General features: G+C 59.3%; 64 protein-coding genes (1 of these 64 only partly in view). 36 read left to right on the plus strand and 28 right to left on the minus strand.

The genetic code is table 11. The features are described 5' to 3' along the window. The 13 genes from PYK22_RS01360 to PYK22_RS01420 all read left to right on the plus strand — a co-directional run. Nucleotides 1-523, plus strand: the 3' portion of a protein-coding gene (locus PYK22_RS01360; protein ID WP_157770602.1) for a ligand-binding sensor domain-containing protein. 1,679 nt of this gene lie to the left of the window's left edge; 523 of the gene's 2,202 nt are visible here — the last part of the coding sequence; its start codon lies beyond the left edge, outside the window; it ends in the stop codon at nucleotides 521-523. A gap of 261 nt (nucleotides 524-784) precedes the next feature. After that, nucleotides 785-988, plus strand: a complete 204-nt coding sequence (locus tag PYK22_RS17440) for a hypothetical protein (RefSeq protein WP_157770603.1) — start codon at nucleotides 785-787, stop codon at nucleotides 986-988. A gap of 292 nt (nucleotides 989-1,280) precedes the next feature. Beyond that, nucleotides 1,281-1,880: a hypothetical protein gene (locus PYK22_RS01370; RefSeq protein ID WP_162199767.1), complete on the plus strand. Its 600-nt coding sequence runs from the start codon at nucleotides 1,281-1,283 to the stop codon at nucleotides 1,878-1,880. Next, complete coding sequence (locus PYK22_RS01375; protein ID WP_041973381.1) at nucleotides 1,880-3,475, plus strand: TolC family protein; 1,596 nt, start codon at nucleotides 1,880-1,882, stop codon at nucleotides 3,473-3,475. The genes PYK22_RS01370 and PYK22_RS01375 overlap by 1 nt, the downstream gene beginning before the upstream one ends. 53 nt (nucleotides 3,476-3,528) lie before the next feature. After that, nucleotides 3,529-4,122: a hypothetical protein gene (locus PYK22_RS01380; RefSeq protein WP_041973384.1), complete on the plus strand. Its 594-nt coding sequence runs from the start codon at nucleotides 3,529-3,531 to the stop codon at nucleotides 4,120-4,122. A gap of 68 nt (nucleotides 4,123-4,190) precedes the next feature. Then, complete coding sequence (locus PYK22_RS01385) at nucleotides 4,191-6,260, plus strand: efflux RND transporter periplasmic adaptor subunit (RefSeq protein ID WP_041973387.1); 2,070 nt, start codon at nucleotides 4,191-4,193, stop codon at nucleotides 6,258-6,260. Between the two features lie 111 nt (nucleotides 6,261-6,371). Then, a complete protein-coding gene (locus PYK22_RS01390) occupies nucleotides 6,372-7,133 on the plus strand; it encodes a DUF305 domain-containing protein (RefSeq protein ID WP_162199768.1) in 762 nt (253 codons plus the stop codon). A 61-nt stretch (nucleotides 7,134-7,194) separates the two neighbouring features. Then, a complete protein-coding gene (locus PYK22_RS01395) occupies nucleotides 7,195-10,368 on the plus strand; it encodes an efflux RND transporter permease subunit (protein ID WP_083437498.1) in 3,174 nt (1,057 codons plus the stop codon). Nucleotides 10,369-10,465: 97 nt separating this feature from the next. After that, entirely contained in the window at nucleotides 10,466-12,955 is a 2,490-nt protein-coding gene (locus PYK22_RS01400) for a heavy metal translocating P-type ATPase (RefSeq protein ID WP_211197577.1), read from the plus strand. Nucleotides 12,956-13,021: 66 nt separating this feature from the next. Beyond that, nucleotides 13,022-13,429, plus strand: a complete 408-nt coding sequence (locus tag PYK22_RS01405) for a cupredoxin domain-containing protein (protein WP_041973701.1) — start codon at nucleotides 13,022-13,024, stop codon at nucleotides 13,427-13,429. A 70-nt stretch (nucleotides 13,430-13,499) separates the two neighbouring features. Continuing rightward, nucleotides 13,500-14,033 carry a hypothetical protein gene (locus PYK22_RS01410; RefSeq protein WP_041973388.1) on the plus strand — a complete coding sequence of 178 codons (534 nt, stop codon included), beginning with the start codon at nucleotides 13,500-13,502 and terminating at the stop codon, nucleotides 14,031-14,033. Nucleotides 14,034-14,056: 23 nt separating this feature from the next. Then, nucleotides 14,057-15,466, plus strand: coding sequence for a sigma-54-dependent transcriptional regulator (locus PYK22_RS01415; protein WP_099606145.1), 1,410 nt, complete (start codon nucleotides 14,057-14,059; stop codon nucleotides 15,464-15,466). Nucleotides 15,467-15,793: 327 nt separating this feature from the next. Beyond that, nucleotides 15,794-16,876, plus strand: a complete 1,083-nt coding sequence (locus PYK22_RS01420; protein ID WP_041973392.1) for a PAS domain-containing sensor histidine kinase — start codon at nucleotides 15,794-15,796, stop codon at nucleotides 16,874-16,876. A 124-nt stretch (nucleotides 16,877-17,000) separates the two neighbouring features. Here the strand turns inward: PYK22_RS01420 and PYK22_RS01425 are convergent, their stop codons facing one another. The 13 genes from PYK22_RS01425 to folK form a co-directional block, all read right to left on the minus strand. Then, the gene (locus PYK22_RS01425; protein ID WP_041973394.1) at nucleotides 17,001-18,041 is read right to left on the minus strand and encodes a hemin-degrading factor; all 1,041 of its coding nucleotides are present in this window, start codon (nucleotides 18,039-18,041) and stop codon (nucleotides 17,001-17,003) included. Nucleotides 18,042-18,146: 105 nt separating this feature from the next. Beyond that, nucleotides 18,147-18,974, minus strand: a complete 828-nt coding sequence (locus PYK22_RS01430) for a heme ABC transporter ATP-binding protein (protein ID WP_211197578.1) — start codon at nucleotides 18,972-18,974, stop codon at nucleotides 18,147-18,149. 14 nt (nucleotides 18,975-18,988) lie between these two features. Beyond that, the gene (locus PYK22_RS01435; protein WP_041973397.1) at nucleotides 18,989-20,059 is read right to left on the minus strand and encodes a FecCD family ABC transporter permease; all 1,071 of its coding nucleotides are present in this window, start codon (nucleotides 20,057-20,059) and stop codon (nucleotides 18,989-18,991) included. Nucleotides 20,060-20,070: 11 nt separating this feature from the next. Then, on the minus strand, nucleotides 20,071-20,943 hold the full coding sequence (locus tag PYK22_RS01440; RefSeq protein ID WP_060635207.1) for a heme/hemin ABC transporter substrate-binding protein: 873 nt from the start codon (nucleotides 20,941-20,943) through the stop codon (nucleotides 20,071-20,073). 4 nt (nucleotides 20,944-20,947) lie between these two features. Then, a complete protein-coding gene (locus PYK22_RS01445; RefSeq protein WP_041973399.1) occupies nucleotides 20,948-21,166 on the minus strand; it encodes a hypothetical protein in 219 nt (72 codons plus the stop codon). Nucleotides 21,167-21,260: 94 nt separating this feature from the next. Continuing rightward, entirely contained in the window at nucleotides 21,261-23,567 is a 2,307-nt protein-coding gene (locus PYK22_RS01450) for a TonB-dependent receptor (protein ID WP_041973401.1), read from the minus strand. Nucleotides 23,568-23,661: 94 nt separating this feature from the next. Further along, nucleotides 23,662-24,003, minus strand: a complete 342-nt coding sequence (locus PYK22_RS01455; protein WP_041973404.1) for a cupin domain-containing protein — start codon at nucleotides 24,001-24,003, stop codon at nucleotides 23,662-23,664. A gap of 55 nt (nucleotides 24,004-24,058) precedes the next feature. Next, nucleotides 24,059-25,924, minus strand: a complete 1,866-nt coding sequence (locus PYK22_RS01460) for a hypothetical protein (RefSeq protein WP_041973407.1) — start codon at nucleotides 25,922-25,924, stop codon at nucleotides 24,059-24,061. A 48-nt stretch (nucleotides 25,925-25,972) separates the two neighbouring features. Then, nucleotides 25,973-29,362 (minus strand): TonB-dependent receptor, encoded by a 3,390-nt coding sequence (locus tag PYK22_RS01465; RefSeq protein WP_041973409.1) that lies wholly within the window; start codon nucleotides 29,360-29,362, stop codon nucleotides 25,973-25,975. A gap of 241 nt (nucleotides 29,363-29,603) precedes the next feature. Continuing rightward, entirely contained in the window at nucleotides 29,604-30,086 is a 483-nt protein-coding gene (locus tag PYK22_RS01470; protein WP_041973412.1) for a (2Fe-2S)-binding protein, read from the minus strand. Between the two features lie 77 nt (nucleotides 30,087-30,163). Beyond that, nucleotides 30,164-31,069, minus strand: a complete 906-nt coding sequence (gene panC, locus PYK22_RS01475) for a pantoate--beta-alanine ligase (RefSeq protein WP_083437499.1) — start codon at nucleotides 31,067-31,069, stop codon at nucleotides 30,164-30,166. A gap of 9 nt (nucleotides 31,070-31,078) precedes the next feature. Further along, nucleotides 31,079-31,987 (minus strand): 3-methyl-2-oxobutanoate hydroxymethyltransferase, encoded by a 909-nt coding sequence (gene panB, locus PYK22_RS01480; RefSeq protein WP_041973415.1) that lies wholly within the window; start codon nucleotides 31,985-31,987, stop codon nucleotides 31,079-31,081. 92 nt (nucleotides 31,988-32,079) lie between these two features. Next, nucleotides 32,080-32,610 carry a 2-amino-4-hydroxy-6-hydroxymethyldihydropteridine diphosphokinase gene (folK, locus tag PYK22_RS01485; protein WP_211197579.1) on the minus strand — a complete coding sequence of 177 codons (531 nt, stop codon included), beginning with the start codon at nucleotides 32,608-32,610 and terminating at the stop codon, nucleotides 32,080-32,082. Nucleotides 32,611-32,844: 234 nt separating this feature from the next. Between folK and PYK22_RS01490 the strand changes: the two genes are divergently transcribed. Next, on the plus strand, nucleotides 32,845-34,146 hold the full coding sequence (locus tag PYK22_RS01490; protein ID WP_041973418.1) for an RNA-binding domain-containing protein: 1,302 nt from the start codon (nucleotides 32,845-32,847) through the stop codon (nucleotides 34,144-34,146). 52 nt (nucleotides 34,147-34,198) lie between these two features. Here PYK22_RS01490 and PYK22_RS01495 read toward each other — a convergent pair whose 3' ends face one another. Further along, nucleotides 34,199-34,711: an acyl-CoA thioesterase gene (locus tag PYK22_RS01495; RefSeq protein WP_041973421.1), complete on the minus strand. Its 513-nt coding sequence runs from the start codon at nucleotides 34,709-34,711 to the stop codon at nucleotides 34,199-34,201. A gap of 158 nt (nucleotides 34,712-34,869) precedes the next feature. On the opposite strand from PYK22_RS01495, the gene PYK22_RS01500 reads away from it, so the two are divergent. Both PYK22_RS01500 and PYK22_RS01505 read left to right on the plus strand, forming a co-directional pair. Then, nucleotides 34,870-36,168, plus strand: a complete 1,299-nt coding sequence (locus PYK22_RS01500) for a hypothetical protein (RefSeq protein WP_041973423.1) — start codon at nucleotides 34,870-34,872, stop codon at nucleotides 36,166-36,168. A 100-nt stretch (nucleotides 36,169-36,268) separates the two neighbouring features. After that, nucleotides 36,269-37,456 carry an ROK family transcriptional regulator gene (locus PYK22_RS01505; RefSeq protein WP_041973426.1) on the plus strand — a complete coding sequence of 396 codons (1,188 nt, stop codon included), beginning with the start codon at nucleotides 36,269-36,271 and terminating at the stop codon, nucleotides 37,454-37,456. 171 nt (nucleotides 37,457-37,627) lie between these two features. On the opposite strand, the gene PYK22_RS01510 is transcribed toward PYK22_RS01505, so the two are convergent. Together PYK22_RS01510 and PYK22_RS01515 are read right to left on the minus strand one after the other, a co-directional pair. Next, nucleotides 37,628-39,517 carry a CRTAC1 family protein gene (locus tag PYK22_RS01510; protein WP_083437500.1) on the minus strand — a complete coding sequence of 630 codons (1,890 nt, stop codon included), beginning with the start codon at nucleotides 39,515-39,517 and terminating at the stop codon, nucleotides 37,628-37,630. 9 nt (nucleotides 39,518-39,526) lie between these two features. Further along, nucleotides 39,527-41,296 (minus strand): CRTAC1 family protein, encoded by a 1,770-nt coding sequence (locus tag PYK22_RS01515; RefSeq protein ID WP_211197580.1) that lies wholly within the window; start codon nucleotides 41,294-41,296, stop codon nucleotides 39,527-39,529. Nucleotides 41,297-41,437: 141 nt separating this feature from the next. Here PYK22_RS01515 and PYK22_RS01520 point away from each other — a divergent pair, with 141 nt between their 5' ends. From PYK22_RS01520 to malQ, 6 genes are all read left to right on the plus strand, one after another. Continuing rightward, nucleotides 41,438-41,941 (plus strand): hypothetical protein, encoded by a 504-nt coding sequence (locus PYK22_RS01520; RefSeq protein WP_041973427.1) that lies wholly within the window; start codon nucleotides 41,438-41,440, stop codon nucleotides 41,939-41,941. 170 nt (nucleotides 41,942-42,111) lie between these two features. Further along, nucleotides 42,112-45,594 (plus strand): FG-GAP-like repeat-containing protein, encoded by a 3,483-nt coding sequence (locus PYK22_RS01525; RefSeq protein ID WP_041973430.1) that lies wholly within the window; start codon nucleotides 42,112-42,114, stop codon nucleotides 45,592-45,594. A 131-nt stretch (nucleotides 45,595-45,725) separates the two neighbouring features. Further along, nucleotides 45,726-46,721, plus strand: a complete 996-nt coding sequence (locus tag PYK22_RS01530; RefSeq protein WP_083437501.1) for a nitrilase-related carbon-nitrogen hydrolase — start codon at nucleotides 45,726-45,728, stop codon at nucleotides 46,719-46,721. 184 nt (nucleotides 46,722-46,905) lie between these two features. After that, nucleotides 46,906-49,107, plus strand: coding sequence for a tetratricopeptide repeat protein (locus PYK22_RS01535; protein ID WP_162199769.1), 2,202 nt, complete (start codon nucleotides 46,906-46,908; stop codon nucleotides 49,105-49,107). A 106-nt stretch (nucleotides 49,108-49,213) separates the two neighbouring features. Beyond that, nucleotides 49,214-49,651, plus strand: coding sequence for a c-type cytochrome (locus PYK22_RS01540; RefSeq protein WP_083437502.1), 438 nt, complete (start codon nucleotides 49,214-49,216; stop codon nucleotides 49,649-49,651). 27 nt (nucleotides 49,652-49,678) lie between these two features. Beyond that, the gene (malQ, locus tag PYK22_RS01545) at nucleotides 49,679-51,202 is read left to right on the plus strand and encodes a 4-alpha-glucanotransferase (protein ID WP_041973438.1); all 1,524 of its coding nucleotides are present in this window, start codon (nucleotides 49,679-49,681) and stop codon (nucleotides 51,200-51,202) included. Between the two features lie 74 nt (nucleotides 51,203-51,276). Here malQ and PYK22_RS17895 read toward each other — a convergent pair whose 3' ends face one another. Next, nucleotides 51,277-54,060, minus strand: coding sequence for an FAD-binding oxidoreductase (locus PYK22_RS17895; RefSeq protein WP_083437503.1), 2,784 nt, complete (start codon nucleotides 54,058-54,060; stop codon nucleotides 51,277-51,279). 153 nt (nucleotides 54,061-54,213) lie between these two features. On the opposite strand from PYK22_RS17895, the gene PYK22_RS01555 reads away from it, so the two are divergent. Further along, complete coding sequence (locus PYK22_RS01555) at nucleotides 54,214-55,815, plus strand: amidohydrolase (protein WP_041973723.1); 1,602 nt, start codon at nucleotides 54,214-54,216, stop codon at nucleotides 55,813-55,815. 29 nt (nucleotides 55,816-55,844) lie between these two features. On the opposite strand, the gene PYK22_RS01560 is transcribed toward PYK22_RS01555, so the two are convergent. Further along, a complete protein-coding gene (locus PYK22_RS01560) occupies nucleotides 55,845-57,143 on the minus strand; it encodes an APC family permease (RefSeq protein ID WP_041973441.1) in 1,299 nt (432 codons plus the stop codon). 27 nt (nucleotides 57,144-57,170) lie between these two features. Next, nucleotides 57,171-57,821, minus strand: coding sequence for a class I SAM-dependent methyltransferase (locus tag PYK22_RS16195; protein WP_060635208.1), 651 nt, complete (start codon nucleotides 57,819-57,821; stop codon nucleotides 57,171-57,173). Between the two features lie 201 nt (nucleotides 57,822-58,022). On the opposite strand from PYK22_RS16195, the gene PYK22_RS01570 reads away from it, so the two are divergent. The 13 genes from PYK22_RS01570 to PYK22_RS01640 all read left to right on the plus strand — a co-directional run bounded on the left by PYK22_RS01570 (nucleotide 58,023) and on the right by PYK22_RS01640 (nucleotide 80,615). Then, nucleotides 58,023-58,739, plus strand: a complete 717-nt coding sequence (locus PYK22_RS01570) for a DsbA family protein (protein ID WP_041973444.1) — start codon at nucleotides 58,023-58,025, stop codon at nucleotides 58,737-58,739. A 4-nt stretch (nucleotides 58,740-58,743) separates the two neighbouring features. Beyond that, on the plus strand, nucleotides 58,744-59,214 hold the full coding sequence (locus tag PYK22_RS01575) for a vitamin K epoxide reductase family protein (protein ID WP_157770606.1): 471 nt from the start codon (nucleotides 58,744-58,746) through the stop codon (nucleotides 59,212-59,214). 87 nt (nucleotides 59,215-59,301) lie between these two features. Next, complete coding sequence (locus PYK22_RS01580) at nucleotides 59,302-60,354, plus strand: LacI family DNA-binding transcriptional regulator (RefSeq protein ID WP_041973447.1); 1,053 nt, start codon at nucleotides 59,302-59,304, stop codon at nucleotides 60,352-60,354. 44 nt (nucleotides 60,355-60,398) lie between these two features. Next, nucleotides 60,399-62,801 (plus strand): DUF4962 domain-containing protein, encoded by a 2,403-nt coding sequence (locus PYK22_RS01585; RefSeq protein WP_060635211.1) that lies wholly within the window; start codon nucleotides 60,399-60,401, stop codon nucleotides 62,799-62,801. Nucleotides 62,802-62,884: 83 nt separating this feature from the next. Beyond that, nucleotides 62,885-64,264 carry an MFS transporter gene (locus PYK22_RS01590; protein ID WP_041973734.1) on the plus strand — a complete coding sequence of 460 codons (1,380 nt, stop codon included), beginning with the start codon at nucleotides 62,885-62,887 and terminating at the stop codon, nucleotides 64,262-64,264. Beyond that, complete coding sequence (locus tag PYK22_RS01595) at nucleotides 64,261-65,028, plus strand: SDR family NAD(P)-dependent oxidoreductase (RefSeq protein WP_041973450.1); 768 nt, start codon at nucleotides 64,261-64,263, stop codon at nucleotides 65,026-65,028. The genes PYK22_RS01590 and PYK22_RS01595 overlap by 4 nt, the downstream gene beginning before the upstream one ends. Before the next feature lie 39 nt (nucleotides 65,029-65,067). Further along, nucleotides 65,068-68,403, plus strand: coding sequence for a TonB-dependent receptor (locus PYK22_RS01600; protein WP_041973453.1), 3,336 nt, complete (start codon nucleotides 65,068-65,070; stop codon nucleotides 68,401-68,403). Between the two features lie 66 nt (nucleotides 68,404-68,469). Next, nucleotides 68,470-70,461, plus strand: a complete 1,992-nt coding sequence (locus PYK22_RS01605) for a DUF4962 domain-containing protein (RefSeq protein WP_041973455.1) — start codon at nucleotides 68,470-68,472, stop codon at nucleotides 70,459-70,461. Nucleotides 70,462-70,759: 298 nt separating this feature from the next. After that, on the plus strand, nucleotides 70,760-73,585 hold the full coding sequence (locus PYK22_RS01610; protein ID WP_041973457.1) for a M16 family metallopeptidase: 2,826 nt from the start codon (nucleotides 70,760-70,762) through the stop codon (nucleotides 73,583-73,585). 805 nt (nucleotides 73,586-74,390) lie between these two features. Continuing rightward, on the plus strand, nucleotides 74,391-74,810 hold the full coding sequence (locus tag PYK22_RS01625; protein ID WP_157770607.1) for a FixH family protein: 420 nt from the start codon (nucleotides 74,391-74,393) through the stop codon (nucleotides 74,808-74,810). Nucleotides 74,811-74,829: 19 nt separating this feature from the next. Then, nucleotides 74,830-77,973 (plus strand): efflux RND transporter permease subunit, encoded by a 3,144-nt coding sequence (locus tag PYK22_RS01630; RefSeq protein ID WP_041973464.1) that lies wholly within the window; start codon nucleotides 74,830-74,832, stop codon nucleotides 77,971-77,973. A gap of 18 nt (nucleotides 77,974-77,991) precedes the next feature. After that, nucleotides 77,992-79,338 carry a TolC family protein gene (locus PYK22_RS01635; protein ID WP_083437508.1) on the plus strand — a complete coding sequence of 449 codons (1,347 nt, stop codon included), beginning with the start codon at nucleotides 77,992-77,994 and terminating at the stop codon, nucleotides 79,336-79,338. Then, nucleotides 79,335-80,615, plus strand: a complete 1,281-nt coding sequence (locus tag PYK22_RS01640) for an efflux RND transporter periplasmic adaptor subunit (protein ID WP_041973469.1) — start codon at nucleotides 79,335-79,337, stop codon at nucleotides 80,613-80,615. The genes PYK22_RS01635 and PYK22_RS01640 overlap by 4 nt, the downstream gene beginning before the upstream one ends. Before the next feature lie 141 nt (nucleotides 80,616-80,756). Here the strand turns inward: PYK22_RS01640 and PYK22_RS18290 are convergent, their stop codons facing one another. The 9 genes from PYK22_RS18290 to PYK22_RS01680 all read right to left on the minus strand — a co-directional run bounded on the left by PYK22_RS18290 (nucleotide 80,757) and on the right by PYK22_RS01680 (nucleotide 93,481). Next, the gene (locus PYK22_RS18290; protein WP_041973471.1) at nucleotides 80,757-80,963 is read right to left on the minus strand and encodes a CstA-like transporter-associated (seleno)protein; all 207 of its coding nucleotides are present in this window, start codon (nucleotides 80,961-80,963) and stop codon (nucleotides 80,757-80,759) included. Nucleotides 80,964-80,987: 24 nt separating this feature from the next. Then, complete coding sequence (locus PYK22_RS01650; protein WP_041973472.1) at nucleotides 80,988-83,048, minus strand: carbon starvation CstA family protein; 2,061 nt, start codon at nucleotides 83,046-83,048, stop codon at nucleotides 80,988-80,990. Nucleotides 83,049-83,136: 88 nt separating this feature from the next. Beyond that, the gene (locus PYK22_RS01655; protein ID WP_083437509.1) at nucleotides 83,137-84,672 is read right to left on the minus strand and encodes a PepSY domain-containing protein; all 1,536 of its coding nucleotides are present in this window, start codon (nucleotides 84,670-84,672) and stop codon (nucleotides 83,137-83,139) included. 56 nt (nucleotides 84,673-84,728) lie between these two features. Beyond that, nucleotides 84,729-87,665 carry a TonB-dependent receptor gene (locus PYK22_RS01660; protein ID WP_041973476.1) on the minus strand — a complete coding sequence of 979 codons (2,937 nt, stop codon included), beginning with the start codon at nucleotides 87,663-87,665 and terminating at the stop codon, nucleotides 84,729-84,731. A gap of 952 nt (nucleotides 87,666-88,617) precedes the next feature. Next, nucleotides 88,618-89,799 carry an IS200/IS605 family element transposase accessory protein TnpB gene (locus tag PYK22_RS01665; protein WP_060635212.1) on the minus strand — a complete coding sequence of 394 codons (1,182 nt, stop codon included), beginning with the start codon at nucleotides 89,797-89,799 and terminating at the stop codon, nucleotides 88,618-88,620. An 87-nt stretch (nucleotides 89,800-89,886) separates the two neighbouring features. Continuing rightward, complete coding sequence (locus tag PYK22_RS16200; protein WP_060635213.1) at nucleotides 89,887-90,222, minus strand: hypothetical protein; 336 nt, start codon at nucleotides 90,220-90,222, stop codon at nucleotides 89,887-89,889. Nucleotides 90,223-90,444: 222 nt separating this feature from the next. Continuing rightward, nucleotides 90,445-91,893 (minus strand): hypothetical protein, encoded by a 1,449-nt coding sequence (locus tag PYK22_RS01670; protein ID WP_157770610.1) that lies wholly within the window; start codon nucleotides 91,891-91,893, stop codon nucleotides 90,445-90,447. 473 nt (nucleotides 91,894-92,366) lie between these two features. Next, nucleotides 92,367-92,906: a peroxiredoxin family protein gene (locus tag PYK22_RS01675; RefSeq protein WP_157770611.1), complete on the minus strand. Its 540-nt coding sequence runs from the start codon at nucleotides 92,904-92,906 to the stop codon at nucleotides 92,367-92,369. Beyond that, nucleotides 92,903-93,481 carry a hypothetical protein gene (locus PYK22_RS01680; RefSeq protein WP_157770612.1) on the minus strand — a complete coding sequence of 193 codons (579 nt, stop codon included), beginning with the start codon at nucleotides 93,479-93,481 and terminating at the stop codon, nucleotides 92,903-92,905. The genes PYK22_RS01675 and PYK22_RS01680 overlap by 4 nt, the downstream gene beginning before the upstream one ends. Nucleotides 93,482-93,842 lie beyond the last annotated feature (361 nt).

Below are 93,842 nucleotides of genomic sequence, written 5' to 3' on the forward strand. Positions count from 1 at the left end.
GCAGGCGGAGGATCGTAACGGAGATACGCTCGAGTACGCGATCTATTACCGCGCGCTTAATGAATCGACTTTTCACTTGCTCAAGGATAGAGTGCGCGATAACTTCTATACAGTCGATGGGACGAAACTGGCTGATGGGCGCTATATCTTCAAGATCGTGGCGACGGATGAGCCGGACAACCCGCCAGGGCTCGCCCTGACTGGCGAAAAGGTGACTGAACCCGTGACGATCGATAACACTCCGCCGAATATTCGCGCCGCAGCTCCAGAGGTGCTGGGAGACCGTGCGCGCGTTCGCTTCACCGTCGAGGATCAGACCGGGATCATCCGCCGCGCCGATGTGAGCGTCGACGGCGGGGATTGGAAGATGGTCTTTCCAGATGATGGGATCGCCGATAGCCCGCGCGAGGTTTACACGATCGAGATAGATTTGAATGCTGGACGGGTTGAGAGAACCATCGCCATTCGCGTCTATGATGATAGTGGCAACGCAGGAAGCGGTCGCGTCGTCATAAGACGTTAGCTTTGCACGATTAGGGGTGTCCCGTGCCGCAAACAGTGTGTTCGCCGAAAGAGAGGGGTACGATTATCGGGCATTTATCGGAGCGCGGCGAGCGTTTGGCGCTGTGGCATTCAATTTGCCCGCGTTTAAAGCGAATGTCGCAAGGGTCTCCCTCCCCATGCGCACCGACGAAGCCTGAGGAGGACGGAACCTTGAGAGGATTGGTGAAAAGAGCTTTCATCTTGGTCTTCGTCTTCTGTTTGATCCCTTTCGCCGGACGAGGTGACGACTTACAAGATAAGAAATCTCCGCCGAAAGATAAGCGGGTGGTCATCAAAGCTCCCAAGGATAAGGACAAAGGTGAAAAGGGAGGGAAACAGGGAGAAGAGGACAGAGGAAAACAGGAAGAGAGGCGCCGGGAAAGGCCGTGAACTCACGCCTCGGCGTCTCCTCAGCCAGATCGCCCGTCTTCATGGACTCCTCTAATCTTCAACAGGACGCGGACCGATTTCGTCCCTGACGGGTTCGCGCGTGGCTTCAAGGCGGTTTGATCTTCAGCTAGCCTTCTACTGACTACCGAACGACTCTCGCCCTTCATTGTCTGAAAACAGACAATCATCGTCTGTTAATAGACAATGTTCTCCCGCCCGCATCTACTCGGAAGAGCGTTTCCCCTGCCTAATCTCTCGCTTTGAGGACTGACAAGGCGCCGGCACAGGGCTTGCCCGAGCATTCGATCAGCGGAAAAGAGTCGGGAGCTTCCATTAGAGGGGCGATGATGGAGCTTGTGCGAAAGGTCATCTTGATTTTTGCCATTGTGCTACCGCTCTTTGTTGAAGTTCAGGGGCATGGTGGTGAGGATCATGTCGAGAGCGTGGCACAAACTTCATCGGCGGGAGAGACCATCACGCATCTTGCGCGAACGGGCGATTTCGAACTGTTCTTCAAGCATGCGCCCGTCACTCCGGATCGGGCGACCGCGGCGGACATTTTCCTCTCGCGCTACGAGACGAATGAACCGGTCGGCGGCGCGCGCATCGAGATCACATTCGCCGGCCCGAGCGAGGCGAAGGTTGAAGCGAAACCTAACGATTTGGCTGGGCGATATGGAGTAGAGCTCCCGCCGTTAGCGCGAGGCGAATATCGCATCTCGGCGCGCGTCGAAATGGATGGGAGAAGCTCTGTTGTTGATTTGGGAACGCTCGATGTCGCCCCCGTGACGATGCCTGAGCAGATGGCGAATGAACGCGCCGCGCTTCGGGCAACTATTATCTTGTTGATCTCCCTTATGGCGATCTTGCTCGTAGCGATCTTAGCGCTCTTCTGGCGTGCGTTGAGCCATCGCTTCAAGGCGGAGAAGGAGGCGACGGCGGTTTGATGCATCACATCTTCGATCGCAAATCGAAGCGCTATCCTTCGCTGGAAGTCAAACGGTGTGATGTCGGATCGGGCATAAGGCTCTGCGTGATGTTCTCGCTGATGGTGATCTTCGGATCGTGCGTCAACGCGGGCCAGCGAATATTCGGAGCGCAGGGCCTCGGTGCGGAATCGAAGAGGACTGCGGTCGAGATCCAGGCGCCGATCAGTCGAGAGCAGACCGCTATCGGATTGGACCAGAAAGGAAAGCGGGCGTCGGCGCAGTATTTGGATGAATCGGGTCTGACGGTCGAGAAGTTGATTGACCTCGCTCATCAGAAGCGGGCCGATCTACTTGCGGCGCAGGCGCGCGTCGGCGCGGCACGTGCTCGATCTCTCCAAGCCGGTTTGCGTCCCAATCCGACGCTCGATATCGAGTACGGCACGCCGCGCTTTCTCGGCGGCGAGGCGGAGCTGGATTTCGCCGTCGGCGTTTCGCAACTTTTCGAACTCGGCGGCAAGCGCCGATTGCGTCGGGAAGCGGCGCGTCTCGAAGCGGAACGGGCGGAAGCCGAGTTTCGCGCGCTCGAACGGCAGATCGCTGCCGACGTGCGCGTTTCTTACGCGCGCGCCGTCGCTGCCGGAAGGTTTCTGGATACGGTGGATCAATTGGTCGCGCTCAACGAGGAGTTAGAGCGGGCGACGGCGGAGCGGGTCAAAAGAGGCGATGCCGCGCAAGTGGACCTGAGTTTGGTGCGCGTTGAACTCGACCGCTTGCGGGTGGAAAGGGCGCGCGCGTTAGCCGATCTCGAATCGGAGATGATCGCCTTGCGCGCCGCCGTCGGTCTAGATCCGACGGACTCTTTGCGGATCGTTCCACTCGTCGAACGTCCGCCGCGACTCGAGCTTTCATTGCCGGAACTTACCGCCATCGCGCTACGTGAGCGAGCGGACCTTCAAGCGGCGCGCCTTGCCGAAAGAGCAAGCGTTGCGCGCTTGAAGCTGGTCGAAGCGCGCCGGACGCCGGACCTTGCCGGCACGGCCCGTTTCTCGCGCAGTCGGCAGATCGTGGATTTGCCGGAGAGGATAGGCGGCATCGCCTTGGACAAAGACAACGAGTTGACTTTCGGCATACAGATCGAACTTCCGATCTTCAACCGCAACCAAGGCGAGATCGCCGCCGCAGCCAATGAACAGATACAAGCGACGCGAGAGCGCGAAGCGCTCGAAGCGAAGATCAAGCGCGATGTCGCGCTCGCTTACAGGCAGTATCAGGCTGCGGCGGAAAGCCTCGCGCTCTTTTCGACGCGCGTCATACCGCAGACGGAAACGGTACTCGCGAGCGTGCGCGCCGCTTACGGACTCGGTGAGTTCTCGGTCTTCGACCTCTTGCAAGAACAGCGGCGATTGATCGAGAGCGAAACGGCTTACAGTCAAACCTTGCGCGATTACTACTCGGCGCTCGCCGAACTCGAACGCGCCACGGGCGCGCCGCTTCCGCGCGAGGCTTTCGCGCCGCGCGCAACTTCCAGCGCGCCGCGACTTGATCTGAAGAGCATCGAACGGCTCACGGCGAGTGATCCGCGTTGGGACGATCGCGATCCCGGTCAGCGATAGACGAGTTTTGGGAAGAACGCTTTTCGAAATCTTGTTCCGGAGCTTGGAGGTTGATGAGAGCAACGATCATTTCGGTGCTGAGTTTGGGCGTCGCCTTCTGGAGCGCATGCGCGACCGAAAAGCGCAAAACCTCTTCCAACGCTAACTTGAGAAATGTAGCCGCAGTCAACGCAAACCTCTCCACGACGAACGATGTGCCAGCGGAAGTGCGGGCGGCGCTCGCTGGCGCGCAAACTGTGGTTGCGGAACGGAAGGAGCTCTCCGCCGCGCAAGCGGCTGAGGTCGAGCGCGAATCTGGAGCGAAGCTTGAGAGCGCGGCGCACACGACCTATCTGGGTTATGCGCTGAGCGGTGGGGTGCGAAAACAAGTCGGAGCGGCGACCGTGCTCGAGGTCGAAGGCCAGCGTCTCGTCGTCGTTTACGAAAGTCGCAACGGATTGCCGTATATCAAAGAGGTGCGGGCCGCTGACTTGCCGCTCGCGTTTCTCACACAATTTCAAGGCAAAGGTCACGATGACCCGTTGCAGCTGGGGCGCGATGTGCAAGCGCACGGCATGGATGAAAGGTTGGCAAGAGCCATCACCGACGCCATTCGTCGGGATACGCGCATCATGCAGGCGCTTTATGGGGCGCCGCATACGCACTGAAGATGAACTGGATGTCGAACCGGTCCGGGAGACTGAAACATGCAGAGAGGGAAGTGGCGATCTCTAAGATGTTAGGTTCCTTCTTCGCGCTAACTGAAACGATCGGGTGGCGTGATGCGCGCGCTCGCGATCAAGAGCGCGTTCGAGATGCGCGTGTGTGCGCGGCTGAACCGGTCGCATCGCGTGATGCGCGCTCTCGCCGCAAAGAAGATCTCAACTTCTTCTCCATCTCGTCGCGATCGTTTGTGCGAGTGTGGCGCGTGACTTTGAGCGCGCTTCTTCTCTTTGCTTTCGTCACGGCGCGCGCGCACGAAGGCGAAGATCACGGCGCCTCGCCGAAACGCGCGACCGGAACCGCGGCTGGTCCAGCAGTGCGCATGGCTGAGCGGAACGTGCAGACGCCCGTCGGTCAGTTCCGCGTCCGCTTGCGTCAGATGCCTTTCGATCCGCGCACAGGCGAAGAGGCGCAGTTCGAGGTCGAAGCTCTGGAGCGCGTCGAAGGCGCTTTCGGGTCGAGCGAAGGTCTGCAGTCAGTGAACATCGCACGCGCCGTGGCGCGTTTGAGTCGAGCTGATGGGACCGCGTTGGAACCGGCGCTCGACACACACGCGGAGAGCAGTCCGGGCGTTCGCGGCGTTCACTACGTCTTTCGTGAAGCTGGCGAGTACAAGATCGCTTTTGACTTCGCGCTCGCCGACGGGCGTTCTTTCTCCGTCGATTTCCCGGTCTCGGTCACAAAAGCGCCAGTCAATTGGAGCTTCTGGATCGGGCTTCTCCTTCTGGCATTGCTTTCGGTCGGCGTGGTCGTCATTCGTTCCGCTCCATTATGGCGCGCGCGAAGTGAGCGCAAAGGGGTTGCACGCCACATCGCTCCCGCGACCGTCGTCGCCGCCATCATATTCGCCATTGGTCTGCTCCTTCTACTGCGCTTCGAACCGCCGCGTCGAATTCGAACGGCGACCGAAGTGACCGTAAGCGCGGCGGCGGCCACTGGCGCGGCGACCAGTTCGGAGATCGTCATCCCGAAAGAATCTCAGTTGCTCTTCGGCATTCGCACGGCGTTGGTCGAAGAACGCCCCGTGATTGCCGGTCTGAAGGTGACCGGCGTCGTGCGCGCGCGTCCCACTTCGCGCGCGACCATCGCGCCGCCCGTCTCGGGGCGCGTCTTTTTCAAGAACGGATTGACGCTCGGCTCCTTCGTCGCGCGCGGCGAGCAGATCGGCACGGTCGAACAGATCCTCGGCGCATCGGAACAAGCTGGACTTGAAGCGCAACGCACGGAGCTACAGCGCGCCGTGCTGGAGCAGCAGGCGAAAAGAGCTGAACAAGAGGCGCTGGCGCAACAAGCGCGCGCGCGTCTCGCTCAAGCTGAGCGCGAACTGCGCCGAGCGACGGAACTGCTCGAAGTCGGCGCTGTGCCGCGCAAGCGCGTCGAAGAGGCGCAAACCGCCGTGCAGATCGCGCGACAAGAGGTTCTCGCCGCCGAACAACAAGCGCGCATCGCCGCCGAACAGGCGCGCGTGGTGAAGGCGGGGGCAGAGCGCATCGGTCCAGTTCGACGCTTCCCATTGATCGCGCCGGTGGCGGGCGTCGTCAGCGACATCAGAGCGACGACAGGGCAACAGGTCGAAGCGGGAAGCGAACTGTTGAACATCGTCGATCTGTCGGTTGTCTATCTCGAAGCGCGAGTCTTCGAAGGCGATTTGGCGAAGGTGCGCGATGCGCGACGGGCGAGTTACACGACGGCGGCATTTCCCGGAGAGGTCTTTCATCTCGGCGAAGGCGGACGCGGACGCATCGTCGCCATCGGAACCGCGGTCGATCCGCAGACGCGGACCGTGCCGGTGATCTTCGAGGTCATGAATCCGGCGAACCGTTTGCGCGATGGCATGTTCGTCGAAATCGTTTTCGACATCGGCGAGACGGCGCCCGTGCTCGCCGTGCCTAAACGGGCTGTCGTCACCGAAGAAGGGCGCACGTATGTTTTCGTCTTCAACGGCGGCGAAAGGTTCGAAAAGCGCGCCGTTCTACTCGGCGCCGAGGGACAAGACTTCTACGAAGTCAAATCGGGCCTGAGTCGGGGCGAGCGCGTCGTCGTCGATGGCGTTTATCAGTTACGTTCTGCGCGACCGGGATGATTGCGCGGACTTGGCGACGAGAACGGACCTACCGATGACGAGGAGGTGCGAATAGTTTGACGAGTGATGGAGGAGAAGATGGTGAACAGAATCTCTTTAGGAAGAAGGCTTGTGAATTCAACGGAGGTGAAGTTCGGTCGCGGAGTCGAGCGAGCGCGTCGGCAGCGGTTGCCGGTCGTTGCGATTGTGAGTTTGGTCGCGGCGCTCACGGTCGCGTGCGGAGCTGGACAGCAAAAGGTTAACGAGAACGCAGTGCAGAGCGCGACGGCGAACCAGAACGCGCGCCACGGCGAAATGCACGATGGGCACGCAATGCACGGCGAAATGCACGATGGGCACGCAATGCACGGCGAAATGCACGATGGGCACGCAATGATGGATCACTCGCAGATGCAGAGTTCGCCGGGCGCGGAAAAAGCTCCTTACGACTTGCAGTTCATCGACACGATGATCGCGCATCATCAGGGTGCGATAGAGATGGCTCGGCTGGCCGACGGACGCGCCGAGCACGCAGAGCTGAAGGAGCTTGCGCGCAAGATCGTCGCCGATCAGGAGCGCGAAATCGCTCAGATGCGCAAGTGGCGCACCGAGTGGTACGGAGAGCGTGCTCCGGCAATCAACATGGAATTGCCCGGCATGCGCGAATCAATGCAGATGGATATGCGCCAGCTTGCGGAAGCGCGCGGGCGCGATTTCGATCTGCTCTTCATCGACATGATGATCCCGCATCACGAAGGCGCAGTCGTGATGTCGCGGCAAGCGCTCGAGCGGGCCGAGCACGCCGAGTTGAAGAAACTGGCCGAGCAGATCATCGCCGCACAGCAGGCCGAAATCGCGCAGATGCGCAAGTGGCGCACCGAGTGGGGGAAGTGACGCTTGACCGGGAGAGAGGTTCGGACGGATCTCTCTCCGCTCGTTGCGCGAGGTGAGCTCGATGCTCGATGTTGTCATCAAGTGGTCGTTGCAGAACCGCTTATTGGTCGTCGCCATTGCGGCTTTGACGCTGGCGTGGGGGACTTACATCGCGCTTCAGTTGCCGGTCGATGTCTTCCCCGATTTGAACAAGCCGACGGTGACGATCCTGACCGAAGCGCCAGGGCTGGCACCCGAAGAGGTCGAGACGCTCGTCACCGTGCCGATCGAGACGGTGCTCAACGGCGCGCCCGGCGTGACGCGCGTCCGTTCGCAAAGCGGCATCGGGCTGTCGGTGATCACCGTCGAGTTCGATTGGGGGACAGACCTCTACCGCAACCGCCAGTTGGTGAGCGAGAAACTTCAACTCGCGCGCGAGCAATTGCCTGCGGGCGTGACGCCCATGATGGGGCCGATCGGCTCGATCATGGGCGAGATCATGCTGATCTCTGTGCGTTCGCGTGACGGCTCGACCGGTCCGATGGAGTTGCGCTCGCTCGCCGACTGGACCATACGACCGCGATTGATGGCGATTCCCGGCATCGCACAAGTGATCAACATCGGCGGCGAAGTCAAGCAGTATCAGGTGCTCGTCTCGCCCGCAAAGCTCACGCAGTTCGGGTTGACGATCGAAGACATCGCGCGCGCGATGGAACGCGCCAACTTGAACACGACGGGCGGGTTCATCAACGCGCAATCACAAGAGTTTCTCGTCCGCAATCTGGCGCGCGCGTACACGGTCGAAGATTTAAAGAAGACGGCGGTTGCATATCGCAACGGCGCGCCCGTCTTGCTCGGCGAAGTCGCTCAAGTCAAAGAAGGTCCGCGCGTCAAGCGAGGCGACGCTGGAACCAACGGCGAGCCCGCCGTCATCATGTCGGTGCAGAAGCAACCGGGCGCCTCCACAATCGAGTTGACTGAAAAGGTTGACAGCGCGATCCGTGAGATTCAGGCGACGCTGCCACCGGACATCGAGGTCAATCCGCGCCTGTTTCGTCAAGAGAACTTCATCCAAGCTTCGATCACCAACCTCATCGAGGCGCTGCGCGATGGCGCGATATTGGTGACGATCGTCCTCTTTCTTTTTCTGCTCAACTTGCGGACGACGGCGATCACGCTGACGGCAATCCCACTCTCGTTCATCGTCACCTTTCTCGTCTTCCGCGCCTTCGGCGTCTCGATCAACACGATGACGCTTGGCGGATTGGCCGTCGCCATCGGCGAGTTGGTGGATGATTCCATCGTCGATGTAGAGAATATCTTTCGCCGCCTGCGCGAAAACAGAGCGTCGCCCAATCCGAAACCGGCGCTGCGCGTCATCTACGAAGCATCGCTTGAAATCCGTTCGAGCATCGTTTATGCGACGTTCATCGTCGCGTTGGTCTTCGTTCCGCTTTTCGCTTTGACCGGCGTCGAAGGGCGGTTGCTTGCGCCGCTCGGTCTTGCCTACATCACGTCGCTCATCGCCTCGCTCGTGGTGAGTTTGACGGTAACGCCGGCGCTCGCCTCTTACTTATTGCCGCAGATGAAGGTGATGCGGCATGGGCGCGAAAGCTTTCTGGTCCGGTTCCTGAAGCGTTGGGACGAACGGCTGCTTCGCCACACGTTGCGTCATCCGAACGTCGTCATGGCTGGCGCTGGCGCGTTGCTTGCGCTCGCGCTCGCGACGTTGCCTTTCGTCGGCACCTCGTTTCTGCCGGAGTTCAACGAAGGCACAGTGACGGTCAGCTTCTTGGCCGAACCGGGAATCAGCCTCGAAGAGAGCGATCGCATCGGTCGCATCGCCGAGAGGTTGATCATGGAGGTGCCTGAGGTGGTTGCCGTCGGACGGCGCACCGGTCGCGCCGAGATGGACGAGCACGCCGAAGGCGTGCACTCCGCGGAGATAGATGTTGACCTTCGGCGCAGCGAGCGCCCGCGCGATGAGATACTGCGAGATATTCGGCAGAGGCTTGCGACCATTCCGGGCGTAACGGTCAACGTCGGGCAGCCGATCTCGCACCGATTGGATCACCTGCAATCGGGTGTGCGCGCGCAGATCGCCATCAAGCTCTTCGGCGATGATCTGGCGACTTTGCGCGACAAAGCCGAAGAGATCGCCAACGTCGTCGGCACGGTCGAAGGGGCGACCGACGTGCAGATCGAAAAGCAGGTGCTCATCCCGCAGGTGCGTTTCGCGATCGACCGCGAGGCAGCGGCCCGCTACGGACTGCCACCGGGTGAGATCGCCGAAACTTTGGAGATGGCGCTCAACGGAAAAAAGGTCTCGGAGATCGTCGATGCGCAACGGCGTTACGATCTCGTCATACGTTTCGACGACGAAGCGCGCGCTTCGCTCGATGCGCTTCGCAGCGTGACTGTGGATACGCCGCAAGGGACGCAGATCCCGGTTTCGGCTGTTGCGCGCATCGAAAACCTTCCGGGGCCGAATCAGATCCTGCGCGAGAACGCGCAGCGCCGGATCGTCGTCTCAGCGAACGTCGCCGGACGCGATCTCGGTTCGGTCGTGCGCGACATTCAAGAGCGCGTGCAGCGACAGGTGCAGCTTCCGCCCGGTTATTTCATCGAGTACGGCGGACAGTTCGAGGCGCAGCGAGAAGCGACTCGCAAGCTCACGCTGCTCAGCCTCTTTTCGGTCGTCGCTATCTTCTTCCTTTTGATCAAAGCGCTCGGCGACTGGCGTTCGGCTTTGCAGGTGATGATCAACATCCCGCTCGCCTTGATCGGCGCGATCTTCGCCATGTTGCTCACTGGCGGCGTCTTCTCCGTGGCGACGCTGGTCGGATTTATCTCGCTTATCGGGATCACATCGCGCAACGGCATCATGATGATCTCGCACTACATTCACCTGATGCGTGAAGAGGGCGAAGACTTCACCGAACGAATGATCATTCGCGGCTCGCTCGAACGGCTCGTGCCGGTGATGATGACGGCGTTGACCGCTGGGCTTTCGTTGATCCCGTTCATCTTGGCGGCGGACGCGCCCGGCAAAGAGATCTTGCATCCGCTGGCGGTGGTCGTTCTCGGCGGCATTCTGACGTCGACGTTGCTGGACCAGTTGGTGACGCCTGCGGTCTTCTACAAGTTCGGGCGGCCTATTGCCGAGCGCGTCATCAGGGAGCGCCAGCTCAGGGAACCGGAACTTCGGGAAGAGAAGACGGCGCCGGTCGAGACGCCGCAACCCGTTGGAGATTGATCGCGCATCGGATGAAAATGAGGAGACGGCAAAAGCACGGGACGCGACCGCAAGCCTTTGGTCGCGCCGCGTTGACTGGCGAGAACAGGAGCGAGTCGTGAAAGCTTCCGTGGATCAGACCGAGATCGAAGATGGCCGTGAGGCCGGAACCGAGCGCGTTGATCTTCCGATCACCGGCATGACGTGCGCGGCGTGCGCGCGGCGCATCGAACGACAGTTGCGCAAAGTTGCGGGCGTTAAACAGGCCAACGTCAACTTCGCCACTTCGCGCGCCACGGTCGAATATGATCCGCGCGCGTGCGATGCGCGACGGTTGATCGCCGCGGTCAAAGATGTCGGCTACGACGTCGGTGGTAGGTCTCATGTCAGTTTCATCGTGGATGATTCGGCGCGTCCGTCGGGTTCGAGCCAGCCGCTCGAAAGCCATCTGAAGCGCTTGCGCGGCGTTGTCGAGGCGAGCTTCAACTTGGTGAATATGGAGGTTCGCGTCGAGTACCTGCCGGGCGTCACAGACGCGCAGGCGATCCGCCGTGCCATCGAGGAGTTCGGCTACCAAGTGCGCGAAACGAGCGGCGAGGGGCCGCACGGTCTCGTCGAAGAAGACGACGCGCACGCGGCGGAGTATCGAAGCTTGCGGCGAAAATTCATCGTCGCGGCGGTCCTTTCTCTTCCGGTCCTTTTCATCGCCATGTCGCACGGGCGATTCGATTTTCCCGGCAGCGACTGGTTGCAACTCGTCTTGACGACGCCGGTCGTCTTCTACTGCGGCGCGCAGTTCTACAGGGGAGCGTGGGCCGCGTTTCGCCATCGCGCCGCCGACATGAACACGCTGATCGCAGTAGGCACCGGCACGGCTTACGTCTATTCAGTGGCGGCGACCATCTTCCCGCGCTTCTTCGCTCCAGCGGCCACGGGGCACGGTGTGCCGGTCTATTTCGAGGCCACGAGCGTCATCATCGCGCTCATTCTGCTCGGGCGGATGTTGGAAGCGCGCGCGAAGGGACGAACGAGCGACGCGATCCGTCGTCTCATCGGGTTGCAACCGCGCACGGCGCGCGTCATCCGCGATGGCCGCGAGTTGGAGGTACAGGTCGAAGAGGTCGTGCCGGGCGATTTAGTCGTGGTGAGACCTGGCGAGAAGATTCCGGTCGATGGCGTCATCATCGAAGGATCGAGCGCCGTCGATGAATCGATGTTGACGGGCGAGAGCTTGCCGGTCGAAAAGGGTCCGGGCGATGAGGTCTTCGGAGCGACCATCAATCGGACCGGAAGTTTCAAGTTTCGGGCGACGAAGGTCGGCAAGGATACCGTCCTGCAGCAGATCGTCAAACTGGTCCAAGAAGCGCAGGGCGCGAAAGCTCCCGTCGCGCGGCTTGCCGATGTGGTGAGCGGTATTTTCACGCCCATCGTCATCTGCGTGGCGATTGCGACCTTTGTGGTTTGGTACGTGGCTGCGCCGACGGATGTGCGTTTGAATATGGCGCTCGTCAATTTCGTCTCGGTGCTGATCATTGCGTGCCCGTGCGCGCTGGGACTAGCGACGCCGACGGCGATCATGGTCGGCACGGGACGCGGAGCCGAACTCGGCATTCTAATCAAGGGCGGCGAAGCGTTGGAGACGGCCCATCGGCTGCAAGTCGTCGTGCTCGACAAGACCGGCACCATCACCAAAGGACGCCCGACCGTCGTTGACATCGTCGCGGCGAATGATCTGGCTACTGATGAGCTGTTGCGTTTGATCGCTTCCGCCGAACGCGCCAGCGAGCATCCGCTCGGCGAAGCGATCGTGCGAGCGGCGCAGGCGCGCGGCCTCGAACTCAGCGAGCCGAACGACTTCAAGGCGCTCGCCGGCTACGGCATCGAAGCGCAAGTCGGAGGGCGCAAACTGTTGCTCGGGAACTTAAAGCTCATGCGCGAGCGTCAGGTCGCGCTCGATGGGTTCGAGGCGCAGGCGGCGAAGCTCGCCGCTGATGGAAAGACGCCGGTCTATGCGGCAGTGGATGGGCGTTTCGCCGGTCTGATCGCCATCGCCGACGAAATCAAGCCGGAAGCGCGCGAAGCGGTGGCGATGTTGGAGCTGATGGGGCTCGAAGTCGTCATGATCACGGGAGATGATCGGCGAACGGCGGCAGCAGTAGCGCGCACTGTCGGCATCGAACGGGTGCTCGCCGAAGTCTTGCCGCAAGACAAAGCGCGCGAAGTCAAGCGCCTGCAGCAAGAAGAGAAGAAGACCGTCGGCATGGTCGGCGATGGGATCAACGACGCACCGGCGCTCGCGCAAGCCGATGTCGGCATCGCCATCGGGACGGGGACGGATGTGGCGATCGAGGCTTCCGACATCACGCTCATACGCGACGATCTGCGCAGCGTCGCAACATCCATAAGGCTCGCGCGCGCGACCATGCGCGTCATCCGACAGAATCTCTTCTGGGCCTTCATCTACAACACGCTCGGCATTCCGGTCGCGGCGGGCGTGCTCTACCCGTTCACTGGATGGCTGCTTTCGCCGATCATCGCGAGCGCGGCGATGAGCTTGTCGAGCGTGTCGGTGGTCGCGAACAGTCTGCGGTTGCGCAGATTCCGTTGACGGAACGTCGCGGTTCAACGGCGAAAGGTGGCCGTTGCAATGCGACGCGCGAAAGAAGAGCGAAGTATGACAGTTTGGATCTTAGCGACGTTGGACGCGAGCGAATGGATGGTGATCGCGGTCGGCATAGCGGCGATCATCTTCGTGCTCTGGTACTTCTTCGGCGAACGTCGAGGCGTCGCGGCTGAGACGACCGAAACCGGAGTGCAGGAGATCTCGATCACGGTCAAAGGCGGTTACTCGCCCGATACCATCGTCGTCAAGCAGGGGCGACCCGTCCGACTCAAGTTCCGGCGCGAGGAGACGGCTTCCTGTAGCGAGCAGGTGATCTTCAGCGATTTCGGCATCGTGCGCGATCTTCCGCCCTTTCAGACGACCATCGTTGAGTTTACGCCCGACGCGCCGGGCGAGTACACTTTCACGTGCGGCATGCGGATGCTGCGCGGGAAGTTGATCGTCGAACCGAGCAGGTGAACTTCGACGCGCGTAGTAGTGCTAGGGGGTCGGTGAAGCAATCGCCGCTCGTGGCGGCGGTATGGCAGCTATGAAGTCAGCGTGGCGTTACAAGGAGATCATCTTCGGCGTCAGTCTCGGGCTGGTGATGTGGATCGTGGACGCGGCGATGCACGTGCAAATGAGCGCCGAAACGGACGTGCTCGCAGGCTTCGCCGCTGAGCTTTTCGCTCCCGGGGCGACGCAGTTGTTCTTCCGTGCGCTTTTTCTGTTGATCGCAAGCGCGTTCGGGTTCGTTTTGTGGCGCGCCAACTGGCGCGAAAGGGAACTGCGCGCGCTCGAAGAGGCCATCATCGCCTTCCATCGTCAACTCGACAGCCCCGCCATGCGCATTGTCAACCACGTGCGCATGTTACAAAGTCAATCTCATCCGGCGCGCGACGAACTGACGCAGACGGTGCTTGCTCTGATCGGCGAGGACGCGCGGATCATAGATGAGCTGGCCCAGCAGTACATACGCTTCAGCGAGCAAGTCGTGGCCGGGCGCACGCGCGAAGCGGTGGAGACTCTGCGCGCCATCGCCGCATGGCAGACCGCGCCGCGTCGCACTCCGCCCGTCGCTTGAACGCCATGTCGGAACACCATCGTATGCCGCAACCTGCGCTGCTCATCGTGGACGATGATGAGAGCTTGAGGCGCGTCCTCGAGTTTCAGCTGACCGAGAGCGGCTATCGCGTGCTGGCGGTTGCAGATGCGTCGGCGGCTTTGGATATTCTCGTCAACGAAGAGATCTCTTGCTTGGTCACGGACGTGCGTTTGCCGGGGCTATCGGGACTCGAGCTTCTGCGACGCGCCCGCGCCATCAACGACGGCGTTCCGGTCATCGTGATCACAGCCTATGGCGATGTCGAAACGGCGGTCGAAGCGATGCGCGCCGGAGCGTTCGACTTCATCACCAAGCCTTTCAACCGCGATCAGATACGTTTGACGGTGGAGAAGGCGCTCGCCTTTGGCCAGAAGATGGCGGAGTTGGCGCGCTTGCGGCGGCTCGTGCATGAGCGCTTCAGTCTGGCGAACGTCGTCGGCGATTCGCCCGCCATGCGGCGCGTCTTCGAAGTGGTCGAGCGCGTCGCGCCTTCGGACGTGACTGTTCTCATCACAGGCGAATCGGGCACGGGCAAGGAGTTGATCGCCCGCGGGATACATCTTGCCAGCGCGCGGTCGGCTGGTCCGTTCGTCGCCGTCAATTGCGCTGCCATTCCGGAGACGCTCGTCGAATCAGAATTGTTCGGCCATCGGCGCGGCGCTTTCACCGGCGCAACGCGCGACGTCAAAGGCAAATTCGAAGAGGCTTCGGGCGGCACGCTCTTTCTCGACGAAATAAGCGCCATGCCGCTCGGCGTGCAGAGCAAACTGTTGCGCGCCTTGCAGGAGCGCGAGATCGTTCGTTTGGGAGAGAGCGCGCCGCGCAAAGTGGATGTGCGCATCATCGCCGCGACCAACAGGGATCTTCAGACGATGGTCGCCGATGGCGCGTTTCGCGAGGACCTTTACTATCGGCTCGCCGTCGTGCCCGTCGAACTCCCGCCGCTGCGCGAGCGACGCGAAGACATCCCCGTGCTTGTCGAGCACTTCTTGCAACAGGCGTGCGAGCGGCACGGTCGTCCACCCGTGCGCATTGCGCGCGAGGTCTTTGCCGCTTTCAACGCTTACGCTTGGCCGGGCAACGTGCGCGAACTGAAGAACACGATCGAGCGCATGGTCGTGCTCGCACGCGGCGACGTGTTGACGCTGGATGATCTGCCCGATCAGATCAAGAACACTCTTCGCGGCGCATCCAACGTGCTCGTGCATTTGCCGCCGGACGGTATTTCGCTCGAAGCGGTCGAGCGCGAGATCATTCGACAAGCTCTCCTGATGCACGGCGGGAACCAGACGCGCACTGCGCGCTATCTGAACATCACGCGCAGCGCGCTCATCTACCGCATGCAGAAGTACGGACTTACGGAAGAGACGGGAGGAGACAAAACGACGCAAACGGGCGAAGAGCCACGATAACGTTCCGTTGTTGCTATCTGTCGGCTGACGATAGAATTTTCTCGCAGGAAGGCGCTCTGAGTGGCGCAGATTCGCCGGGCAGAGAGTCATTTCAGACGGGATCGATTGGGATCTGTTGCGAAGTTCGATTGAAGAGCACAATAACCAAAGTGCGCCGCGCTTTACGCACGACAATGGGACGCTTGAAGTCACGAAACCGTCATCCGAACACGAAGAGAGCAAAGATCATCTTATTTTGCAAATGCCGTGCGCGAGCGGGCGCAAAGAGAGTTAAGAGGGCCTTAAGGGGCTTTGAAGTGACCATCTTTCGCTAGGTCGCCACTGGCGATGAAAGTTCAGCGCTCAACTCTGCTTTACGCCGCTGGTGTGGCAGCGGCGACGCTTTCGATCACGGCGTTGCATCTGGTGACGCCGCTTGACCGGATCGTCCTCCATCAAATCTACCAGCGTCTTTATTACATCCCGATCATCGTCGCGGCGGTGCGTTTCGGACTGCGTGGCGGGCTATCTGCCGCGTTGTTTGCCAGCATCGCTTACGTCCCTCATGTGCTCATGCACTGGCAGCACAGCAATCCGGATTATGCGCTCAACCAGTACGCCGAAATAATCCTCTTCAACGTGGTCGGCATCGTTACAGGTGCGCTCGGCGACCGGAGTCGGACGGCGCGCGCGCGCGCCGAGCAGACGGCGGCGGAACTGCAACGCGCTTATGCCGAATTGAGGCAGACCTTCGAGCAGCTTTTGCGCGCCGATAGGCTGATCTCGCTTGGCGAACTTTCTGCCGCCATCGTCCATGAAGTGCGCAACCCGCTCGGCGCGATCAAAGGCGCCGTCGAGATCATGGAAGATGGCATTTCGCCCGATAACCCGCGCCGCGAATTCGCCGCGATCGCCAAACGCGAGATAGATCGTCTTGATCGATTGGTCGAAGAGTTCTTGCGCTTCGCGCGTTCGCCGAAACCCGTAGTCGAGCGGGTCGATCTCAATGAAATCGTCGCTTCAGTCGCCGCGCTCGTCGAACGCCAAGCGGGGATGCAAGGCGTGCGCGTCGAACGGCGGCTTGCCGCGCGAAAGCTCGAAACGATGGCCGATGGCGCGCAAATACGGCAAGCGCTCATGAACCTCTGCCTGAACGCGCTGCAAGCGATGGCGCGCGGCGGCACGCTGACGCTCAGGACGAATACGAGCGATCGAAACGGCGTGAGCGTCGAGGTGGAGGATGAGGGCGGCGGAATCGACCCGAAGATCGCGGCGCGCATCTTCGATCCGTTCTTTACGACCAAAGAGCGCGGGCTCGGACTCGGGCTCTCGATCGCCTATAAGGTCGCCATCGAACACGGCGGCACGTTGACCTTCAGGAACGGGGAGAAGGGCGCGATCTTTCGTCTGGCGTTGCCCGGCGCAAACTGAATCGCCACGCGCATCTTGCCTAAAAGATCATTCGCGCGAAACTTCGCTTCTCCGAGGCGACACACGAAGGAGTCAGCGCCTGAGCGCTGATTATCTTGAGCGGACCGTTTCGTCGAGCGGGCCGCTAGAGCGTCGCCAGAAGCTCACGCCACTCGGCGGACTCTTCACACCCAGGTTTGCGTTTGCTGAACATGAGCAGGATCTGTTCGCCGCTTTCGTTGTACAGCTCAAGACTCGTCACCATGCCATCGGTCGTCGGTTTGCGCACGATCCAGCAGGAGGCGATGCGGTCTTCGCGGACGTGCAGGTTGAAGTCCGCATCGAGCACGTTGACCCAGTGATTGACGATGCGGATGTTCTCGACCGGTCCAGTGTGAATCTGTATAACGCCCGGATTGCCGACGAAGATCATGATCGGCAGCTTGCGCCGTGATGCTTCATGTAGCAGATGGCGGAAGCTCATCGGCGAAGTCTCGCGCGCCAGTTCCGGGCCAGCGAGCCGCAACGCTTGTCGGCGCGTCACTCCGAAATCGCGCGTCAACCTGAAGAATTCATGCGTATCGCGCATGCTCATCCAAGCCCGACGCAACTCTTCGACATCTACCTCATCGTCTGGTCTTTCGGGTGGCGACGGCTGTCGCGGTTCGACTCTTTGCGCGGGAGATTGGTCGTCGCTCCTCCACCGCGCGACAAGTTCGGCGAAGGCGTCGTGGTCGCTTTCGTCCGTCAGAAAGATTTTGTGGATCGCCGTGCCATCCGGTGCGAAGAACTGCAAGCTGCGCCGCTTCCCGTCGTCGAAGGCGAAACAGCTCTTCCAGTGCGCGAGAAAGAGCCGGAGATCTATGCCTCGGTCGAGGACCTGTCCCATCAGTGGGCGCCCTTGTTCGCGAAAGATCTCGACCGGATGATAGCGGCCTTTGCGTTCGCTAATGGCCTCTTCGTTGCGCGTCATGGCCATGACGCGGCCCAGCGCGCCGAGCTCCGCGAGCATTTCGCCCCAATCGCCTGCGAGCCGCGTGACCGTGTCGCCGCATCCCAATGCGGCTAGTTCGGCCTCGGTGACGCCGAGCTTAGAGGCCGCTTCGCGCGCCTTCAAATTCGGCTCTTCCTCGCGTAACCTTTGCCATCGACGTTTGAGTTCGCGCGCATCGTTCAACTCGGACATCTCACTCACCTCCAGAATTAAAATTCTTCTCGCTTTGCTCGGATGACGAGCGCGACCTCTGCGCTTGAGCGCCTTTCGCCGCACAGGAGGCGATCACCATCTCGCCTATTGCGAATCGGTTCGTTCCTTCTTGCACGCGCCGTCCTTCGGCACGAGCAGATGGGTCGTTAGCTCAGGATGACGAAGAGCCACAGTCTCGAGGCCGAAGACGCGATGGACCAGTTCCGGTGCGAGCGCGTCGCTGACAGGTCCGATGGCGACGATCTCGCCTCGATGGAGGACCGCAACGCGATCAGCGTACTGCGCCGCAAGGTTCAAGTCGTGGAGCACGGCGATGACGCCAGTATTCCGTTCGGCAAAAGCGCGCGCGATCTTGAGCGTCGCATGTTGGTGGACCAGATCGAGATTGGTCGTCGGTTCATCGAGCAACAGGCAGCGCGGCTCATCGCTTTCCCAAATCTGCGCCAACACGCGCGCCAGTTGCACACGCTGGCGTTCGCCTCCCGAAAGCGTCGGATAGAGGCGCGCAGATAGTTCCGCAGTGCTGGTCAGTTCGAGCGCAGCCCATGCGATCTGTCGATCGCGCCGCGTCGGATGCATGCCGCGCGCGTGCGGCAGCCGCCCGAGCAGCGCGACTTCGAAGACGGTGAAGGGGAAGTCGAGCGCAGAGTTTTGCGGCAGCACGGCACGCACGCGCGCAAGCTCATCTTTGCGCCAACGCCCTAACTCGCGTCCACGCAACGCGACCGTGCCCGCAGACGGCGCAAGTTCGCCGCTCAGCACGCGCAGCAATGTCGATTTCCCCGCGCCGTTCGGGCCGACGATGATAACCAATTCGCCGGTCCGCAAAGCCAGCGATGCTTCGCGCAATAGCGCTCTTGTCTCGCGCCTCACGGCGATCCCTTCCGCTTCGAGAATGACCTCTCCGCACATCGGAAAAGCCCCATTCAAACGCTCAGCCCGCGTCGGCGGCGCGCAAGCAGCCAGAGGAAGAACGGCGCGCCGAGCGAAGCCGTCACGATGCCGATTGGAAGCTCGGCGGGGGCCGCCGCCGAACGCGCGATCGCGTCCGCCGCTAGCATCAAACAAGCGCCGAGCAAAGCCGCGCTGGGCAAAAGGTGACGATGGTCCGGCCCAATGAGCAGGCGGAGCAAGTGCGGCGTGACGAGTCCGATGAAGCCTATCGTTCCGGCGAACGCCACGCCCGCGCCGACGGCAAGCGCGACGAAGATGACGGCGCGCCGCTTTACCTTTTCCGTGGCGACGCCGAGATGGCCGGCTTCGGCTTCGCCCAGAAGCATGGCATTTAAAGCTCCGGCGAGCTGAAGCGACGAGAGAACGGCTAGCAGGATGAAAGGCGCGGTGACGAGTAGGGTGGCCCACGTCGCGCCGCTCAAACTGCCCAGACTCCAAAAGGCGATGTCGCGCAGCTGAACGTCCGTCGCGATATAGGTCAAATAACCAATGAAAGCTCCAACCAGCGCGTTGATCGCAATGCCAGCTAAAAGCATGGTCGCCGTATCGGTCTTCCCGGCGGAGCGCGCAAAGCGTAGCACGAACAGTGTGACAACGAGTCCGCCAGCGAAGGCTGCGCCGGGGACGAGGGGTAGCAGGATAGAATGGCCAAGGAGATAACGCGGCCCGCCGAGCACGATCATGGTGACGGCGCCGAGCGCTGCGCCACTCGAGACGCCGACTAAACCGGGATCGGCCAACGGATTGCGAAACAGCCCTTGCATAACGGCTCCAGAGGTCGCCAATCCCGCCCCGATCATCACGCCGAAAAGGACGCGCGGCAGCCTGATCGCGAAAAGCACCTTCTCGCGCTGTTCCTCAACGGCAAGGGAGTTGAAGCCGAGTCGTCGCAAGAAGACGGCCAATACCTCCGCTGGCGTGAATGGCGTCGCCCCGATGCTGAGAGCAAGGAGCATGAGCGCGCAGAGCGCCGCCACGAGAGCGCACAGAAGCGCGCGGCGCTTGTGAATCTGCCTCTCCAGACTGGCCGTGACTTCAACCATACTTCGGTCCTTCAACGCCCGATATCGTGCAGCTTTAAGCAGAGTTCGCGCACGGCTTGGCCTGTGCGCGGCCCGAAGCCGAGGAGGAGCAGGTCGTCCAGTGCGACGACGCGCCGGTGTTGACCCGCCGGGGTGAGTGCGAGGCCCGGTGTGCGAAGCAACGCCTCGACTCCGCCGATGCTCTCAAGCCCGCGCGATGTGACAAGGATCACATCGGGTGCCGCCGCGACGGCGGCTTCCGGCGTCAAAGATCTGTATCCTTCAAGACCGGAAACGGCGTTGATGCCCCCGGCCAGTTTGATCATCTCATCAATGGCAGTGTGCGTGCCGGCAACGTTGATCGCGTTCGGTCCGCGCGCAACGATGGCAATGACGCGCGGGCGAGTTCGGGCCTGCGCGACGAGCGCGCGCGCTTCGCCCATGTCGCGCGCGAACTGCTGGACCAGTTCTTCGCCACGCGCTTCAAGCCCAAGCGCCTGCGCGACGGCACGTATCTTCGCTTTGACCCCTTCGACTGAATGCTCCGATGGGATGATCTTCAAAGGGACGCCGGCAGAGCGAATCTGCGCAAGCGCCGTTGGCGGTCCAGCATCGTTGGTCGCGAGCACGAGCGTCGGTCTCAATGACAACACTCCTTCGGCAGATAGCTGGCGCAAGTAACCGACCTGCGGCAAACGGCGCGCCTCTTCCGGGTAGAGGCTCGAAGTATCGACGCCGACGAGTCGATCTTGTGCGCCGAGCGCGTAGACGATTTCGGTCACCGATCCGCCGATGGAGACGATGCGCGTCGCCCGCTCCGGTATTTCGCGCGACACGCACGCGGCGAGCGCACAGAGGAGCAGGAGGGCGCAACAGAACCAGTTCGATGGCGTGCGGAAAGACATCGTTTCAGTTGGTCGTCAAACTCACCAGCGGTTCTTCCGCTTCGTCGAAGGAAGCAGCATTTTGGCAGTAGCACGCGACGACGGCGCGCGTAAATGCCGCGTACTCCTCGTGCGAAAAAGTCAAGATAACTTGATTGGCGCGTACGTGGAAAGCGTGACAGGATTGGCAATACCAGACCCAAAGCGCATGAGATCCTCTTTCGAAATTCTGATGGTTTTGCATCTCAACCCTCCATTGGGAAAGGCGACGGTGAATTTACGCGCAATCGCGCCTTAGCTTCGAGATCGGGAGAAGAAGCTCGAAAGGTTTCGACGTTTCATTTGCGTCCGCTGGCGAAACTGTAGCGCAAGCCTACGCGGAACGTGCGTCCCTGCTCTGGACGATAGATAGGCAGTGGATTGCCTTGCGCATCTAACCGACCTGTATTCGGATCGCGGCTGTCGTTGAGATTATCGATGGCACCGAATACCTCAAGCGTGCCGCGTTCTGTGTTGAACAATCGCTTCGCTCCATAAACGTCCCAAAGCGCAAATCCCGGAGCGATCGTGTCGCGAACGATGCTCCCTGCAGTCGAGCGCGCCGCAATCCATGAGCTGTAGAACGTGCCGCGTAAATTCAGACGTAGACCTCGACGCGGCGCTTCCCATGCGATCCTGACGAACCCTTGGTGGCGATGGCGACCGGTGAGAGGTAAATGAGCCGTCTCATCGCGCGCGTCTAAGTAAGTGTAGGCCCCACCGACGGCAAATCCGCGCGGCAAGATGATCTCCGTATCTAGCTCCACACCTTGCGTCCTCGCATCGCGCACGTTCTTGTAGAAGAAGAGAAGGCGATTGAGCACGGGATCGAAAGATGGATCGATGCCTTCGCGGGCCATTATGGCTGCAAGCTGAGCGCGGGTTGCGATGAACCCGAGATTGACGGCTTCGATCAGGTTGGCGACATCGTTGCGAAAGAGATTCAAGCCGAAGCGAAAGCTCCCGCGCCGCGTCGCGTATTCGCTGCCCAGTTGATATGAGTTGGCGTGTTCGGGTTCAAGGTGCGGGTTGCCGATCACCTGATAAAAGCTCGTCGGATTGAGAAAGCGATAGTAGAGCTGACCGAGATCCGGAGCGCGAAAGCCGCGTCCGTAAGAAGCGCGCAAACGCAGATTCTCATTGATGCGCAGATTGGCGCCAGCTTTCGGACTGAAAGCTGCGCCGAAGATCGAGTGATCGTCGTATCGCGCGCCCAAGATCAGTGTTAAACGGTTCAAGCTGATGCGGTCCTGCGCCCACAAAGTACGCATGTCGGCGCGCTCTCCGCTCGCGTCGCGAAGACGATTGATGCCGCGATAGCGATCGGTCAGCCATTCGCCGCCCGCTTGCAGCAGTTGTCTTTCGCCGATGATGCGCGTGATAGTTGCATCAGCTTTGCCGAACCGCTCGAAAAGGTTGCCGTCGGGCAAGGCGGTGTTGAGCGGTGGCGCCAGCCTTCCGCGCGAGATCTCATCGAAACGCGCGAAATAGCCGCGTGCCTGCACGGTCGTGCGCGCGTTCATCTGCCACTCTGCATTGAGACCGTAATTCTGCGATTCTTCGTCGGTCCAATTGATCTGATCTCCCTGCTCACCGAGAGCGCGCCCTTGCGATCGGTTCCAATAGCCGTTGGCAAATGTGGTCAAAAAGAGCGTTCGTGTCGCTTGAAAGCGCAATCTACCGTAAGCGTCGTAGCGATGAAATCCCGCTCCGGTCGTGTCGAAGGTCGTCGGCGTAAGATCGAAGCCATTATTCTTGTGACGCTCGAAATCGAAGTAGCCGCTTATCCGATCGCGCGCGAAGCCGAGCTCGCCGCGCCCATCGAAGACGCCGAAACTGCCGCCCGAAGAGGTGAACGAGAACTCGATGGGGGAAGAAGGCTCGCGCGTGATGAGATTGATGACGCCGCCGATCGCATCCGAGCCATAGAGCGAAGAGGCAGCTCCTTTGACGACTTCGATGCGCTCGAGCTTGCCTGTGGATTGGCGATCTAGGTTGATGATGCCGCTCTTGATGCCGCGCGCGCCGATAAGCGGCTGGCCGTCGAGCAGAACGAGCACTTGGCGCGAATCTATGCCTTGAATCTGTTCGCCCGCGGCGCCCGCCGTCTCCGATCCGCGGCGCGTCACAACGCCCGGCAGTTCGCGCAAGACTTCGGCGACCGTCTCATATCCTGTGTCGCGGATGCGCGCTCTCGTCAACACTTCAACGCGCGCGTTCAACGATTCGCGCAACTCCTCTTGGCGCGATCCGGAGACAACGATGGTCTGTTCGTGCAAGGGGGCCGGTTCTAGGGTCAACGCGATCTCCTGCGCGATCGTGTCGATCTCTTTTGAGAGCGGCGCGAAACCGGATGCCGTAACCGTCAGAAGATAGCGCCCCTCGCGCACGCCAGCGAAGACGAACGTTCCGTCGGCTCCGGTCGTCGTCGTGCGCTCTAATCCTGTAGTCAGATTTCGCAGCATGATGGGCGCATTCGGTACGACCGCGCCCAGCGTGTCCGTGACACGCCCGCGAAGGAAGCCGGTTTGAGCCTGCGCTGAGGCGGAGCAGACGGCGAGAAAGAGGATGATGATGACTTTTGGGCGTTCGAGCGGATAGGACATGAAGCTTCCTCACAGCGATCTTTGATTGAAAATGAAAACGACTTTCAATTTCAATTATAAATCTCTCCCCCTCGACTGTCAACCCCGCAATCCCCTATCTATCCGGCAAAAGGTCTCGGCGCGGAGGGGCGAAGATATCGATCAGGATCACCTCCTCATCCAGCATCGTCGCCCCGTGTCGGCTGTTCGGCGGAAAATAGAGCGCCTCGCCCGCGCTGGCCACAACCTCTTCTCCGTCGAGAAGAAAGAGCACGCGCCCGCGTTCGACCAAAGTGATCTGCTCATGCGGATGACTATGTTCCGGCGTGATGATTCGCGGCGCGAAGCGCAGGCGACAGAGCATCAGCTTCTCGCCGACGATCACTTGACGTTCGATCCCTTCCGCCACCTTTTCGATGGGGATCTCTCCCCAGTTTATACGCTTCGGAAGCTTCATGCTCGGCAACAGGATGGTTAGCCCTCGCGCTTTCGCGCACGGGCTCGAGAGAAGATCAGCGGGTCAACCTGAGCGTAAGACGCCAACGCATCGGTTTATGCCGCAGCAAGACTAGATCGCGCGCTTCGTAAATCAAGTGCAAGGGGATCGCCCCGCGCGCGCCGCGTCCGAGCGGCGTGTCGCCGGTGGCCCAGGCATAGATGCGCAATGGCCAATCGGCTAGCGCATTGAGCTCGAGAACCGCTTCGGTCGATGAGAAGCGGTCCCAGCGCTCATTGTTTTCTCCGAAGCGCAACTCATAACGTGGTGCCGTCAGCGGTACGGCGCATCTCCACTGACGGATGACGATCTCTTCGTCGGCCATGAGCGTCTCTTCGCGCACGATGGTATCGCCGTCCAGATGCCACGTGACTTCGCTCGTGATGCGCGGCTCGCTCAGCTGTCCGGCGCGATTCCCAATCACGGCCCAACGCCGCCACACGACGCGCAAACTGCGTCCATCCGCCGAAGGTTCTATCGTATCGGCCCCGTCGGCGGCGACGATCGTTCGGCCGTCAGCTAATTCGAGAAATGGGACGAGCGCCGGATAGATCTGTTCGACGGGAGCGGCGACGCCCGGCAATCCATGCGGGGCCGGCAGGTAATCGGCGATTCCGGGTTTGGTGCCGGTCGTGATGGGGAGCGCGAAATGGAGCGCCCCCTGGCGGACAACCCAAACGCCTGCTGCTCTCGGAGCCCGGCGGAAGAATTCGAAGCGCGCGACTGGGGAGCGCGCTATTTCAGACGGGAACTGTGAGATCCCTTCGCGGTCGAGCGCTTCGAGCAGAAGGCGTTGAGCGAGGGCCGTTTTCCCAAAAAAGCTCGCCGTCTGCTGCCACTCGCGATCGCGCGTGATGTACGAATAGTTGCCGCGCCCGAAGGCGAAGATCGAAAGCATGTGCTTCTGATCATCGTAATCGCGCCGCAGCCACCGCCAAGCCCTGTAATAGGCGCTGGCCAATTGTTCGAGCGGCGCCGGGCGGAATTCCGGATGCTGGGCCAGGAACGCGACGATCTCTAGCGTGTCGAGGTAGCTGACGACCCCTAGGCTGCGCCCCCAATTGTAACCGTAGCCATCCGGCGCGATCAGATCCCACCACAGCCTCATCTGCGCGCGAAGCGATGGCCGTAAGGCTTCGAGGATGTCTTTGCGGTCGGCCATCTCTGCCGCTTCCCAGACGTATCGAGCGTACTCGTTCGAGTATCGATCGTAGCGACCGGTCGGCGGCGCATCGTCGGCATATAGCGCGCCGTTTAAGAAAGGGCGCGCTGCGCGCGTAAGCACGTTGTCGAGTAAGGCGCGGTCTTTGAGCAATCCGAGTTGGTAGCTGGTGCTCGCGATGCGGGCCGCGACTCCCAGATAGTTCTCCGGCAGATTGATGACGCGTTGTGACTTCGGATCATAGAACGACGATACGTCGAGGAGCTTGCGCCACGCGGCGCGTTCTTTATCGCTCAGGTTGAGCCAGACCGGATTGCTGTTCAAGTCGCGTCCGAAATGGCGCAGTGCCAAGACGGCATAGAGCTGGGAGAAGCGCGTGCCGCCGAGCCGGTGCTCTAAAAGGCCGATCTGCCCGACCTCTTTCGCTAGATCGCGCCCCGCGAGCGTGCGCTGACCCGTCAGTTCGGCGTAAGCGGCGAGCGCGCGCATGAACGTCCCCCATGTATATTCGCCCGTCGCTCCTGCGCCGAGGACGGCGCGCGGCGGCGGATCGAGCGATTGGATGGCGCTTAAGTGGATGGTCAGTTCGGCGCCGAGGAAGTCGGCGATCTCGCTGCGCAGTTCGTCCCGCGTGATGATCGCGGCGCGTCTCCCGGCGATGACCGGAGTTAGCGCCGATGAGAGGCAGATGATGAATCCCAACTTGGCTAGCGGTTTCATGTGACAGATGCTCCCCATCGATTCTCTGCGCGGATCAGAGCGCTCGGCTCAAAAAGTCAGCTTCATGCCAAACTGGATGTTGCGCGCCGGACCGGCTGCGGTCAGTTGTCCGAACGCCGAGCTGTTCAAGTTGGTTTCGACATCGCGAAAGTTCGCTCGATTGAACGCATTGAAGATATCGGCTTGCAGTTGCAATCTGAACCTTTCGTTCAGCGCGACGCGTTTACGAATCGAGAAATCCCATGTCTGCCAGCCGGGACCTAATACGGTGCCAACGCCGCAGGTCCCGCGACGCGTATCCGGCGCGGGAGCGAAGGCGGCTCGATTGATCCAGTTCGCCGGGCCGCGTTCGCCGTCTGGAACCAATGCTGGGCCACCGAGACAGTCGGCGCGGCGATTGCCGATGGACGTGTTGCCGGTCACCGTGAAGTATTGGCCCGATTGCAGGCGCGTGATTCCGCTTATCTCGTATCCGTTGAAGAGCGCTTTAAGCAATGTCGGGGCCTGAGCGAAGCCCTTGATCTTGTAAGTGTAGGTCGCAACGAAGATGTGACGGCGATCGAAAGTGGCTGGACCATAGTTGAACCGGCGATTGAATGGGTCTTCTGGATTATCGTTAAAACCGCTCGCGTCAGTCAACACTTTGGACCAGGTATAGCTGAGAGTTATCAGCAAGCCACCCTTACGCTTAGCGGCATAGAGTTGCATCGCGTGATAATTAGAAGTGGCGTCGCTTAAGCGCATGCGTATCGCCGAGTATCCCTTATACGGGCGCAGAGCGTTGATCGACGCGCGTTGGTTCGACGGGAGGGCGGCATTAGAAGCCAACGTTTCGAAGCTCGGCTGGTTGATATCCGGTTGCCTAATCAAGTGGCGCCCGAGATTTCCGACATAGGCGGCTTCGGCGAAGAAGCCATACGGCAGCTCGCGTTGTACGCTCAGGCTGTAGTTCATCGTATACGGGGTGGCGAGGTTAGGATCTACGGCGAAAATATCTGCGAAGGGGGCAGCGGCGGTCGTGCCTCCCGTTATGTTACTGAGATTGCCGTTCTCGTATTGCGCGCTCTTAACGAACGGCGGATTGTTGAGCGATGGGAAGATGAGGTTCCCTTCAATCCGGTCATAATAGATGCCGAAACCGCCGCGGATGGCCGTTCTGTTATCGGCAAAGGGGGCGTAGGAGAAGCTCGCGCGCGGCATGAAGTAGTGATGCCCTTTGTAGAGTCCGCGCGGCGCTCCCGCCGGCACAGCTTGAACCTCGGGACTGGTTGCGTTGGGGACGCGCCCCAGTTCGCTTGATGGCACGCCATCGCCTGCGCGGACCAGTCCGTTATATCGATTGCCGCCGCGCGAAAGGTCGATCGTGCCATTGGCCAACACCGTCACCGCTTGACTTGGATCGTAGCGCGTGGGATCGAAGTTGGTCAGATTGTTGGCTTGAGTGTAAATCGGTGTGCCGAATTGATAACGCAGGCCGAACTCGGTGCTGAAGCGTCGGTGGACGCGCCAATTGTCAGTGACAAAGGATTCGATCTGGGTAAAACGGAAGAAACCGACCGGGTCGGCGCTCGCTTCGCTATACGTGCGGAAATTCCCCAGCAGCGCATCGGCAAGCGCATTGCCTGTGGTTCTGGGGTTGCCGCTTGTGCTAAAGCTCACCTGCCCGGCGTATGTCGTGCGCCCGTTCTGATCGATCCGATTGCGAATGATGACGAGTCCGGTCTTCACGGTATGGTTGCCGTGCACCCAAGTCAGCGTATCGCTGAAGGTGATATCGGTTGTCGGCGAAACCAGAGAGCGGGCCGCACCATTGAAACTCGCAAATCCGGTGATGCTCGTGTCGGGGATGGAGTTCTCGTATGGCCCTCCGCCGGTGAAGAGTTGTTGAAAAGTGAAGCCGTAGGTTTCGCGCTTCCAGTATTCGCTGGCTGGTGGGATGCGCTGCGAAACCCAGGCGCCGGTCGCTTTCCCTTCGTTGATGAGCGTCGGTCTTATGATCCAAGTGTGTGAGACCTGTAACGAGGTGCCAGGGCGTAAACGATGGCTCGGGATCGTCGGCAGTTGTGAGTTGATGAACGTGCCGAAAGGATCGATCAGATCGTTGTTGTCGTGTATGTAGCGTCCATAGATGCTGTGTCGTTCGTTGAATCGATAGTCGAGCCGGAGAATGTCTTCGCGAAAATCAAGCGGATTGGGTTGCTGAAAGGTGATATTGTTCCCAACCGGTGCGTCTATATAGCTTGTGGCTAAGCCGATCATGGTACGGTAAACGCTAGCTATGGCGCGCCCGTCAGCGGTAATGCGGCTAGCTGGAATGATGTTGCCGGGAAAGCACGCGGTACGGACTGGCTGCCCGTTGACAAGCCCGCAACTGCCGCTTTTGCTCGGATCCCTCAGGAAACCATCATCGGCTGTTCCGACGATACCATCCGGTCCGCGTAGACGGTATGAGAAGTCGCCATTCAGCTCGGCTAACGTCGGAACTGTGCGCACTACCGGATTGGAGAGGCGTCTGATCTTCTTCCACTCTTGCCCGCCGAAGAAGAAGAACCTGTTCTTGACAATTGGCCCTCCTAAACTGTAGCCGAAATCGTTGTAACGGAGCGGCGGGCGAATCGGGGCAAAGAAGTTGCGTGCGTCAAGCTTGTCGTTGCGCAAGAACTCAAAGGCGCTGCCGTGGAACTCGTTGGTCCCGGATTTAGTTACGACGTTGATCTGAGCGCCAGCGTTGCGCCCATATTCGGCCGAAAAATTGGCCGTTTGGATCTTTACCTCCTGGATGAAATCGATCCCCACGTTATTGATCTGACTGGCGTTGCTGCCAGATTGCAGGTTGAAGCCTCCGTCTACGGTCAGGTTGTTCATCTGACCGCGATTGCCATTGATCGATTGTTGATTGGTGGCGAGGCTGGTGCTCAGCTCTAGCTGGTCGTCGGTGATCAAGGCGACGCCGGGGATCAGGGAGAGCAGCTGAATGTAATTGCGTCCATTGAGCGCTAGGTTCTGGACTTGTTGACTGTCGATGACGCGCGCCACTTCGCCCGAAGCCATATTGACGGTCTCGCCGGTGGCGGCGCTGACTTCGACTGTTTCGGAAAGATCTCCGGGTTCGAGCGTTAAATCGACGGTCAAACGCGCATCGGCGGTCAGAACGTTATCCGACTGGGCTGCCCTTTTGAACCCTCGCTGTTCGGCTGTTACGAGGTAGGTCCCTATGGGCAGGTTAGTTACGGTGTAAAAACCATCCTCGTCGGTCGTCGTCGTGCGCTTGAGATTGGTTGCCACGTTGATCACGGTGATGGTGGCTCCGGGGATCACCGCTCCCGAAGAGTCTCGCACTGTGCCGGAGATGCGTCCCACGCTGGTCATCTGAGCGTTTGGAGCAGGGCTGAGCGCGAGGAGGAGAAGGCCGATGGTCAGAAGGCGTGCGGTTCGCATATGGTCTCTCCATTTTGAGTTGTAATTGAACAAAATATCCGAAATATTGCGAAAAATCTCCCCCGAAACGGCCTTTGCGACCCGATTGTAAAGATAATTTGGGTCATAGCTGAACAAATGTGGCGTGAAGTTTACTACCTCGCCGACCTCTTGTCAATGGGTTCGTGCGGAGAGGATAGAAAATCCGAGACGGGTCGTAGGACATTTGTCCATGAGTCGCAGAGCGGTGGCTTGAGAACTTTCACCGTTGCGTAAATTCGGCGAAGGTCGCGGCGCGTTTGACGGCGGCGACGATCTTCGTATAGCCCGTGCAGCGGCAGAGGTTGTTCGAGATCGCTTGTCTTATTTCGGCTTCGGTCGGGTGAGGATTGCGTTGCAATAGGGCGTAGCTGCTCATGATCATCCCGGGCGTGCAGAAGCCGCATTGCATCCCGCCTTCGTGCCAGAACGCCTCTTGCACGCGATCGAGGCGCCCTTCGCGCGCGAGCCCTTCGATGGTCGTCACCTCGCATCCGTCGCATTGTGCGGCGAGTTTGATGCAGGCTAGAACCGGTCGCCCATCGACCAGCACGGTGCACGCGCCGCAATCTCCGTCATCGCACCCTTGTTTGGTCCCAGTGAGATTGAGGTCTTCGCGCAGAAGATTGAGCAAGGTTCTATTAGGCGCGACGGCGAGAGTGCGCTCCTCGCCGTTGACCTTGATCGTGATCAATTCGCATCTCATGGCCTCTCTCTCCTTCTCATCCTTGGGGACGAAATGTCAGGTCTGCGTCCGTAAGGGGCGAGGAGGCCGTGTCGCGATCACAGCCCCCTTGCGCTCCCTCGTATCTCTAGGCCAGCGCGCTCGCGTTGGCGCGCTGGATGAAGCACGACGTTATCGATCAGGCGAGTGTTGCCGACGTAGGCGGCTAAGGAGAGGAGCGCTGTGCGATCATCGAGCTTTTCGAGCTTTTCTAGCGTTTCAGCGTCGTTCAGGCTGACGTAATCGAGTCGCACGAGCGGTTCCGTGGCTATCTCCTCGCGTACCAATTCGAGCAGCTTGCGAGCGGAGCGCTCGCCGTTCAAGTAAGCTGCTTCGGCCCGCGCGAGGGCACGGTAGAGCACGCTGGCGGCGCGCCGCTCTTCCTCATTGAGATAAGCGTTGCGCGATGACATGGCGAGTCCCGAAGCTTCTCGCACCGTCGGCAGGACGACGATCTCCGTGTCGAAGGCTAGATCGCGCACCAAGCGTTTGACGACGACCGTCTGCTGCGCATCCTTCTGCCCAAAGAAGGCGAAATCGGGGCGCACGATATTAAATAGGATCGTCAGCACGGTCGCGACGCCGCGAAAGTGACCGGGCCGCGAGGCGCCCTCGAGTTGATCGGAGAGGCCTTCGACCGTGACATAGGTCGCGAAGCCTTTAGGATAGATCTCTTCGACCGAGGGGGCGAAGATATAGTCTACGTTGTAGCCAGCGAGCAGCGAAGTATCTTGAGTGAGATTGCGCGGGTAGCGTTCGTAATCCTCATTTGGCCCGAATTGCGTTGGGTTGACGAAGATCGAGACGACCACTACATCGCACATGCGGCGCGCTTCTCGCACGAGGCTCAGATGTCCTTCGTGAAGCGCGCCCATCGTCGGAACCAGGCCGATCGTTTTGGCATCTTCGCGGCGCAGCTTGCGCGCCACCATGCTCATGCGTTGACGACGGGTGATGATCTCCATAGTGGAACTTCAGATCGTCCGCTGCTCACGATCTTCAATCCTTTCTTCATTGAGCAGCAGTTCGAGTTCGGCGGCGGTCTCCGGCGAGACGGCATAAGATTCGTCCTCCGCCGGGTAGGAGCCTGAGCGCACATCTTCGGCGAAGCGGGAGATGGCTTCGGTCATGATCTGACGCATGTTGGCGTACTGTCGCACGAAGCGCGGTTTCCGGTTCTCGGTGAAAGAGAGCCCGATGAGGTCATGGATGACGAGCACTTGGATGTCGCAGTGTGGACCGGCGCCGATCCCGATCGTTGGGATCTTGACCGCCTCCGTGATGATGCGCGCGACCTCGCGCGGCACAAGCTCAAGCACGATTGAGAAGACGCCTGCCGCTTCGAGCGCCCGCGCGTCTTCGATGAGCGCCCGCGCGGCTTCTAAGGTTTTGCCTTGGAGACGAAAACCGCCGAGCTGGTTGACCGATTGTGGCGTCAATCCGATGTGCCCCATGACGGGGATCTCTTCGGCGATCAAACGCTCGATGAGCTGAAGACGTTTCCTCCCGCCCTCAAGTTTGACGGCCTCCGCTCCGCCTTCCTTGATCAACCGCAGCGCGGCGCGCACGGCATCATCCGCGCCCGTGTGATATGAGCCGTATGGCATGTCGGCGACGAGCAGGGCGCGCGTGACGCCGCGTCGCACGGCGCGCGTCGCGCTCACCATCTCATCGAGCGTCACGGGGATCGTGTTCTCGTATCCGAGCACGACGTTGCCGAGCGAATCTCCGACTAGGACGATCTCGACACCGGCCTCATCGATGATGCGTGCGGTCGGATAATCGTAAGCCGTCAGGCAAACCAGTTTCTCACCGCGTTCTTTGCTTGCGCGCAAGGATGGGACGGTGACCTTCTCCGGACGCTGCTGTTTGAAATAGGCCATAATTCGCTCGTTTCAAATCGAGATTATAGGCGAGCGCGCACGCTATAAGCAACTGTGACCGAAAGTTCGGGGGGCTTGAAGTGGTGCTCGCGTCATGGCTGGCGATCTCTCGCTGGCCGCCACAGTCTTACAGCCGATTCGTCGTTGACTTCGGCGAGGAGTTGGCGAACGGTTTTACCAAACGATGGATGGATTGTCAGCGGCGCTATTTCGGCCAGCGGCGTGAGGACGAAGCGGCGCAGGTGAAGGCGTGGATGCGGAAGGATTAAAAGCTCGGTCCGCAGTTGCAGATCGGCGTAGAGCAACAGGTCGAGATCGATCGTGCGCGGGCCGCGTGCCACTTGGCGGTGGCGCCCGAGTTCCCGCTCGATATGTAAGAGCGCGCGGAGCATCGCTTCGGGGGGGGGAAGCGCGCCTTCAAGCTCCGCCACCATGTTGAGGAATCTCGGTTGTTCGCGAAGATCGACCGGTTCGGTTTCGTAGACGGACGAGAGGCGTTTGATCGGAAGCCCGGCCCGCATCATGCCGTGGATGGCGAGCAACAGATAGCCTGCGCGGTCGCCGACGTTCGATCCGAGACCGACATAAGCCCGCGTGATCGAGTTTTGATCGCCTCCCTCCACCGTCTCGCGCCCTTCGTCATCTGACAGAGTAACATAAGTGTGGGCGGAAGTTCGATTCGCTTTGGGCGGTTGCGGCGGCGCATTCTGTGGTATACTTTTTCGAGCGCAGAGCGGAAACTATCCGTGGCGCGGGTTGAAATCCAACGCCGAGCTCTGAGGCGTTTACTCCAGCGATGGCGCGTCGCGTGCCATCCGGGCGGGTTTGACGACTCGAAGAGCCCCGTCCAGACACAAATGGCTCGACGAAAGTTTCGCAACAATCAGCGTCGCGAACCGACGACTGAAAGGTCTTTGCACGAGTATCTGATCTCCGCTCCCGTGCCGCAGACATCTCGCTCCGAGTTGATGCGTTTGGTGCGTGGGGGCGAGGACACTTTTCTTGAACTCAAGGTCAAACTCTCCAATCCCGAAAAGGTCGCCCAAGAGATCGTGGCGCTCGCCAATGCGGGCGGTGGGACGATCGTCTTCGGCATCTCCGACCAGATGCGCATCGAGGGCGTAGACGATGCTGAGGAGGTCCAGCGCGAGCTTGTGCACATCTGTCGCGAGCAGATCATCCCCCCGCTCTTCCCGTACATCGATTGCATCTCTTTCGATAGCGGGCGGCGCATCGTCGCGCTCGAGGTGCGAGGCAAAAGGAGGCCCTATCGAACGCGCGATGGTCGTTTCTTCGTCCGTTTCGGCGCCGAAAAGCGCGAAGCCTCGCCCGAAGATATCACCGCGCTACTTGATGAGGGGCGTCCGTTCAGCTACGAAACGATGCCTGTCATCGGCGCGCGCATCGAAGACATCGACGAGGCGCATCTGTGGAGCTTCATGCGCGAGTTTGCCGAGGACGCTTCTAACGGTGCGCACTTCGGCGATTACCCGACTGCCGAAGTGCTGGAGCATGATCTCCTGCTGGCGACGGATAGCGAGGGCGCGCTCGCGCCGACGGTAGCCGGGATGTTGCTCTTCGGTAAGAGCGAGCGAGTGGCGGAACTGCTGCCGCGCGCTTGCGTGGTAGCGGTACGTTTTGCGGGCGATACGGCGCAGTCGCCGATCGTCGAACGCGCGCAGTTGGTGGGCAATCTCTACACGCTCTATGAGTCGGCGCTGCGTTTCGTCAGGCGATATTGCGATCTGCTCGACGAGCGTCCGCGCGATCTCGTTTCGAGCGAATCGCCGGTGATCGGGCGCGCCGCGTATCATCGCGGGGCGGTGAGCGAAGCGATCGCCAATGCGCTCGTTCACAGAGATCTCTCCGTGCGTGACGCGGCGACGCGCATCCACATCTTCGATCGCTCGATCGAGGTGAGCAATCCGCGCCGGACGGCTGGATTCATGCCTTTCGCCCAACGTGCGATCCGCTACGGAGTGCCGCAGCGCTTGAATCCGCAGATCGCCGCGATCTTCTCCAATCCAGCCTATGGGCTCGATCTGCCGCGCGGCGGATTGCCGATGCTGCTTCGACAAGCGCGTTTGTTCTCCGGTCAGCGAGCGGAGATCCGTGCCCTCAACGATGAATTCCGCGTGCGACTGTGCGGCGTCGTGTGAAGATGGATCGCCTCTAAACCTTACGCCTTGAAATCATCTGGTCTTGAAGGGATCATTCGGGGGCGCTGCCTTCGGGCACTCTCCCCGCCGCGCGCGCGCTGCGCCCTTGCGTGGCGGTCAGCGCGCCCTGTGGTGGAGAGGAGAGCAAGGCGCGGTAGCTCTCCGGAAGGGTGCGAACGCGCCCTTCGCGATCCGTGACGACGTGACCCGTTTCGCCTTCGGCGATGATCTGCCCGTCGGATGCGCGCACGATCTCGTAGCCGAAGCGAAGGCTGCGCCGTCTGAGTTCGGTGATGTGCGTGCGAACGATTAGCTCATCGTCATAGTAAGCGGGTGCCTTATAGCGACAGTAGCTCTCTGCGACGACGAGGAAGGCATCATCATTCTCTTCCATCTCGCGATAGGAGAAACCTCGCGCTCGGCAATACTCTGTGCGCCCGATTTCAAACCAGACGAAGTAATTGGCATAATAGACGACGCCCATGCGATCCGTCTCGGCGTAACGAACGCGGATGGTCGTCTCATGCCATTGATTGAAAAGCGCATCGTCGATCGGTTCAGTCATCTCGAAGCAGCACCTCCAGCCGAAACGTGGTGGTGGTTTCATCCGATTGTGTGCGGACTATAAAGGCGAAAGGCTGAAGATGTCAATCATCCCTTGGGTAGAAAGTTGTCGCTCCAGCTTGCGGTAGCTTCCCAGAAGGAGAGGGGGCGCTTGACCCGATGAGCCTATCTTCGCGCAACATCCTGTTGCCCATCTTGTTTTTGATCTCTTCGCTCGGCGTCGCTTCGAACGTGCAGGTGGGCGATCGGTCGAGCCTCGCCGATGCCCTCCCATCGCTCAGCGAGCAGCTATTGCGCGAGACGAGCGAGATAAGGCAGTTGAAGATCTTGCGTCCGGTGCCGAGCAGCGTGCAGTCGCGGGCGGAGATAGAGCGGATGCTCGCTCATCATCTCGACGAGCAGGATCCGCCGCAGGTGAACCGCGCGACCAATCTCTTCCTGAAGAGGCTTGGCCTCGCGCCGCTGAACTTCGACCATCGCTCTTTTATGCTCAAACTTTTGACCGACCAGGTTGTCGGTTATTACGATCCGGAACAGCGACGCTTCTTCATCGCCGATTGGGTGGATATCGCTGGGCGAAAACCGGTGATCGTGCACGAACTGACACATTCGTTGCAGGATCAGCATTTCGATCTCAGGCGTTTCGAAAGATGGCCAAAAGATGAATCGGATGCGAAGTTGGCTGCACAGGCTCTGATCGAAGGCGACGCGACGTTGGTGATGACGTTCTATCTGTGGCGCAATCCGGGCCAGATCTTCGCTCTGCTGAAAACCTTCGGCAATGGCTTAGGAATGGAGGCGATCGGATCGGCGCCGCGGGCCATCGCTGAATCGCTCAAGTTCCCTTACATCGAAGGGAGCGCGTGGGTTCGCGAGCTTCATCGTCGCGGCGGATGGGAGTTGGTCTCGCGCGCCTATTCAGATCTACCTCGTTCGACGGAGCAGATCTTGCACCCGGAAAAATATTTCGCTCGCGAGCTGCCGGTTGAAGTGAAGATCGCCGATGTTTCGCCGCTTCTGGGCGGAGAGTGGAAGCGGATCGCTTCCGACGTGTGCGGCGAGTGGGGATTGGCTCTGATCCTCGGAGAGTTCTTACCCGAAGATTTGACGGCGCGTGCGGCCGCAGGTTGGGGAGGCGATCGTTACGCTCTTTACGAAGGGCCGAACGGTCAAACGGCGATCTTGATTATTACGGTCTGGGATGCTGAACCTGACGCGCGCGAGTTCTTCGATGCCTATTCGCAAAGGGTGATTAAACGTTATGCCGATAACGAAGAGGTCATCGAGCGTTTGACGGCGGACGGGGCGTATCGCCTGTGGCGGACCGGTGAAGGTTTGGTCTGGCTCGAGCGGCGCGCAACGAGCGTCATCATCTTCGAAGGCGCGCCGCGTGATCTTGATTGGCGTAGGTTGCCGGGGAGGCGATGGGCGAGTTTTCAGCCTCCTCGCGCGAATTGAAGCCTTGCTGAAGATCGCGCGATTGTGTTATAGCCTCTGGGCAAAAATCTCGTTGGCTCGTGGCGCTCTAAGAATCCATGCGACTCTCTGAAAAAGGATCATGCGGCGAATAGATCTGAGAAAAGCGCAAGCGGCCCGCGCGGCGACGATCCGCGGCATCAATCGGCAGATCGTGCTCAACTACATTCGCGATCGCGAGCCGATTTCGCGGGCCGAGATCGCTCGCGAAACCGCATTGCAGCGTTCGACCGTTTCGACCATCGTCGAGGAGCTCAAAGCCGAAGGGTTGATCGAGGAGATCGGGACCGGAAAATCGACCGGTGGCCGACGCCCGATGTTGCTGCGCTTGCGGGCCGCCGGAGCGATGGCGATCGGCGTCGATGTGACGCCTTCGCATACGACGATCGCGACTTGCGATTTGGCGGGGCGCATCATCGAGCGCGAGCAGTTCGCTTCGGTCAAAGACCCTAAAGAGTTCGTCAAAAAGATCAGCGCCATCGTGCGCCAGATGCACGCGCGTAATAGTTCGACGATCAGCGGGATCGGCATCAGCCTCCCCGGCCTGGTCGATCCGGATGCAGGGCGGGCCATCTACATCCCGCATTTCAATTGGCGCGATTGGCCCGTAGTGGTCGAGGTCTCGGCGGTCACCAGCCTTCCGGTGATCATCGACAATGATGCTAACGCGGCGGCGCTCGCCGAATTGTGGTTCGGTCGGCCAGAAGTGAGCAACGCGCGCGACTTCATCCTGGTCTTCGTCGGAGAGGGCGTTGGAACCGGAATCGTCTTCGATGGGCAGATCTATCGAGGCGAGCGCGGCGCGGCTGGAGAGTTCGGCCATATGATCATCGGGCAGCGCGGTTTGATCGCTTGCTCCTGTGGGAATTTCGATTGCTGGGAGGCTTTCGCTTCCGGACGGGCGGCGGTCGAAAGGTATCGGAGGGCTTCCGGCAAAGATGCGCCGTTCAGCTTCGATGAGGTGATCGAATTCGCGCTGCGTGGAGATCAAGCGGCGATCGCGGCGCTGACCGAAACGGCCCATTATTTGGGGATCGGCATCTCGAACCTGATCGTCGGTCTCAGCCCGGCGGTAGTCATCGTCGGCGGATCGATCGTGCGGGCTTGGCCGCTCATCGCCGAAGCCTTGGAAGAGCCGGTCAAAAGGAGCATTCGCCGCGGTCTCCCGTCGTCGCACATCATGCCCTCGACGCTCGGCGACCAACCGACTTTGATGGGCGCGCTCAGCCTCGTGCTCGCGCGCAAATTCGCCTTGACGACGGCCGCTTGAAATCGCTGGGGCGCGCTTTGCGAAAAAGGCGCGTAATTGAAGCGACCTGTGGCGGTCTCGGTGAGAGTTGACGCCAGCCGTCGCTTTAGCGACCTTCCGCTTGCCTAATAAAGGCTCTCGATTATCGGCTGCGGCGCGAGATCCACACTTCGAATGCGCGCGGCTCCTCGTTTAGCCTTTCTCCTTGATCCCCTTGCCTTGAACGATGGTGAGGATGCGATCGGCTTCGACGTTCTCGAAAGTCTCCACGCCACCGCCGGGCCAGTGAACTTCGATCTTATCCACTTTCGTCGCCGGACCCAGACCGAAATGCAGCCGCAGATCGTTCTGCGAAGCGTAATTCCCCCCGCTCACCACATCGCGGCGTTGCCGCATCTTGCCGACAGTCACGTAGACGACCGCGCCGATGGCATCGCGCGGCGATCTCTTCGCCGGATCGCCGACGAGTTTGAGCAGGAGCCAATGGTTCTTCGATTCATAGACGTTGCGCAAGATGACGGGCGGCCCATCGATCGTATTGATCACGGCATCTAAGCGCCCATCGTTATCGAGATCGCCGATCGCCATGCCGCGCGCCGACCAGGCCATCGCTAAGGCGCTTCCCGGGGCCGCGCCGACGCGCTCGAAACGGCCATTGCTTAGATTGCGGAAGAGCAACATCTGCTGCGCGTAGCTCGTGCCCCATTGGTACTGGTCCACCACGGGATAGACGTGGCCGTTGGCGATGAGGATGTCTTGCCAACAATCGTTGTCGTAGTCGATGAAGGCGGTGCCCCATCCGAGGAATGGGATGGTCGGTTCGCCATGACCGGCTTGGACCGTCACATCGGTGAAATTCCCCTCGCCATCGTTGTGATAAAGCGTGTTGGAATCGTCCGAAAAGTTCGTGATGTAGAAATCGACGCGCCCGTCGTTATCGTAATCGCCGATGGCCAATCCCATCCCCGCTTGTTCGCGCCCGTTCTCGTTCAAGGCGACGCCCGAAGGATAGCCGACCTCTTCGAACGTGCCGTCGCCTTTGTTGATATAGAGCTGTTTCGGCGTCGAATCGTTGACGACGATCAGATCGAGCAGGTCATCCTCGTTGACGTGGACGAAAGCTGAAGAGAAGCCGTAATACTTCTGCGGATCGTTCACTCCGGCTTTGAGGCTGACATCTTCGAACGTTCCATCTGGCTTCTGGTGGTAAAGCGTATCGCTTTCGCCCGGCAGCCCGCGCGGCCCGCACATGACCGGCACGCCGCGGAATTGGCAGAAGTTTTGCGAGATGCCGCCCGATTTGCCGGCTTCTGCTGGACTCGGGGGAAGGTTGTTGATATCGAATTCGACGTATCCGGGGACGAAAAGATCCAAGCGCCCATCGCCATCATAATCGCCCCAGGTCGCGCCCGTACTCCATCCTTTGCGCGCGACGCCGACCTGTTCGGCGACATCCGTGAAGGTGCCGTCGCCATTGTTGCGATAAAGCCGCGACACGCCGAAGTTACTCACATAGATGTCCAGATAACCATCGTTGTTGTAATCGCCGACGGCCACGCCCGTACCCCAACGTTCATTCGCCACGCCAGCCTTGTCCGTGACATCCTCGAAGCGCCAGTTGCCGAGGTTATGATAAAGAGCGGCGCGCGGCGGTTTCGCTTTGCCGCGCAGGGCATCGAAGGTCGAACCGTTAAGCAGATAGATATCCGGCAACCCATCGTTATCGTAGTCGAAGATGGCGACGCTGCCGCACGTGGTTTCGAGGATGTAGTCTTTAGCCGGAGTGCCGCAGACATTGCGAAATCGCGCGAGCGGCGTGCGCGCTGTCACATCTTCGAAGACGATCGGCGCTTTGGGATCGACGATGCCGATCGTGCGGCGCGACGTATAGGTGCGAGCAACGCCAGTCGCCACGCCGCCCATCTGCGGCGCAGCTTGACTTGAGGTCGACTGGGCACGCGCGATGGGCGGGATGGCGCTCAGGATGAGCGCCAGCGCACAGCAGGAGCTGAGGATCGCGCGAAGTCTCGATCGCCGATCTTTGCGCTTGCGCTGAAGCTTGGCGGAATTTTTGCCTCTCATCTTCAAACCTCAACGTTCCGTGATGGTGTAGTAGCGATTAGCGGTCAACCCCTCGATCTTCTCGGTGCGCCCGCTGGGCCAACGGATTTCGACGCTGCGAAGATCGTTGTCGCCGAGTCCGACGATGATGCGCGCATCGTTGGCCGATAGATAGCTCCCCGCCGTCGTCACTTCGTATGTCTGCTTGTTGCCCGCTGAATCGGTGACGATAAGGCGTGATCCGAGTGCATCGCGGTTCGACTTCGTGCCGATCAGGCGGAATCCTATCCAACGATTCTTCGTCCCTTCGTTTCGCAGAATAACCGGCGCCGCATCGAGATTCGCGATGACTATATCGATGTCGCCGTCGTTGTCAATATCGCCGAAAGCTGCGCCGCGGGCGGCCAGTCGGCGATTAAACGCTATCCCTGCGGTGGCCGAAACGTTAAAGAATTTGCCGCGCACGTTGCGCATCAGAAGCGGCGTCTGTTTGTAGGTCAGATAGCTCGAGGTCTTTTCGATCGTATCGAGCACGTGGCTTTGAGCGACGAAGAGATCGCGCCATCCGTCGTTGTCGAAATCGGCAAAGCGCGTTCCCCAGCCAGAATAGAGTATCGTGATCGGTCCGATGTTGGTCGTGTTCGTCACATACGTGAACGATAGATCTCCGATGTTGCGAAAGAGCGCGTATGTTTCGTTCGAAAGGGCGGTGACGAAGATGTCAATCAACCCGTCGTTATCGTAATCGGCTGCGTCCACGCCCATCCCGGCAAACGTCTTCCCATTCTCATCGTAGCTCGCGCCGGAGATCAACCCGATATCTTCGAAAGTGCCATCGCCGCGGTTATGAAAGAGAGATTGCGGGACGCTGTCGTTGGCGACGAAGATGTCAGGCCACCCATCGCCGTCGAAGTCGGCGATGGCGACGCCCAGACCTTTGCCAGCGGAAGCGGCGATCTGGCTCTTCGCGCTCACATCTTCAAACGTCCCATCCGGCCTCTGGTGAAAGAGAAGGTTGGAGATGGGTTTGAAATTGTCCGGGTGGCAGTACGCGCGGTAGCCGGGGCGCAGCTCGCCGCAATAGAGCGCGCCACGTTCGAAATCCCACTCCATGTAACGAGCGATGAACAGATCTAAACGTCCATCGCGGTCGTAATCGAGCCACGCCGCGCTCGTCGCCCACCCAGCGACGTTCAGGCCGACCTGTTTGGTCACGTCTGTGAAAGTTCCGTCCCCGTTGTTGTGGTAAAGGAAGGAGCGTTCGTAGCCGCTGACGAAAAGATCAGGGTGGCCATCGTTATCATAGTCTCCGACGGCGACGCCCATGCTATATCCATCGCCGCGGACTCCCGCCCGCTCGGTTACATCTTCGAACGTCCCATCCGGCTTTTGATGATACAACCGATTCCAATAACGCGGGTCGCGTTTGTCCGGCATGGCCCCTTTGGGCATCGGATCTTGAAGCGCCGCTCCGTTGGTGAAGAAGATGTCCAAACGTCCATCGTCGTCATAATCGAAGAGGGCCACGCCGCCGCCCATGGCTTCGAGCAGATATTTTTGCGAAGTCATCGAAGCCTGGTGTTTGAAATCGATCTTCGTTTGTGCCGTGATGTCTGTGAATGTGATCGGTGAAGGCGCTTGCGGCATCGCTCCCGGCGGTCGCTTGATGGGCTCGTTGGCCGCATAAGACCTTCCCGTGCGCGGCTGTTCGGTTTGCTGTGCGAGCGCAAAGGGGAAGAGCGCGCTGAGCGCTAGGAGGATCGAGCAGGCCGATGACTTTTTGGCAGATGAGAACCTCATCGCTCACAAAAAACAGTTGCGGGCGCGTGCGCAAAATAGTACAGTAAGCAAACAAAGAAGGCCAAGTCGCGCGAGACGGTTCGCTGATCAGATCCTTACAAGGGCGGACAGCGTCTCAGTTCGAAAAATTTTGGAGGCGACATGAAGACGAGAATGCTCAGTCAACTTTTGGCCCTCGGGCTGTTTCTCTCTTTGGTCTACGGAGCGCAAAATGGGCCCGTCATCTTAACGGGCGCTGATTTGGCGCGAGTCGTTCCGGCGGGTTTCTACTTCGAAGGGTTGAGCGCGCCGACGCAGATGCGCAACGCTGCCGCCGCGCGCTTCGGCCAAAAGCAGCATGTCATCGCAGGATTAGTTGATACCTCTGGATATTCGTCCGATGTGCGAGCTAAGTACGAAGGTTTTCTGATCACCGATCTGAACATTTCGATCAACGATCAGGAGCTTGGCGTCGGGGCTTACGGTTTCGGTTTCACCAACGATGGACGGTTCAACGTCATGGACATCAGCGGAAAGCAGATCCTCTCGACCGCCGCAGCGCAGGATAGCAACCTACGCCGTCCGCGCCCGCTGATGATGGTTCAAACGCCAGATGGAGTGCGGCTTTATAGCGGACGCAGCTACGTCACCATAAAGGCGCGCTAAGGCAAAACGAAGGCGGCACATCATCGCGTCCGTTCGTTTGAGGGCGTGAAAGAAGAGGCGTTCTGCCCTAAAGCGTTGCGGCATGTCATCGGTCGGTCGCACATTGCTCAGCGTTCTGTAAGCGCGGAAAGCTGACTTGAAGCATCGCAGTACATTTCGGGCTGAATCGGATGATGCGCAAAGGGATTTCGTGCTCTTTACTGATCTCCATTCTTCTCTGGTCAACTTCGCATCTTACATCGCAACAGAGATCCGTTTCAGGGGGGGCGCGCGAAGAGGCCTATCGCATCAACAACCTTGGCGTGGCTTTGCTTGAACAGTACGACTACAAGAGAGCCGCGGAGACGTTCCGTCGCGCGTTGCAGGTCGATCCGAAATTGAGCCTTGCGCGCATCAATCTCGCGATCGCGCTCTATAACGCCTCGGATCTCGAGGGGGCGCGGGCGGCTGCGGAAGAGGCGATCAAGCTCGCACCCGATGCCCCACAGCCTTATTACATCCTAGGGCTCATCGCCCGTTCACAGAATCGAACCGAAGATGCGATGGCGGCGTTCAAGCGCGTGTTAGCGATCGATCCGCGCGATGTCGGCGCGAACGTCAATCTGGGCCAGATGCTGGTCCAGCAAAGGCGTTATCAGGAGGCCATCGCGGCCTTCCGTGCGGCGTATGATGTCGAACCTTACAATACGACGGCGCTCTACAATCTGGCGACAACCCTATTGCGTGCGGGAGAACGCGAAGAGGGGCAGCAGTTGCTGCAACGCTTCCAGAAGCTCAGACAGAGCGGGGCTGGGACGAGCTTGGGCCAGTCTTACCCCGAACAGGGGCGTTATGCTGAAGCGGTCACTTCGACCGGACTCGAAGAGGGGCTCATCAACCTTTCGATCCCAAGCGTCGCGTTCACCGAAGCGACGCGAACGTTCCTTCGAGGGAACGGCGAGCGTGAATCTCTCGTCGATCTTGCCGCGCTCTTCGGACGGCGCTTCGATCGTTTCGATCGAACGACTTTGCGAAACATAGCCTCATCTTTGGGGGGCGGCGTCACGCTCTTCGATTTCGATGGCGATGGCGATCTGGATCTCCTCGAACTCGCTCCCACCTCGCAAAGGCTTTATCGCAATGACGGCGGGCGTTTGACGGATATCACGGAGGCGTCAGGGCTGGCCCAGATGCCATCTGATTCCGTGTGCATCGGTGCGGTCGCCGGAGATTACGATAACGACGGCAAACCCGATCTTTTCATCTTGCGTTACGGGCAGAGTTCGCTTTACCACAACGAAGGGAACGGCAAATTCACGGATGTGACGGCGAAAGCGCGCATACCCACGTATCAGGCGCTCGCGTTGACCGCCGCCTTCGTCGATGTCGATCACGACGGCGATTTGGATCTTGTGATCGGCGGATTCGCGGCACCGCCGACAAAGCAAGGGGCGCTCGTCTTCCCTGACGATCTGCCGCTTGCTCCCAACATGCTATTGCGCAACGATGGCGATGGCACATTCAGCGATGTTTCGGAAGAGGCGAAAGTGAAAGGCCCGACTGGACGTGTGATGGCCATCGTGCCGACCGATTTCGACAACAGGCGGGATGTGGATCTACTGATGGTCCAGTATGACGGGCCGCCTGTGCTCTTCAAGAATCAACGCGACGGCTCTTTCCGCGACGTCAGCGCAGAAACGGGGTTGAGCAAACGGCGATCCTTCGTCTGCGCGGCGGCGGGGGATTTCAACAAGGATGGGTTCACCGATTTCTTCTTCGGCAAGGTGGATGGGAGCGGCGTTTTCGCCATCAGCGATGGGCGCGAGCATTTCAATCTGGTCAACGCGCCGGATGCTTCGGCTGGCGCTTCGGTCGCGCAATTCATCGACTATGATGATGATGGGTTGCTCGATCTGCTCGTCTGGACGGCCAAGGGGCCGCGTCTTTTCCGTAATCTCGGGAACCGTTGGGAAGATCTCTCGATGCGGGTCTTCGAACATCTCAACGCTAGCTTCCCTACGCGAGCGTTAGCCTCTGGAGATCTAGACGGCGACGGCGATGATGATCTGGTTGTGCGCGGTCCTGATGGGTTGCATGTCTTGCGCAACGACGGCGGCGAACGTCAAGGGGCGATCCGCGTGCGCTTGGCCGGGAAGGTGAGCAATCGCAGCGGCGTTGGGGCCAAAGTCGAGATGCGTGCCGGAAGCCTCTGGCAGAAACTCGAATTCTACGCGGCGACGCCTGCGCCCGCGCCGTCGGATATCTCCTTCGGGCTAGGGGCGCGCGCGCGGGCCGACGTCGTGCGCGTGCTCTGGCCCGCTGGCATCGTGCAGGCGGAAACCGAGATGCCGACTTCGAACGACGGTGCGATGGCGTTACGCGCGCTCACCGTCACCGAGGTCGATCGTAAGCCCTCATCATGCCCGTATCTTTTCACTTGGAACGGCGAGAGGTTCGAATTCGTCACCGATTTTCTGGGCGGCGGCGAGATGGGATATTGGATGGGGCCGGGCCAATGGAGCGTGCCTGATCCCGTAGAATACGTGCGCATCCGCGATGATCAGTTGCGCGCGCGCGATGGAAGGTTCGAGATCCGCATCACCAACGAACTCGAAGAGGTTCTGTATCTGGACCGCGTGCAGTTGATCGCCATCGCGCATCCGGCGGATCTCGAAGTCTTCCCGAACGAGGGGATGACGGAACCGCCGCGCCCCTACAAGCTTCACAAACTCCGCCATCTGCGCCCAGTGCGAAAGGCCGTCGATGATCACGGATGTGATGTCTCGGATCGGATTGCGCGTATAGATCGGCGTTATCCGGATGATTTCGGTCTGCTCGAGATTCGCGGATACGCCGAACCCCATACGCTTACGCTCGATCTAGGCAAGGTCGATAAGCGCACGGCTCTCGTCTTGACCGGTTGGACCGATTACGCCTTTTCGAGCGATAACGTCGCGGCATCGCAACGCGGGCTGAGTCTGAGGCCGCCGCGGCTCGAGGCGAAGGACGCGCACGGGAGATGGCGAACCGTGATCGAAGACATGGGCATTCCGGTTGGGCGCCCACAAGCGATCGTCATTGAACTCGGCGATAAGCTTCGTCCAGGCGAGCGCGAGGTTCGGATTACGACCAACATGCGCATCTATTGGGATCAAATACTCGTCGCCGAAGAATCTCCGGCGACGCGCGTCAGCTCAGTGCGCCTCGATCCTGTGAGCGCGGAACTCCGTTGGCGCGGTTTTTCGGCGGCCATTTCGCCCGATGGGCGTGAACCTTTCGGTTATGACTATGATCGAGTCTCTTTCGCTTCGCCATGGAAACTGATGCCCGGTCGGTACACGCGCGAAGGCGATGTGCGTGCGCTTTTGTTGAAGACCGATGACATGTTCGTCATCTCGCGTTCGGGTGACGAAATCGCCTTGTCCTTTTCGGCGGAGAGATTGCCGCCTTTGCCTCGTGGATGGAAGCGAACATTCTTGCTCTTTGCCGATGGCTTCAGCAAAGAGATGGATATAAATTCGGCGAGCCCGGATCAGGTTGCGCCGCTTCCCTTTCATGGCATGAAGAGTTATCCATACGCTTGGCCCGAGCATTACCCAAACACCGAAGCGCATCGGCGTTATCTCGAACGCTACAACACGCGCGTCGTGGCGAGAGCTGTGGCGAGATTGTAGGTTCCCTCGGCGCAGAGGGTGTGCCGTAAAAATGGCGCCGATTGACAGCCAAGCGCAGTCTGATGTTGAGTGGAGCAAGTTGGGGAAGCGGGGAGTAAAACGAAATCGTCGGAGAGGGCTAAGAGGGAATCATGAAGCAGATCAGATATTCTGTCGCCGTTTGTCAAACGGACTTGCCTAACCCGATCGATCGGCGCGAGATGAAGCGCAACACCGATCGTCTGCTCGCGATGATCGATAGCGCCGTCGCCGGAGCCGCGCCCTTCCTCCCAGTTCGTTTGGTCGTCTTCCCGGAGTTTGCGCACGCGGCGCCGATCTACGCGACGCTCGGCGAATTGCGCGAAAAATTAGCCATTCCCATCCCGAACGAGCACACCGAACGGCTCACCGAGAAAGCGCGCGAACATGGGATCTACATACAATCCGGTTCGATGTTGGAAGTGGATGAGAGATGGCCGGACGCGGTCTTCAATACGACGTGCTTGATCGGTCCAGAAGGGATCCTCTACAAGTACCGTAAAGTGAACACATGGATCCCTTATGAGGTTCATACCAGCCCGCACGATCTGAAAGGGTACGATGAGCCGCTCTTCCCGGTCGCGGACACTCCGATCGGCAAGATCGGCTGCGCGATCTGCTACGACTGGCTTTTCCCCGAAGCGATCAGACAACTGGCCGCAAACGGCGCGGAGATTTTGATTCGCGTCTCGGCCTATATGGATCCTTGGGGGGCGACCGAACCGATGGCCTGGTGGACCATCATCAACCGCGCGCGCGCCATCGAGAACATCGCTTATGTGGTTGCCGCCAATCAAGGGGCGAGCCTTCGCCACTATCCGCCATATTCTTGGCCGGGCGGGAGTCAGGTCATAGACTTCGATGGGCGCATCTTGGCCGAAGCTTCGCCCGGACCGGGTGAACGCATCGTCGTCGCGCCGGTAGATGTTTCAGCGCTGCGGCACGAGCGCGCGGCGCGCGTGGGGCATCACATGCTCGCTCATTTGCGCACGGAAGCGTATCCGGTCTATCGCGCACACATCTATCCCCCGCAAGAGAATGTCCCACGCGAACTCTCTTACGAGCGGAACTGTCAACAGATCGCCGAGGCTAAGCGAAGATGGTCGTAGAAGATGCGGGGATCGCTCGGCATAGCGCGGGACTATAACTAAAGTTATATCCCGGCTTTTTACTATGGTTCGATGACAAGGGAGAGGGAAGAGGCTATCAGTGAGCCTCGGCGCTAAAATTTCGGGGACCGGAAGATCGCTGGGCACCGTCACGGTTATGTGGGAACAGAGCGGAAAAGTACGATTGGCTCGAAGATCGTTGGTCTGTTTGATCGCGCTCGGCGCCTTCTTTGCGGCGTGGACGGTGGTGCGTAGCGCGGCGGGGAATGGTAGCGACGCCGAATCTTATCACGACAAAGTGGCGGCGAGTTACGATTGGCGCTTTGGCCCTAATCCGTTCGCGCCGAGCAATGCGACGACCGAGACGGGCAAGTTCATTCCGCCCGAAAAGTTCATCTCTTCGACCCGTTGCATGCATTGTCACACGGACGTGCATGCGCAGTGGTTGCAGTCGGCCCATCGCAACGCCTTCCGCGAACCCTTCTATCAGAAGAACGTCAAAGATCTGATCGCGCAGCGTGGCATCGCCTACACGCGCCATTGCGAGTCTTGTCACAATCCAGCGGCGCTTTTCACAGGTGCCCTGACCCCCAATCCGGTCTTCAAAGATCGCCCTTTCGACGAAGATGGGGTCTCCTGTATCGCCTGTCACTCGATTCAAGCCGTCAACGGTAAAGGGATCGGTGGCTATGTGATGGGCGAACCGGCCCTGCTTGTGCGGGAGGATGGGACGAAGCTATTGAACGTCACCGATCAGGAGATTTTGAACGACGTGCCGTCGCACCGGCGAGCGATGATGCGCCCGCTTCTGAAATCGCCGTGGTTCTGTGCCGCTTGTCACAAGTCTCAAGTGCCGCGCGAGTTGAACGATTACAAATTCATCCGCACGTTCCCGCTCGGGGATGAGTGGCAGATGTCCTCTTTTTCGAAGGAGTCGCCGCACCCATTCTATGTGCGTGATAGAGCGACATGCGCTTCGTGTCACATGCAGCGCGAACCCGTGAAGCTCTTCGATGTTTCGGCGAAGAATGGGATGATCGCTTCGCACCGTTGGGCGGCGGCCAATACGGCGATCCCGTACTTTTACGGTTGGCAGGAACAGCTCGCTGCGGTCCAAAAATTCCTCGAGAACGATGTCGTCGGCGTCGATATCTTCGCCATTCGGCGACAGCCGCGCGGCGCTTCGCAAGAGGAGTTCATCGCGCCCGTCAATCGAAGCCACTTCGTGATCGAGCCGGGCGATACGATCACCGCCGACGTGGTCATCACCAACAAGAACATCGGGCATTCGTTCCCGCCCGAGTTGCGCGATTTCTATGAGGCATATGTTGAATTCACCGTCTCAGACGCGGCGGGACGAACGCTTTACCAATCGGGATTCATCAAGCCGGATGGTTATTTGGATGAGTCGGCGCACAATTACAAGACCTATCTCGTGATGGCCGATGGCACGTTCAACGATAAGCACATGATTTGGAAGACGCGCGTCGTCGCGCAGAACAATCAGATCCATTCGGGGCGTTCCGACGTCGCGCGCTATCGGTTCACGATCCCGAAGGAGACGGGCGGATTGGTGAGGCTGACGGCGCGCGTTCGCTACCGACGTTTCACGCGCGTATATCAAGACTACGCGCTTGGCAAAGCGGTCGATTATCCGATCGTGACGATGGCGACGGCGGAGTGTGTGCTGCGCATCGGCGAGAACTATCCGCAGCCGGTCGATCCAACGGCGAAAGGTTTCATGCCGGATTGGCGCCGGTGGAACAATTACGGCATCGCCGTTTTAGAGCAAAAACAGTACGCTTTGGCCGCAGAAGTCTTCGCGCGGGTCATCGAGATGGACGAGAAATATCGTCCGATGGCGAAGGTCAACCGCGCCTTGGCCTTGATCGAATTGGATCGGTGGGATGAGGCGGCTGAGTTGGTCGATTCCGCATTGCGCGATGATCCTACCAACATGCGCGCTCTGTTCCAACGCGCGCGCATCCGCATCAAACGCGGTGAGCTCCAAGCGGCGGAAGAGGATTTGCGGCGTGTGCTCGAAGCCTATCCGCGCGATCGAATCACGCTCCAGCAGATGGGCGAGCTGATGAAGATCAAACACGATTATCAAGCGGCACGGGAGTACTATGAGCGCATCCTAGCGATCGATCCCGAAGATACGGGCGCGCACTATAACATGATGCTCATCTACCGCAAGCTCGGCATGAACAAGGAGGCGCAGTATCATGCGCGTATCTTCGCCGATTTGAAGGATGATCCGAGCGCGCTTCACATCGCGGCGGATTTCCTGCGCCGCCATGCGGAGATGAAAGCGGAGAGCGTCCCCTTCCACGTTCATGACCTAGATGCGAGCCCTCCGCCGCTTGTGGCCAAGAGCCATTGAGGTGTTCGAATCAACGGAAGCTTTCTGCGTGAGGCTCTTCGTCCTTCGCGGTAAGAGCCTTTTGTCTTATACTCGTGCGCATTAAAAAAGGAGCGATTTCCCTGTGATGTCACGGACGATGAGGAAAGAGTTTTTGGCCATCTTAGTGGGAATTATCTTGTTGGGCGGCGTCGTCACGGCGGCCATCAGCGAGCAGGCGAAAGGGAATGGTTCGGTAAAGGGTAACTCGAACGTCGCCGGATGCGAGCCGACGGCCGAAGCTCTGCGCGCCAAGGAGTTGTACTTGAAAAATTGCGCACGGTGTCACGGCGATGACGGACGCGCGCAGACGCCGCTTGGGCAACGGCTCAAAGCCGGCAATCTCGCCGATGCGCGGTGGCAATGGGAGACGAGCGATAAACGGATCGCCGAGATAATCACTAATGGTGAAGAGCGAATGCCAGCTTTCGGTAAGAAGCTTTCGCCCGAAGAGGTTGAGCTCGTCGTCACGCATGTGCGGACGTTGAGAGAGAGGAGCCATCCTTCTTCTCCATCCCATCAGTAGGCTGAGCGGTCAACAGCAGGAGAGCGTGTGATCTTTCCGAGGGCGAGCGGCATCCTTCTTCATCTGACGAGCCTTCCGGGGCAGTTCGGGATCGGCGATTTAGGCGCTGAGGCGAGAAAGTTCGTCGATTTTCTCGTTGCGAGCGGACAATCGCTCTGGCAGATCTTGCCGCTCGGTCCTACCGGTTACGGCGATTCGCCGTATCAATCGCTCTCCGCTTTTGCCGGCAACACGCTTCTGATCAGCCCAGCACAGCTTCTCGCGGATGGCCTGTTGGCCGCTGAAGATATACCGCCGATAGGTTTCCCACAAGCGCGAGTGGACTTCGGACGAGTCATCGCGTTCAAACGGATGATTCTCGAGCGCGCCTTCGCGCGTTTTCGGGAGAAGCCCTTCGGTTTCAGGGAAGAGTTCGAACGTTTCTGCGAGTGGGCGGCAAGCTGGCTCGACGATTATGCGCTCTTTCGCGCGCTGAAAGAGGCTCATGGCGAGGCGCCGTGGAACCTCTGGGATAAAGCTTTCGCGCGGCGGCAGGAGCTTGCGCAAGCGCGCGCGCAGCTTCGGGAACGGATCGAGGCGCATAAATTCCATCAGTTCCTCTTCTTCAAACAGTGGCTCGAGCTCAAATCCTACTGTAGCGAGCGCGGCGTGAAGATCATCGGCGACGTCCCTCTTTTTGTCGCTTACGATTCCGCCGATGTATGGGCCAATCCGCACTTGTTCAAGCTTAATGAAAACGGCGCGCCGAAAGTGGTGGCTGGCGTTCCCCCAGACTATTTCAGCGCGACGGGGCAATTGTGGGGCAATCCGATTTATGACTGGGACCGTCTGAAGAGCGAAGGGTTCCATTGGTGGATCGAGCGCGTGCGGTGGACGTTACAGTTGGTTGACATAGTGCGGCTCGATCACTTCCGCGGTTTCGTTGCGTGTTGGGAGGTGCCGGGCGAGGATAAGACGGCTGAGCGCGGGCGATGGGTCGAAGCGCCGGGAAATGAACTCCTCTCCGCATTGACTGAAGAGTTGGGCCAACTTCCGTTCATCGCCGAAGATTTGGGTTTCATCACTACGGATGTCATCGCGTTACGTGACCATTTCGGGTTTCCGGGAATGCGCATCCTGCAATACGCCTTCGGTGGGGATAGTCGCGATCAAAACCTCCCGCACAACTATCCACGCAACGCCGTCGTCTACACAGGCACACACGATAACGACACGGTCATCGGTTGGTTTAATGGCCGGGTCGGAGTGGATTCGACGCGCGACGCCGAACAGATCGAGCGTGAGCGGCGATTCTGCATGAAGTATTTGAACACGGACGGTCGCGAGATAAATTGGGATTTCATCCGCGCGGCGTTCGCTTCGGTCGCCGACTTGGCCATCGTGCCGCTACAAGACGTTCTGGGCTTAGGGAGCGAAGCGCGCATGAACCTTCCGGCAAGCGCGGAAGGAAATTGGAGTTGGCGTTATACGCCAGATTCTTTGACCGAAGAACATAGCCGGCGATTGCGCGAGCTGTCGGAGCTTTACGGGCGATCGGTTGGAACGGTTTGAGGGCAACTTGCGGCGCTGGATCGGTTGAGATGGATCAGTCCTTGCCGAAGGATGAGCCGACTTGGCTTCGATCTTCAACCGAAGATCACGCTCTCCATTCGAGGGAAAGTTCGGTATGGATCGAGCGCCTCTTTTATCTCCGCATTGAGTCGAACGAGGCGCTGGTTGAAAGCCCCCTTTACGCGATCCTTGAACTGCTCGGGGGCGCGTTCGATCTTCACGCGGCAACCGGCGGCGCGGGCGCGCTCGTAGAGCTTCTCGAAGGAGCTTAGGTCGCGTTCGAACTCCACCGTCTCTTTGAAAAGGGTGAGACGCCCGTTCCCTAGACTCGCTCGCCACTCGTACCCGGTTGGCAACTGTCCATCGATTGATCCGATGGACGAGATGAGAGCGCTCGGGCGCGATTCTATCCGGCAGACGAGCTTCGGCGCGATGCTCCGATGATTCAGGGCGCGCCATAGGCCAGTATCGTCATCGAGCGTCTCGCTCGTCAGATGGTCGGTTCGAAGGATGGCTCGAGTCTGGTCCAGTTGGTAAGAGACGGTTCTTGCCGTCCCAGCGTATCGGATGGCGAGGCCGTAATTAGAATCCCCGGTCGAAAGCCCGGTAATCTCGTCGGCTAATCGGGGCGAGAGCAGTTCGACGGCTACGGGGAAGAGTCGGGCATGGAGTAGAACGCGCGCTATCTCCGAGAGCTTTTCGATGCGCTCGCTTCGCGCGATGATGGTCGCCTCGCGTTCGGGCCTCGGTCTCAATTTGAAGGTAAGTTCGAGGATGACGCCAAGCGTGCCGCGACTCCCCGTGAACAGCTTGCAGAGGTCGTAACCGGCGACATTCTTGACGACGCGCCCGCCAGCCTTGATGATTCGTCCATCGGCCAACGCTACGCGCATGCCGATGACATAGCTTCTCATCTCTCCGTAACCCAAGCTTTGTGGCCCGTCGATCCCCGTGGCGACGGCGCCACCCAGAGTCGTTCGTTCGTCGTGGGGCGGATCGATCGGCAGCCATTGATTATGCGCTGCGAGCATTCGATTGAGCTCTTGGAACGTTAAGCCCGCTTCCGCCGTGACGACGAGATCGGCCGGTTCATGCGCGATCAGGCGCGCAAGCGCTCGCGTGCTGAGGACTAACTGGGAAGGGAGCGACGATGGGTTCAGCCATGTCATCGAACCTGCCGGCACGATGGACCAACCTCTCATCTGCGCCAGATTCAAAACCGCGCTCACTTGATCGAAAGAAGTTGGCGAAATGATGAGCGTTTCGTCTTCTGCGAGGACGTTGTCGGTTCCGACGATGGCCGCCATCGCTTTCCAAGCGTCGTCGAGATCGATCGGGCGATGAGCGGGCAGGATGCGCTCTCGTGTGCGTGCTCGGGCCGCAGCGATCTCTTGTCGCAGTAGAACGTCCGTGGCGACATCTGAGGAGAGCGCGCGGCGCGTCGTCTCCTTTTGAACGGCGCGCGCTTCGCCGCATGTGCGCGGCAGAGGGAGTATCTTCCCCGGATTGCACAGGCGCTCTGGATCGAACGCGGCGCGTATGCGAAGCATCGTTTCCAGATCATCCTCAGAGAAGATGAGTCGCATGTATTCGCTTTTATCCAACCCGACGCCGTGTTCGCCGGTGATCGTGCCGCCAGCGCGGACGCAAGCCTCCATGATCTCGCGGCTCGCCTCTTTGACGCGCCGCACTTGGTCTCGATCGCGCGAATCGAAACAGATGTACGGGTGGAGATTGCCATCACCGGCGTGGAAAACGTTGGCGACGATCAGACCGTATTTGGCGCCGATGCGATAGGTTTCTGCGAGCAGTTCGGGGAGACGTGAGCGCGGGACCACGGCGTCTTGCAGCAAAAGATCCGGCGCGATGCGTCCCATAGCACCGAAAGCCCCTTTTCGCGCGGCCCATAGTTGCGCTCTTTCACGCTCGTTCGCCGCGCGGCGGATCGTGCGCGCCCCGTGTTCGCGACAGATGGCTTCGACGTGCTCCACCTCATCATCGAGGCCAACTTCAAGGCCATCTAGCTCGACGAGCAAAGCGGCTTCGGCATCCAAAGGGAGCCCTGCGGCGAAGACGCTCGCTTCGACGGCGCGGATCGTCGCCCCATCGACCATCTCCAACGCAGCCGGGATGATACCTGCGGCGATGATGGCTGAGACGGCCCGGCTCGCGCTTTCCACGTCGAGGAAATCGGCAAGCAGCGTTCTGACGGCGGGCGGGAGCGGCATGAGTCTCACGGTCGCTTCCGTCGCGATACCGAAAGTCCCTTCGGAACCGATGAAAAGGCCGCGCAAATCATAGCCTGAAGACTCTTCCTGCGAGTCCCCGAGTTGAACGATCTCGCCATCCGGGAGGACGACGCGGAGCGCGAGCACGTGATCGACCGTCACGCCGTATTTCAAACAGTGTATGCCGCCAGCGTTTTCGGCGATATTGCCGCCGATGGTGCATGTCGCTTGGCTGGATGGATCGGGCGCGTAATAGAGGCCGAAAGGCGCCGCAGCGCGCGATAGGTGCGCGTTGATGACTCCCGTTTCAACGACGGCCAGACGATCTTCAGGCGCGATCTCAAGTATTCGACGCATGCGCGAAAGCTCGATGATGACGCTTTGATCGAGCGCCGTCGCACCGCCCGAAAGACCCGTGCCAGCGCCGCGCGGGGTGAAAGGCGTCTTATGACGGGCGAGCGTGCGCACCACTTCTGCCGCCTCTTCCGTCGAACGCGGAAAGACGACGGCGCGCGGTAAGCTTTTGTGATGCGGCAAGCCGTCGCATTCGTAGACCAATAGTTCATCGGGCTCGGCGATCACTTGATCGCGCCCGACGATCGCGCCCAGTTCTGCGATTAGAGCCTTCACGATCTCCTTGTCGCCCTTTACGAGAGTGGCAACGACAATGATACACTACGCGCCAGCTACATGATCAAACTCGCGTTCGGTCCGAATATGATGCAAAGGCTTCTCTTGTTCTTCGTCTTGTTCGCTGCGTTCGTCGGAAAGGTTGAGGCGCAAATGGTAACAGCCGATCTGGTCATCATCAACGCACATGTGCGAACCATGGATGAAGGGCGACCTGAGGCCGAAGCGGTGGCCGTCATCGGCAATCGCATCGTCGCCGTCGGCTCGACCGCTGAGATCAAACGGCTCGTTGGCCCTAATACGCGCGTGATCGATGCCGGTGGAAGGCTCGTTCTCCCCGGTTTCAATGACGCTCACGTCCACTTCATCAGCGGAGGATTTCAGCTTGCGAATATCGATTTGCGCGACGCTGCCACGCCGCAAGAATTCGCCGAGCGCATCCGCCGCTTCTCGGAGAAGTTGCCCAAAGGGCGTTGGATTACGGGCGGCGACTGGGATCATGAGCGTTGGCCCGGCGCGCCGCTCCCGACGAAAGAATTGATCGATCCGTTCACTCCGGATCGCCCAGTCTTCGTCAACAGGCTCGACGGTCACATGGCGCTCGCCAACAGCTACGTTCTGAAGTTGGCCGGCATCACGCGCGCGACCCCCGATCCGCCGGGCGGTCAGATCGTGCGTGATCCGCGGACCGGTGAGCCGACCGGAATCTTGAAGGACGCCGCGATGGGTTTGGTCTATCGCGTCATGCCGGAGCCGAGCTTCGAAGAGAAACTCGAAGCGGCGCGACGCGCGACCGATTATGCGGCAAGTTTAGGCGTGACGAGCGTGCAAGATATGTCGGCTGGAGCGGATGTCGGAGTGTATCAAACGCTGCTCGAACGCGGCGAGTTGAAGACGCGCATCTATGCCGTCTCGCCTCTGCCGCAGTGGGAGAGGTTGAAAGCGGTCGGAGTGCGCGCCGCTTTCGGATCCCCGATGTTGCGGATCGGCGGATTGAAAGGGTTCGCCGACGGCAGCCTCGGTTCGACGACGGCGCTCTTCTTCGAGCCGTACAATGATGCGCCGAATACGCGCGGGCTGGCGACCGATGAGATGCCGCACATGTTGGAGCGCGTGCGAGGCGCGGACCGGGCCGGGCTGCAAGTGATGATCCATGCCATCGGCGATCGAGCTAATCACGAGATACTTTCGATCTACGAGCAGGTTGCACGCGAGAACGGCGAGCGCGATCGCCGCTTCCGCATCGAGCATGCGCAGCACTTGCGCGCGCAGGATATTCCGCGCTTCGGGCGCGATCACGTTGTCGCCTCGATGCAACCCTATCATGCGATCGATGACGGGCGATGGGCCGAAAAAAGGATCGGGCCGGAACGGATCAAGACCAGTTACGCCTTCCGTTCGTTGATCGATTCGGGGGCCGTGCTCGCTTTTGGATCGGATTGGACCGTCGCTCCGCTCAATCCGTTGCTCGGGATCTACGCCGCCGTGACGCGCCGCACGCTCGATGGCAAGAACCCGAATGGTTGGGTCCCCGAACAGAAAATTTCGGTCGAAGAGGCCGTGCGCGCCTATACGGTCGGCTCAGCCTATGCGGAGTTCGCGGAGAAGGAGAAGGGAAGGATAGCGCCAGGAATGCTCGCCGATATGGTCCTGTTGTCTGAAGACATCTTTCGCATAGATCCGGTCGAGATAGAAAAAACGCGCGTGCTTTTGACCATCGTCGATGGTCGCATCGTCTACAGCATTGATCGCTAAGCTCAAACGAACTCGCGCGCAGTTTCCCGCTAATTTCGTTCGCGTTGTCGGAAAGCCCTGTAAGCGAAAAAGATGATGAAACCGAAGGATGCGGCCAAGCTGGCATCGCGCGCCTCGCGCCACGTGCTGTTCGAAAGCAGCCAAACGATCAGCATGAGCGCAAAGATCGCGATGCCGGTTCCCGCCGGAGCGTGAAACTGCGCTTCGTTGATATCTGATCGGCGGCGAAAGGCCAAAAGCGCGGCGCATGTTGCCGCATAAAGGACCAGTCGCGCGATCGCGCTGATCGTCAGCGCGTAGATGAACGTCCCTGAGAGCGTGAGCGCGAACATCGCTGTTGCAGTCAGAAGGATCGAGACGTGGGGCGTGCGAAAACGCGCATGCGTCAACGCCAAGATGCGCGGGAGTTGACCTTGCTCGGCCATGGCGAAAGGCATGCGCGAACCGGCGAGCAGCACGACATTCAGATTGCCGATGATCGAGATGGCGGCTCCGGCTGAGATGAGCGCCCCACCGGCGGCGCCGAGAAAACGGCTCGCCGATTCGGCCAATGGCCTTTCGGCCGTACTGAGTTCCGGTAGAGTCCCGATGCAGACGAATTGGATCGCGATAAAGAGCAGCGCCACCAAAAAGATGGCCGCGAGCACGGCGAAAGGGATGTTACGTTGCGGGTCGCGCGCTTCGCCCGCCGGGATGACCGCCATCTCGAAACCCGTGAAGGCGTAGATGAGCAGCAGAACTGAGTTCGAGAAAGCGCCATAGCTCGGTCGGGTCTCAAAGGAGTAGTTCTGCGGCGCGATGAAGAAGAGCCCGATGGCGATGAAGAGGATGAGCGGCGCGAGTTTGCCGATGGTGAATAGATTGCTGACCAGAGCCGTTTCGCGTATGCCCAAGATGTTGACGATGGTCAACGCGAGGACGACTGAGCTGATGAGCGAAGCGCGCCAGATGCCGGAATCAACTGCGGGCCAAAAGTAAGCGACGTACTGGACCAGTAAGTTGCAGTTGGCGGCGAAGGCGGTCAATCTGACGAGCCACAGCAACCAGCCGACCCCGAACCCGAGAGTCGGCCCAAAGGCTTCGCGCGCGTAAAGATACGGCCCGCCCGTCGCGTCAAAGCGGCTGCTCACCTCGGCGAAGCACAGGACGATCAGCGCGACGACCGACGCGCAGACGGCGAAGGCGATGAGACTGTAGGAGCCGGTTTGCGCGTAGACCTTCGCCGGAAGGCCGAAAATGCCAGCGCCGATGATCGAGTTCATCGCCATCGCGACGAGATCCCAACGGCGCATGCCGCGTATCAACCCTTCACGAGAGAGAGCTTCCATATATCCGAGCGAACGCGCGGGAATTCTTCAGCCGCCTTCTTTCCGCGCGAGGATGGCGATCTTGGTCCAGCCGATCGGTTCGAAAGAGGCGAAACGATGATCGAGCAGAATGCGAAAGTAACGATTGGTCGTCTCGACGATCTCTTCGACCGGATGGGCGCGGAAACGGAAGATGATCTCGAGGAGTTTGCTGACAGGCGAGGGGCGGACCGGAAGATGCAGAAAATACCCGCCGGGTGCCGTAACGCGCGCTAGCTCCCGTAATCCGTCGTCCAGCGAAACGTACTCGAGCGCGCCGCTGGTGATGATGAAATCGAACGATTCGTCGGCGAACGGAAGCGAGAGGAGATTGGCTTGAAAGAAGGATGTCGTATGGCGCCCGGCGCCACGCTGTTCGGTGGCCCGCCGCGCCGTCAGTAAAGACGACGCTGAAAGATCTATCGCGACGATCTGAGCAGGTCGTTGAAGCGTGCGCAGGAGCGAGAGCGTAAGCAGGCCCGTCCCACATCCAGCATCAAGGATGCGCGCCCCGCTCGGCAGCGGAAGCGGATGGGCGAGCAGGAAGCGTTCGATCGAACGCCGATAGCCGTTAACTTTAAACGTCCAATCGTAAAGGCGCGCGATCCGGTCGTAAAACGTCCCCGCGCTCGTGTCGCTGATGTGCGTTATCTCGTTCATCTCTCCTTGCGGCGCATAGACGCCCTTGAAAGTCGCCAGCGCTTCCGCGTTTTTATACCGAAACGCCGCAGAAGCTTCAACATGGGAAGCGCCAGTTTGTTGGGCAAAGCGGATTGCGCTTCGGGCCGAGAGCCGTTAAGCTTATGGGCGAGGTCGAGTGGCGATTCAACCCGATCCATCTTTGAAAGCGAATTTCGGAAGATGAAGAAACAGCATGGAATAGAAGGGAGGGCGCTCCTTCCGTTCATCATCATCTTCGTCGTCCTTTGTGCCGTCATCGTCGGCGGCGCGTTGCTCTATCGTTCGCGGAAGAGCCTGGAAGCGAGTGGGAGCAGTTCTGTCGCGACAGCGCCGAAGGAGACGGCGACGCCGCGCGCGATCGCGCCGGGCGCCGAGCCAGCCCATTTCCGCGGCGGCGCAGAAGCCCCCGTCATCCTCGAAGAGTTTGCCGATTTCCAATGCCCATCGTGCGCAGCTTTGACGAAAGAGGTGAAGAGGGTGGCGCCTGAGTTCGGCGCGCGTTTGAAGATCGTCTTTCGCAACTTCCCGCTCACGTCCATTCACAAACACGCGCTCGAAGCGGCCAAGGCCGCCGAAGCGGCGGGGCTTCAGGGGCGCTTCTGGGAGATGCACGATCTACTTTACGACACGCAATCGCGCTGGGCCGATGCAGAAGATGCGCGCCCGATCTTCGCCGAATATGCCCGCACCTTGAAGCTCGACCTTGAAAGATTCTGGCGCGATATGGATAGCCCACAAGTCAACGAGCGGATCTTAGCCGATATGCAACGCGGTCGCTCGCTCGGCGTCTACGGTACTCCAACCGTCTTCATCAATGAGCGCGAAATCCCCTATCAATCGACCACCGCTGATGGATTGCGGGCGGCGATCAAGGATGCGCTCGGCGAGCGAAAGTAGAAGGATGGGCGGAACGGAAAGCCAAGGGGCGACAGCGAACGAGAGGGGCTCGGGACGGCTAAAAGGCCGAACGATCCTCATCCTCATGGCGGCGGTCGCGCTGATCGGTCTAGGCGATGCGGTCTATCTAACGGTCGAACATCTCGCCGGACGCACGGCTCGCTGTACGATCTTAACCGGATGCTCAACCGTGCTGAGCAGCGAATATGCCAAATTCGGTTCGATCCCCCTTGCTGGGATCGGCGCGCTCGCCTATTTTGCCGTCTTCGGCCTCGCGACCTTAGCCGCGTTCGGTTACACGGCGGCACGGAGGCTGCTGCTGCCGCTTACGCTCACAATGTTCGGCGTAACGCTGTGGCTGCTCTATCTACAAGCCTTCGTCATACGCGCTTTTTGCGAATACTGTTTGCTCTCGGCGGGAAGCACGCTGATCCTCACGCTCCTTGCTCTTCTCCTCGGACGACGGCGAACCTAAAGCGCAGGGTAGCCTTGTATCAAAAAAAATGGTTGCGGAAGGCCGGGCGTTTGTGGTAGAACATATTCCTGTTAAGGTTATCAGAAGATGTCCAAGCCGCCGAAACGACACGTAACGCTCACCGATATCGCCGCTGCCGCTGGCGTGGCACCCATGACCGTCTCGCGCGTGCTCAACGGAAGCGGCTATGTGAGCGCAGAGACGCGCGAAAAGGTGCTCGCCGCGCTGCGCAAGATGAACTATCGGCCAAATGGGCTGGCCCGCGCCCTCAAGCGGCAGCGAACGGAGACGGTCGGTTTGGTGCTTGGTGATATCGCTAACCCATTCGCCGCCGAACTGAGCCGCGGCGTCCGCGAAGTGCTCGCCGCGCGCGGTTACAACCTCTTCATCTGCGTCAGCGAACAGAGCGCTAAGGAGGATTTGGCCGCCTTCGATTCGTTGCTCGATCATCGTGTGGATGGTTTGATCGTCGCCACACGCGCTTCCAAACTCGGCAACGACCGGCTCGCCGAGATCGTCGAAGCGGGCACGCCGGTGGTCGCCATCGGGCGCGACTTCCGCCACCCGCAAGCCGATCTCGTCACGGCGGATCATCTGCGCGGCGGATATGAAGCCGCGCAACATCTGATCTCGCTGGGCCACCGAAGGATCGGCTTCATCGGCGTTTCGCTCACCAGCGGGCTGTGGCTGCGCCGTTTCCAAGGCTACCTCGAAGCTTTGCGCGAGCACGGTTTACCGGTCGAAGAGGAGTTGGTCGCCGGCGGCGGCGCGAGCGCCGAACAGCCCGGTTACGCCACGGAGGAGATGGGGTACGAGGGGATGCGGCAGCTTCTCGCGTTGCGCGAGCCGCCAACGGCTGTCTTCGCGCGCAACGATTTCGCCGCTTTCGGCGCGATGAACGCGATCAAACGCGCCGGGTTACGCATCCCGCAGGATATAGCGATCGTCGGCTACGACGATGTGCCGCTGGCAAGTCACACGTCGCCGCCGTTGACGACCGTGCGGCAACCGACGCGCGAGCAAGGGCGTCTGGCGGCGGAGTTGCTCTTGCGGCGCATAGAGAGCCGCGAGCCGGTCGCGCGCGAGGAGCGCATCTTCGCCTGCGAGCTGGTGGTGAGGGAGTCGACCGTCGGCAAGTGAGCTTTTCGATGCGATCTACTGTTAACGTTAACTGGGTCGGGAGGATGATCATCGCGCTCCTCATCGTCGGGAGCCAGAGCGCGATCGCGCCCGGCTCGCAGCGCGACCGCCCTTCGCCCCCGTTCGAGGAGCTTCTGCGCCGCCCTGTCGGTCTCCGCCCTGAACTGCGCGGCAGGCATCCGCGCCTGTTCTTCACGGCAGACGAACTCGAGCTTTGGCGCGAGCGTGCGCATACGACGCACCGCGAACTGTGGCAAGAGGCTTCGCAGCATGTGCGCGCCCTCGAACTTGAACCGCCGCCGCCAGGTTCGCCCACGCTCGACCGCAGCGGCGTCGAACAGCAGCCCGGCGACCTTTCGCAGTACGAGATCGCTTACATCCTCGCTGAAGTCTCTTTCGCTTACGCCATCGAGCGTGACCCGCGCTATCTCGATGCCGCTAAGCGCTGGCTCATGACCGTCATTCGCTATGATCCGTGGGGATACACTTTTCGCACACCGAACGTCGATCTGCCGCCAGCCCATCTGCTCTACGCGGTCGCCCTCGCTTACGATCTTCTCTACAACGACCTGACCGGTCCAGAAAGGGAAGCCGTGCGCGCCAAGCTCGCCCGACAGGCGCGCTTGATGTATGACTACTTCCGTTACAGGCCGCGCAAGCGTTACTCCTATAGCCAGAACCACACCTTCATCCCGATGGCTGGGCTGGCGATTGCCGCGCTCGCGCTGATGGGCGAAGAGCCGGAGGCGGAAGGATGGGCGCGTCTTGCGCGCGCCGTCTATGACCGCGTGCGCACGACCTTCGGCGTGGACGGCTACTACTACGAAGGATTCCACTATTTCGTCTTCAGCCTTCACTGGATCATTCGCTACTTGGACGCATGGGAGCACGCGACGGGCGAAGACCTCTATCCGCAGTGGCGCGCGAAGCTTCTCCCTTTGAAGTACTACGTCGCGCACTCCATTTTGCCCGATGGGCGCGGCATCTTCGATTTCGGCGATGCTGGGCGCGGCGCAGCCGAACGCAACGCGACGCAACGCGAGAGGCTGAACAGCGGTTACGAAGTCTTCTATCGCATTGCGGCAAAGTACAAAGATGCGGAGTCGCAAGCGGTCGCTGAGTGGTTAAGGCGTGATCTTCGGACGCGGACGTGGGAGCCGTACTGGGCCTTCTACTCGTACGATCCGAGCGTGCGTCCGGCGGTCATCGAGTCGCTTCCGCTCGCGTACTACTTTCGCGATAGCGGCGTCGTCTTCTGGCGCAGTAGCTGGAGGGCGGATGCCGTAGCGTTTGCTTTCAAGTGTGGTCCACCGGAAGGTCATCATGTGGCCGAGCTTCTTCCGCGGTTGCCCGATTGGCGCTTGAACACGGGCCACGCACACCCGGATGCCGGAAGCTTCATCATCTACGCGCACGGGCGATACTTGACCGGCGACACTGGTTACACGGGCGTCAAGCTGACGAGCGATCACAATACGGTGCTCGTCGATGGGCGCGGGCAAGCGAACGACGGGCGACACGAGGTCTTCAAAGATGTGCCGTATGATCGGCTGGACCAGATCAGGATCGTCGAGGTGTGGGCGACGCCGGAATATTTCTACGCGCGCGGGAGCGTCGCTGCCGCTTATTCGCCGGAGCTCGGGCTTGCGCGCTTCGATCGTCATCTCCTTTACGTCGCGCCCGATTACTTCATCGTTTGGGACGAACTCGAAGCGCACGATCCGCATGTCTTCACGTGGCTTTTGAACGCGGAGCAAAGGATCGTCGAGGAGTCGCCGGCGGTCCACCTGCTGATCAACAAAGATGCCGCTTTGCTGGTCCAGCGACTTCTTCCGGCAAAGGCCGAGGTGCAGATCGCGCCGCAGATGGTGACGACGCAGGGGCGACCGGGTTCAGTCGAGCGGGGGGCGCAGGAGCAGCGCGGCGTGCAGCTCATCGTGCGGAGCGAAGCCGCGCGATCGCTGGAATTCCTCCATCTGCTCTGGCCAGTCAAACTCGATGCACTGCGGACGCGCCCGAAAGCGTCATCGCTCGACGGCGCGCGCGGCGCGCTCATCGTCTGGCCCGATGGTTCGCGCGAGGTGATCGCGTTGCAGCCAACGCGCGAATCGGTCGAAGGCGTTGTGACGGACGGCGCGCGCGCGGTCGTTAGCTTCCGGCAAGATCTTTGGCGACGGCTCATCGTGCATGCGGGAACGCGACTTGCGCTTGACGACAAACTCTTGCTTTCGACGTCGCGTCCGGCGACCGTCTCTCTGATCGCGGACGGGCAGGGTGGGCATGGCGTAGCGAGCGCGGCGGCGCCGTTCGAGTTAACCCTTCGCCTTGCGCAGCGCCCGCGCGAAGTACGTGTCGGCGGCGTCGCGGTACCGTTTGAATACGATTCGAAAGCGCGCACGTTGCATTTGCGATTGGAACGCGCCGGACGATTCGAATGGATCGAATGAGGGCGAACAGTCGGTTGGCGATTCGCGCGATGCGTGGTCGTATCGAAGCTCGACGGGCGAGCGAAAGCGGTGGAGCTGAAGGGATGATCGAACCGAGGCTGAAAACGAGAAACGTCGAGGTCGTCGCATCGGCGGGCGGGTTCAAGATCGCCGGATTGCGTTGGTGGATCATCGGTCTGATCTTCTTCGCGACGCTCATCAACTACGTAGATCGGCTGACGATCTCCGTGCTCGCTCCTGTGATCACGCGCGAACTTGGGTTGTCGAACCTCGAATTTGCCAGCGTCGCCACGTGGTTCCTCGTCGCTTACACCATCAGCCAAACTCTTTCGGGCAAGCTTTATGATCGCGTCGGAACGCGCAAGGGGTTCACGATCTCGGTCATCGTTTGGTCCAGCGCGGCGATGGCGCACACTTTCGCGCGAGGTCTTGCGTCGCTCAGTCTCTTCCGGTTCGCGCTCGGTTTGGGCGAAGCGGGCAACTGGCCCGGGGCGGCGAAGGCGATCGCCGAGTGGTTCCCTGTGAAGCAAAGGGCGTTCGCCATGGCGATCTTCAACAGCGGCGCAGCGCTCGGTTCAGTCATCGCGCCGCCGCTGATCGTCTGGTTGCAACTGCGTTACGGCTGGCAGGCGACCTTCATCGTCACCGGCGCGCTCGGCTTCATCTGGCTCGGGGCGTGGCTCGTCCTCTACCGGGCGCCGGAGAGCCATCCGTGGATCGGCGATGAGGAGCTTCGCCTCATTCGCGAGGATGCGGCTGGTCCAGAAAGCGCAACGGCTCGATCCGTCGCGGCGCAAGAAGAGCTTTTGACGCCGCGTTGGCGCGACCTGTTGCGTTGCCGGCAAGTATGGGCCATCGTTCTTGCGCGTTTCTTCGTCGATCCCATCTGGTGGCTTTACATCACATGGCTGCCGAAATATTTGGCCGATGTGCGCGGGTTCAGTCTCGCGCAAATAGGCTACTTCGCCTGGGTGCCGTACGTGGCGGCAGATGTCGGCAGCCTCTTTGGCGGATGGATGGCGGGCCACCTGATCGGTCGCGGCTGGAGCGTGGGGAGCGCGCGTCGCACAGTGATCGTCGGAGCGGCGCTGTTGATGCCCGCTGGAATGCTCGCCGCGTTTGCTTCCAGACCGCTGGAGGCGCTCGTTCTGATCGCTGCGGTCCTCTTCGGATTTCAAGCGTGGATCAACAACGTGCAGACGTTGCCGAGCGATCTCTTCCCGTCACGAGCAGTGGCTTCGGTGGCGGGGTTAGGCGGGACCGGTGCCGGAATCGGAGCGATCCTCTTCACGCTCTCGACCGGCTGGATCGTGGACCATTTCTCATACACGCCCGTCCTCGTCATCGCCGGATTGCTCGCGCCGCTTGGCACGTTTGCGCTCTTCGCCTTGGCTGGCCCGATCGGGCCGGTCGCCTTGGACCGAGTTCTACCCAGATCTTCACGTCGAGAGGAGATGATATGAAAGAGAAGTTCGATCTTAGCGGAAAAGTGGCCCTCGTCACCGGCGCCTCTTCCGGCATCGGTCGCGCGACCGCCATCGCTCTTGCGGGGTGCGGCGCTGCCGTTTGCATCAACTACCACCGCAACGAACGAGGGGCAGAGGAGACGCGCGCTGCCATCATCGCAGCGGGCGGGCGCGCGATGGTTGCGCGCGCCGATGTGACGCGCCGCGCAGATGTCCGTTCGCTCATCGAACGCGCGGTGGCGGAGCTGGGGCCAATCGATATCTTGGTGAACAATGCCGGTTCGCTCATCGAACGCTTGAGGATTCTGGAGTTGACCGAAGAGCGCTGGGATGAGGTGATCGCGCTCAATCTGAAGAGCGCATTTCTCTGTTCGCAAGCGGTCGCCGCTTCGATGATGGAACGGCGCACGGGCGCCATCATCAACGTCGCGTCAATTGCCGGAAGAAACGGCGGCGCGCTCGGCTCCATACACTACTCGACAGCCAAAGGCGGACTCATCGCGTTCACCAAAGGATTGGCCAAAGAGCTTGCGCCGTATGGTGTCAGGGTCAATGCCGTCAATCCAGGAGTCATAGATACGCCATATCACGAACAGTTTTCGACGCCTGAGATGATGCGCGCTTACACGAACAACATACCGCTTGGCCGGATCGGTCATCCCGCTGAGGTCGCCAGCGTGATCGTCTTTCTCGCTTCGGATGCGGCGAGCTATCTAGTTGGGGAGACCGTCGAGATCAACGGCGGGATGCTGATGTTGTAAGCGCGCGCCATCAAGAGCGAGAAGCGAAAGGAGGTCGCCATGACAGTTAACGTTATCAGAAAAACGCTCGCCCTCTCAACGCTCGTCCTCTGCGTCGCCGCGCTGGTCAGTCCGACTGGCGCTCAAAGCTTTACGGCGACCGTCGTCGGGCAAGTCACGGACCAAAACGGCGCGGCCATCCCGGGCGCGACCGTCACCATCACGGAGCGCGCTACGGGACGGACGCGCGCGACCGTAACTAACAGCGACGGTAACTACACCATCCCACAGCTTCCGCCCGGACGTTACGATCTGCGCATCGAAGCGGCGAACTTCCGGCCTGTAATCCAGCCGGATCTCGTCCTCGAGACGAACAAGACGCAGCGCGTGGACATCGTCTTGCAGGCGGGCGATGTGCAGGAGACGGTCACCGTGACGGGCGAGGCCCCTTTGATCAATACCGACACGTCAAGTAAAGGTGAGGTGATCTCGCCGCGGCAGGTTGAGGATCTACCGCTCAACGGGCGAAATTTTACGGACCTCGCATTGCTCGTGCCGGGCATTTATCGCCGTCCTTCCGATGACGATCAAGGTGAGGGTTTTGCCACTTCCGGCACGCGTACCGACGCGACCAATTTCATCCTCGATGGCGTCGTCAATCGGTCCGATCGTAATGGCTCGGTCGGCGTGAATACGAGCGTCGATTCGATCCGCGAGTTCAAGGTCGAAACCTCTACTTATTCGGCGGAATATGGACGCAACGCTGGCGCGCAGATTATCGTCGTTTCGAAATCGGGCACCAACGAGTTCCACGGTTCGCTCTTCGACTACTTGCGCAACGATATCTTCGACGCGAACAACTTCTTCACCGCACCTGGCGAGAGCAAACACCTGCGACGCAACCAATTCGGCGCGACCCTCGGTGGACCCCTCCCGTTCTTCAACTTCGGTGAAGGAGGTCCGGTTTTCAGGTCAGGGCGCGATCGCACTTTCTTCTTCGTCTCGTACGAAGGGACGCGCGAGCGCCGTTCGGAATCGGCTTTCGTGACGGCGCCGAACGCGGCTTGGTTGCGTGGCGATTTTCGTAACGTGCGCGGGCCGGGTAAAGATGGCATTTGGGGCAACGCCGACGATACGAACCGCGTGCTCTGCTTGACGAAGACGGGGCAGAAGGTCGAGTGCCCGACGCCCAACGTCATTCCGCTCGCGCCCGATCCGCGTTTCCCGAACATCGTCGCTGCCAATCCGGTTTCGCTGCAAATTCTCCGATTTGTTCCGGCGGCTAACATTCCGGGCACGCTCGATGGCTATGCGGCGCAGGGTTTGAATCGAACGGACCGTGACCAATGGCTCGCGCGCGTGGACCATCGCTTTTCGGCAAACAACAGCTTCTATGTACGCTATGCGAACAACTGGCGGACTGGTTACGATCCGTTCCCATCGAGCCGGAATTTCTATCCCGGCTTCGGTCGCGATGTGGACTACAAGTACAACAATTTTGCGTTGAGCGACACTCATGTCTTCTCGCCGCGCGTCGTCAACGAGGCGCGTTTCGGCTTTTACTTCCAGAAGAATCAAAATCTCGGCCAGAATCGCGCCACCGATTACGATGCTCTTTTCGGCATCCCGGGGCTCACTCCCGGTCCAGCCTATCAAGGCTTTCCGTCGATTCGCATCGATGGTTTTTCGGAGTTCGGCGATCGTCCGAACGATCCGTTCATCTACAACATTCGCACCGGGCAATTCTTCGATGTCGTGAACGTCACGAACGGCAACCACAATCTCAAACTCGGCGTTGACATCGTGCGCGCGAACTACGTTGAAGCGGACGTGCGCAACATCCGCGGCGATTTTCGTTTTCGCGGACGGAATACGAATCCTTCGGGAAGCGCGGCGAGCGGCTTCTACGCCTTTGCGGATTTTCTGTTGGGATTGCCCGATTCGACGCAGCGCCAGATCGGTGCCGAACCGGCGGACCTGACCGGTTGGCAGTACGCCTTCTTCGTTCAAGATGATTGGCGGATCAGGCCGTGGCTGACGCTCAATCTCGGTTTGCGCTACGAACTGCAGATGCCGCTCGAAGAGGCTGGCGGGCGGCTCGCCAACTTCATCCCCGAGCTGGGCCAAGTCGTGCTCTCGGGCGATCCAAGATTCCCGAAATCGCTCATCGACGCGGACAAGAACAACTGGGGGCCGCGCCTCGGTTTCGCGCTGCGTCCGTTCGGCAACGATCGCACGGTGATTCGGGGCGGAGGCGGCATCTATTACAGCCTTGAAACCTTCAACGTCATACGGCAACAATTGGCCGTCGCCTATCCGTTCGTCATACGCGAGCAGTATTCGCGCCTGTCGAGCAATCCGCTACTGCTCAGTTTCAATAATCCGTTCCCGCAAGGGCGCGGTGGGTTGGTTGGGTTGAACACGCCGATGGGGATCCCGGTCGATTACAAGACACCGGAGATCTATCAGTACAACTTGACGCTCGAGCGCGAGCTTGCGCGCGATCTCGCTTTCGAGATCGGTTATGTCGGAAGTCAAGGCCGTCATCTCGGCATCCGCTACAATCTGAATCAACCGTTGCCTATCGGGCTGAATCCAAATGGAACGTTGGTCACGCAGCGCACCTATCCGCAATTTGGCGACATCCAGTATCAAGATCAGGTCGCTTCTTCGAATTATAACGCGCTGCAAACTTCGCTCCGGCGACGCGCGCGCAATGGGTTGACCTTGCTCATCTCTTACACTTTTTCGCGTTCGATTGACACTTGGTCGTCGACCAATAATTCGACGACCGGTGAACAGGAATATCCGCAGGACATCAGGAACTTGCGGGCCGAGCGCGGGCTATCGGACTTTCATCGCAAGCATCAATTCTCGGCAAGCTTCAATTACGAGCTGCCTTTTGGGCGCGGTCGCGCCCTCCTTTCGGATGCCTCGGGCCTGGTCCAGGCGTTCCTCGGCGGATGGCAGATCAATGGGATCTTGACGCTGCTTTCCGGAAGACCGTTCACGCCGCAGTACAGCGCGCCTGACGTTGCGAATCAGCGGCCAGATCTGGTCGGCGATCCATACGCGAACATCCCGCCCGGCCTCTTCTTCAATCCGGCCGCTTTCCGTCGGCCCGTCGCGACGCCTGCGGATCCGGACCTGTTCGGCAACGCTGGGCGGAATATCTTGATCGGACCGCCGTTCAAGAATCTGGACCTATCGTTACATAAGGTCTTCCCTTTAGGGGAGAGGTTCAAGTTGCAATTCCGCGCCGAAGCCTTCAATGTCACCAACCACCCGAACTTTCAGATACCGGTCTTTCGTCTGGATCTGTCGAATGTCGGGCAGGTGACGCAAACGGCCAACGAAGGGCGCGAGCTTCAATTCGCGCTTAAGTTGCTGTTCTGAGCTCGACAATCTTAGCCACGAGGCTCGTCCGACGATGCGCGATAGAGGAGGTCAAACGCTCATCCGATGGTGAGGGATTTGATAGCTTTGCTGGTGATCTCTTTTTTGCTCTTTTCGAGTCGTTCGTTTCCGCAGGATCGCTACGAAACTCTTGGACCGAAAGATAATCCGGCCAGGGCGAGTCGTCGACCGCACCCGCTTGAAGAGCTGATGCGGACGCGCCATGCAACGTTGCGCCCGGAGTTGCGCGGCGTTCATCCACGAGTTTTTGTCACGGAAGAGGAGCTTGAGCTCCTTCGCCAACGCGCGCGCACGACGCATCGCGAGTTGTGGCAACGCGCGCTGTCGCAGGTGCGCGCTTTGCGGCGCGACCCACCGCCCGCTCCGGCTCAAGAACGGCGCGCGCAGAACGAGGTGGGGATAGGGATCGCCGAGGCCGCTTTCGCTTACAGGATCGAAGGCGATCCGCGCCTGCTCGCCGCCGCGCGCAAGTATATGGAAGCTGCCGTAAGCTACGACGTGTGGGGTTATTACTACAACAAACCGAACGTGGATCTCGCCGCCGGGCATCTCCTTTATGGGCTCGGTTGGGGATACGATCTGCTCTATCACGATCTGACGGAGAAAGAGCGCGCGCGTTACCGCGATAAACTTATCAAGCAGGCCCGTCTGCTCTTCGATTACTACAAGCCGAAACCGGGCCGCACCTACTCGTACAGTCAGAATCATGTTTTCATTCCGATCGCTGGTCTAGCTGTCGCCGCCTATGCGCTTTACGACGAGGTCGAAGATGCGCCCGAGTGGGCGCGTCTGGCGCGTGCCATTTACGATCGCGTGCTTGCTACGTACACGCCAGATGGCTACTACTATGAGGGGTTCGAGTACTGGGTATTTGCGACGCCGTGGATCATCCACTATTTGGATGCGCATCGGCATGCGACCGGCGAAGATCTTTACGATCAACCGGGCTTGCGCGCGATGCACAAGTACGTAGCCCACACGATGTTGCCATCCGGACGCGACATCTTCGATTTCGGCGATGCATTCGAAGGGCCGCTTACGCGCTTGCGACGCGGCGAAGATCATCAGCGCACGCATCCGGGTGGCCATCTCCTTTCGAACTACAACCTTCTCTATGCGACGGCGGCGCGCTTTCGTGATGGTGAAGCGCAGGGCGTCGCAGAGTGGCTGCGCAAGCTCGGACAGCTCAACGCGGAGGATTTCTGGTCACTCATCTGGTATGATCCGACGGTGCAGCCTGTTCCGATCGAAAAACAGGCGCGTTGGCACTATTTCACGGATCATGAAGTAATCTACTGGCGAAGCGGTTGGAGCAAAGAGGCTGTGGCCTTCGCCTTCAAGTGCGGTCCGCCCGAGGGGCATCACGCGGCGGAATTGTTGAAGAGATTTTCCGACTGGCACCTGTCGTCAGGTCATGCGCACCCGGATGCTGGAAGTTTCATCATCTATGCTAAAGGACGATACCTTACTGGAGATTCTGGTTACGCCGGCGTTCCGCTAACGGCGCATCATAACACGGCGCTCGTCGATGGCCGCGGGCAGGCGCGCGAGGGTCGAGGGCATGATGCGTTCAGTGGAGTGCCCTACGATTTGCTAAACCGCATCAGAATTCTCGAGGCGAAGTTGGGCGATAAAGAAGTCGTGATTCGCGCCGATGTCACATCAGCCTATATGCCTGAGTTGGATCTTCTTCGCTTCGAGCGCGAATTCCGTTTCTCGGCGGAAGGCGGCTTTCGGATTATCGATACGTTGCAGCTAGCCAAAGCGCACGTGATCACCGAACTCATCCATGCCGATGAAACGATCATGCCCCTTGGGGATGATCGTTTCGCGATCGGGGGCAGCGATGCGAAACTCATCGTCAGCGTCGAGGAACCTAAGACCGTGCGTTTCCGCATCGAGCCCAACATCGTGATTGCGGCCGGGCTGCCGGGTTCCGTCGATAAGGGGGAAAGGCAGGAGCGGGGGCAGCGATTGGCCATCTCCAGCGCTGGCCCGGTGAGGGACATTCGCTTCGCGCTTTCTCTTAAGCTGTGACATGGACGATCGCATCATCAACAATTCTCGCGTTCGTGTGTGACGACCGGAATCCCATCTGCCTGCAGTCCTAGACGGTCGATTGCGAACGGTTGGCGAGAGAGCTAAAATCCTCATCCGGCTCTACTCACCTTATCGTTTTTAACGCTGACCGGCGTGACGTCATCCGACAGCGCGAGTTTTGCGCGAATCGCCACGCTCGACAGGAAGGAGGGGTACCATGAGGGGCAGGCGTTTAGCATCCATCCTATTGGTTTGGGTTTTGATTCTCTCCAGCGTTTCAGCGCAAAGAGGGAGCATGAGACGGAACACAGGTGCGACTTCAGGGAAAGCGGAGGGCGCGCGCGTCCTACCGCCGATCCGTTACACGGAGTTCAAGCTGCCGAATGGGTTGCGGGTCATTCTGCACGAGGATCATTCGACTCCGATCGTCGCCGTCAACGTGTGGTACCACGTCGGTTCGAAGAACGAGGTTCCGGGCAAGACCGGGTTCGCGCATCTTTTCGAGCACATGATGTTTCAAGGATCGAAGAATTACGACGATGATTATTTCAAGCCGATTCAAGAGGCGGGCGGCACGTTGAACGGTTCGACCAATGCCGATCGAACGAACTATTGGGAGGTTGTCCCTTCGAACTTCCTCGAATTGGCGCTCTTCATGGAGGCCGATCGCATGGGCGGTTTGCTCGATGCGCTCACGGAGGAGAAGTTGAACAACCAACGCGAGGTCGTCAAAAACGAGAAGCGCCAGAATTACGATAACCGTCCCTATGGCTTGGTTTCGGCGCGAATCGCCGAATTGATCTATCCGCCGACGCATCCGTATCACTGGTTGACGATCGGCTCTTTGGACGATCTGAACGCCGCTTCGATGGAGGATGTCAAGGCTTTCTTCCGTCGTTTCTACACGCCAAATAATGCCAGTTTGGCGATCGCGGGCGATTTCGATCCAGCGGAAGCGCGCCGTCTGGTCGAAAAATACTTTGGCCCGATTGCGCGCGGTCCAGAGGTGAAGCCGGTCTCCGCTCCGCAACCCCATCTCGATCACGAGATACGCGAGACGATGCAGGATCGCGTCTCGCTCGCGCGCATCTATATGGTTTGGCATTCGGTTCCGCAGTGGACGCCAGATGATGCGGCGTTAGACATGCTCGCGCGCATTTTGGGCGGGGGGCGCAGTTCGCGGCTCTATAAATCGCTCGTCTATGAGCGGCAGATCGCACAGGATGTGTTCGTCGCTAATCTCTCGCGCGAGATCGCCGGTCAATTCCAGATAGTCGCAACCGCCAAGCCGGGCAAATCGCTCGCCGAGTTGGAGCGCGCGATCGCAGAAGAATTAGCGAAGATCAAAAGCTCTGGCCCAACGCGCGAAGAGATGGAGCGCGCCTATAACGTCATCGAAGCCAATTTCATCTATGGGCTGCAGACGGTGGGCGGTTTCGGCGGCAAGAGCGACCAGCTCAACCAGTACGCGATCTTTCTCAACAACCCTGGATACTTCGAAGAGGATTTGGCCCGATACCGGCGCGTCACAGCGCAAGACGTGCGGCGGGTCGCCAATCAGTATTTGACCGACAAAAGGTTGGTTTTGAGCGTTGTTCCACAGGCACAGCGTCAAGGGGCGAGGAGGGAAGCAAAGGAAGGCGCGCCCGCGGCGGACGGGACTGTGAAGAAGGAGGGCGGCGTGGGCCAGAGCGCACAGGCCGCGATGGCGAAGCTGCCACGCCCCAAACCTGATCCGAAATTCAGTCTGCCGCCGATTCAGCGGCGTCGCCTTTCCAACGGGCTTGAGGTCTTAGTGGTCGAGCATCATGAGTTGCCGCTGGTCCAGATGAATCTGGTCGTCAAGACCGGCGGGGCGGCTGATCCGCAGGATAAGGCGGGGCTGGCCAGCCTGACAGCCGATATGCTCGATGAAGGGACGCGGACGCGCTCGGCTCTAGAGATCTCCGATCAGTTTGCGGCGATCGGAGCGCAATTCAACATCGGCACGGGCTGGGATGCGACGAGCGCGAATCTTTTGACTCTCACGCGCCATCTGGATCGCGCTTTGGATCTGTTTGCCGACATCATCACGAATCCGGCGTTCCCGCAAAGCGAGCTCGAGCGGTTGCGCGCTCAACGTCTCGCGTCTTTCCGCCAGCGCCGCGACAATGCCGAGGCGATCGCCCAGATCGTTTACGCTGCGCTTCTCTATGGGCGCCATCATCCATACGGCCATCCGTTGACGGGCGATGAAGATTCGGTCAAAGCGATCGGTGTTGACGACGTGCGCCGGTTCTATGAGACATACATGCGTCCGAACAATGCGGCTTTGATCGTCGTCGGCGATGTCACTCCGGCGACCATCATCCCCAAGCTCGAGCGGGCGTTTGCCAACTGGAAGCCGGGCGAAGTGCCCAAAGTCAACATCCCGCCCGTCGCGCCACGCGATCATGCGGCGATCTATCTGGTCGATCGCCCCGGTGCAGCGCAGTCAGTCATCCAGATCGGGCAAGTCGGCGTCGAACGTTCAACGCCGGATTATTTCCCTCTGCTGGTTCTCAACACGATCCTCGGCGGGCAGTTCGTCTCGCGCGTCAATCTGAACTTGCGGGAAAGCAAAGGTTACACGTATGGGGCGCGGACCGCGTTTGATTTCCGTCGCGGCGCTGGTCCATTCGTCGCTTCCGCTGGGGTCTTCACCGGCGTGACGAAGGAGTCCGTCGAAGAGTTCTTGAAAGAGTTGCGCGGCATACGTGGCGAGATCCCCATCACGCCGAATGAGCTGGAGTATGCTAAGCAGGCGCTGATTCGCGGTTTCCCGCGCGGTTTCGAGACCCCAGGGCAGATCGCCGGACGTTTGGAAGATATCGTGCTCTACGATCTGCCGGACGATTACTTCAATAACTACATCGCGCGCATTCGCGCCGTGACGCTCGATGACGTGAATCGCGTGGCCAAACGTTATCTTGATCCGTCGAGGATGGCGATCCTCATCGTTGGGGATAGACAAGCGATCGAGCCGGGTCTTCGTTCGCTCAAAGAGATCGGGACGACGATCACCTTCGTCAATCCTGAAGGGCGTGTCGTCGCGGGCGAAGAGAGCGGTGCGAGTCGTAGCGGCGAAAAGTCAGCGCCCTGATCGAGTTAGGGGGGCGCAGACCGACGCGCCCCTTACAAACTGAATGAGGGATTGCGCGCCTCTTCTTCAGCTAAGGATTCTTGCGAAGTTGCGGCGCGTTTGCACAGTTGAACGTTAAGCGACCTCATGTGGTATGATTTGGGCTGCTCCACATTGTCGAGGGCGGTAAGCTCAATGAAAGGGCGCAGGGCGCGGAAGCGGCACATGGAAATCCTGCTCATCGCGGCCTTGATAAACGGCGCGTTGTTGGGCAGTTCGTTGACTTTCGCTGATCGGGCTTGCAGCTGCTGTGAGGTCGCTTATTCATGTCAGAACGGGCCGCTTGCCTTCGGAGCGCGTTTGTGCTGTCTGTTCTATTGTTCGCAGAGCGGCGAGCACGCTCAATCGAGCGGTTGCCAACTTTCACGGTTGGCTGTTTCCACTATCCATCAACAAAGCGAGCGCTCCTTCCACCTTATCTCGGATGGCGATGCACGGCGAATCGAACGCGCCATCGCGTTGAACTCCCGCCCTCAATACATCCTCCATCTCGCGCTTCTCATTTAAGGTCATCTGGGCCGTAGTGTGTCCACATGTTGGGCGGTTCTCAAAGCGCTCGTTGAGCTGGACGGTTGGGAAGGGCGCGAGAGTCCGTAGCGTGTGGGCCGCTGATCCGATCGATTGGCGATTTGAGAGCTTTCAGTCTGATTCTGATTTGCAATACACAGCGACCGCTGATCCGATCGATTGGCGATTTGAGAGGGCCGGTTTCCGGCTCGGAGGATCGCCGTTCAGATATAAGACTCTTCTTGCGAGGTGAATGAAGATGCGGAGGTCTATTTTGGCGACTTTGATCTGTTCGATTGGCGCTGCGCTTCTCATCGCGTGTGGTTCGGATGCGGACACGGGCAAGGTGATCAAAAGCGCAGCGGCGGGTAACGGTCTAACGGTCGAGCTGTCGAGCGCGAGCGGCGCGCTTAAGCACGGCGAGCAGCAGTTCTACCTCATCTTCAAGGATAGCACTGGAAAGACGGTGGATGTCGGCGCGGTCGCGCTCAATTTCTACATGCCTGCGATGGGCACCATGCCGGCGATGAACGATCGGGCGACGCTGACGACGACCAAGCGGCCCGGCGTCTATCGCGGCGAAGTCAAACTCGAGATGGCCGGCGAGTGGCAGGCGCAGATCACTTATGAAGGACCAGCCGGGAAGGGAAGTTTATCCTTCCCCGTGATGGCCCAGTGATCTGTTGAATGGGTCTGTCATGATCGATCGTTTAATCGAGATCTCGTTGCGCAATCGAGCGCTGGTGCTCATCCTCTATGCGGGGATAGCGCTCTGGGGATTTTGGGCGTTGCTGCGCACGCCGATCGACGCGATCCCGGATCTTTCGGATAATCAAGTCATCGTCTTCACAGATTGGCCCGGACGTTCGCCTCAGGAGGTCGAAGATCAGATCACTTATCCGCTTGTCACCAACCTTCAGGGGTTGCCCGGCGTCCGTGCCGTACGCGCCAGTTCCGCTTTCGGTTTTTCGATGATCAACGTCATCTTCGAAGATGATGTTGATCTCTACTGGGCCAGGACGCGCGTTCTCGAGCGCTTGAATCTTCTCACCAAGCGTTTGCCGGCGGGCGCAACGCCGACGCTGGGACCCGATGCGACCGGCGTTGGGCAGATCTTCTGGTACACGCTCGAAAGCGATGAGATGAACTTACGCGATCTGCGCACGTTGCAGGACTGGTTCGTGCGTTACCAATTGAATTCCGTGCCCGGCGTCGCTGAGGTCGCCAGCGTTGGCGGTTACGTGAAGCAGTATCAGATCGATGTCGATCCGAATAGGCTGCGCGCTTACGATATTCCTTTCTCTCGGATCATCGAAGCGGTCCAGCGGGCGAACAGCAATGTCGGCGGTAACGTCATCGAACAAGCGGGTGAGTGGACGGTTGTGCGCGGTCTCGGTTTGATCGAGTCGCCTGCGGATATAGAGCGGATCGTCATCGGTTCAGCGCATGGCACGCCGATCTACGTGCGAGATGTCGCCGAAGTCAGAATCGGCGACGCTTTTCGCGCGGGCGCGCTTGACAAGAACGGCCATGAAGCGGTCGGCGGCGTCGTCATCGCGCGCTATGGCGCGAACGCGCATGAGGTGATCGAGGGGGTCAAGCGAAAGATCGCAAGTTTGGAGCAAGGGTTGCCGAAGGGCGTAAGGATTGTACCCTTTTATGATCGCACGGAGTTGATCGATCGCGCGACCGACACGCTCAAACGCGCGCTCATCGAAGAGATGCTCTTGGTCACCGCAGCCCACATCATTTTCCTTGCGCACTTCCGCTCGATTCTGATCGTGACGATCCCGTTGCCGTTAGCTGTGCTCATCGCGTTCCTCGGCATGTACTACTGGGGCATAGGATCGAACTTGATGTCGCTCGCGGGGATCGCGATCGCCATCGGCGTGCTCGTCGATGCCGGGATCGTCGTGACGGAGAACGCCTTTCGATCCATAGAGCGACAGCGGGTCGATACGCGCGATCGCCGGCGCGTATGGCAAACGGTTTTGGATTCGACTCGTTTGGTCGGACGTCCGATCTTCTTCTCGATGGCGATCATCATCTTCGCTTTCCTTCCGGTCTTCGCTTTGACGGGGCGCGAGGGGAAGCTGTTTCATCCGCTCGCTTACACGAAGACTTTCGCGATGGTCGGTTCGACGGTCATCGCCGTCACCCTTGTTCCGGTCCTTTGCACCATCCTTTTGGGCGGGAGAGTTCATGCCGAAAAGGATAACCCCGTGATGCGCGCGTTGCAGGCGATTTATCGCCCATTGCTTCGTCGGGCGTTAGACCATCGCGTCTTGACCATCTCATTGGCCGTCGCGCTGTTTGTCGGCGCGATCTGGCTTGCGCGAGGGATCGGCACGGAGTTCATGCCGACGCTCGATGAAGGTGATTTGATGTATATGCCTGTGACCGATCCGGCCATTTCGCTCGACGAAGCGTTGCGCATCTTGCGCCGTCAGGACCAGATCTTGAAGAGCTTCCCGGAGGTCGAGTGGGCCGTGGGAAAGGTCGGGCGGGCTGAGACATCGACCGATCCGGCGCCGGTCAACATGAACGAGACGATCGTTCATTTGAAACCGAAAGATGCGTGGAGACCGGGCATGACGCGCGAAAAGCTGATCGCCGAGATGGACGAAGCGCTGCGGATGCCCGGCGTGGTGAATATCTGGACACAGCCGATCATCAATCGCATCGAGATGCTTTCGACCGGCATCCGTTCAGAAGTGGGCATCAAGATCTTCGGCGAAGATCTAAGGACGATCGAGGATCTCTCGCGCCGCATCGCCGATCTGATAAGGACGATTCCCGGCGCTGCGGACGTTTATGCTGAGCAATTGAGCGGTGCGCCTTATCTTGACATCGAAATCGATCGCCAAGCGGCGGCCCGTTATGGGATCGATCCGCAAACGGTTCAAGATGTGATTGAGAACGGGATCGGCGAAACGGTCATCTCAACGACCATCGAAGGGCGACGCCGTTTCCCGATACGCGTTCGCTACGCCCCGGAATTCCGCTCGACTCCTGAGTCGATAGGGCGGATCCCGATCGCTTCGCCATCGGGTGCGCCCATTCCTTTAGCGGCTCTTGCGTCGATCCGGCGCGTCGAAGGACCAGCGATGATTCAAAGTGAGAACGGACTTCTTCGCGGCACAGTGTTGTTGAACGTGCGCGGGCGCGATGTCGGAAGCTTCGTGGAGGAGGCGAAGCGCATTATCGCGGAGCAGATCAAGCTGCCGCCCGGTTACTATCTGGAGTGGAGCGGACAGTATGAGTATCAGCAACATGCGCGTCGGCGCTTGCTGATCGTCGTCCCTCTTACCATCGCCATCATCTTCTGTTTGCTCTACTTCACTTATGGCTCGGCGCTCGAAGCGGCGCACGTTCTGCTTGCCGTTCCGTTCGCGTTGACGGGGGGCATCTATCTGCTCTGGTTACTTGGCTATAACTTCTCCGTCGCCGTTTGGGTTGGGTTCATCGCGTTGTTCGGCACAGCGGTGCAAACCGGGGTCGTCATGGTCATCTATCTGCAAGAAGCCGTCGAACGCAAACGCCGTGAAGCCGGTCATCTGACGCGCGCATTGTTGGTCGAAGCGGTGATGGAAGGTGCGCTGCTCCGTTTGCGTCCGAAGGTGATGACGGTTTCGACCGTCATCGCGAGCTTGCTCCCCATTATGTGGAGCGCGCGCGCAGGGGCGGAAGTGATGAAACCGTTGGCGACGCCTGTGCTCGGAGGGATGGCGTCAAGCTTGCTCCATGTGCTCATCGTAACGCCCGTCATCTTCTTTTGGTTGCGCGAGCGCGAATTGAAGAGGAGGCCCGTTCTCGCAGAGAGAGCTGAGGCTTTACGATAAAGCGAGGGGATCGGGGAGATGGGAAGGTTTATCGCATCGCCGTCGTTCTGGTTGATCGTTCTGCTCCTATTGACTGGGTCGGCGATGGGACAGGATGTGACCCAAGTCAAAACGTCGCTAGCGCGATACCTCGATCCGGTCAACGGAGTTACGGTAGACGAAGCGGTCGCGAAGGCATTGGCTCATGATGGCGAGATCCAAGCGATGCGCGCTGAGATCGAGGCGGCGCGCGCGCGTTTGCGACAGGCGGAATTGAGGCCCGATCCGAAGATCGGAGTCGAACGCGCCGAACAGATGGCTGGTCCAGACAATACCACGCGCGTCGTTGGCATGATACCGCTCGAGATCGGCGGACGGCGTGCGGCACGCATCGCCGTCGCTGCGCGCGAATTGGAGTTGCGTGAGGCGATACTCGCAGATTTGGAGCGACAGCGTGCGGCGGACGTGCGCGCGAAATTCGGCGAAGCGCTCGCTGCCCTCAGAAGACTTGATTTCATCGAAGATCTGCTCCGGCTCGACCAACGCAACTACACGCTCATCGCGGCGCGAGTCAGCGAAGGCCGGAGCGCGCCGCTCGAACAGAACATCGCCCTGGTTGAGATCAATCGCATCCGCTCTTTACGCGAAACCGAACTCGGCAAAGTCGAAGTTCTGCTGCTTGAGCTCCGCAACATGATGGGGATGGTGCCGGATGAGCCTTTACGTCTGCGCGGCGATCTGGTCCAGAAAGATCAATTGCCAGCGATGGATGAGGCGATCAATCAGGCGCTCAGTGCAAGGCCCGATTTGCGCGCCGCGCGCGTGGCGGAAGAGTTGGCTGAGGCGCGGATCGAGCAAGCGCGCGCCGAAGGTCGTGTGGGAGCTGATCTGATGGCCGGTTATGAGCGGATGAACCTCGGCTTCCCGCTTTTAGGCATCGGCGAACGCGGCGGTCTCGCCCCTCTTCGCATGACCTCGCACTCGCTCATGTTCGGCGTAACCTTCAGCCTGCCGGTGCGAAATCGCAATCGAGGGGCGATCGAGGCGGCGATCGAGGAGGCCGAAGCCGCACGGCGGCGGCGCGAATTCGCTGAGCTCACCGTGCGTCGTGAAGTCTCCGCCGCTTACGCGCGTTACAACAGCGCGATACGAGCCTTGGAGATATTCCGGCTCGGCGTACGCGATGCGGCGAGCGCAAACCTCGAAACGATCAGACGAACATATGAACTCGGGGCGAAAACTCTGCTCGACTATCTTGCCGAACAACGCCGCTTCATCGAAATCGAGACCGGTTATGTCGAAGCGCTCTTGGAGGCTTATCTGGCGCGCGTCGAAGTGGCGCGGGCGATAAACGCCCCTGAGTTGATCAACGGACCGGCGAAATGATCGAGAAAGGGCAAAAAGAAGAAAGCGTCACGGCGAAGATCGAAAGTCGCAGTGATCGGCGCAGATTGCGCGCGCGTTGGCTCGGCGCGATCATCGCCATTATCGTTATCGCGCTGGCCCTTTGGTTATGGCGGCGGGCGGCGAGCGAAGCCGGACGTCCCGTTCCTGCTCCATCGTCAGAGCCTGTCACGCAGACGGTAGCTCCCGATGAGGCGATGACGTTGCGCGTCGAGCCGGAATGGATCGCGCGCGCGCAGATTAAGATCGAGCCGGTCGCTGAACGCGCGATGCCGGGGATCGAAGGATTCGAAGCGATACCCGGCGTCGTTCAACCGAACTCCTATCGCACGACGCCCGTGCTTTCGCTCGTCGGTGGCATCGTTCGAAAGATAAACGTGGAATTGGGCACATATGTACGGCGCGGGCAACCGATCGTTACGATCAGCAGCGATGAGTTAGCAGTCGCGCAATCGGATTACCTAAAAGCGCTCGCTCAACTCGATGAGCACCACAAACATCATCGCCGTGTGATGCAACTGGTCGAGATCGGCGCGGCCAGTCGCGAGGAGTTAGAACAGGCGACCACAATGCTCAGATCAGCAGAAGCGGAGGTCGCGCGGTTGCGCGAACGATTGTCGTTGCTAGGGATGTCGGCGTCGCGCATAGAGGCTCTGCGTTCGTCATCGCAGATCAATTCCGAGGTTCAGATCGTCGCCCCGGTATCCGGCACGGTGATCGATCGCAAAATCAATCTCGGCGAGGTCGTTGAAGCGAATAAGGAGCTTTTGCGCATCGCCGATCTGTCGAGCGTGTGGATCATCGCGCAAGTTTACGAAAAAGATCTGACGCGCGTTCATGTCGGAAGCATCGCGCGCATGACCGCTTCGGCATATCCGGGGCGTGCATTCTACGGGCGCGTCACCTATATCGCGCCGAATCTAGACGAAGCGACGCGCACAGCGCAAGTGCGGATCGAAGCGGCCAATCCCAATCGGTCGCTCAAAATCGATATGTACGTCAACGTCGAATTCGGTCAAGGCGAGCGCGTGGTCCCAGTCGTTCCAAAGTCGGCGGTGCAATGGGTCGGTAATCAGACGGTCGTCTTCGTGGCGACCGATGAGCCGGGACTTTTCCTCGTCCGCCCTGTGCGACTCGGAGAGGAAAAGGAAGGTTTCTATCCAGTGCTCGAAGGAGTGGCGCGGGGTGATCGCGTCGCGACGGAAGGGAGCTTCATGCTGCGTGCCGAGTGGCTCAAGCAACATCCCAATCTGAGGTGAGGACGAGGTTGTGCCAAGAGATCACGGAACAATACATCACATACCAATTCCGCGATCTGGGTGCGATCCAGAGCGAAATGCGGAAGCGAGACCGAAGTTCTCGATCGCAAGCAGATGAATTCTAACTGTACGGGCGCCGTCTCAACAGCAGCGTCTTAATCCACCTCGACCATAGCGATCCTTCAAATGGCGATCGTAGAATGCCCGCCTCGAAAGTGGAGCCTCTCCAGGGTGAAACGTGGCGTGCCATTCGAGATAAGCCCCATAGTTTGGTAACCCGAAGATGGTCTGAATCGCCGCGCTCAATCTGCCGATCAATCTTCTCGCTCTCTCCATCGCCGCTTTCATCGCTTGCCTCCGAGGCGAAACGTTTTAAGTTTGAGCGCCGGACGATAGGACGAAAGGCGCTTCTTTCAGCTCCAATTTGCGTTTGGCGATCAACGCTTGATAGCAGACGCGCATCGCGTCGAGGAAGACTCCGACGATCACGAAGATCAGAATCGCGGTCATCAGAGCGTCCACGCGGTCATTGAACAGCATCTTCTCCATATCGGCCATCGATTTCGCCGGACCGATCAGCCGCCCTTCGGCGATGCCATTAGCGACCGTTTGCGCATGAGCGAGGAAACCGATGGCTGGATCCGGCGAGAACAGTTTCTGCCAACCGGCGGTTAAGGTGACGGCAAGCAACCAAGCGAGCGGCGCGAAAGTTATCCAGCTATATCTGGCTCGCCCCATCTTGATGAGGATGACGGTTGCCGCGCTCAGCGCGATGCCCGCCAGCATCTGATTGGCGATGCCGAAAAGAGGCCATAACGTATTGATCCCACCTAGAGGATCGGTGACGCCTTGGTAGAGGAAATAACCCCACGTCGAAGCGATGATGGCGCTTGCTAGAACGTTAGCGCCGAACGATTCTGTGCGCCCGAGCGGTCGCCAAATGTTGCCCAACAGGTCTTGCAACATGAAGCGCCCAACGCGCGTTCCAGCATCGATCGTCGTCAAGATGAAGACGGCTTCGAAGAGGATAGCGAAATGATACCAGAAGGCTTTGAAGCCGCCCATGAATTTAGAGAAGGTGTCGGCGATCCCGACGGCGAGCGTCGGCGCCCCACCAGTACGCGACAGGATCGTCTGTTCGCCGACGTCTTTGGCCCATTGCGTGATCGTTTGGGCATCGATGGCGAACCCCCACTGGCTGATCTTCGCGGCAGCCGTCGCCGCGTCGTTTCCGATCGCCGCCGCTGGGGAGTTCATGGCGAAATAGATGCCGGGTGTGAGCGAAGTGGCGGCGACCATCGCCATCACGGCGACGAAAGATTCCATCAACATAGCGCCGTAGCCGATCATGCGCGCTTCGGATTCGCGTTGGATCATCTTGGGCGTTGTGCCAGACGAGATCAGCGAGTGGAAGCCTGAAACGGCTCCACAGGCGATCGTGATGAACAGGAACGGGAAGAGATCGCCGCTGAAAACCGGACCGGTCCCATCCACGAAGCGCGTCATCTTGGGCATGTGGATCGGCGGGAGGACGATCAGGATGCCGATCGCAAGCAGCAAGACCGTGCCGACCTTGAGAAATGAGCTAAGGTAATCGCGCGGCGCCAGCAGCAACCAGACCGGCAAGATGGACGCCGTGAAACCATAGAGGATCATCAATTGAGCGAGCGTCGTCCCGCTTAGGGTGAATAGATTGGACCAATATGGATGGGCGGCCACATGTTGGCCCAGCCAGAGCGAAAGCAGGAGCAGGGCAAGTCCGATCAGCGATCCTTCGAGAACCCGACCCGGTCGCAGATGGCGCATATAGACGCCCATCAGGAGCGCGATCGGGATGGTCATCGCGATCGTGAACGTTCCCCACGGCGATCCCTTCAGCGCGTTGACGACGACGAGCGCGAGCACGGCGATCAGAATGACCATGATCGTCGGGATGCCGATCAGGGCGAGGAAGCCGCTGAACGGTCCGATCTCATCGCGCACGATCTGTCCGAGAGAACGCCCGTCGCGCCGCATCGAAAGAAAGAGGATCACGAAATCTTGGACCGCGCCGCCCAGCACGACGCCGATGATGATCCACAACGTGCCGGGCAGATATCCCATCTGGGCGGCCAGAATAGGACCGACCAGTGGACCAGCGCCGGCGATCGCGGCAAAATGATGGCCGAGCAGTACCCATTTGTTCGTCGGGACATAGTCTTTGCCATCGTTGTGAATCTCAGCAGGTGTCGCGCGCCGGTCATCGACGCCGAGGGCTCTGTAAGCGATGAACTTGCTGTAGAAGCGATAGGCGACAGCGTAAGTCGCCACCGCCGCGATGATCAACCACGCGGCGCTGATCGTCTCGCCGTTGTTGAGCGCGAGAACGGCGAAAGCGAGCGCGCCGAGTATGGAAATGACTGTCCACAATAGAATGGAGAAGATCTTCTTCACGTGGTGCGGTTCTCCTTCTTCGAAGACTCGGCTTTGAAATCTCCTTGTGGGCGCAGTCGAGATTTTAACAGAGATGCGAGGCGTTCCATCAAATTTTCTTCGCCATCCTTCTGAATCGGCTTGCGGTGAGGCGCGCACGTTGCTGCTTACAGCTCGCTGCCTTGATTCCACGAAAGCCTCTATCGGCGAAGAGTGCCGTTGCGCCGAGCATCGCTACGGCGACGTTGCCCAAGGCGAAGGCGATCATCAACAGATCGCGCCGGAACGTCCCCAATGGATTCAAGAAGTGCCACTTGTGAAGGCGCGTGAAACTCCAGCTTTCGAAGCGCTCTAACCCATCGCGAAATGAAGCCGCCAACGCTCCATCGGTCGGATCAATATAACAGCGCGTATGTGCGCCATCGTCGTACTGAACTTTGAAGACAGGTAGCCTTTTGTAGATGAAGCCATATTCGTCGGTAAATTGACCGATCCGAGTGATGGAAACGAGACGCGCGTCGCCCATCTTGCACGACGAGTCGGCGAGTTGGCGCGCATATCTTTCTTCCGCATCGCTGCCAAGCTTGCGTTCCCCTTTCACGCTCAAATAGTCTACCCCTCCGTCCGCACGCATGATTCGATAGCAGGGTTCCCCATCCAGCCGGACGAGCGCGATGCGCGTCACCGCCGCTTCAGTCGCGATAAGGCGCGAAAGCGGTGCGGAGAGGTCTCCTGCGCTGAAATCGGCGGTCGCGCGATGCGCAGTGGTTGCGGCTTCGTCTCCTCGAAGTTTGACGAAAGCATGTAACCCTCCGCTTGCGGAGAAACTGAGCATCGTCGCGGAGACGAGAAGGCCCAGTTGCCGATGATAGCGCCGCAATGCTCCCCGACGATCGCTCTGCCTGATGACGGCGAACCTCTTCCACAAAAGGCCATAGATCAATAGGCCGCTCAGCGACGTTGAGAGAGCGAGGGCGGCGAAGATGAGCATCAGCGCTGAACGCAAAGGACCGTTCGATCCGAGAAAGGTCCAGTTGTGGAAAGTTTCAAAAAACCATGAGAGTCTGCGCTTCGTGTTATTGACCAAGGTTCCTAGTCTTGCGCTCTCCGTATCGACGTAAACGCGCATCCCATCGGGGCGATTGAAACTAACTTTGTAGATTGGAAGCAAGCGGTTCACTTCTCCGTATTCGGCATCGAACGCGGTCAGCCTTTCGATCGCCGTGATTGCATGCGTTCGATCATTCAAATACTCGCGCGCAAGATAGGCTGCGTAAATCGCCTCTCCATCGGCGAGCGGCGCGCCATCTCGCGCGTCAAGATAGAGCGGCGGATCGCCGTGATGGAGCTTCACTCTGTAATAAACGTGATCGGAGCAGGAGATCGCGTCGAACGCGGCAAAACGCTCGATGCCGTTGCGCGCTAGCGCCTCTTTAGGCGTCAGCATGATTTGATCGAATTTAAGGGGCGGAAGCGACAGGATAGCCGTGGCTGGGCGCGGTTGAGTCCAGTTCATCAACGGGTGACAGATGCCGCTCAAGCCCCACAGGATGATCGCCATGCAGGCAACAAAACCGAGCCGCCTGTGCCAAAGGTACAAAAGTCTCTTCGAACGTCCACGCAGATTGTAAAGAGGTTTTCTCATCCCAACCTCCAGTTTCGCTTGAGATCGTGATGTGTGCCGCTTTGCTCGCCCTTGGGTTAGAACTGGACGCGCAGCACGAACTGTGCGCGGCGCGGATCGAAGGCCGATTTGTAACGCCCGAAAGTGGGCGAAGAGAGCACGTTGTCCACTTCGTTAAAGTTGGTCGCGTTGAACAGATTGAAGACTTCGATGCGCATCTGTAATCGCAGCCTCTCGCGTAAGGGGAAGTCTCGCTGAAGCGATACGTTCCACTCGTAAAAGCTCTCGGCGCGCTCCGTGTTACGTCCGAGCGTGCCCAAGCTCCCCGGTCGAGGGATCAGTTGCGATGGCGCGACCCCTGGCGCGATGCGGATTGGCACCGGCGACGACGGGTCGCGTGCGAGCGCCCCCGGAAGATCGTTCAAGCGATTGTTGTTATTGCCGGAAGGTGTGTTCGTCCCCGAGTAGAGAGTGTAAGGAAGGCCGGAACGATACGCGATAATGCCGGAGATGGTCCAATCTTCGAGCAAGATGCCCATTCTCGGGCGGCGCAAGCGCCATATGTAGGTGAGGCTCAGCGAGTGGGGAATGTCATAATCGGAAACGGCGCGATCGAGGTATAGGCGGTTCTCATCGAGCGGGAGCAAGCGACGATCTATGCCAGTGTTAGTCGAGATGATATCTGAGATCTCATCGATGAACTTCGAGCGAGTGTAGGCGGCGCGCACTTGAAGATCGGAGTTGAAACGTCGCGTCCAACCGATTTGCAGCGCATGGTAGCTGGCGTTAGCTGTAGTCTCAAGAAGGTTGATGACGCCGCGACTCGGGTCGGGGCGTCGCGCTTGAGGCAGTTGCTCTCCACCGTTCGGTCGCCGCGTGCGCGACAGATGATGCGACATCGTACCGACATAAGAGATGTCGAGCGTGGATTGCGGATGGCCGAGCTCCCGTTCGATCCCAAGGCTGATGTGTTCAGCATATGGGGTCTTCACATCCTGACTCGGGATGACGAGACCGCTTGGCAATCCGATCCGCGCTTGCTCCAAAAGGTTCGGAAAGGTCGGATTGTAGGCCACGTAGTTTGTGACGAGCGGCGGGACGAAGCGCGTCAAGCCGAGAAACGTCGTTTCGACGACGTTGTAATAGATGCCGTATCCGGCGCGCATCGCCATCCCAGCAAGTGGCGACCAAATTAGACCAATGCGCGGCGCGAAGTTGCTAAAGTCGGTGCGCAACAGCTTCTGCAAGGGGAGACGACCGGCCACTTCACGCGGTGCCGTATTGATCTCGTAGCGAAGTCCAAGGTTGAGCGCCAAGCTGGGCGTCGCGCGCCAATCGTCTTGGATGTAGGCGTGAAGTTCATCGCGCCGTAACCCGATGCGCGGATTGCCCAGATTGCGCGTGTAGACGGCTGGACGCGCGCGGAGGAAGTCCGCGATGCTGTTGAAGGTCAGCTGCCCGCGAAAGCTGCTGTCTAGATTGCCGCCGTTGACTTGAATCGCTCTAAAAGATGCTCCGAACTTGAGCGTATGGCGTTTTCGCGCCCAAGTGAGGTCGCCCATCGCTTGGTAGTTGTTTTGGAACTGATACTGATTGAGGTATGAAGGGATGCCGAGCGTGCTCAAACCCGTCACAACGAGCAATCCGACTTCACCGTTGATCTTCTGATCGCCCAAGAATAGGGGATCTGGTGAATCAGAATCATGCTCGACCTGACGGTTAAAACCGAGGCGAGCTTCAAGCAAGAGCTCGGGTCGTATGGTCCACGTATGTTGAATCGTCGCATTGATCGTGCGTCGCTCGCCCGGAGCTCTGCTCGTCAAGATGTTGCCGACGCCGAAGGATTGACGATCAGCGCGCGTGTCATTGATGCGTACCATCAGGCTTTGACGCGCGTTGATGAACCAATCGCCGCGAGCGAGATAAGTTCGTTGATCGGTCGCCGACGGCACGCCCAGACTCAAGAAGCGCTCCGCGCTCGAGGGAACCGTTGGGTACAGAGCAACCAGCGGCGCAACGTGCGGGTCGGCCATCGCCTTTTCCGCCGCCGTCAAACCTTGGTAAAGAGCGTTCTGCGTGCCGCGCACGCGGAAGATTTCGTACTGCGCGAAGAAGAAAGCTCGTCGTTTGGCGATCGGGCCGCCAAGCGTGGCGCCAGCGAGATTGGAAAGCGAGGCCGGCTTTTCGTTTTCGAAGAAGTTGCGCGCCCGCAACGCCGAATCGTTGTGATACCAATAGGCGCTACCGTGATACTCATCGGTGCCGGATTTGGTGATGATCGAGACGATGGCGCCGGAATTTCGTCCGTGCTCGGCTTTGAAATTGTGTGTGATTATTTCGAAGCTGGCGATCGCTTCTTGGCTGACGAGTTGTTCCGTTACTCCGCGTCCAGCGATGAGGCCAGTGTTGGCATCGGTCGCGTCAACTGAATCGATCATGTAATTGTTGCTTCGTGGGCGATTGCCGTTGACGGTGAACGGAGCGTGCGCCTGAGGCGAAAAGGCGACTCCGGGCGCGCTTCGCGCCTGCGCATAGTAATTCCGCCCCTGTGTCCCGGCCTGCACCGGCAGATCATTCATCTCACTGTCGCTGAAACTCCGCGATCGCTTGGCGTCGTCGAGCGTCAACGTGCTAACGACGTCGGTTTTGACAATGACCATCGCTGAGACTTCGGCGGGTTGCAGGCGCGCCTCGACCTTGACCGATTCGCCGACGAGCAATGAGATCTCGGCGCTTCGGAAAGTAGCGAATCCTCCTTTCTTGATCTCGAGACAATACTCGCCAACTTCAAGTGACGGAAAGCGAAATTCGCCGGTATCATCCGTGAGCGTTTCAAAAACGAGCTCCTTCTTCAAATCTCGGACCAGCACGGTCGCTCCCGGTATGGCGCTGCCATTCGTGTCAGTAGCCCTTCCGACGATGCTCCCTTTGATGTTTTGCGCTTCGCCGAGGGTGAATCCGCCTAGACATAGAGCAAGCATGATTGCGTAAGGGATGAAGTCTCTTCTGAGCATGAAATCGCCTCCTCACAGAGCAGATGAAATTTTTGGACCAGTGTTCAACGCCAAGAATGATTATCCAGTGAACGCAGTCTTCGGCGATCCTGCCGATAATCCGGGACTCTCTGGGGACGGTCCTTCAACCCCCATCTAGTTCGGCTTAGATCGGCGATTTGCTGAGATGGCTTAAGGGAAGATTGTGGAGACTAAGGGCGGTGGTCAGCAGGCGGGAGGAGCACGATTAGAATTGCCTAAGCAATAACCGGGCAGAGTTGATCGATTTTCGAATGGGATTCTCGCTCGCGCGGCGAAACGGGAGACGAGCAGAAGAAGAGGGCGTGCGGCGATAGCTTTATCGCCGCGTTTAATCGATGAAGCTGACCATCCCGAAAGCGCGGTGGCTAGATCAGAAAGACAGAATCCAGCCAGTGCGTCGTTTGGGGTCAGCGCTCGATCCCAGCTTTTGTGGCGAAGAAAAGAGGTTGGATGGTTGAAGACCTCGCGCTTTACCCAATCCTTGCCGCAAAATTTGTCTAGTTTAGCGCTGGCTGATGGCGGCGTCTTCTCGCGACTGCGAAGATCTAGATGGCGCGTGCTACCGGAGCAAGCTCTTGCTCGATGAGAACCGTTGCTCGTGAAACAGATTGACGCGCGCGCCGCAGAGTCGGCGAAAGCAATAGGCGCAATGCTCGCCAATAAAGCGAGCAGTAAAGTAATGAGCCCTCTGGAGCGAAAAGCTTTCGCGCGTAAAAAGCCCATCGGCGCTCGGATTATAGTTTCAGCTTCGCTCGCTCGTCAATAAACTGTGCGCTGCGATGACCTCACATGGCCTTCAGTCTCCGCGTGAAGACTTAGGTTGATCTTGAGAGCGAAGTCACGGGTGTTTGTTAGTCAGTTGCTTGGGCATTTACGAGAATCCGCCAAGAAAGCCCACCGTTCCTAAAAGCATGGACATTTATCCACGACGTCAACCGAACGGCTCTGTTGACGATTCGCGTTCGGGAATTTCACCCGAAACACCGAGTCGGCACGCTCCCGGTGGATCCACGATCTGACCGGAAGGTGGCGACCGTCGGTCACACTCGGTGTGTGCTCCATGCACCGCTCGCAGCGCCCTCAGAACGCAAGCCCAAAACCGCCACACATGCTCGCCGCGATTCCTTGCAGGTAGCAGCAAGGTGACATGACGGCCCCCGCGTGTCGGAACACGCGCCTCGCTTCCAACGGGACGCTCCGCAAAACCCAATCCTCTGCGCGCGACCGCACACGCCGCGCCGACGTGTACGCTCACGCCATATCGAGTTGCATAGTTGACCGCACCGATTACGCTCGTATAGGCGGCGCTCCGACGGATGACTTCCACGCCACGCCGACAACACGCCCGATCAATACAATCCAATATCTGAGAATACGAAAATGACGACAACTCTCTGGCGCGATCAGCACCGACGCCCTCCAACTCCGCACGCTTGCGCGCAAAATCCAACTGCTCGATGACCACCGGAAGCCCGCGCTCGCGCGCTAACTCAGCCACGCGCGCACACGCTTGCATGATCACCGCACGCCGCTCGCCGCTCGTCTTGCCTCGAAGCCGCAACGGTATCAACCACCACTCGACGAGGTTGCCGTCGCCGTCCGTCTCCACCACCGCCAGATGATCCACGTTGACGTCAACGCCGATGGCCCCCAACTCGCGCCAAGTCGCCGTCGGCGGCAGATCCTCATCCACCGTGACAAACAGCCGCCAACTCTTCTCATCCCGCAAAAATCGATAACTGATCGCCCGCCCAATGCGCTTGGTCACACGGCGGCCACAACTGGTTGTCGTCTTTATCGTTATTGATTCTAGCGCGGCGATGATCTGTTGGTGTCCGTGGCGAAAGCGTATCCCGCCGATCTCTAGATATTTGCCGTATTCATGCGCCAGCGCGGGCGGCAGGCGCAACCTCAAGCGCAGCGTCCCGTCCTCAGCGACTGTGGCGACGCATGATTGGTTGCCGCCAGTTTCATCGCTGCTCCCGACCACAAAGAACTGATTGGCGCGCGCTCTTCTCCACTCCTCTAGCCACTGCTCATGATCACGATAGCCGTTATCCTCAAGATGAAACTGCCGCCGAAAGAGCCGCCGCCCGCCAAAACAGATCCGCACACGCCCCTCACTTAGATCTCTCGTCAGAAGGTCGAGTCGCCGGCAGAGATGTTCGAGACGGCGCTTCTTTTCGTGAAGCGCTTTTGATCAGGGAGCGCGCCGCGCCAACCTCTTGATCACCTTGTGCGCGCGCGCGATGCGCCACCTTAACTCCTCGATCCGCTGCGGCAGCACACGACGCGCCGCCGCCATCTTGCCCTCCAACGTGACCCGCACGGAGTTGAACTGCCGCGCCGTCAATCCGTACCGGCGACAGAAATCTGGCTTGACTTGCGATGCTTTCGCTCCAGCACACAACCGCGCGAACAATTTGCGCTCGACACAACCAAACAGTTCGGCATAGCGGTCGAGAGCGGCGGCTGACTCGTCATCGAGGCGCAGCCGCGTCTGGTAGGTCACGGTGTGGCGCTCGCGAATCACCAATGAAACAAACTATCACAAGAAAAACAACACATCAACTACTTCATGGCGTGAAGTCGCTCACCGACGTTGCGATCTGCGACGCGAAAGAGCATCTTTCGCCACGTTTGTCCACATTTTCATCAACTTTTGAGACCCTTGCACGAATATTGGGCTGTATGTAAGCCTCCTTCAGTGAAAGGGGAAGCCCGCCATTTTAATGGTCACTGTGTGGATCATTGCGATCTAACCTTTTTCGCGGACCTCGGTTTTCAGAATCCGGCGGGATAGATGGATCATTGCGAATCCTTCGGCCTCAGCTCTCTCTATGCCTCGCAAGATGCCGAGTACAGCATCGAACTCTTCGATCCCGAAGTTGGATAGGGCCGAATCTAAACCAAAACCGACTGCCGCGATGTCGGTTTCCACTCCGGGAATGCCCGAGAAGCGGGCCAACGACGGCGGCTCCTCTCCGTAAACCGAAGCTTCGGGGAATTTGTTCATCAGTTTCACTGCTTCCTGAAGCGCAGACAACGCTGCGAGTTTATCGAACTTACCGTAGGCTGCCGCGATGCCCAACGCGATCTTAGTCCAGCTTCCATCAAGAGGTGCTCGTGCGATCAAGTTACTTGCTTCGCGTAACCAATCCCGCGCGCGCGATAAATCTTGCTCTTCAATCATCCTCTGCGCTCCGGCGATTAAACAGACGGCGCGTTGAGCGAGATCGCTATTGTTGTCGATGAGTTGACGCGCTTTATCGAATCTTTTGAGCTTGAGGAGATGAAGCGTCGCACGATAAGCGAGCCAATTGCTGATCGCGGACCTAAGTTCGTCATCGTTGATGTGCGCGGCGATCTGCTGCCCGCGTTCGTAGTTTTCGACCTCCGTGGCGAGCGCGGCTTTAGCGAAGGCTAGGTCGCGCCTTAGACCGGGTGCCTCGCGTTCGGCTAAGCTTTCGAGATACTCGACGCGCCTTTGGGCGTACTCGCTTCTGCTTTCATGTGGCCGAGGTTCGATGTAGCCTTCAGGGGAAGTTGGTAAACCAGATGCGAATTGCGCGTCGGCGACGATCGCTTGTGCTCTTTGAGCGAGCAACGCAGCCTTTTCGGGCGCTACTTCTCTGACGCGCGGAATGAGCAGATCCAGCGCATTGATCTCGGCGCGTGCCTCGAGCGACGCGTTCGGCGCGCTCGACGGCATCGGCGCGTTCAGCAGTAGATCCGCGGCGAGATCGAGAAATTGAGCGGCAAGCTGCGGCTTAAGCTGTGCCATCGCCGTGATCCTTGCTGGAGCTTTGCTGACGGCCAAAGTTACAACGCTGCGGCTCTGGTTGTTGCCAGCAGCGGAGATCACGCCTGGCCTATAAAGGTAGGAGTAGAGGATCAAGAGCTCGTTCGGGTCGATCAATCCGTTGGTGGCCAGCCGAGCGAGTGCAGCGCGAAAGACGGATTCTGCTAAGTCGACGGACCGCTCTTGCAGAGCGACCAACACTTCCTGAAGGCCGAACGAGATGCCATCCCTTAAGCTTTCGCGCGCGATCTCCGCGGCGAATTGTGGATTCTCTTTAGCGACAGCCAGCGCCGTCTGCAACAGGACGGAACTTTTTGGCGTGCGATCGTCAAAGACGCCGCGGTCGTTCTCTTCAGCATTCGATTTCCGTTCGTCTTCGATTTCGCTGAGCCATTTCTCAGCCAACCGGCGATCGCGCTTTCTCGCCACGAGAAGAACCTCGCTTTTCACTTCAAGGAGCGGCGAACGGTTGCGATATCGCGAGCGATCCCGCTTCTGTTCTTCGATCTGCTTTGCGGTTTGCCATGCAGAAATGAGGATCGCGCGAGATGTTTCGACATCGTGGTCCCACAGTAGATCGGCGATCTCGGCTTGGGCCTTCGCGGCGAGATCTTTTCTCTCCCAATTTCTCGATTCGCTCGCCGTTTGTTTTAGCGTTTCGATGATCTCCTGCGTTATTAAAGTTCGACGATCAACCTCTTTTTGGTCCGAACTGGCTTTCTGTCTTGCCGCTGTCGCTCTGTTTGGTTGTTGAGACTCTTTCTTCTGGGCCGCACCCAAGGAATTCGTCAAGATCAAAGCCAAGCTGATCGCCGATTTGAACATGCCCCAACCTCCAACGGCAAACTCGCTTTGCGCTTATTCTATATCTTCTCCAACTAGCGCAAGAATCTCTCCTTCCTCGCCTGTTGAATCATCGCCCCGCCCCAACCTCTCTTGATCGTGCCATCTTCGACAAAGAGCTTGATCGGAACGCGATTGATCCCGAGCTTTGCCGCCAAATGTTGATTTTGATCGTAAAAGACCTTGAACGGAAAATGCGCTTTTGCTTCTTGTAAAGCTCTGTCTTTATCACCAAATGGGATTATGCCGTAGATAGGGATATCTGGACGCTTTCTGACGACTTCGCGTAAAAACTCTGCCTCTTTAAGAAAAGCTTTGCAATCGGGCGTAACGAACACTAGGATGAGCTTCCCGGTCCTCAAAGCGGAGTTCGGCAAGACTCGATCTGCTTCATCGACCAAAACGGCATCGGGCAGCGGCAGATTCATCTCGGGCTGATCTTGAGTCTCTTCCTTCTCCGCATGGAACGAATAAAAGAGGACGAAGCTGACGCAGAAGGTAATGGTGAAAAGCGCGGCCAAGGCGAACGCTTGAAAGGGGGTCATCCAGAGAACGATCCCGGACGCTGATTTCATCTCGTCATGCCCCATACCTCCCTCCCGCTATCCTCTTTGCGACTTGACTTGTATATGTCGCCATCCTCTGAGACGTAGAAGTTCAGATAGATGGTTGAAAGCGGGGCCATCGAGCGCTGGTCGTTTCCTTGGACTTCAAATGGAGGAGAGAAGAATACACCGGAATCATAGATCGTTTTGCCGAGCTTCGCGTCATACACTTTGATCGAGTAGAAGCTCATGATTGTTGCAAAAGAGGTCTGCTGGTCGGTAGGGATCTTCCTTTTAAAGTCTATGCCTTTCACGATGAAAGTCCGTTCGGACAACGTTTTCAAACCGTTCTTCGCGAAACTTCCTTGTGCGAGCAGAACTTTTTGCGGGAATAGCTCAGGGGTCAGTTCGCGATCACGGCCTTCTCGTTTCAACTGACGCATGATCTTCTCGAATTCCCGTTCGGCGACGAAATAGACTTTGTACTCGCCTTGCCACAGACTGCGTGGCTCATTCGCGCCGGGAAGATTCATCAACGTGATTCTGAGCGTGAGCTTTTCCGAGTAAAGCTCAGGCGCGAGGCGATTGGGAGTGATCGCTATCAACCGTCCCGCCTTCTTCTCTTGAGGATAGGCTGTAACTGCCGCTGCGTTTAAAGGGAAGAGCAAAAACAGTGACCCTAGAAGAGAGACATGACGCATATAAACCTCTTGGACCAGAATAAGCGATCTGCCCTCTTTATTTAAAAGGGCCCTCGCTGCGAATTCGCTCATCCTCCTTCGTCTCTGCTTTCGTGGCGGCGATTGGTGCTATCGATTAATAGGCCTGCCCGACATCTTCAAACCCATCTCTATCCAGCGCCGCGTTGCATTCAGTCACGCTCACTTTGCAATAGCAATCATAGTAACAATAACAGGCATCTTCGCTAACGGGATAGCATGTGTATTCGTCGGCGACTACGGTGGT

Source organism: Pyrinomonas methylaliphatogenes (assembly GCF_000820845.2).
GTDB lineage: Bacteria > Acidobacteriota > Blastocatellia > Pyrinomonadales > Pyrinomonadaceae > Pyrinomonas > Pyrinomonas methylaliphatogenes.

Bases quoted from the DNA above. Each gene is read 5' to 3' on its own strand.
- PYK22_RS01370 (WP_162199767.1), top strand. From the start codon at position 1,281: ATGGAGCTTGTGCGAAAGGTCATCTTGATTTTTGCCATTGTGCTACCG.
- PYK22_RS01375 (WP_041973381.1), top strand. From the start codon at position 1,880: ATGCATCACATCTTCGATCGCAAATCGAAGCGCTATCCTTCGCTGGAA.
- PYK22_RS01380 (WP_041973384.1), top strand. From the start codon at position 3,529: ATGAGAGCAACGATCATTTCGGTGCTGAGTTTGGGCGTCGCCTTCTGG.
- PYK22_RS01385 (WP_041973387.1), top strand. From the start codon at position 4,191: ATGTTAGGTTCCTTCTTCGCGCTAACTGAAACGATCGGGTGGCGTGAT.
- PYK22_RS01395 (WP_083437498.1), top strand. From the start codon at position 7,195: ATGCTCGATGTTGTCATCAAGTGGTCGTTGCAGAACCGCTTATTGGTC.
- PYK22_RS01405 (WP_041973701.1), top strand. From the start codon at position 13,022: ATGACAGTTTGGATCTTAGCGACGTTGGACGCGAGCGAATGGATGGTG.
- PYK22_RS01410 (WP_041973388.1), top strand. From the start codon at position 13,500: ATGAAGTCAGCGTGGCGTTACAAGGAGATCATCTTCGGCGTCAGTCTC.
- PYK22_RS01415 (WP_099606145.1), top strand. From the start codon at position 14,057: ATGCCGCAACCTGCGCTGCTCATCGTGGACGATGATGAGAGCTTGAGG.
- PYK22_RS01420 (WP_041973392.1), top strand. From the start codon at position 15,794: ATGAAAGTTCAGCGCTCAACTCTGCTTTACGCCGCTGGTGTGGCAGCG.
- PYK22_RS01425 (WP_041973394.1), bottom strand. From the start codon at position 18,041: ATGTCCGAGTTGAACGATGCGCGCGAACTCAAACGTCGATGGCAAAGG.
- PYK22_RS01430 (WP_211197578.1), bottom strand. From the start codon at position 18,974: ATGTGCGGAGAGGTCATTCTCGAAGCGGAAGGGATCGCCGTGAGGCGC.
- PYK22_RS01435 (WP_041973397.1), bottom strand. From the start codon at position 20,059: ATGGTTGAAGTCACGGCCAGTCTGGAGAGGCAGATTCACAAGCGCCGC.
- PYK22_RS01440 (WP_060635207.1), bottom strand. From the start codon at position 20,943: ATGTCTTTCCGCACGCCATCGAACTGGTTCTGTTGCGCCCTCCTGCTC.
- PYK22_RS01445 (WP_041973399.1), bottom strand. From the start codon at position 21,166: ATGCAAAACCATCAGAATTTCGAAAGAGGATCTCATGCGCTTTGGGTC.
- PYK22_RS01450 (WP_041973401.1), bottom strand. From the start codon at position 23,567: ATGTCCTATCCGCTCGAACGCCCAAAAGTCATCATCATCCTCTTTCTC.
- PYK22_RS01455 (WP_041973404.1), bottom strand. From the start codon at position 24,003: ATGAAGCTTCCGAAGCGTATAAACTGGGGAGAGATCCCCATCGAAAAG.
- PYK22_RS01460 (WP_041973407.1), bottom strand. From the start codon at position 25,924: ATGAAACCGCTAGCCAAGTTGGGATTCATCATCTGCCTCTCATCGGCG.
- PYK22_RS01465 (WP_041973409.1), bottom strand. From the start codon at position 29,362: ATGCGAACCGCACGCCTTCTGACCATCGGCCTTCTCCTCCTCGCGCTC.
- PYK22_RS01470 (WP_041973412.1), bottom strand. From the start codon at position 30,086: ATGAGATGCGAATTGATCACGATCAAGGTCAACGGCGAGGAGCGCACT.
- panC (WP_083437499.1), bottom strand. From the start codon at position 31,069: ATGGAGATCATCACCCGTCGTCAACGCATGAGCATGGTGGCGCGCAAG.
- panB (WP_041973415.1), bottom strand. From the start codon at position 31,987: ATGGCCTATTTCAAACAGCAGCGTCCGGAGAAGGTCACCGTCCCATCC.
- PYK22_RS01490 (WP_041973418.1), top strand. From the start codon at position 32,845: ATGGCTCGACGAAAGTTTCGCAACAATCAGCGTCGCGAACCGACGACT.
- PYK22_RS01495 (WP_041973421.1), bottom strand. From the start codon at position 34,711: ATGACTGAACCGATCGACGATGCGCTTTTCAATCAATGGCATGAGACG.
- PYK22_RS01500 (WP_041973423.1), top strand. From the start codon at position 34,870: ATGAGCCTATCTTCGCGCAACATCCTGTTGCCCATCTTGTTTTTGATC.
- PYK22_RS01505 (WP_041973426.1), top strand. From the start codon at position 36,269: ATGCGGCGAATAGATCTGAGAAAAGCGCAAGCGGCCCGCGCGGCGACG.
- PYK22_RS01510 (WP_083437500.1), bottom strand. From the start codon at position 39,517: ATGAGAGGCAAAAATTCCGCCAAGCTTCAGCGCAAGCGCAAAGATCGG.
- PYK22_RS01515 (WP_211197580.1), bottom strand. From the start codon at position 41,296: ATGAGGTTCTCATCTGCCAAAAAGTCATCGGCCTGCTCGATCCTCCTA.
- PYK22_RS01520 (WP_041973427.1), top strand. From the start codon at position 41,438: ATGAAGACGAGAATGCTCAGTCAACTTTTGGCCCTCGGGCTGTTTCTC.
- PYK22_RS01525 (WP_041973430.1), top strand. From the start codon at position 42,112: ATGATGCGCAAAGGGATTTCGTGCTCTTTACTGATCTCCATTCTTCTC.
- PYK22_RS01530 (WP_083437501.1), top strand. From the start codon at position 45,726: ATGAAGCAGATCAGATATTCTGTCGCCGTTTGTCAAACGGACTTGCCT.
- PYK22_RS01540 (WP_083437502.1), top strand. From the start codon at position 49,214: ATGTCACGGACGATGAGGAAAGAGTTTTTGGCCATCTTAGTGGGAATT.
- PYK22_RS01555 (WP_041973723.1), top strand. From the start codon at position 54,214: ATGGTAACAGCCGATCTGGTCATCATCAACGCACATGTGCGAACCATG.
- PYK22_RS01560 (WP_041973441.1), bottom strand. From the start codon at position 57,143: ATGGAAGCTCTCTCTCGTGAAGGGTTGATACGCGGCATGCGCCGTTGG.
- PYK22_RS16195 (WP_060635208.1), bottom strand. From the start codon at position 57,821: ATGAACGAGATAACGCACATCAGCGACACGAGCGCGGGGACGTTTTAC.
- PYK22_RS01570 (WP_041973444.1), top strand. From the start codon at position 58,023: ATGAAGAAACAGCATGGAATAGAAGGGAGGGCGCTCCTTCCGTTCATC.
- PYK22_RS01575 (WP_157770606.1), top strand. From the start codon at position 58,744: ATGGGCGGAACGGAAAGCCAAGGGGCGACAGCGAACGAGAGGGGCTCG.
- PYK22_RS01580 (WP_041973447.1), top strand. From the start codon at position 59,302: ATGTCCAAGCCGCCGAAACGACACGTAACGCTCACCGATATCGCCGCT.
- PYK22_RS01585 (WP_060635211.1), top strand. From the start codon at position 60,399: ATGATCATCGCGCTCCTCATCGTCGGGAGCCAGAGCGCGATCGCGCCC.
- PYK22_RS01590 (WP_041973734.1), top strand. From the start codon at position 62,885: ATGATCGAACCGAGGCTGAAAACGAGAAACGTCGAGGTCGTCGCATCG.
- PYK22_RS01595 (WP_041973450.1), top strand. From the start codon at position 64,261: ATGAAAGAGAAGTTCGATCTTAGCGGAAAAGTGGCCCTCGTCACCGGC.
- PYK22_RS01600 (WP_041973453.1), top strand. From the start codon at position 65,068: ATGACAGTTAACGTTATCAGAAAAACGCTCGCCCTCTCAACGCTCGTC.
- PYK22_RS01605 (WP_041973455.1), top strand. From the start codon at position 68,470: ATGGTGAGGGATTTGATAGCTTTGCTGGTGATCTCTTTTTTGCTCTTT.
- PYK22_RS01610 (WP_041973457.1), top strand. From the start codon at position 70,760: ATGAGACGGAACACAGGTGCGACTTCAGGGAAAGCGGAGGGCGCGCGC.
- PYK22_RS01625 (WP_157770607.1), top strand. From the start codon at position 74,391: ATGCGGAGGTCTATTTTGGCGACTTTGATCTGTTCGATTGGCGCTGCG.
- PYK22_RS01630 (WP_041973464.1), top strand. From the start codon at position 74,830: ATGATCGATCGTTTAATCGAGATCTCGTTGCGCAATCGAGCGCTGGTG.
- PYK22_RS01635 (WP_083437508.1), top strand. From the start codon at position 77,992: ATGGGAAGGTTTATCGCATCGCCGTCGTTCTGGTTGATCGTTCTGCTC.
- PYK22_RS01640 (WP_041973469.1), top strand. From the start codon at position 79,335: ATGATCGAGAAAGGGCAAAAAGAAGAAAGCGTCACGGCGAAGATCGAA.
- PYK22_RS18290 (WP_041973471.1), bottom strand. From the start codon at position 80,963: ATGAAAGCGGCGATGGAGAGAGCGAGAAGATTGATCGGCAGATTGAGC.
- PYK22_RS01655 (WP_083437509.1), bottom strand. From the start codon at position 84,672: ATGAGAAAACCTCTTTACAATCTGCGTGGACGTTCGAAGAGACTTTTG.
- PYK22_RS01660 (WP_041973476.1), bottom strand. From the start codon at position 87,665: ATGCTCAGAAGAGACTTCATCCCTTACGCAATCATGCTTGCTCTATGT.
- PYK22_RS01675 (WP_157770611.1), bottom strand. From the start codon at position 92,906: ATGAAATCAGCGTCCGGGATCGTTCTCTGGATGACCCCCTTTCAAGCG.